Here is a 112,636-nt window from a genome sequence, read left to right as displayed (position 1 = left end):
TTCTGATCCGGTTGCGCGCAGCATCGGTCAACCCGTCGGATATTCACTTTATCAAGGGCGAATACGGCCAGCCCCGGGTCAAGGGCGCGGCGGCGGGGTTTGAAGGCTGCGGCGACGTGGTCGCAACGGGCGCTGGTGCCGAAGCCTTGCGGGATCAGCGCGTTGCCTTTGTCGCGGCGGGTTCAGGCGCATGGGCCGAATATGTGGTGACGCAGGCGCAAATGTGTATCCCGCTGCGCTCCGACATCTCGGACGAAGATGGCGCGGCGCAGATCGTGAACCCCCTGACCGCAATGGCAATGGTCGATATCGCGCGCAATGCCGGAGAGGCTTTTGTCGTCTCGGCCGCGACCAGCCAGTTAGGCAAGCTGATGTGCAGTCTGGGGCGGGATCTGGGGCTGAAGCCGATTGCACTGGTGCGTCGGGCGGAAACGGTCGACGCGCTGAAACAGCTTGGGGCTGCTGAGGTGCTGGTCACCGGCGATCCGGACATCTCGGACAGGTTCAGCACGCTCAGCGCGACCCTGAAACCGCGCGTCTTTCTGGATGCCGTGGCGGACCAGCTCTCCGAGCAACTGTTCTGCGCCATGCCGAATGGCGCACGCTGGGTGTGTTATGGCAAGCTCAGCACCGAGTTGCCCCGGCTCACGCAGATGGGTCAGCTGATTTTCATGAGCAAGCGGATCGAAGGCTTTTGGCTGACCCGCTGGATGATGGACACTCCGCCTGCCGACCAGATGCGCGTTGTGGCCGAAGTTCAAGCCCGGTTTGCCGATGGCCGCTGGAAAACCGACGTCTCGGCCCGGCTTTCCCTACGGGACGTGCTGCCAAATCTCGCGGATGCGCTGAAAAAGAGTGACGGCAAGGTGATCATCACGCCATAGTAGAACCACGTGCCGGACTTAACCGGCTGAGGGAGGGTGAGATTGGATAACGCACAGCTGCTAATCAGCGGGCTGGCAAATGGCTGTGTCTATGGCCTGATCGCACTTGGCTTTGTGTTGATTTACAAGGCGACCGAGGCTGTGAATTTCGCGCAGGGCGATTTCATGATGCTGGGCGCGTTCGTCACCATCGGCCTGACCAATGCTGAATATATGGGGCTGCCCTTCTGGCTGGCGCTGCCGATCTCGCTGGGGATCATGGGGGCGCTTGGCTATCTGGTCGACCGGCTGATCATCCGTCGCCTGTTCGGCGAAAGCCAGACCGCTGTGGTGATCCTGACCATCGCCTTGGGCTTTGTCATCCGCTTTGTTGCCGGTCTGATCTGGGGGCATGAGCCACATACGCTGCAGAACCCTCTGGCCGGGAAAGAGGTGCGGTTTGGAGGGCTGGTGCTGGGGATGGAGGATGTCGCCGTCATCGTCGTGACCATCCTGCTGACCTGGGGGCTATACGTGTTCTTCAGTCGGACCAAGCTGGGGCTTGCGATGCAGGGCGCGTCGCAGAACCAGTTGGCGGCCTACTACATGGGCATTCCGGTCAAACGCGTGCAGGGCTTCATTTGGGCCTTGGCTGGCGTTGTCGCGGGGATTGCCGGGATATTGTTTGCCGCCAAAGGATCCGTTGATCCGACGACTGGCTTGCTGGGCATCAAGGCCTTCGCGGCCGCGGTGATCGGGGGGTTCGGCAGCTTGCCCGGCGCGCTGGCCGGAGGGCTGATCGTTGGCGTCATCGAACCCTTCGCCAGCCGCTATATCGCCGCCGGATACAGCCAGATCGCGCCGTATGCTCTGTTGCTGGCGGTTCTGATCTTTCGACCGCACGGGCTGTTCAGCCAAGTGCGGGTCAAGAAGGTCTGACGCCCATGCGGATCGTGTTCAAAACCAACTACATGCAGGACATCCGCCCATGGAAGGACGGGTATCAACTTAGCCTCTATCTGATCCTTCTCGCACTGGTCGCCGCTGCGCCCTGGTGGCTGGATGATTTCTATCTGGGCGAGCTGACCAACGTCATGATCTGGGCCATCGCGGGGCTGGGCTTGATGATCCTGACCGGCCATACCGGACAGGCCAGTCTGGGCCACGCGGCTTTTCTGGCCGTCGGGTGCTACGCCAATGTCATCCTGATTGAGGCGGGGGTGCCCTTTCTGCTGGCCTTCCCGCTGGCAGGGCTGTTGACCGGCATCGTGGGCGCAACGGTCGCCATCCCTGCCCTGCGCCTACACGGCATTTATCTGGCGATCTTCACTCTGGCGTTGTCGGTACTGATGGACGACATCATTGTGCTGGCTGAACCCATAACGGGCGGCGTCGGGGGCAAATTTCTGGGCGGCGTCGAAATCTTTGGTATCTTGGTCGACCGTTGGACCACGCCTGATTTGTTCTTCTGGCTGGTGCTGGCCGTCGCCGTGATCGTGACGCTGGGCTATATCAACCTGCTGCGCGCGCCATTGGGCCGCAGCTTTATCGCCGTGCGCGATTCCGAGGTTTCGGCGCAAGCGATGGGCGTGGATATCGCACGCACCAAGACAATCTCTTTCGCTTTGTCTTGTGCCGTTACCGGGTTGGCGGGCGCGCTGATGGGGATGTTTTCAGGTGCCTTCAACAACGAGACATTCAGCGTTGTGATCTCGATCCAGTTGCTGATGATGATCGTGATCGGCGGACTGGGCTCGATCCACGGCGCGTTTCTGGGAGCCATCGTGATCGGGTTCCTGCCGCAGTTCCTGTCGATCTCAAAGGAATACGCAGGTGCGCTTTTCGGCGGCAATACTGTCGCGATTCCGGGCTTGGAGTTCGGCATCTTCGGCATGATCCTCATCGCCTTCATCCTGTTCGAGCCAATGGGTCTCTATGGCCGATGGCTGAAAATCCGAACCTGGTTTGAGCTGTTTCCGTTCTACCGCAAGGATATGTTCAAACGGCAGAAATCCTATCTCAAGACGGAGCGTCTGAGATGAGCTTGCTGGAGTTCGACAACGTCACCCTGAAATTCGGTGGCCTGACCGCGGTGGATGATCTGTCGTTCGATGTGCAAGAAGGCGAAGTGTTCGCCATCGTCGGCCCGAATGGCGCGGGCAAGTCGACCGTCTTTAACCTGATCTCGCGGTTTTACGACCCTTTCGCCGGGGCGATCCGGTTCGATGGGCACGACCTGCTGCGGGTCAAACCCTCGGGCGTGGCGGCCTATGGTGTCGCGCGAACCTTCCAGAATATCGAATTGTTCGAACACGCGACCGTTCTGCAAAACCTGCTGGTCGGGCGACACCGACATCGCAAAACCAACCTGATCTCTGAAATCTTGTTCACGCCCGCTGCCCGCAGGCAAGAGATCGAAAACCGGGAAAAGGTTGAAGAGATCATCGATTTCCTTGACCTGCAGGCGTTCCGCGACAAGATGATCTCGGGCCTGCCTTACGGCGTGCGCAAGGTCGTCGAAGTTGCGCGCGCGCTGGCCACCGATCCGAAACTGCTGTTGCTGGACGAACCCGCCTCGGGTCTGTCGGTGGAAGAGACCACCGATATGCGCTGGTGGATCGACGATATCCGGCGGCAGATGGGGATCACCGTGCTGATGGTGGAACATGACATGGGCCTGGTCTCGGGCGTGTCCGACCGGGTGCTGGCGATGGCCGACGGCGCAAAGCTGGCGCTGGGAACTCCGACTGAGGTGCAGTCGCACCCTGCGGTGGTCGAGGCTTATCTGGGCAAAGCCTCATGACCCAGCCGATCCTCAGCATCCGCAATATCGAAAGCTTCTATGGCCCGATCATGGCCATTCGCGGCGTGTCTCTGGACGTGCATCAGGGCCAGATTGTCTCGATCCTGGGCGCAAATGGCGCGGGCAAGACGACGCTGATGAAGACCGTCTCGGGCGTGATGGACCCCGAGAAAGGCACCATTACATTCGACGGCCAACAGATACAGGGGGCCGAGCCCCACAAGGTCGTGCAGCAAGGCATCGTGCATGTCCCGGAAGGGCGCGAGGTTTTCCCGCTGTTGACCGTTGATGAGAACCTAAGCCTTGGGGCCTATACCCTGACGGACAAAGGCCAGATCGACCACGACCGCGATCTGGTGTTTTCCTACTTCCCGGTGCTGAAAGAACGCCGCGGCCAAGAGGCCGGAACCCTATCCGGCGGACAACAGCAGATGCTGGCCATCGGGCGGGGTCTGATGGCAAACCCGCGCATCATGCTGTTGGACGAACCCTCACTGGGTCTGTCCCCGCTGCTGGTGCAGGAGATTTTCGGCATCCTCAAACGTCTGAACGATGAACAGAACATGACGATGATGCTGGTGGAACAGAACGCCAATGCCGCATTGGAACTGGCCCATCATGGCTATGTGATGGAGATCGGGCGGATCGTTATGGATGGCGCGGCGGAAACCCTGCTGCAATCCGAGGACATCCAGAATTTCTATCTGGGTGTTCAGGAAGAAGGCGCGCGGGAAAACCGCCGCTGGAAGCGCAAGAAGACGTGGAGGTGAGCCGGATGGACGCGACGCCCCTGCCCCCGCAAACCACGATCAACGGCGTGCAGTTCAACGCAACGCCCGGACAGCGCCCGTTGCGCGTTGATGGCTGCACCACGATCTGCGAGCTGTTCCAGAAACGTTGCGCCGACCTTGGGCCGCGCACTGCGCATCGCGAGAAGGATTTCGGCATCTGGAAATCCTATTCATGGTCCGACTACTGGCAACACGCCAAATGGATCGGGCTGGCCTTGCGCAAACTGGGTTTGCAGCGCGGCGAGGTCGTCTCAATCCTGTCCGAAGACCGCAAGGAATGGGCGTGGTTCGACATGGGCATCCAATGTGTCGGGGGGATCGCCTCGGGCGTTTACACCACGGATTCCGCCAGCCAGCTGAAATACCTGATCAATGACAGCGATAGCCGCTTCCTGATCGTTGAGGACGAAGAACAGCTGGACAAGTTTCTTGAGGTCGAGGCGGAGCTGCCCGATTTGCTCAAGGTCATCATCCTTGAGGACGAAGGGCTTCACGACCTCGACCATCCCCGCTGCATGATGATCGGGGACCTCTATGCCTTGGGCCAGAAAGCCGACGAACCGGGCGCGTTCGAGGCCGAAATTGCCCTTGCCATGCCGCAGGATACCGCCCTACTGGTCTATACTTCCGGAACCACCGGAAACCCCAAGGGTGCGATGCTGAGCCATGAAAACATCATGGCCGCCATCGAAAGCGGATCGCATGCTCTGCCCTCGCTCGCGACAGACGAACAGCTGTGTTTCCTGCCGCTCTGCCATATCCTGGAACGCGATGTGTCGATCTATTACCCGCTGGCCACGAAAAGCACCGTGAATTTCGCCGAAAGCCCAGAGACCGTGTTTGCAAACCTGCAAGAGGTGTCACCTGACACCTTCACCGCCGTTCCGCGCGTGTGGGAGAAGATTTATTCGCAGGTCATGTTCATGGCGAAAGAGGCCACACCGACCGGGCGTTTCGCCTTTGCGCAGGCGCTGAAGGCAGGCATGGCGCGGGCCGACTGCATCCTTGCAGGCAAGCCTGTGCCCGCGACTGTCAGCCTGCGGTTCTGGCTGTGGGACCGGCTGGTCCTGCGCAACCTGCGCCGCATGCTCGGCCTCGACCAGATACGGCGCGGTGGTTCGGGGGCGGCCCCGATCTCACCGGATTTGCTCAGGTGGTATTGGGCAATCGGTGTGCCCATCGTCGAGGGGTTCGGCATGACCGAAACCGCCGGTATTGCCGCACTGAATACGCTAGCGGCCAACAAGGTCGGGACGATCGGGAAGCCGGTACCGGGCAATGACATCCGCATCTCGGAAGACGGCGAGATTCAGGTCAAAGGCCTGAACGTCTTTCAGGGCTACTGGCGCAACAACGCCAAAACCGCCGAGACCTTCACCTGCGACGGCTGGCTGCGCACCGGGGATATGGGGCATATTGACGAGGATGGCTTCGTCACCATCACTGGTCGCCTGAAAGACATCATCATCACCGCAGGCGGCAAGAACATCACGCCGGCCGAGATCGAAAGCGGGCTGAAATTCAGCCAGTATATCTCGGACGCGGTGATCATAGGAGATCGGCGTAAGTACCTGACCGCGCTGGTGATGATCGATCAGGAAAACGTCGAGAAATTCGCGCAGGAGCGCAAGATTCCCTTCTCGAACTTCGCCTCGCTCTGCGCCGCGCCCGAAGTGACCGACCTGATCAGCGCGGAAATTAACAGCGTAAACAAAGAGTTCGCGCGGGTTGAGCAGATCAAGGATTTCCGCCTGATCGATGTGCTGCTGACCGCCGAAGATGAAGAACTGACGGCAACGATGAAGCTCAAGCGTGGTCTGGTGGAAAAGAAACACGCACATCTCATCGAGGATATGTACACTTAGTTAAGGGACGACCCAAAGAGGGAGGAGAATTATGAAACAATTGATTAGAGGTCTTGCCGCAGTGACGACTGTGACGGCATCTGCCACAATCGGCTGGGCACAAACACAAGGTGTAACCGATGATGAGATCGTCATCGGCTCGGTCAACGACCTGAGCGGTATTTTCGCCGCCGTGGGTGTCCCGGCCACGAAGGGCGCGAATGTGGTTTTTGACCGTGTGAATGCCGAAGGCGGCGTGCACGGTCGGAAAATCCGTTTTGTGGTCGAGGACAACGGCTATCAGATGCCGCGCGCGATGCAGGGCTATAACAAGCTGCTGAACCGCGACAAGGTGTTTGCCATGATGCAATCCTTAGGCACGCCGATGAACCTTGCCGGGTTCAAGCTGCTGGATCCAAAGGGGATTCCGAACGTCGCCCCGCTGACCGCCGCGCGGCAAATGTTGCAAGAGCCGATGCGGAACAAGTTCACTTCGTTTTCAACCTACTACGATCAGGCGCGGATCGGGGTAAAATATCTGAATGAAGAGTTCGGATCGCAAACCGTCTGCAGCATGTATCTGCCCACCGATTTCGGCGAGGAAATTCTGGAAGGCAGTAAAGCCGGAGCCGAAGAAGCTGGCATCAACTTTGGCGCCGAGACCACGCATAAACCGGACGAGACTGATTTTGTCGGCTCTCTGAGCAAGCTGAAAGAGGAAGGTTGCGATATCGTCACCATGGCCTTGGGCGTGCGGCAGGCGATCACGGTGGTTGGCACTGCCAAGAAAATGGGGCTGGAGGATATGAAGTTCCTCGGCACTTCGGCCAGCTTCCTGACGGTTGTCGCGCAGGTGCCGGGTGGCGTCACCGATGGCTTTTATGCGGCTGCCTCGTGGCTGGACCTGTGGGCTCGGGCCGAAGAACCTGCCCCGGCCGCGTTCATTGCGGAATACAAAGCAGCCACGGGCGAAGACCCGGTCGGTTTCTCGATGCTGGGCTATTCCGCTGCCGAGATGATGGTCAAAGCGCTTGAGGCCGCAGGCCCCGACCTGACCCATGACAGTTTCATCGCCGCGATGGAGTCGCTGGATTACATGGATGAACTGGTCGGCAACCAGATCACCTATGGTCCGGACGATCATCAGGGCGCGGATACCGTGTTCGTCAGCGTGGTCGAAAACGGAGCGTGGAAACTGGTTTACGAAGAGTAAGCCAAAGAAAAAGGGCTCGCGCTTGCGAGCCCTTTCCAATTCGGTTGTCCGTAGCGATTAACGCTTCGAGAACTGGAACGAACGACGCGCTTTGCGCTTACCGTATTTCTTACGTTCCACAACGCGGCTGTCGCGGGTCAGGAAGCCAGCGGCTTTCAGAGCGCCACGCAGCGACGGATCGTACAGCTGCAGTGCTTTCGAGATGCCGTGCTTGACCGCACCAGCTTGACCGGTCAGGCCACCGCCTTTGACGGTTGCGACAACGTCGAACTCACCTTCCACACCAGCAACCTGGAACGGCTGGCGCAGGATCAGCTGCAGAACGGGACGCGCAAAATAGGTGTCCTGGTCCTTGCCGTTCACGGTGACCTTGCCGGAACCCGGCTTGATCCAAACGCGGGCAACAGCGTCTTTACGCTTGCCGGTGGCATAGGAGCGGCCCAGCTCATCACGTACGGGCTCGCGTACGATGACTTCTTCGGCCACGGTTTCAACGCCTGCGACGGCGCTCAGCTCTTCGAGAGTATTGATCTGATCAGCCATCGGTCATTAGCTCCGGGTGTTTTTCTTGTTCATGGACTTCAGGTCCAGAACTTCGGGCGCTTGCGCCTCATGAGGATGCTCGCCACCGGCGTAAACGCGCAGGTTGGTCATCTGCTTGCGGGCCAGACGGTTGCCCGGCAGCATGCGCTTGACGGCCTGAACGACAACGCGCTCGGGGTGTGCACCTTCCAGGATCTGCTGTTTGGTGCGCGACTTGATGCCGCCCGGGTGGCCAGTGTGCCAGTAGAAGTTCTCTTCGCGCTTCTTGCCGGTCATCTGGATTTTGTCAGCGTTGATTACGATGACATTGTCGCCCATGTCCATGTTCGGGGTGAACGACGCTTTGTGCTTGCCACGCAGGCGCATGGCGACGATCGAGGCAAGACGGCCCAGAACAACGCCCTCGGCGTCGATCAGGATCCATTTCTTGTCGATGTCTGCAGGTGTTGCAGAAAAGGTTTTCATGGCAGGATAGTCCTGTTTGATGTGAAAGACCGCCCCCTTACGGAGCGGCCCGAATTCGATGGACGGGTTTTATGAGGTGCGCATGCGCGCGTCAAGCACGTAAGGGTACATTTAAATGAGCAATAACATATGGTTATAAAATAGGTATTATTTTACCCCACATTTCTCCCACTCTGATTTCGGCAAAACCCACCGCATCCACATCGCCTCGCCAGTCCCCAGATCACGCGGTCGGGTGTCGATATGGCGCGCGCCCAGCTTCGCGGTGGCCTTTTGCGAGCGGATATTCGAGGGATCGATATGAAACCAGACCTCATCCCGGTCCTGAAGCGCATGGTTCAGCATCAAGGTCTTCACGGCCTTGTTGCTTGCCCCACCCCAGTGGTCCCGAACAAGGAAACTGTAGCCGATCGCGATCGCGCCGGGCGTTTCGGGCGGTTCATAAAACCTTGAGCATCCAACCACCCGACCGCCTGTTTCTCGGATGGTGACAGCACCCCCTGCCCCAATCAGAAAGTCGAAATACGGTTTGAAAACGGTTCGTTCATGCCGTGTCTTCGCGGGGTGACCTGCCCAGATCAGCGGGTCGCTGGCGGCCGTATACAGGGGTTCGAAATCGGTCTCGATCATGGGCGCGATCACAAAACCGCTGCCGCGCAGTTCGGGAATATGCATCGTACTTGCCCCTCAGACCGAGATCTGTTCCGGTGGATTGTCCAGCAACCGACGCAGGCGTTGCATGGCGTCCTCGAACCGTTCAAGTGAAACATGCCCGTTCATCGCGATCCGTACCGCGTTGGGTGCACGCCCATCACGTAGCGCAAACTCATCCGCTGATCGCAGCTGAATGCCCTCACGCTCGGCGGCGCGGCTGAATGCAGCGGCACGCCAGCCGGATGGCAGGTTCAGCCAGACGAAGGGCACATCCGGTGCCCAATTCAGATCGAAACCACCCAAGGCGTTGACCGCCACGCGCACGTACTCTCCCATTTTCACCCGCACGTCGCGGGCGATGACACGGGTACGCGGATCGGACAGCATCAGGCGGGTCAGTTCTGCCAATGGCTGGGCCAGCCCGAAATATCCGTACTCAGCCGACCGGCGCAAATCCATGCTGCGTTCGCGTGGGGCAATCGCAAAGCCGACCCTCAGCGCGGGCGTCAGGGTCTTTGAGATAGACGAGACATGCCACCCCCTTTCGGGGGCCAAAGCGCGAAAGCTGGGCTCGCGCGCATCCCCCATGCGGTAACAATCATCCTCGACAATCTGCAGATCAAAGCGGCGGGCGACTTCGACAATCTCTTTGCGACGTTCCAGCGGCGTATGCGCGCCGGTCGGATTCTGCACTTCGGGCGAAACGCAGACGGCTTGTGCCGGGGTCTGGCGCAAGACATGCTCCATGGCTTTGGGGTCGATCCCCCATTTGTCCATCTTAACGCCCATGACATCGGCCCGCATTAATTCCCCGGCGCGGCGGAACCCCGCATAAGACAGGTCCTCGACCAACACCACCGGTTTGGGGCCGCGCAGAATTGTCTGGAACACAAGGCACAACCCGTTTTGGCCGCCATGTGTCAATACAATGTCGCCATGCGAAAGCGGCCCCAATGGCAGCTCTGACAGCCAATCGACCACCGACTGCCGCATCGGTTGATACGCGTCACGGGTTGGATAGTTCAGAAACAGCCCCGGATTCGCCTGTGCGACTTTTTGCAGACATTCGCGGATCAGAGAGACCTGCCCCACATCCGCGAGCCTTGGGCTGAACAGACTGACATTTGCGTTGTATTTGTCGTCCCGCAGATGCAGTTGCCGCGCCCAGACATCGTCCAGAATCGGCGATTTCGGAGGGGCCACGAATGTACCACGCCCAACCTCAGCCTGAAGCAAACCTTCGTCGGTCAGAATCGTGTAGGCCCGCGCAACGGTTCCGGGCGTAATCTTCAATCGATACGCCAGTTCCCGCACCGGAGGGAGCTTCACGCCCACTTCCAGTGTTTTGTTTTCAATCGCTTTTCGAATTGTATCGGCGACCAGAGTGTATTTCGGGCCCTTTGCTTTTGGCAGCACTTCCGGCCAAATTGTATCCATTACAATTCTTCCTTTGCTTTCGACACAATGCTGAATGTATCAATTCATTATACCGAGCATTTTTACTTTGTGTCAATACAATATGGAAGGATACCCACTATGGCACGCGCAATGCACAACCCAGCCCTCATACTGCTGAACGACAGCCCCCGGCTGCCGCTGATCGCGATGCTGGCCGTGCGGTTTGCGGCGTCGGTGACACAGTGGGAACAGCGCCGTCGCAGCCGTATCAATCTGGGCAAGCTGGATGACAGGCTGTTGCAGGATGTCGGCCTGACCCGACATCAGGCCGACGTGGAGAGCCGTCGTTATTTCTGGTTGAGTTAGAATATCCCCAGTCCCTTTTCATGGGACCTCTTCCTGGCCGGGGCTTGTCCCCGGCCTTTTTTCATCCGAAGGTTGCTGCGGCAGACCCTTCCGGAGGGATCGAATACGTCATACTGGCCCGCGCCACAGGTTTTTCCGAACCTTCCGAATACATCAGCACATCGCCAACCGCCAAGCTTCGTCCGAGTTTCAGCAAGCGGCATTGGGCGATCATGTCCTTGCCGCCTTCGGGCTTGTTCAAGAAATCCATCGAACTGCTGGTGGTGACCGCCAGCGACTGCCGCCCTTTGCGGGCGAGAACCATCGCGTAGACACAGACATCGGCCAGACCGAACATTGAAGGGCCCGACACCGTGCCACCCGGTCGCAAATGCCGGTCCTCGACCCGCAGGCGCATCGTGATGGTCGTGTCGGTCAGATCCTCGACAACGAAATCCTTGTGAACCTGCGGGAATACCTGCGCCAGATACTCGGTCAGCTCTTGCTTGTTCAACGCTAAAGACATGCTTCCCCTCTTCTCCCTGTCGCCCTAGAGTTGGCCCAACAGCCAGCGGGAGGGCAAGATGGCAATTCTGGAACGTAACGACACTGGCGCGATCGCACGGCTTGTAATGAACGCCCCCGAGCGTCTGAATGCATTAAGCGATGAGATGCTGGCCGCCCTACAGGCCGAATTGGATGCACTGAAGAAGGATAGCTCGATTCGGGTTGTGGTCCTGTCTGGCGCGGGCAAAGCGTTCTGTGCCGGGCATGACCTGAAGCAGATGACGCAAGGCCGACAGGCCCCGGACGGCGGTTTGGGCTATTTTCAGGACCTGTTCGATCGCTGCGCGAAGATGATGATGTCCATTCAAAAGCTGCCCCAGCCGGTCATTGCGCAGACCCATGGCATCGCAACGGCAGCGGGATGCCAATTGGTGGCCACCTGCGATCTGGCTATCGCGGCAGAAGGGACGCGGTTTGGTGTGAATGGCGTGAATATCGGGCTTTTCTGCTCAACCCCCATGGTTGCGCTTAGTCGGAACATCCCGCGCAAACAAGCGTTCGAGATGTTGACCACGGGTGATTTCATCAGCGCTGATCGCGCCGCCGCATTGGGCCTGATCAACCGCGTCGCGCCGGCCGATCAGCTGGAACAGGAAACAAATGCGCTGGCCGAACAGTTGGCGGGCAAACTTGGTGCCGCCGTCAAAATCGGAAAAGAGGCGTTTTATCAGCAGCTCTCACTGTCCACCGAACAGGCCTATGACTACACCGCCGAGGTGATGGCACAGAATATGATGTACCGGGACACCGAGGAAGGCATCACGGCATTTATCGAAAAACGCCCGCCCAATTGGCAGCAGTAACGCAATTATTTTATGCATTTTTGCCTACTGTTCGTATTTTTGCACTTTTCAAAAGGGCGACACTGTGGCAATGGTGGGTCAAGGCTGAGGCCTGTACAGACTTTTGGGTCGCCGTGGGCGGAAGGTCCCTCCAAGCTGGTTTCTCTCACCGGCGTAGACATTCCCGCAGCGGCGACCCCAAGACTTCTCCTCAAAGATCGACAAAAACAGCGCATTGCGCCGGACCTGTCCGTGCCCTATGTGGCAGCCCATGACAGAGACTTTGCATATCGTGGGCGGCGGCATGGCCGGGTCCGAAGCCGCATGGCAGGCCGCCGAGATGGGTGTGGAAGTGGTGATTCACGAAATGCGCCCTCAGGTGGGAACGTTTGCGCACCAAACCGGTCATCTGGCCGAGATGGTGTGTTCGAACTCGTTTCGCTCGGATGATGATGAACAGAACGCGGTGGGTCTGCTGCATTGGGAAATGCGCGCCGCCAACGGGTTGATCATGACGACGGCAGATGCCCATCGTTTGCCCGCCGGTGGGGCCCTGGCCGTGGATCGTGATCCGTTTGCCGAAACCGTCACGGCAAAGCTGCGGGCGCACCCGCGTGTTTCGGTCACGGGGGAAGAGGTCACGACGCTGCCATCCGATGGCCACTGGATCTTTGCCACCGGCCCGCTCACCTCTCCCGCACTGGGTGACGCGATCCGCGCCCGGACCGGAGCCGAGGCGTTGGCCTTTTTCGATGCCATTGCCCCGATCGTTTATGCCGACAGCATCGATATGAGCCAGGCCTGGATGCAGTCCCGTTATGACAAGGGAGAAACCGAAGAAGAGCGCACGGCCTATCTGAACTGCCCCATGGATCGCGATCAGTACGAGGCATTCATCGACGCGCTGCTGGCTGCTGACAAGACCGAGTTCCACGAAGGTGAGACCGCCGGTTATTTCGACGGTTGCCTGCCGATCGAGGTGATGGCCGAACGCGGGCGCGAGACCCTGCGACACGGCCCGATGAAACCGGTTGGTCTGACCAATCCGCATCGGCCGGATGTGAAGCCGCATGCGGTGGTTCAACTGAGGCGGGATAACGCTCTGGGCACGTTGTTCAACATCGTGGGCTTTCAGACCAAGATGAAATACGGCGCGCAAACGGATGTTTTCCGCATGATTCCGGGCCTCGAAGGCGCCAGCTTTGCACGGTTGGGTGGCATTCACCGCAATACTTTCATCAACTCTCCGACGCTGTTGGATGCGCAGATGCGGCTGAAATCGCAGCCTAATATCCGCTTTGCCGGTCAGATCACCGGGGTCGAAGGCTATGTCGAAAGCGCTGCCATGGGCCTGTTGGCTGGCCGTCTGGCTGCGGCGCAGATTCAGGGTCGCGCCCTGCCCGAGGTGCCGCAGGACAGCGCAATGGGCGCGTTGATCCATCACATCACCGGCGGTGCCGAGGCCAAGACCTTTCAGCCGATGAATGTGAACTTCGGTCTTTTCCGCCCTGTTGAGGGTCTGAAAGGTGGCCGCCGGGGCCGCAAGGATCGCTACAAAGCTTACACCGATCGCGCGAAATCCGCATGGTCGGAATGGCTGTCACACAGTTGACTGGACGACCCCACCGCGCTGCGCCTAAAATATAAGGTATGAGCGACAAGTTTCTGAAAGATACATATGATCTGGGTTCGGCGCAGGAGACGCAGGATCACTATCAGAAATGGGCCGCCTCTTACGATGATGAGGTCGGCGAGCAGGGCTATGTCACCCCCAGCCGTGTTGCCGCAGCGCTAAAGACCTTTGTCCAAGATGCAGAGGTTCCTGTACTGGATTACGGCTGCGGTACCGGGCTGTCCGGTGTCGCCCTGCACGCGGCAGGCTTTCGCGTTCTTGACGGGATGGACCCAACGCCCAAGATGCTGGAGCAGGCCGCCGCCAAAGGGGTCTATCGCACCCTTCGCGGTTTCGAGCTGACCGACCCCGAACCCGTCAAGCACGGTTCGTACAGTACGATCACTGCGATTGGAGTCATAGGTTCGGGCGCGGCACCGCCGCAGGTTTTTGACCTGTTGATGAACGCTTTACCCCGTGGTGGGTATCTGGCGTTTTCGTTCAACGACTATACTCTGGCCGACCCTGCCTATACCACGCGACTGAATGACTGGCTTGATATGGGGCACGCGCGGCTTTTGTTCCGCGAATACGGACCGCATCTGCAAGGCATGGACATGAAGTCTGACGTCTATGTTGTTGAGAAAGCTTGACCTATACAACGCGCTTTGCCCCGTCTCCGACTGGTCCCCTGCATCTTGGCCATGCCTATTCTGCACTTCTGGCACAGGATCTGGCCACCGCTAACGCAGGGCAGTTTTTGCTGCGGATTGAGGATATTGATCAATCCCGTTGCCGGTCCCATTGGGAAGAGCAGATTTATGATGATCTCAGCTGGCTCGGGCTGCACTGGCCGCGCCCGGTCTTGCGGCAGTCTGACAGGCTTGGACGATACCAACACGCTCTTGAGGCGCTGATAAAGCTAGGTGTCGTATATCCCTGTTCCTGCAAACGTGCAGATATCGAAGCCGCAGCTGGCGCGCCACAGGAAGGTGTCCCGCAGTTCGGGCCTGACGGGCGCATCTATCCCGGCACCTGCCGTCGACGTCATCTGTCCGAGGCAGGTCCAGGTGATGTGCTGCGCCTCGACATTCGAAAAGCTCTGCAAGTCTCTGAATTGAGGGCGTTTCAGGAAAACGGAGAGGCCCATTTCGGAGCGCACGATCTGCGTCCGGATCACCTGCTTCATGCGGTTGGTGACATTATCCTCGTGCGGCGGAACATGGGCAGTTCCTACCATCTTTCAGTGGTCGTCGACGACGCCGATCAGAAGATTACGCATGTGGTGCGTGGCGAAGATCTGTTTGAGGCCACCCAAATTCATGTCTTGCTGCAAGGTCTGCTTGACCTGCCAACGCCGGTCTACCATCACCACCGTCTGATCCGGGACGACGATGGCAAGCGACTTGCAAAACGGGACGATGCGCGCGCGATTTCGCTTTACCGTGCACATGGTGCTTCAGCCTGCGATATTCGAAAGATGGTTGGGCTGTGACGGTCTTACAATCGACAGTTTATTCCTGCGGCTTCATCAACTCGACCTCAGCTCCGTCGCGTACAGCGGTGTAAAAACAACTCCGCCGATTGGTGTGACAGGCCGGGCCCGTTTGACGCACCAACACCAGCAGGCAATCCCGGTCACAATCGACACGGAGATCTACCAATTCCTGCACATGACCCGAGCTTTCACCCTTGACCCAGAAGGCTTGCCGCGACCGCGACCAATAGGTCACGCGACCGGTCTGCAACGTCCTTGCTACCGCTTCGGCGCTCATCCAGGCCATCATTAGCACGTCACCCGTGCTTTCGTCTTGCGCGATCGCAGGCACAAGGCCCGCGTCATTGTATTTAAGCGTCGTTGGATCGAACGAGACAGTTTGTGTCATGGCAAAAACCTTTTGCATCCGGGACCATGGCCACTATGTATGGGGAACAGCCAACGAGGGAAAGCCATGAGCGGCGAAACCGATCTGATCAAGCTCTATTCCGGGCGCATTCTGGCGCTTGCCGCTGATATCCCTCATCTGGAGCGACTGGAGCACCCGGATGCAACCGTTAAAAAACGTGCCCCGCTGTGCGGGTCGACTGTCACGGTGGATGTAAAGGTGCAGGACGGGCGGATCGCCGCGTTCGGACAGGACGTCAAAGCCTGCGCTCTGGGGCAAGCTTCTGCTTCGGTTGTCGGGCGTGCGGTGATAGGTGCCACACGAGCGCAGATCGAAACGGCCCGGGATCAACTGTCAGCGATGCTGAAAAAAGGTGACCCTGCCCCGGATGCGCCGTTTGACGGGCTTGAGGTACTTATGCCGGCGCGCGACTACAAGAACCGTCACGCATCGATCCTTTTGTCGCTTGAAGCCACAGCCGAAGCGATGGAACAAGCAGAACAGGCCAATTGCGCCTGAGCGTGGTCTTTTCCGACAAAGCCGTGTAATCTCTGCCAAAATCCGGGGGAGACAGTGGCGTGGAGAAATTGATCGAACATTTCGTGACCCTTTGGGTGGTCATCGATCCGATCGGTACGATTCCCGTCTTCATTGCCGTCACTGCCAGCGCCGGTGTTGCCGCTAGACGCAAAACCGCCCTGCTGGCTGCGCTGGTGAGCGCTGGTATTTTGTTGTTCTTCCTGGTTTGCGGCCAGCTTGTGATCGAGGCGCTGGATATTGGCCTGAACTCGTTTCAGGTCGCAGGCGGGATTATCCTGTTCCTGTTCGCGCTGACCATGATCTTTGGCGAAAGCAAACAGGATATCGAACAGCGCGAGGCGCAGGAAGATCTGCAGGACAGGATGCATAAGACCAATCCGGCGATTTTTCCGCTGGCGGTACCCTCTCTGGCCTCGCCCGGCGCGATGCTGGCGATCGTCGTGCTGACCGACAACAATCGCTACAGTGTTGCGGATCAGGGCATAACCGCTTTGGTCATGCTTGTGGTGATCGCCATTGCATTTGTGCTGATGCTGCTGGCCGAGCCCATCATCCGGTGGATCGGGCATTCCGGGGCTGCGATCATCAGTCGGATCATGGGGATGATCCTGGCTTCGGTCGCCGTGAATTCGGTATTGTCGGCGATGCTGGAGATCATCAAAACCGGAAAGCTTTAAAAAAACCGCCGCACCTTCCGGGCGGAAAGGGCGGCGGCAGGTTGTGCGTGTCTCACGTAGGGTCCGGATTTCCGCGCGGGGCCGAGGCTGGCCCCTTCAAGGGGTTTGGGACAGGCAGGTCACCCTTGACTGAGATGGGGAAACAAGCGCGGGGCTATCGGCATGAGATCGCAGGCAGAAAAGCTTAAAATCCTGTCGGCAGGTGAAGGGCAACCACCAGCATGACCACCAACGAGACGGCACCCACAGCATCCTGCAAAATCGTTGCTTGCGAACGGCTGAAAGCGGTCTTGATCTGGGTCAGCATGGTCTCACCTCCGGTCAGGGTTTAATCTTTTGTTGACCTTTTGTTCTCATATTTTGACGAGTCAGTAAAGAACTTTTTGAGAACATTTGCGAACTTTTGAGGTTTATCGGTCTAACCCACTGAAATCAAACGGATCGCCTGATCCTGTTTCATCAGCCACAGCAGAACGCGCGCCGCCTTGCCGCGATCCGAGGTCAGCGCGGGATCTGCGTTGAGCAATGTCCGCGCGTCCGATTGGGCCACGGCCATCAACCCGGCCTGCCTTTCCAGATCGGCGATGCGGAATTGGGGCAGCCCCGATTGCGCGGTTCCGATCAGATCCCCGGCCCCACGCATCTGCAGGTCTGTCTCGGCAATGCGAAACCCGTCTTCGGTCTCGCGTAGAACCTCAAGACGCTTGCGTCCGCCTTCGCTGAGCGGTGGCTGATACATCAGCAAACAGGTTGATGCATCTTCGCCCCGCCCTACGCGGCCTCGCAACTGGTGCAACTGCGCAAGGCCAAAGAACTCGGCCCGCTCAATCACCATGATTGTCGCGTTGGGCACGTTCACCCCGACTTCGATCACGGTCGTGGCCACCAGTACTTTGGTCTGACCGGACTGAAACGCGGCCATGGCGGCGTCTTTCTCGGCGGGTGGCATTTGCCCATGCACCAGCCCAACGGTGTCATCCCCCAACACTGCACGCAGCCGTTTGAAACGCTCTTCTGCCGCAGTCAGATCCGAAACTTCGGATTCATCGACCAGCGGGCAGACCCAATAGCACTGCTTGCCAGCGTCGATCGCGCCCCGCAAGTGGGCCACGACCTCATCCATACGCTGCGTGCTGACGATGGCCGTTTTGATCGGTTTCCGGCCCGGAGGTTTCTCGTCCAGAACCGAAACATCCATGTCCCCGTACTGTGCCAACGCAAGGCTACGAGGGATCGGCGTAGCGGTCATCACCAGAACATCCGCGCGTTGGCCTTTCTCGGAAAGCTCCATCCGTTGACGCACGCCAAAACGATGCTGTTCATCGACGATCGCCAACCGTAGGGCATCGAATTCCACATCGCTTTGGAAGACCGCATGTGTGCCGACAAGGATTTGGATACGACCCTGTTTCAATGCCTCCAGCTTGGCGCGCCGTTCTGCGCCCTTGTCGCGCCCAGTCAGGATTTCGAGCACAACGCCCGCTTCCTCTGCTAAGGGGCGCAATCCTTCGAGATGCTGGCGGGCCAGAATCTCTGTCGGAGCCATCATCACGCCCTGCCCGCCCGCTTCAACGGCCACCAGCAAGGCCATGAACGCCAGCAGCGTTTTGCCCGCGCCCACATCGCCCTGCAGCAACCGGTTCATACGATTGTCCGAGGCCATGTCTGCCGCGATCTCTTCAATCGCGCGGGTTTGTGCCCCGGTCGGACGGTAGGGCAAACTCGCCAGTACCTTTGACTGCAGAGCGCCCGTGCCGACACTCACCAGTCCACGACTCTTGCGTTCTCGTTGGCGCGCGATCGCCAGCGTCAACTGATGTGCCAACAGCTCATCATAAGCCAATCGCTCACGCGACGGCGCGAACGGGGCCACATCGTCCGCACCCTTCGGATTATGTGCCGCATGTACCGCCCCCTGCCAGTCCGGCCAGCTTTGCTGCGCAACCTGCGCCGGATCCGCCCATTCAGCCAAAGCAGGTGCCCGCGCCAATGCACTTTGAGCAGCCCTGTAGGCCGTCTTCTGCGTGACGCCTTGTGTCAGATGGTAAACCGGCTCGAACTCGGGCAGCGTTCCGGCGCTTTCGGGGGCTACGATATGGTCCGGGTGCACCATCTGCGCCATGCCATCAAAGAGCTCAAGTTTACCCGACACGACCCGGCGGGCACCTTGCGGTAGGATTTTCTTCAGGTAGTCCCCGCGCGCATGAAAAAAAACCAGCTGGAAGTCGGCCTGCGCATCCTCGACATGAATGCGATAGGCACCGCCCTTGTTGCGCGGAGGGCGATGCGGGCCAACGGTCACCTCTACCGTCAAGGTCGTCGGTAAATCCGCCCCCTGAATGGTGTCCCGCCGCCTGCGATCGATCACCGCATAAGGCAGCGCGAACAATACATCCCGCGGTGTCTCGATCCCAAGTTGGCCCATCAGTTGCGCGGTCTTGGGTCCAACGCCATCCAGCGTCTCAAGCCCTGCGAACAGCGGAAACAGCTTTTCTGGCCTACCGCTCATGCATCCCCGATCAGCTGTAGCCAGCCGTCTTCGTCAAGGGTTTCGATGCCCAGATCCGCCGCTTTCTTCGCCTTCGACCCGGCCCCCGGACCTGCCACAAGAAGGTCTGTCTTTTGGCTGACCGAACCGGACACTTTGGCACCCAACGCCTCAGCCCGTGCCTTGGCCTCGGCGCGTGTCATCTTTTCCAAGGTGCCGGTGAAGACCACGGTTTTGCCCGCAACCGGGCTGTCCGATGATGGGGCTTCGGGCGGCACAATTGTCAGATAGCCACGCAGGTCGTCGAAGGCCTTACGCTCTTCGGTGTTGGCGAATGCGTCCGACAGTGAAAGGCCCAGCGTGGCCCCGATGCCATCGATCCCGATCAGGTCGGACCATGCGCTCGCCGCTGAACCGGGTACATTCAGCCGTGCCACTGCTGCATCGCGCGCTTCCTTCAAACGCGCGCGTCGACCTTCCGCAGCGGCGGCGATCCGTTCGGCCTCTTCCGCTTCGTCCGCTGCGCGTTGTGCCAAGGCCGCTGGCCGCGCAGCATCAATCGCGGCCGCCATCACGTCCCAATCGCGATAGAACAGCGCGAGATCACGCGCGCCAACCTCACCGACATGGCGAATACCAAGGGCAAACAGCAGCCGCGCAAAGGGAATTGTCCGTTTGTCTTCGATGGCTGCAAACAGGTTGCTGGCCGAGGTATCACCCCAGCCCTCGCGGTTCTTCAGCCGCGCAAGGTTGCCCGCGTCCCGATCTTTGAGCGAGAAGATATCTGCGGGCGTATTGATCGGCAGAACAGGATCGCCGTGAAACATTTCGATCTGCTTGGCCCCCAACCCCTCGATGTCAAAAGCCTTGCGAGACACAAAGTGCTTAAGCTTCTCAACAGCTTGCGCCGGGCAGATCAAACCGCCGGTGCAGCGGCGTACCGCGTCGCCCTCCTCGCGGATCGCATCGCTGCCGCATTCAGGGCATGTCGACGGGAAATCATAGGGTTCGGCGCCGTCGGGACGTTTGGACAGGTCCACGTCCGAGATCTTCGGGATCACATCGCCTGCGCGATAGACCTGTACCCAATCGCCGACACGGATGTCCTTACCTTCCCGTATCACGCCGCCTTTGGCGTCGCGACCGGCGATGTAATCTTCGTTGTGCAAAGTTGCGTTCGACACCACAACGCCGCCGACGGTGACGGGATGCAGCCGGGCGACAGGGCTGAGGGCCCCGGTGCGGCCAACCTGAATGTCGATCGCGTCCAGCCGTGTCCAGGCAAGCTCGGCCGGAAACTTATGCGCGATCGCCCAACGGGGCGTTGTGGAACGGAACCCCAAGCGCGCCTGCAGGCCGAGGTCATCAACCTTGTAAACAACACCATCGATGTCGTAGCCGAGGGTCGCGCGCTGCGCCTCAATCGTACGGTAGTGATCGAGCATCTGATCTGTCGTGGTGCACAGGCGGGTCAGGTCATTGACCTGAAATCCGAACGCGCGCAGCCGCTTTATCGCCTCCATTTGGGTTTCTGCCAGGGGCTCGGACAATGCCCCCCACGCATACGCAAAGAACCGCAGCGGCCGTGATCGCGTGATTTCGGAATCAAGCTGGCGCAGAGACCCCGCTGCGGCATTGCGCGGGTTGGCGAAGGTCTTCCCGCCTGTCTCAGATTGCCGCGCGTTCAATGCGTCGAAATCCTCATGAGACATATAGACCTCACCCCGAACCTCCAAAAGTTCCGGAGCGCCTTCGATCCGGTGCGGGATGTCAGCCACTGTCCGGGCGTTTGCCGTGACGTTTTCACCGATTTCGCCATCCCCACGGGTGGCGGCCTGCACCAACCTGCCCTTTTCATAGCGTAGGGACAGAGACAGCCCATCAATCTTTGGCTCGGCGGTATAGGCCAGCGGTGCATCGGCGCTGTGGCCCAGATACTTGCGAATCGAGCGATCGAAATCCGCGACGTCCTCGTCATCAAAAGCATTGCCCAGGGACATCATGCGCACAGCATGCGCCACTTTGGCGAACCCATCGGCGGGCCGCGCACCGACCTGATCACTGGGGCTGTCGCTGCGTTTCAGATTCGGAAACCGCTCTTCGATCTCGGCATTGCGACGCTTTAGAGTGTCGTACTCAGCATCCGAGATCTCGGGCGCATCTTTTGCGTGGTAAAGATCGTTTGCACGCAGCAGAGCCGCGGCGAGCCGGGCAAGCTCTTCCCGGGCTTCGTCCTCGCTCAAATCAGCTACAGCGATGGTTTTGCTCATGTCCCCGCCCTGTCACGTTGTCTTGGACCCCAGTGATAGGGCGAGGCCATGGTCAGGTCCAGTGTTGTGCTGAGCCGCGAGTGGGAATGCCGCCCCGGACCGCCGGCGACATCAATCTCAGAAGGTCAGGCGCCCACCGCCATCCGTTGTTCACCGACGCTGCCGGACTGCGGGTCACGCAGAACATACCCGCGTCCCCAAACGGTCTCGATATAGTTCTCGCCACCGGTCGCATTGCTAAGCTTTTTACGCAACTTGCAAATGAACACGTCGATAATCTTCAGCTCAGGCTCGTCCATTCCGCCATAAAGATGGTTCAGAAACATCTCTTTGGTGAGGGTCGTGCCCTTGCGCAGGCTCAACAGCTCCAGCATCTGGTATTCTTTCCCCGTCAAATGAACGGTCTTACCCTCGACCTCGACGGTTTTGGCATCCAGATTAACAGCCACCTGACCGGTGTGGATCACCGATTGTGAATGCCCCTTTGAGCGGCGGATGATTGCATGAATGCGCGCCACCAGTTCTTCGCGATGGAATGGTTTGGTCAGATAGTCATCCGCGCCGAACCCGAAGCCCTTGATCTTGCTTTCGGTATCATCCGCACCTGAAAGGATCAGGATCGGGGTTTCGACCCGCGCGATGCGCAGCTGCCGCAGAACCTCATGTCCGTTCATGTCCGGCAGGTTCAGGTCCAAAAGGATCAGATCATAGTCATAAAGCTTGGCCAGATCGATCCCTTCTTCGCCCAAATCCGTCGCATAAACGTTCAGATTGGCATGTGTCAGCATCAGCTCGATGCTTTTGGACGTGGTGGGATCGTCTTCGACAAGAAGTATGCGCATTCAACTGCTCCAATTTGGTTAAATATCTTCGGTTCGAAATGAAACTGGCGAAAAATGGTTAACCTGTCGTTACCGTTGATTCATTTATTCACTTTCACCTTTAGGTTGTCGATATTTTTTTAGCGTGGTGACCTTCAATGCATCCGTTCCGTGCTCGGCCACGGCAGAGACCCACGCATTGAACTCTTCATCGCTCAGCCCGTATCGCTTTTTGGCATCCGACAGCGAAATGAGCCCGTAAAGCACCCCGCGCACGACAATGACCTTGCGCGAGGCGACCCAGCGCCGCGTGTCCGCCGGGGGCAGGTCTGCGCGGGTCAGAACGCTTCCATCCGGCAAGGTGACCGACCTTGGCCCTTCGACTTTGTGCAAATACATCCGTCCTACCTTTTTCTGCTGCGACAAAGCTGCACCCAGCCTACTTAAGAGGGCGTGAAACCGCCCCTTGAGAGTGTGTAGAATTTTCCTATATTCTGCCGGTCTTTCTTAACCCGGACTGGAATCGCCATGGCCCTCGCCGCCGAGACCCAAATCAATTCGCTTGGCTTTGCCAAACCGCCCTCGGAAACGCGGGTGGTGGTGGCCATGTCGGGCGGCGTCGACAGCTCGGTCGTGGCCGCCCATCTGGCCGATCAGGGCTATGATGTGGTAGGCGTGACGCTGCAGCTTTATGACCATGGTGCTGCGCTGGCCAAGAAGGGCGCATGCTGTGCCGGGATCGACATCCATGATGCGCGGCGCGTGGCTGAGGAGCGCGGGTTCCCGCACTACGTCTTGGACTATGAGAACATTTTTAAGGACGCGGTGATTGACGAGTTCGCTGACAGCTATCTGGCGGGCGCGACTCCGGTGCCCTGCATTCGCTGCAATGAGCGGGTGAAGTTCAAGGATCTGTTGGAAACCGCCAAAGACCTTGAGGCCGATTGCATGGCAACCGGTCACTACATCCAGCGCAAGATGGGCGCGAACGGCCCCGAGTTACACAGCGCCGAGGATGCCAACCGCGATCAGTCCTACTTCCTGTTCTCGACCACGCCTGAGCAGTTGGATTACCTGCGCTTCCCGCTGGGCCACCTGCCCTCGAAGGATGCCACGCGTGAGATGGCGGCCCAATATGGGCTGGCGGTTGCAGACAAGCCCGACAGTCAGGACATATGCTTTGTGCCAAACGGCAATTATGCAAGCGTCATTGAGAAACTGCGCCCGGGTGCCGCCGAACCCGGCGAGATCGTGCATGCAGATGGACGCGTGCTGGCGCAGCATGACGGCGTGATTCACTACACCATCGGCCAACGCCGCGGGCTTGGCATCGGTGGCCTGAGCGAGCCGCTTTATGTGGTCAAGCTGGACGTTGACAAGAAGCAGGTCGTCGTCGGCCCCAAAGAGATGCTGGCCACCCGCACCATCCCCGTGCGTGAGATCAACTGGCTGGGAGATGAAGCCTTCACGTCTCGCGAAGAATGGCATCTCAAGGTCAAGGTTCGCTCGACCCGGCCCCCGCGCGAGGCGATCATTCGCCCGCTCTCGGACACCACTGCCGAGGTTGAGCTGCTGACGCCAGAAGAGGGTGTTTCGCCGGGACAGGCTTGCGTGTTCTATGCGACCGAGGGCAGCCGGATCTTTGGCGGCGGCTGGATCTGGCGCGGTTACTAGGCTGAAATCGGATCGACCTCGGTTTCGATCTGTATCTGCAGCGCGTCGTTGAACCTGTTGAATGCTCCGGTCAGGGCGATGCGCCATGTCAGCTCGACGATCTGCGCATCGCTGAACCACTGGCGCAGGTCCGATACCTCTGCATCCCGCATCCGGCCCGACCGCGTGGTCACGGCTTCGGCATAACGCACCACCGCTTTGTCACAATCGTCCAGTTCGGGGTGATCCTCGACATCCGGCAGGCGCGCCGCGCCTTCGGGGCTGAGCCCAGTCACAGTCAGCAGTGGTGTGTGGTGCGAGACGCAATAGTCGCAGGCATTCAGTTTCGAAACTGTCACCATCGCCAGTTCCAGTGCGCGGCGCGGCAGGTTTTCCTGCGCCCGAAATGCGGTCAACATCGCGGCCACGTGCTCGAGCACCGCAGGGCTATGGGCGGCAATACGCGCCCAGTTGTCGAATGGACCATAATCCCCAAGCAGAGCCCGATACGCGCGGGCGGTGTCGGTCATTTCCTCGTCGCCCAGCGGCGGAATTCGGGACATCACAATTCTCCTTCACCGGACAGGGTTGGTCCTGATGGCGCAGTCATACAGACCTGATGAAAACGGTGTCGTCAACGCCGCCGGGCGGATCACAGCAGGTCGGTGGGCGAGTTGAAGAGGATATATAGCCCGACACAAACCATGATGTAGGGTGCGATCCGATCCATCCGCGCGACCCGCGGCCCAAGACTTTTGGCCCGCGGCGCACCCCAAGTGGCCACGGCGACCAGCAGAAGCCCCGCCGCTGCGGCACCCAGCAAAGCTGCCAGACGGAACGATGGCGTTGAATCCGCCAAAAGCGGGGTCATGACTGCGAAGCTGTCTACAGACAAGCTGAGAAACAACGTCACAACAGAACTGATCGCCCCCTTCGACCTAGTATCTTCCGCCTCGGTGCCGCGAAATTGCCGCCAGATGCCGCGCAAGCCAAATAACAAAGGGATAACGCCAAGATACCCGATCCACTCGGGGATGCCGCTTTGATCCAGACCGATCGCAACGGTCATGGCGAGCGACAGAACGATACCTTGCGCGACGGCGAACCCCGCAATGGCGCGGCGTTGCTCGATGATCAGGGTCAGACCCAGTAGCACCGCAAGATTGTCCAGGTTGGTCGAGACCATTGCCACTCCGGCGGAGAGCGTGAAGAGAACATGATCTAGCATCCGGCTATGGCATCCGCTGCAGCACCGCGCGCGCCGCACGCAGGCCGGGGGCTTCGCCGCCTCGGCCCAGTCGCTGCATGGTCTCGGTCATCGCCGCCTGCTGGCTGCCCGGCGTTGCAGCGACCTGATGCAACGCAGCGGCAATTTCGCCCGGCTGACAATCGTCCAGCAAGCATTCGGGAACCGATCGCGTTTCCGACACCAGATTGACCAGCGTCACCGTATCCAGTTTCACCATCCGTTTGGCGATCAATGTGGTCAACCAGTTCAGGTTATAGGCAATCACCATGGGCGTAGCCTGCGCAGCCAGTTCCAATGAAACGGTACCCGACGCGGCCAGCGCAAGGTCGGCCACCGCAAAGGCTGCGCGCTTTTGCGCTTGGGCCTGATCCGACGGCAGGTTTCGTGGGTCGACGACAACCGGGTGACCGGGCCAGTCCGTCACATGCTCTGCAACCGCGTCCACCATATGGGCAACCGCCGGGACAACGACACGCGTGTCTGGCCGATCTTGCAGAAACTGATGCAGCGCCGCGCCGAAAACAGGAGCCAACCGCTCCACCTCGCCCCGCCGAGAGCCGGGCAACGCAAGGACGATCGGTGCGTCACCCAGTGCGTGTTCCGTGCGAAACGCGGTGATCTGCTCTTGGGTCGCGACCGGTTCGTTTGCCACAGGATGGCCCACGAAATCGCATTCCATACCTGCGCGTTCCATGTAGGGCGGCTCAAACGGCAGCAGAGCGAGGACGTGGTCAATCACCTTCGCCATCTTGTCCGCCCGTCCGGGCCGCCAAGCCCAGACACTGGGGGCGACATAGTGCACCGTACGAATGTCACTGGCGGCCTTGACCAGCTTGGCGACGCGCAGCGAGAAATCGGGGCTATCGATGGTGATCAGCACTTCGGGCTGCGTCTCAAGCACCGCCTGTGCGGTTTCGGCAATACGGCGTTTGAGATGAAAGAACTTGGGCAGAACCTCGACCAGCCCCATGACGCTGAGTTCGGACATGGGAAAGCGGCTGATCAGCCCCTGCGCATGCATCGAAGGGCCGCCGACGCCATCGAATGCGATATCCGGGATCAGCGTGCGCAACCCCTCCATCAACGCCGCCCCCAGACGGTCGCCCGAAGGTTCCCCGGCGACCAGAAAGACGCGCATCAGACCGCGCGCTCGCGGACCTGCAGGAACAGGCCCAGACGGTTGCAGTCCTCGATCACGCGGTCGCGCTGCAGCACGATGACGCCGCCCTTTTCGATCACAATTCCCGACAAGCCCGCAGCCACGGCCCCCGCAACCGTGTCGGGGCCGATCGCAGGCATGTCCGCGCGTCGGTCCTGATTGGGTTTGGGGCCTTTGAACAGAACGCCGCCGCCCGCGTCCGGGCGCTGTGTCATGGACTGCAACATCCAGGCCGTGCCAAAGATGCTTTCGATCGCCAGTGCCTGACCTTTAAGAACCGCGCAGGCCTGACCGATATCCGCAGCACCCATGGCGCGTAAGACACCCGCCGCGCGGTCCGCATCCGCAAGATCGGCCTCGGACGGTTGCGCCTCGGTCAAACAGCCGAGCGGAGGCAACAGGTCCGGCGCAATCTCGTGGACCGCCTGCACGGTTAGCTCGGCCTCTTCAAAAATGCCAATCACAGCCCGCAACGCGCCATCGTCGCCCGACATAATGGCCTGTTGCAAGACCGGCACCAGAGGTATCGTCGCGGCATCAATTCGCGCGGGATTCACCACCGGGCGACGCACGGCACCGGCCATGCAAATCTCGGTCACGCCGCGTGCCTTGAGGTCAGCGATGAAACTTCCCAGATGCTCCAGCGGAAAGACCACATCCGCGTTCAGCGTGTCCGGCTCGAACCCTTCCAGCGCGCAGATCAGCGGCCGTTCGGGCAGGTTTTCGACCACCGCGTCCGGCAACACTCCTGTCCCCGCAATCAGTGCCAGCATGGGTTACTTCCTCGGCGTAAGGAAAGAGCGGTCTGTCTCACCCGTCACGAAATCGACGATCTGGCGCACATATTCGCTTTCGGCATCATCGCCCAGACGCTTGGCGCGATCCATGAAGGTACCCTCGCCTTCGGACAATTCGCGAAAGGCCGCACGCAAGGCCGAGATATCCGCCCGCGTCACACCTCGGCGCTTGAGGCCAACAAGGTTGAGCCCATCCAGTTCCCCCCGAGGGGCCTGCACAAGGCCATAGGGAATGACGTCATTGGCCACCATGGTCAGCGCACCGATGATCGCGCCGCGACCGACGCGGACCCACTGATGCAGGCCCGAGATGCCGCCGACGATGACGTCATCCTCGATAATGCAATGACCCGCCGCGCCGGCATGGTTGACCATGATCACGCGATCGCCGATCTGCACATCATGGGCCACATGGACACCGGCCATCAGCAGGCAATCATCGCCAATGCGAGTCACACCGCCGCCCCCTTCTGTGCCGGTATTGACCGTCACATGCTCGCGGATGCGGTTGCGTTTGCCGATCTCCAGCCGCGTATCCTCGCCGCCGAATTTCAGGTCTTGCGGGATCTCTCCGATCACCGAGAAATTGAAGATGACCGTATCTTCGTCAACGCTGGTATCGCCCGTAACCACCACATGAGATTTCAACTCGACCCGATCACCCAGCCGCACCTGCGACCCGACATAACAGAACGGGCCGATGATACAGCCCTGCCCGATCTGGGCCCCTTCTTCGATTATGGCGCTGGGATGGATGCCGCTCATGTTGTCTTTTCCATGTCCCAATCGACATAGGCCGAGAACTCGGCCTCGGCAGCCACCTCGCCCTCGACCGTCGCGCGGCCGCTGAACTTGAAGATCTTGCCGCCCTTCTTGCCGCGCACGGTTTCGACGTGCATTTCCAGCACGTCGCCGGGCACGACCTTGCGGCGGAATTTGCACTTGTCGATATTCATGAAATAGATCAGCAACTCGCTGTCGATCACATCCATACCGACGCCGAGCATCACACCGGCCGTCTGTGCCATCGCCTCGACAATCGTAACACCGGGCATGATCGGAGTACCCGGGAAATGGCCCTGAAAATGCGGCTCGTTCATGGTGACGTTCTTGATACCGATCGCCGATTGATAGCCCTGAATATCCACGACCTTGTCGACCAGCAAAAACGGATAGCGATGTGGCAAGATCCGCTGGATCAGCTGAATGTCAGCGCTTTTGGTGTCCGTGGTCATGGTTGGGATGTCCTGTTCTGGAGGTCTCTTTCACGCGTGGTTAGCAATACCCGTACGCAAGGGCAAGCCAACCTATTCGCTGTCGGGCGCAGCAAGTGCGGTGCCATCGCCGATCACAGCGTCGATGCGCGCGATTGCGGCGTCCGTGATGTCCGACGCGTCCGAGCTGAGCACGACCGTAGCCCGTTCCAGCACGACCGAGGCCTGAGATTCGCGCAACAATTCGATCAGCACGGGTTGGGCCAGTTCAAAAAAACGCCCGCGCGCGTCTTCGCCACGCCGCGCCAGCACATCAAGCTTGGCCCGTTGCCCGTCACGATGGGACTGAACCTTCCGGTCAAACGCCTCGGCCAGAGGGCGAAAGTCTTCAGCCGACAAGTTCGCGCGTTGCTCGGTCAGGTCCTTTTCCTCTTTGCTCAATTCGGCGACGATCCGTTCATTTTCTTCTGCCAGCAGCGTGCTCTCGGCTTCGATCTCGCGAAACACGCGTTGGCCGAACGCGGACTCTGCGAAAAGCCGCTCGCTTGAAATCGTCAGGACGCCCGTTTGGGGCACCCCCAGTTGTTGTCCCTGCGCAGTTGGGACGGCTAGCAGCGTTAGAAAAGCACACAGGGCCCATAGAGGGCCCTGCAGATGTTTCAGAAACACGAGGCTCATCCGGGATCAGAACCGCGCCTGAATAGTCAGGTCAAAGTTCTGCTCGTTGTCGAACTCTTCTTTCTTGAGCGCTTTCGAGAAGTTGAAACGCAGCGGGCCGAACGGTGTTGTCCACAGAACCGACAGACCGATGACGTGGCGGATCGAACCATCGGCACCCACGATATTGGCACCCGTGGTGTCGACGTCGTCGATGTTGTAGAGGTTGCCGACATCATAGAATACACCGCCGCGCAGCCCAAGTTCTTCGGGCAGACCCAGCGGGAAATCCGACTCGAACCGGGCCACCCAGTAATAGTTGCCGCCAATCGCGTCGTCCTGACCGTTCGACAAGTCGCGCGGTCCGATGCCCGAAGGTTCAAAACCGCGGAATGTGCTGGGGCCCAACGTGAAGCGGTCCAGCGTCCGGCTGAAATCGTCTCCGGTCCACTTCAGGGCACCGAGTTCCAGGCTGGCACGCAGAACAACTTCTTCGTTCCATACACGTTTCTGTGCGATCGCACGGGCGGTCGACCGGAAGAATTCGTTATCTCCGCCAAGGCCAGCCGCATCCAGGCCAACTTCGAACAGCACGCCGGCGGTCGGGTTGAGACCTCCAAGGCGGCTGTCATATGCATAGGTCACACCCAGTGAGCTTGTCGTGCGTTTGCCCTGATCGATTTCCGACGCAACAACCGCACCGTTTGTCAAATCGCCCTGCTGGGTCATCTCGCTGCGGTCCCAGCTATAGCGCAAGCGCAGGACCGAAAGCTCGCTAAGCGAATAGCTGATCTGCGGATTGAAGAAGATCCGCTTGGTATCAAAGCTGGCAAAACTGGAGTTGGTGCTGTTCAACCCAACACCCAGATCAAAGCGCAGCCTGCGCCCCAGCAGAAATGGTTCGGTAAAGTTGATCACATACCGCTCGGAGTCCTGCGCCGTTGAAAGGCTGACACCCAGGTTCTGACCGCGGCCAAGGAAGTTGGATTCATTCAGCGCAACTGCGATCCCAAAGCCATCTGTTGCCGAGAAGCTACCGCCAAGGCTCAGCGAGCCGGTGGGTTGCTCTTCGACATCCACGTCCACGATGACCTGACTTGGCGACGAGCCCTCACGCGTGTCGATATCGGCTACTGCGAAGAAGCCAAGCGCCCGAATACGCTCGGCGCTCTGACGAATTTCACGGGGATTGAAGGGGTCGCCTTCGACAGTGTCGAATTGGCGGCGGATGACGCGGTCCAGCGTGGTTGTGTTGCCCTCGATATCAATCCGCTCGACAAAAATGCGCGGTCCGCGGGTCAGAACGAATTCAACATCCAGCGTCAGATCACGCGCGTTTCTCGTCACACGCGGCTCGACACGCAGGAAATCGACCCCGTTTTTCAGGCCCAGCCGCTCCATCCGTGCAATCGAGTTTTCCACCAGCGACGGCGAATAGATAACACCAGGCTTGATCCTGAGCGCATCCTGATATTCGGCCGGGTCCACGCCCGGTATCTCGCTGACAGTTGTGATCTGCCCAAACGAAAAGCGCTGGCCCTCGGTAATGTTCATCACCAGAAAGAACGCATCCCGTTCACGCGTGAATTCCACATTGGCGCTGTTCACGCGGAAATCGACATAGCCCCGCGACAGGTAGAAATCGCGGATCACCTGTTTGTCGAACTCGATCCGGTCGGCGATGAAGGTATCGCCGCGCAGGAAGGTCCGCAGGATATTGGCTTGTTTGGTCTCCAGTACCCGGCGCAGGCGCCGATCCGAATAGGCCCGGTTTCCGACAAAGCTGACGCGTTCGACTTCGATCGTGGTGCCTTCGGCGACTTCAAAAACCAAATCGACGCGGTTGTCGTTACGGCGAATAATCCGGGGGATCACGGTGGCGGATACCCTGCCCTGTTCTGAGTAGATGCGCGCAATCAGATCGGCGTCAGCTTCGGCCACTTGCGGGGTGAACACGCGACGCGATTCGGATGATATGGCCTCGAGCAGCACATCGTCGTTTACGCGCCGGTTGCCCTCGATGCTGATCTGGTTGATCGTCGGATATTCTTCGACCTCGATGACCAGAGTGTTCCCTCGCGGCGTCAACTCGACTGTCTCAAAAACACCACTGTCAAGCAAACGCTGGAAGGCGTCATTCAGCTCACCACCACTTACAGTCTGACCGGGTTCGATTCCCGTCCTGGCGATGATCGTGGAGGTTTCGATGCGTCGGTTACCCTCAACTTCGAAGCTGTTGATGGTGAAAGATTGCGCCTGCGCAGGGTGCACAAACCCCAGCAAACCCGGCATTGCAAAGAAGAAAAAGAAAACTAGTGCCTGCCACAAAATATGGTTTTGCCGCCCGCGAGAGCCGCAGAATGTGCCCGTGCCTCTGCTGTCAGTCATTTTTTTCACTACCCAGAATTTTCAGACTTTAGCTGCTGAGTAGCCCGATTGAGGCATCATGTCAAAAGCGCAAACGCAAAAACGGCCCGCAGGCCGTTCCATGATGTCGCATCTGTAAGGATCAGAATCAGAGTCCGACGAGATACCCGCCAACCGCCAGCGCCAAAGCAGTGACACCAAAGCTGAGCAGTACGTCCCAGTTCAAAAGAAACAGGAAGCTGAAGCTCTGATAAGATTTACGCAATGCATTGCTCATCGCATCCGGGTCCGTTCGCTAGAAAACACCCGAATATATTAGGTTTGAATTAAGGCAATTTTGCGTCCGAACCGTGCCCGATATGCCTCATTCAGCAGAACAGGTCGTTACTGACCGAAAACAGCATCAGCGACAGGATCAGCGTTACGCCTATTCCCATCAGGACCCGGAAAGCCTTGTCGCTGGGCGGTTTGCCTGACACTGCCTCGTAGGCGTAAAACACCAGATGCCCACCATCCAGCGCCGGGATCGGGAACAGGTTCAAAAGACCCACTGCGGTTGACAAAACGGCGATGAAGAAGATGAAGCTTTGCGTGCCCTGACTGGCCATCGCGCCCGAAACTTCGGCAATTCCGATGGGGCCAGAGATGTTGCAGGTGCTGATCGCGCCGGTGATCATGTGCCACATGCCGGACAACGAACCTTCGATGATGCGACCGGTTTGCGTGATGCCCCCCTGGAGCGATTCCAGAACACCGGCGGGCACTGTCTGAGGCTCGATCATCATGCCGCCGACGATTCCGATCCGCCAATGGGTAACAAAACCGCCGTCAGGTCCGGGCTCATCCGTGCGGCGTGGGGCAAGCGCAAATTCCAGATCCGCTCCATCGCGCCAGACCGTTAGCAACAACGCCCGCCCATCCGAGCCCTCAACATGCTCTTTCAGCTGATCGAAGGCAAAGATCGGATCCCCATCGATCGAGGTGATCACGTCCCCGGCCTGCAGCTGAATATCCATCGCCGCACTGCGTGGCGTAACTTGCTGGATCAATGGCGGAAACAACCATGGACTTTCGACATCCATCGTCTGCCCGTCGCGGATGACCGTATAGTCCAGCTCGGGCTGTACCGGCAGTGCGTCAATGAAGTCGGACCAGTTGTTCTGATCATCGAAATCCGGGGTTTCGATGCCTGCGATGGCGATGATCTCATCCCCTTCCTGCAGGCCCTGAACCGTACCTGGCAGCGGCTGCAGCGCGCCCACAGTCAGCGGTTGGCGTGAGACACCCTGAGACCAGAAGACCAGACCAAACACGAGTATGGACATCACAAAGTTGAAAACCGGCCCAGCCGCAACCGTGGCTGCCCGCGCCCAGAGCGGGGCGCCATGCATGGTGCGGCGCAACTCTTCCGGGCTTTGCTGCGCTATGTCCTGCATCGCCTCTTCGTCTTTGCCCGACGCGGCATTGGCGTCACCCAGAAACTTCACATAGCCCCCAAACGGCAGCAGAGCGATCTGCCACCGGGTGCCTCGTTTGTCCATACGGCTCCAGAGGACGGGACCGAACCCGATCGAAAAAACCTCGGCATGGATGCCTGACCAGCGACCGACAATGTAGTGGCCGTATTCATGTACTGCCACGATCACCGAAAGCGCGATAACAAACGCTACTATCGTATAGAGAAGATTGCCGAATTGCGGGATCAGTGAGAGTATATCCAAGGGTATTTATCCTGCTCGTTGCAATACGGTTTCATCGACCCATTGCCGTGTCAGATGGTCCGTTTGCTGCACATTATCAAGTGTCAAAGGGGCATCAATAAGGCCGTCCGTGGACTCGAAGCGATCAAGCACCGTGGCGACCGTATCGGCCATGTCCAGAAAGCCGATGCGGCTTTCGATGAAATGATCCAGGGCGCGCTCTTTCGCGGCATTGAAGATTGCCCCCGACAGACCGCCACGTTCCATGACCTCGCGCGCCAAACGCAGCGCCGGATAACGAAGCTCGTCCGGGGTATGAAAGCGCAACTGCCCAAGCTTCGCGAGGTCCAGCCGCTCGACCGGCAGATCACGTCGCGTGGGCCAATGCAGCGCGTACCCGATCGCATGGCGCATATCCGGCGCGCCCAGATGCGCCATCAACGCGCCATCGCGGAACCCCACAAGCGCGTGGACGATCGATTCAGGGTGAACCAGCACTTCGATCTGCGCAGGATCTACGCCGAAATATTCTTTGGTTTCTATAACTTCCAAAGCCTTGTTGAACATCGAAGCGCTGTCGATGGTAATCCGTTGCCCCATGTTCCAATTCGGGTGGTTCGAGGCCTGCTCGACCGTTGCGCGCGCCAGATCATCCAGCGGCCAGTCGCGAAACGCCCCTCCGCTTGCGGTGATGATGATGCGCTCAACCGATGTCATGTCTTCGCCCGCGAGGGCCTGAAAGACAGCAGAATGCTCGCTGTCGACCGGTAAGACCCGCGCACCGTGCGCCCGAGCGATCTCAAGCACCAGCGATCCTGCGCAGACCAGCGTCTCTTTGTTCGCCAGTGCCAGCGTCGCGCCCTGTTTCAGCGCCTCGATCCCCGGTGCAAGGCCCGCTGCGCCCACGATGGCCGACATGACCCAGTCCGCAGGCCGAGCGCCTGCTTCGACCAGGGCCGCCTGCCCTGCGGCAGCCTGAACCCCGCTGCCGGCCAAGGCGGCGCGTAGATCGTCCAGATGCTCCTCGAACGCGGAGACGGCCACATCCGCCTTCAGGCGGCGCGCATCCGCTGCCAATTGTTCAATGTTGTGGCCGCCTGACAGGGCAACCACATCGTAGGCATCCGAATTCCGCGCGATCAGATCAATCGTATTGCGCCCGATCGATCCGGTCGCCCCGAATATCGATACTTTGCGCATCACATGCCTCCGGGTGCGTAGATCAGCCCGGCAATCAGTACAAAAACTGCCGCACCCATCATTCCGTCAAAGCGATCCAGAAACCCGCCATGCCCGGGGATCAGGTTCGAGCTGTCCTTGACCCCGAATTTCCGCTTCAGGGCGCTTTCGATGATATCGCCGGCCTGACTTGCCATCGAGGCAAGGACCGAAACCACAACGAATGCGATGCCAAACCCGGCGTGCACAGCAAAAGCGGTGCCGACCAAAGCCGCCGCCGCCCAACCGCCAACCGTGCCAGACCACGTTTTCTTGGGGCTGACACGCGGCCAGAACTTCGGACCGCCGAGCGTTTTGCCGACAAAGTAACCGGCAATATCGGTCGCGACGACCACCAGGATCAACCAGACCATCCAGCCAAATCCCATATGCTCGCGGATGGTTATGAAGCCCAAACCTGACGCTGCGATCCAAAACGCGAACACCATATACAACCCGCGCGCCCGGCTGATTTGCCCTGCGCCTACCAAAGCCGGGGCCAGAAGGAACGGCAACTTGTAAAGCGGTGGCAAGTGAAAGCTGAGAACCACCGCGACACCCGTGAGAATGGCCAGTTGAACAGCAACTCCGCGCTGGCCGGGATCAACAATGCGCACCAGTTCCCAGGTCATCAATGCACACGCCGTCGCTATGAAGGCTTCAAACCACAACCCGCCCAGCCAGACCTCGACCGCGCCGATGATGACCAGAACCGCAGCCGACAGAACCCGGGTTGTCAGATCAGACCATCGGTCGTCTGTCATGCCAGAACCGCTCCGAACCGCCGCTCGCGCGCGCCATAGCTCTGACAGAGGCGTTCCAGCTCGGCGGCGGTAAAGTCGGGCCACAATGTATCGATGAATTCATACTCGGAATAGGCTGACTGCCACAGCAGAAAGTTGGAAATCCGCGCCTCTCCACTGGTGCGGATCACCAGATCAGGATCGGGAAGAACCCTTGTATCCAGATACTTAGGCAGGGTTTCTTCATCCACATCTTCTGGTTTCAGACGCCCGTCAGCGACATCGCGCGCCAGACGTTTGGTCGCGCGGGCAACCTCGTCGCGACCACCATAGTTCAATGCAACGGTCAGATGCACCAGATCGTTGTCTTGCGTCTCACGTTCAAGCGTATCCATCAGTTCGGTCAGCTTCGAGTCCAGACGCACGCGATCGCCGATGAACCGCACCCGGATGCCGTTCTCTTTCAACGTCTTCGTTTCTTTGACGATATACCGGCGAAACAAGCTCATCAGCCCGGCGACCTCAACCTGAGTTCGCTTCCAGTTCTCGGTCGAAAACGCAAAAATCGTCAGGTACTTGATCCCCAGTCCCGGACAGGCCTCGACCACCTCGCGCACACGCCGTGCGCCCGCATGGTGGCCAAACAACCGAGGCCGCCCGCGCGCCTGCGCCCAGCGGCCATTCCCGTCCATGATGATAGCCACATGACGTGGCCCGGTGACCGCAGGTGTATGGGGATCTTTCGGCATGCGCAGCGCTCAGACCTGCATGATCTCGGCTTGCTTGGTCTCAAGCGCCTCGTCCACGGCCTTGATCATCATGTCTGTCAGGTCCTGAACTTCGGCTTCCCACAGCTTCTGATCATCCTCGGACAGCCCGTCCGCTTTGCCCTTCTTGATCTGATCCATGCCATCGCGGCGCACGTTGCGGATCGAGACCCGTGCACTTTCCGCATATTGGCCCGCGACTTTGCCCAGTTCGCGGCGGCGCTCCTCGTTTAGCTCGGGGATCGGCAACATGATGATCGTGCCGTTCAGCTGCGGGTTGATGCCAAGCCCGCTCTCGCGGATCGCCTTTTCAACCTTACCCACCAGTGACTTGTCCCAGACATTGACGGTCACCATGCGCGGCTCGGGTACGTTCACCGTGCCCACCTGATTGATCGGCGTCATCGAACCATAGGCGTCCACCATCACCGGCTCAAGCATTGAGGCCGAGGCCCGCCCTGTCCGAAGCGATGCGAATTCGGTTTTGAGGTTGGCCATAGCGCCGTCCATGCGGCGCTTCAGATCATCGGTGTCCAGGTCAAAATCATCAGACATGCTGCTCACTCCCCGTCTTCAGGTGCTGTTGGAATGGGTCTTAAGCCATCACAAATGGGATGTATAGCAATCATGGGCAGGAATTGTGGCAATGACCAGAACTGTTTCTGGCATGTTGCGCGGGCCCCTGAACAAAAAACCGGCCAAGCCACAGGCCTGACCGGCTGATCGTTTTTGCGCTGATCAGGCGTTCACATCGACCACAACGCGGCCTTTCACCTGGCCTTGCAGGATATCTGCGCCCAAGGCGGGCAAATCAGACAGCGTCGCCGGATGCACCATCGCTTCCAGCTTTTCCATGGGCAGATCAGTCGCAACACGCTGCCAGGCCCGAACGCGGTTGTCGTAAGGCTGCATGACACTGTCGATGCCCAGCAGGTTCACCCCACGCAACAGAAAGGGAATCACCGTTGCAGGCAGCGCCGCACCGCCAGCAAGACCAACAGCCGCGACCGAAGCCCCATATTTCATCTGCCCAAGAACCCGCGCCAGCATCGCGCCCCCTACGGCGTCTACACAACCCGCCCAGGTTTCGCTCTCCAGCGGGCGCTTGGTTGTCTCGTTCAAGTCATCCCGTGGCACAATCGTGGTCGCCCCGAGGGACTTGAGATACTCCCCCGTCTCCGGGCGCCCGGTAACCGCCGCAACCTCATATCCCAGATGTGCCAAAATCGCCGTCGCGACCGAGCCGACCCCACCCGCAGCGCCCGTCACCAGAACCGGTCCATGGCCCGGCCGTAGCCCATGATCTTCCAGCGCCATCACCGCCAACATTGCCGTAAACCCGGCGGTCCCCACCGCCATCGCCTGTCGGGCAGTCAGACCATCCGGCAGCGGCACGAGCCAATCTGCCCGCGCGTTCGCTTTCTGGGAATACCCGCCCCAATGTGCCTCACCAACACGCCAGCCGGTCAGGACAACCTTATCGCCAGGCGCATAGCGCGCATCCGAAGAGGCTTCGACAGTCCCTGCATAGTCGATACCAGGAATATGAGGGTAGCTGCGCACCAACCCGCCCCCTTTCGGTGACAGGCACAAACCGTCCTTGTAGTTCACGGTTGAATACTCCACCGCGACCGTCACCTCGCCCTGTGGCAGATCACCCTCGCCAATCTGCTTTAAGGACGCACTTGCCAGCCCGCTCTCTTCGTCCTTATCCATCACCAATGCGTTAAACATTCGACATCCTTCCTGTTTCCAAACACCAGATCCACATCTTCATCTGGCCAAAAATATCCCGGGGGAGTCGCGCAGCGACGGGGGCAGAGCCCCCTTCGACGCTCAATTCCAGAACCCATCCTTCACAACTGCACCCCGCATACCGCCGGGCGTTTCGACCTCTAGCGTTGTACCGGCATCCCAATGGCTCAACCGTAACATCCCGATCGAAACATTTGCCTCAAAATCCGGCGACCATGCAGCCGAGGTCACCTGCCCCACCCGCTTGCCGTCCCCATAGACCGGCCACGGCCGGTCGCAGGGCGGCACCGCTTCGCCTGCGATCTCAATCGGCCTGATCTGCTGGACGGGCCCTTCTTTCGCGACACGCAGCAGGGCATCGCGTCCGATGCAGCCAATCGCCGTATGCGTGTTGCAAAACTTGCCCAAACCACATTCGTGGGGCGTGTTGTCGTCGGTCATGTCGTTGCCATAAGACAGCAAACCGCCTTCGATCCGCTCGATCAGGTTCGGACATCCCGCGCGCACGTTCAGGTCTTCACCCGCCGCGAACAAAGCGTTCCACAAAGGCATCCCGATATCTCCACCTTCGACGTAGATCTCGAATCCGCCCTGTTTCGAATACCCCGAGCGTGCAACCGCCAGATCACGCCCTTCGAACTGGAACATATCAAACTTGAAGAAGCGGATATCGCGCACACGGTCGCCGAACACGCGCGCCATCAGATCGTCCGCTTTCGGCCCCTGCACAGCCAAGGGTGACACATCGGGTTCATCCACCAGTACATCCAGACGATAACCGTTGGCCAACCCCTTGACCCATAGCAACAAATCACTGTCTGCTATTGAAATCCACCACCGGTCATCTGCAAGCTTCACTGCGACCGGGTCGTTCAGCATCCCGCCGGTTTCATCCACGATGGGCACATAAAAACACTGACCGGGCAGCATCCCGCGCAAATCGCGGGGCGTCAGCATTTGCATCAACCGTGCTGCATCGGGGCCGCGCAGCTCGACCTGACGTTCGCAAGAGACATCCCAAACCTGCACATGAGACTTCAGGTGCCGATAATCCGCCTCAACGCTCTCGAAGACTGTTGGCAGCAGCATGCGATTATAGACCGTATAACCCTTGACCCCGGCGGCCTCGACCCCATCGGAAAACGGCGTGCGGCGCAGACGGCGCGAGAGTGAGATTTGTGCCATTCAGACCTCCTGAGGCAAGAATACCAGATCGCTGACGGGCGCAGCCGAGCCCGCTTCGGTCAACATCTGGTGCAACTGACCGCGATGATGGGTCTGGTGGTTGAACATATGGATGACGCACTGCGCGTAAGGCCTTGTCACATCGGCCTTCTTCGCGGCTGAGAACCACGTGAACGGCCCGGTCAACGAGCCATCGTCCAACCTATCGGCCCAGACAGCGATCCGCGCGTCAATCTCATCGCGCAGAGGCAACCAGTCGTTCAGACCTGCGCAGATCGTGGTGCTGTCGGGTATCCCTCCGCCCGGACCGGGCCCCTTGTCAAAGCGTGATATCCAGATCCAGTCGCCCCACAACAGATGGTTCGCCGTTCCCATGATCGACCCGAAGAAAGCCCCACGATCGCGCGCCAGCTCTTCGCGGGAAAGCTGTTGAAGAAAATCCTTCAACTGGCTGTTCTGCCACTGATTATAGCGCGCCATTTCACGCGCATAGGCCCCGGTGATCATCACTTGGGCCCATGCCAGTCGATCGGGCAGATCTCGGCCGATTTGCCGCCGAAATCCCAGACACGGCCATAATCACGCACCTTGGATTTGGTACCCTTCGCCACAATGATATCCGGCCCCATCCAGTACTTTGAATTCGAGACCATCACCGGATGCTCAGGGTCTTTGCCTGTCAGCATCTCGATCTCACCCTGAATCTTCCGCCCGATCACGATGCGGCGCTTGGTACCATCGCGTTCGATCACGACCGGAGCACGCTCGGCCCCGATGATCTCACTGACCAACATGGTAAACAGGCCGGTGGTGCCACCCGCCTGACCGCTGAAGATTTGCAGCAGACCGTTATAGGCCTTCCCACTGGCGCGCTCATCGACATAGGCTGCGACCTTCCACTGTCCTTCGCCCATGCGCCCGGGGATATCGACCAGAAGGCCGACATTCAGCCCGGACAGGTCTTCGCCCTCATAGTGACCTTCATCAATGATGATGCCCATCCAGGCATGACAATGCCCTTCGGTCGGAGGGTGCGCGCCCAGCGACACCACACACGGACAAAAGACATCACAGGAACAGTTCAGGATCAGTTCCCCCTTGATGGCCCAATCTGTCGGGCTCATCTCGCGGCGTTTGGGGTTGGGCATCCGGCTGTCGATCCGTTGACTGATCGGCAGCTTGTCTGCCTCCGGTTTTCTGTTTTTTGCCATCGAGTTATCCTCCGTATGCAATGTGATACGCCAGCAGCCCAAAACCGCCCGCAATCAACGCGAACCCCATCGGGCGCGTCACCGCGTGCCCGATCTGAGGAAGCTTTTCCAGAACCATGAAAAGGGTCGCGAGACCCATCCACAACAGGCTCATGACCCCGCCAACAAAGCCTAGCGCCATGAACCCCCAGCAACAGCCGACGCAAAATGCGCCAAGTCCCAGCCCCATGCGCAGACCACCAATGAAACCGGTTTGCCAGTGCCCCAGGAAATAGGTCATCGGGGCGTGACAGACGCCGTGGCAGACTTCTTTCGCGCGGGTGAACTGGAAGGCCCCGACCGCGATCAGCAGGCCGCCTGCAAGATAGGGTGATTTGGCGATTCCCAGCATGTCGATCGCGCCGCCGAACAACAGCACCAGTTGCAGTCCCGCAATCAGCGCCGCAAAGCCAACCCAGACGACGAAGTAGCCCGACAAGACGCCCAGCCATCCCGCCCGCGTCCCATTCGCGCTGCGGATCAGGTCATCGTAGCTGCGCAATGTAGGCACCAGAGTCGGCAGCATCATCGCGGCCATCATGATCGCCCACATCCAGAACAGCGGACCGAATTCGGCCATGGGCATATACATATCCATACGCGGATCCATCGCCGCCATGGCCTGCCCCATCGGACCGGGCCGACCGATCCAGTCCAGATCCATGTCGCGGCTCATGCTGAACATCATCCACCATGCCCACAGGATCATGATGTAGAAGCCCAACCAAAGCGCGCTGCGGAAAAGTGAACGACTCACTTGCCCCTCCCGACTCGACTCACTTGCTTTTCAAATGTCAGACTTTTAAATGTCAGACAAATGAAATTTAGCGAATCCCGCCAAAGACCATGAAAATCGACCCGCAAAGCCGCGCCGATCTATCGGCCCAAATTGCCCAGGCGATCCGGGATGCAATTGTCTCTGGCCGGTTGATCGTAGACGAACGACTCCCGTCCGAGGCCGAGCTTGCTGATCAGTTTCAGGTCTCGCGCCCGACGGTGCGCGAGGCCCTGAAGCGCCTCGCTGCGCAGTCCCTGATCCGAACGCAGCGCGGTGCCTCGGGTGGTGCCTTTGTAAACCGGTTGAGTTTTGAGGACGCCTATTCCCAGCAGATCACAACCTCGACCCTGCTGTTGTCGATGAACGCAGTCAGCTTTGATACCGCATGCGAGGCCCGCTATGCGCTGGAACGCGCCTGCGCCGCGCTGTCTGCGCAACGCCGCACCGCCGACCACCTGGCCACGATGCGGGCCGAAATTTTTCGACAGGCGCAACCGGGACTGACGGATGAGGCCTTCTGCGCCTCTGACGTGGCGTTTCACCGTGCGCTGGTCGATGGGGCCGGCAATCCGGTTTTGTCCTATCAGCTTGCAGGCGCGGTCGAGGCCATGCAGCCCCTGATGAACATGATCACCTTCACCGCGCGGTCGCGCGAAGAGATTATCGCGTTGCATACGGACATTGCGGATGCGCTGGAAGCCGGTGATGCAGAAGCGGTCGAGGCGACACTGGTCAAACTGGAAAACTATACACGACAACTAGCGCTGGATGTCGCTGAACAGCGGCGCAAGCCCGCGTAGAACAAAGAGGACCCCGAGCAGGCAGCATGACATCCGGCGACAAGACCGGAACTCTCACTATGAATTGAAGATCAATGACTTACGGGAGGACGTTATGAACCACAGACCGGACCCAACCTTTTACCCATCCGCCAAGCTGGCGATGGAAGGCCCAAGCGAGACGCTGGCCTTCACGCTGATGCTCAGCCCTGATTTTTCGCAGCCTGACGGGCTGGCGGTTGTGAATGTAGATCCGACATCCGAGGATTTCGGAAAGATCGTACACAAGGTCATGATGCCGGAAAAAGGCGATGAATTTCATCACTTTGGTTGGAATGCCTGTTCCTCGGCTTTGTCACCGCTGAGCGGTCACGCGTTTCTGGAACGCCGCTATCTGATCATTCCGGGAATCCGGTCAAGCCGGATATATATCATCGATGTTAAGAGCCCACTCGAAGCCAAGATTCACAAGATTATCGAGCCCGAGGAAGTCTTTGCAAAGACCGGGTATTCTCGCCCGCATACGATCCATTGCGGCCCCGAGGGGATCTATGTCAGCACGCTGGGCGGCGGTGGCGAAGATGGGACTGACGGGCCTCCGGGCATTTTCATCATGGATTGCGAAAGCTTCGAGATCATAGGCAGATATGAGATCGAACGCGGTGTGCAGGACAAGCACTATGATTTCTGGTGGAACCTGCCCCGCGATTACATGGTCAGCTCAGAATGGGGTCTGCCGCCGCAGTTCGAGAACGGGCTGGTGGCCGAGGATCTTCTGTCCAACAAGTATGGCCACCGGATTCACTTCTGGAATCTGAGGAATCGCACCAATATCCAGACCATTGATCTGGGCGAGAACCATCAGATGGCTCTGGAAATAAGGCCCGCCCATGACCCGGTCAAGCAACACGGCTTCTGCGGGGTTGTCGTGGATACGACCAACCTGCAGGGCGCGATATTCACATGGTGGCGCAATGATGACGGAACGTTTGAGGCCAAGAAAACCATCACCATTGATCCACAACCCGCCGATCCTGACGATTTGCCAGAGCTCCTGAAAGGCTTTGCCGCCGTGCCACCCTTGGTCACGGATATCGACCTCAGCCTTGATGACAGGTACCTCTATGTCGCCTGCTGGGGCACCGGCGAGATGCATCAATACGATGTGTCCGACCCGATGAACCCAACGCTGGCCGGTAAGGTCGAGATTGGCGGGATCGTCAAGAAGACCAAGCACCCCAATGGCCAGAACTTTGGGTACGGACCGCAGATGGTTGAGATCAGCCGGGATGGTAAGCGCGTCTACTGGACCAATTCGCTTTATTCCACATGGGATGATCAGTTCTATCCCGAAGAAGGCGGGGCCGCGATGGTCAAGGCCGATGTGGGCGAAAACGGCGGCCTGACGCTTGATCCCAAGTTTTGGGTCGAGTTCCCCCCAGGTTACCGCAGCCACCAGATCCGGCTTGAGGGCGGAGATTGCTCGACCGACAGCTTCTGCTACCCCTCGGTCTGAATTGGAGGGGCTGATGACATCGACGGCCGGCCTGTGGCTGGCCGTTATCCTTAGCGGTGCCTATCATGGGTTAAACCCCGGGATGGGCTGGCCGCTGGCGGTGTCGTCCGCCCTGATGGAACAAAGGCCATCCGCCCTCTGGCGTGCACTTGCCGCGCTTGCGGGGGGGCATTTCGTGGCCATGCTTGGTGTCTTGCTGCCTTTCGCCCTGATGGCGGTTCTGGTGGATTACCAGCGCGAAATTCGGATCGGGGCCGCCCTGATCGTGATCGCGATGGGCACGTACATCGCCATCACCCGGCGTCACCCCCGAATGTTGTCCCGCATCCCGCCGGGCAGACTGGCGCTGTGGTCTTTTCTGGTGGCGCTGGCGCATGGCGCGGCGCTGATGCTTGTACCGATCTATCTGGGTCTTTGCGGTTTGGATGAGCTGGACGCCGGGCATCGCGCTGTGTCCGAGATCATGACAACAAACGGAATCCTTGTGCTGGCGGTCGCCGCGCTGCACACCGCCGCGATGATCCTCGGCGGCGGCCTTCTGGCCTTTGCCGTCTATCGCTGGCTAGGCCTGCAGTTTCTGTCACGCAGCTGGTTCAATCTGGAACTTGTCTGGGCGCTGAGCCTGATTCTGGTCGGCTGTCTGGGATTGTGGTCCGCTATCTGAGCACATGCTGCCCTGTAACGCCTTGTCTTACCGTTCAAAACCGGCTTTGTCTTAACACGCGACGAACCGGAGATCCCAAGATGCAAGACAGCGCCAGCCCAACCGAGACTCTGCGCCAGGGCCGTGCCGACCAATGGCAGGCCGCGACAACCCACGCCTTCACGCGAGAGCTTGCAGACGGCACCCTGCCCGCCGACAAGATGCGCTGGTACCTGCAGCAGGATTACCAGTTCGTGGACGGTTTTGTGCGCCTTCTGGCCAGCGCCATTGCGCATGCCCCCAGTCTTGCCGACAGTGTCCCGGCTGCGCAGTTTCTGGCAGTGATCACAGGCCCTGAAAACACCTATTTCCTGCGCGCGATGGAGGCGTTGGGCACCGAACCTATGGACCAGCCCGCACCAAGCACGTTGGCCTTTCAGCAGCTGATGGCCGAGGCCGCAGCCTCGGGCCGGTACGAGAATATGCTTGCAGTTCTGGTCGTGGCAGAATGGGTTTACCTGAGCTGGGCCACGCCGGTGAATCCCCCGGCCCCGGATCTGCCGTTCTGGTTTGCCGAATGGATCACGCTACATGCGGGCGAGGGGTTCGAAGATGTCGTGGCTTACCTGCGCGGCCAGTTGGACAAGGTGTGGCCGACGCTGGACGCGCAGGCGCAGGACGAGGTGACACGCCTGTTCCACCGCGCAGTCGAACTTGAGCTGGAATTCTTTGACGCCGCCTATGCGGCCTGACGTAAGGAAAAATGATGGTCTCAGCCCTAAACATTCTTGCCGCCATTCTGACGATCGGTTTCGGTTCATTCGGATTTCTGGCCCCGGCCTACACCGCAAACGCACTGGACCTGGCACCCACCAGCAGTACGATGGGCTATAGCGAGATGCGGGCCTCGGTCGGCGGGTTGTTTGTGGTCACGGGCCTCGCGGTTCTGTGGCTGAACAACCCGATGGCCTATGTGATGCTGGGCGTGATCTATGCCGGGGCGGCGCTGGGTCGTTTCGTTTCAGTCGCGCTGGATAACCCGCCGTTGGTCAAGGCGCTGACTTTCGGCGGAATCGAGTTGGTTCTGGCGTTGTGGCTGATTCTGGCGAACATGAACAAAGCGGCCTAACCCTTTGGTTTGACTTCGGACCCCGATCTGCAATCTGAGTTTGCATCGCGCCGGAACCTCACCTATATAGGATTTGTCCTTCGGGACTATGGACATAAACGCGCTCGTAATAAGCGGATCGGACCCGGGGGCGGTACCCGGCGGCTCCACCAACCATCCTTCGTTTGGGGATTTTGGGGCCGAAACAGGATCGACGAACGTCTAAAGGGGTTAGCTTTGTCTCGGCTGTCTGCCACCGTTACCGGCGAAAATAGTACAATTGCAAACGACAATCGTGCTCCGGTTGCAGTTGCTGCGTAAGCAGTAACAAGACCGAAATCTAAGCCCTTGCGCCTAGCCGCGTAAGGCGGGGTTCGCAGGTACCTGGCAACAGAAACCTGCATTTCCCCCTTTATGTCTGCTTATTGCGCATAACTCATTCGGGATTCAGGGTTTATTCACTTCTGTGATCCATCTTCCCCTTCACAAGATCAGGAGGGTTGAGATGACGAAATCTGACAGGTTGCGCGCGTGGTATTCCGAGGTCTGGGAAAAGGGCAATATCGACGCGATCGACCAGTTCTTTGCCCCCGACACGCTGGCCGAGGGGTTGATCCCCGAGATGCAGGTGGGTGCTGATGATTTTCGCGATCTGGTGATGGCTTTCCGCCACGTTCTGGGCGAGATTTCCGTCGAGTTGCCGAAGATTATTGAAAATGGTGATTGGGTCTCGGGCATTCTGCACGTACGTACCTGCCGCGCCGATAACGGAGCCCCCCTTGAGGTTACCGGGCAGGTCATGGCGCGGTTCAAAGGCGACAAGATGGTAGAGGCATATAACCAGTTCGACTTTGTCTCGTTTTTCGAGCAGCTGGGCCAGTTTCCGCAGGATACTCTGCCGGTCTGCATGACGGGGCAACGGCTCGACTGGGTCTAACGCAAACCGCCCCGCTTGACCGGCCTTGGGCAAGCACTGTAGCACGCTGGGTAGGGTCGGCTTGCGGACACCGATTCAGGCAGGTGCTGCCGTTCGCATGTCTCCGCGACGCAAAGGAAACATGCAATGGTCGGCAGACCAAAGCCAATGACACCGGTGCTGCCCGAACTGTTTCGGGTGTTCGGCCGTATTGGGCTGCTGTCCTTTGGCGGCCCTGCTGCGCAAATCTCTTTGATGCATCAAGAGCTTGTCGAACGTCGTCGCTGGCTTGATGAAGAAACCTACCTGCGCGCATTGTCTCTTTGCATGCTGCTGCCGGGCCCCGAGGCGATGCAGCTCGCCACCTATGCAGGTTGGCGTCTGCGCGGAGTTGTCGGAGGGCTGATCGCAGGCACGCTCTTTGTGCTGCCGGGCGCGCTGGTGATTGCGGTTCTGGTCGCGCTTTATGCAGCGTTTGGTGCACTGCCTCTGGTTCAGGCCGGGTTTCTTGGGATCAAAGCGACGGTCATCATTATCGTGCTGCAAGCCTTGCGCAACCTGTCGCGCAAAGCACTGACAGACGGCGCGCATCGTCTGATCGCGGTGCTTGCCTTTCTGGGGATCTTTGTTTTCAACCTGCCGTTCCCGCTGATTATTCTTGGCGCGGCCGTCTGGGGCTACGCCACATCGCAATCAAAGGCCCCTGATCTGGTCTCGTCTCACGCCAACACCGCAAGACCGATCCGAACCTGTCTGATTTGGCTACCGCTTTGGCTTGGCCCGTTAATGCTGTTGGAGCTGGGCGGCCAGACGCTGCTAAGCGATCTGGGCTGGTTCTTTGCCCGTCTGGCCGTTGTGACGTTCGGAGGGGCCTATGCGGTGCTGGCCTATATGACCCAGACCGTGGTTGAAACGCATCAATGGATCAGCACAGATCAGATGATCGACGCGCTGGGCCTTGCCGAAACAACACCCGGCCCGCTTATCCTGGTGACTCAGTTTGTCGCTATGCTGAGCGGACAGCTGACCGGAGGCCCCGCATTGGCCCTTGCAGCCGGAGTCGTCGCGCTCTGGGCGACGTTCGTTCCGTGTTTCCTGTGGATATTTCTGGCTGCACCGCATCTGGAGAAGATCGCTGCGCGTCCCCGCCTCGCCAAAGCGATGCACGCCATCACCGCCGCGGTTGTCGGAGTGATTCTAAACCTATCCGTGTGGTTTGGCCTTAACGTCCTGTTTGGCGGCACTAAGGCCAAGGTCTGGGGCCCGATGTCCATCCCTCTGCCAGAGCCAGGCACATTGGATGTCCATGCGCTCATCCTGACTTTGGCCGCTGGCGTATTGATTTTTCGACTGAAATCCGGTTTAGCAACAACACTAGGCTTGATGGTGCTAGCGGGCCTTGGTCTCTATTTTTTGTAGTCAATACGGATCAGCCCGGCCTTTCGTTTCCGTCCAAATTCCTTATGCTGAGATCAACCACTTTCGAAGGATCAACCATGTCGCAAGACATCGACTACGGGAACCTGATGCACACCGCCATGCGCGGGCTGATCAAAACCGTGCTGACCAGTGTCTCGGAAACCGGCCTGCCGGGCGCGCATCACTTCTTTATCACGTTCGACACGCGACAGGAGGGTGTCGAAATCGCGGACTGGCTGCGCGAGCGCTATCCCGAAGAGATGACGATCGTCATGCAGCACTGGTTTGAGAACCTCGATGTCGGTGAAGACGGTTTTTCAATCACGCTGAACTTCGGCGATTCGCCAGAGCCTCTTTACATCCCCTATCTGGCGATCAAGACATTCGTCGACCCGTCGGTAGAGTTCGGGCTGCGGTTCGAAGGCCCCGAAGACGAGGACGAGGTCGAGCACCTGTCCGAGGAGGCACCGATCGAGATCGACGCTGAAGAGCCCGAGCCGCATCATGACGCGGATGTCGTCTCGTTGGACAGCTTCCGGAAATAGCGCACTCAGACACCTGGCGCTGCGGCGATTATTCTTTCTTCAGAAACGTCTCGACGGATCTGGATTTTACGCCGTTGCGGAAGCGTGAAAAGGACAGGTTCAGCCCACCCTCGGCCAGTGTCCGGTCGAATTGCTGTAATTCGTAATCCCCCGTCTCTCCGATAAACAGCGAGAATACGGTCAGCGTCTTATCCTCGATTCGCCCCCAGACAAAGGGTTCGCCCATCATAGGATCCAGTGGCACTTCGTGGCCGAACACGTTGCGTCGCATGGCGGCGGAATAAACATCAGGGCGTGGGGTCGTTCTGAAATCGACCGAGTACTTGCCCTCTTTGATCCGCCCATCCTCTTTGTAGGTCGTGGTGGTCCAGCTTACGTTGAACCCGCCACGGATTTCCTGAATCGAGACGCTCATGTCACGGGGGGTGGACGTGCCATCAACCTCGACCAGATCAGCCGATCCGACATAGCTGCCAACAAAAGGTTTAATCGCGTCCGCCAAAGCCGGTTGCGGTTGCAACATCAGCCACATCAAGCCAGCGATGGCGATGAACACCCTAAATGGGGACATTCCAGTAGCGGTGATACGCATGACGGCCTCCTACGCGCGTTGCTGATCCAGTTTAACTCTAGCCCGCGCGCGCACAATGGCACTGTTTTCGCTAACAGAAATTATTTGTGCCAATGCCTCGTCTATACCTTTAAACAGCCGGGGTTTAAGGTGCGCGCAACTGGCCGATTGCGTTGCGGCGGCGCTGCGGCTAAACGGCATACAACCGCATACCAGACGGAGTGACAGATGTCTTCTACCCGCACCGAATCCGACAGCTTTGGCCCGCTTGAGGTCCCTGCCGACAAATACTGGGGCGCGCAGACACAGCGTTCGATCATGAATTTCCCTATCGGCTGGGAAAAGCAGCCGGTCGCCATCGTGCGCGCGCTGGGCGTGATCAAGAAAGCCTGCGCGATGGAAAACAAAGCGACCGGAAAGCTGGACGCCAAAATCGCGGACGCAGTGATCCAGGCCGCCGGCGAGGTGGTCGAGGGCAAGTTCGACGACAATTTCCCTCTGGTCGTGTGGCAGACCGGATCGGGCACGCAATCGAACATGAACTCGAACGAGGTCATCGCAAACCGCGCAATTGAGATTCTGGGCGGCGTGATCGGATCGAAAGATCCTGTTCACCCGAACGACCACTGTAACATGGGCCAGTCGTCGAACGACACTTTCCCGACAGCGATGCACATCGCCACCGCGATGAGCGTACGTGATGTGCTGCTGCCCGGTCTTGAGAAACTGGCCTCGGGGCTGGAGCAGAAGGCTGAAGAGTTCAAAGACATCATCAAGATCGGCCGGACGCATACGCAGGACGCGACGCCGCTGACTCTGGGTCAGGAATTCAGCGGTTATGCGCATCAGATTCGCCAAGGCATCGCGCGTGTTCATGCGGCCATGCCCGGGATTTATGAACTGGCGCAAGGCGGTACCGCCGTTGGCACCGGCCTGAACACGCAGAATGGCTGGGGCGAGGCCGTCGCAGGTCATATGGCGGACATCACCGGCCTGCCGTTCGTGACCGCACCCAACAAATTCGAGGCTCTGGCTGCGCATGACGCCATGGTCTTCCTCTCCGGTGCTTTGGCCACCATCGCGGGCAGCTGTTACAAGATCGCCAACGACATCCGGTTCCTTGGGTCTGGTCCCCGCTCGGGTCTGGGTGAGTTGATCCTGCCAGAGAATGAGCCTGGTTCGTCCATTATGCCCGGCAAAGTGAACCCCACACAGGCCGAGGCACTGACGCAGGTCGCCGCCCATGTGATGGGTAACAACGCAGCGATGAATTTTGCGGGTTCGCAGGGTCATTTCGAGCTGAACGTCTATAATCCGATGATGTCCTACAACCTGCTGCAGTCGATCCAACTGCTGGGTGACGCCGCCGACAGCTTTACCGAGCGCATGCTCTTGGGCATCAAAGCGAACGAGCCGCGCATCGACAAGCTTATGAAAGAATCGCTGATGCTGGTCACCGCGCTGGCCCCGACCATCGGCTATGACAACGCCACAACGGTCGCCAAAACCGCGCATAAGAATGGCACGACCCTCAAGGAAGAGGCTATCGCGCTGGGCTTTGTGGACGAGGCCACCTTTGACGCGGTCGTGCGCCCCGAACAGATGATCGGTCCGAAAGACTGATGGGTAAGCCGGTCAATCTGAACCGGTATCGAAAGGAAAAGGCGCGGGCCGACAAAAAGGCCCGCGCAGACCGGAACGCCGTGGCTTTCGGACGGACAAAGGCCGAAAAAGAGGTCGTCAAACTGCAGCAAGACAGGCAGAAGCGCGATCTCGACGGCCACAAGGTCGACGAATGAGCGGTCGCCCGGTTAAACGCTCGCTGACACTCAAGGGGCACCGCACGTCAGTCTCGCTCGAGGATGAGTTCTGGCGCGCTTTTCGGGATATAGCAGAAGATAAAGATATGCCAATCAACGCGTTGGCTTCTGAAATTGATGTCGAGCGCGATCCCGAAACCGGCCTTGCCTCGGCCATTCGGGTTTTTGTTTTGAACTGGTATCGCAGCCGCGATTGACGCTTGTCACATATGTTTCGTTGTGTGTAGCCTGAATGAGAACAAAAAGGGCACACCGTCATGAGCAAAACCATCACCGGACCCGATGGCCAACCGCGCTGCGCATGGTGTCAAGCCGCGCCTGAGTTCTTTGATTATCACGACCAGGAATGGGGTTATCCGGTTGCTGACGACCAGCGGTTGTTTGAGAAGCTGTGCCTCGAAAGCTTTCAATCCGGCCTGAGCTGGCGGACGATCCTGAACAAGCGCGAGAATTTCCGAAAAGCCTTTTGTAATTTTGATTTCAACAAGATGGCTGCGTTTACTGATGCGGACGTCGAACGCCTGTTACAAGATACAGGAATCATCCGGCACCGCGGCAAGATCGAAGCGGTGATCAACAACGCCCGCCGCGCGCAGGAGTTGATCGCGGCCGAGGGCTCTCTGGCCGCTTATGTCTGGCGCTACGAGGCCGAGACGCCTCCGCCGCCGCAAACGGCGTCGACCTCACCGGAATCCATCGCCATGTCAAAGGACCTGAAGAAACGGGGATGGAAATTCGTCGGCCCCACCACGGTCTTTGCCTTCATGCAGGCCATGGGGCTGGTCAACGATCATGCCGAGGGCTGTATCGGACGTGAAAAAGCGGCGCAGCTGCGCCGCTCGTTCACCAAACCTGTCTGAGGGATCAGATCGAGGCGCGATAAATCTTGTCGATATTGCTGCCCAACGCGGCGTTGAACTCAGCATCCGATTGCTGCTTGGACAATCCTTCGGTCAGCGCACGCGAGAACGAGGCGATCATCTTGCCGTTCTGGTTCAGCAGATCACAGGCTTGTTCAGTCGAATAGCCGCCCGACAGGGCCACAACGCGCAGAACGCGCGGGTGATCGGCCAGTTCGTCATAGAGGTTCGCCTGACTTGGGATGGTCAGCTTCAGCATGACCTCCTGTCCCTCGGCCAGTTGATCGAGGTTTTTCAGGATCTCAGCCTTTAGAATAGCTTCGGCCTCGGCCTTGCTGTCCGAGTGGATGTTGACCTCGGGCTCGACGATCGGAACCATGCCCGCATCGGTCACCACGCGCGCGACTTCGAATTGCTGCGCCACAACGGCGGCGATGCCTTCGGCGTTGGCTTCATGAATGACCGAACGTTCCTTGGTGCCAAAGACGCCATCCGCCTTTGCCAGCGTCTCAGCCAGACCGGGGATCGGCTTCATCATCTGAACGCCGTTGGCTTGATCCTCAAGACCCTTGTCGATCTTCAGGAAGGGCACGATACGCTTGGCCGACCAGAGGTAGTCGGCGACCTTCTTACCGTCGATTTCCTCGCTCAGCGTCCGTTCGAACAGGATCGCGCCGATCACTTTCTCGCTGGTGAAATCATCCGCCAGAATGATGCGCGCGCGCATTTTCTGAATCTCGCCGAACATCTCGGCGTCCGAGCCATAATCCGATGCTTCAACACCATAGAGCGCCAGCGCCTTCGGGGTTGACCCGCCGCTTTGGTCCAGTGCTGCGATAAATCCTGCGCCTTCGGACATCTGCGTGCGCTGTTCTGCCTTGGACATAACTCTTTCCCGTTCAATATGATTCCGCGTTTGCCCATCGCATACAGCAAGCCGACAGGCTATGGTAGGTTGTTAGCGCTCAACCAACCTTAACCATATACCATCCTTTGAGCGGACGGTCAGATGCGCCACCGGTACAGGCGTTTTGCCTTGAATTGTTTCGAAACGATAGTGTCGTAGCAGTGTTGATAGGATCAACGGCCCTTCGATCATGGCAAACCCCGCGCCCGGGCAGACGCGCGGGCCAGCGGAGAACGGGATATACGCCTCACGCTGGCAGGTGCGGCCGTTTTCGGTGTGCCAACGGGCCGGGTCGAAATCATCGGGCTTGTCCCACAGCCGTTCGTGCCTGTGCAGGTGCCAAGGGCTAATGACGATCTGGGATTGCTTCGCAATGTTGCGGTCGCGGAAACACTCGGGACCGGTCGTCTGGCGGACCATCATCGGCACTGGCGGGTACAGGCGCAAGGCCTCACGGAACACGTCACGGCTGAGCTTCAACTGCGACATCGCGGTGAAGTCTCTGGAATCCAGCGCTTTCGCCTCTTTCGCCACGCTCTCTTGCCAGTCGGGATAGAGCGCGAGCAGATACAACGTCCAAGCCAAAGCCGAGGCGCTGGTCTCGTGCCCGGCGAGGAAGAAGATGGCGACCTGATCGATCATCTCGTCGGTGTCAAACCGCTGCTGTGTTTCGGGATCTTGCGCGGTCATGATCTTGGTCGCCAGATCATTTGGCGCGGTGCCTGCTGCAATTGCAGCGGCGCGTTCGGTTGTCAGCCGTCCAATCAGATTTCGGATCTGCTGTGCGGTCTGGCGCGTTTGGCGCGTATGGAACCGGGGCATCCAGCGCGGCAGCGGGATGAACGCGGCGAGGTTCAGCAATGGTTGAGCCCGCTGATAAGCGCGGAACTTGTCAAAAACCTGCGCTGCAACCTGATTGTCTATCGGAACCGAAAAGAGGGTGCGAAAGATCACATCTGCGGCGGCGTGGCTCGTGATCTCTTCGCACTCGATCACCTGCCCCGTTTGTGCGCGCAGCCGGTCCACACACGCGTGTGCGGCGGCCTGCATGGCTGGGAAGCTGTCTTTCAGTCGCCCACCCTCGAATGCAGGATCGATGATCCGACGCTGACGCTTCCAGGTCTCGCCATTGGTCAGAAACACCGATTGACCCAGCAAAGGGCGCAGCCCTTCGCTGACGCGGCTGGATTTCGGAAAATCCTCGGGCCGGTCTTTCAACACGCTGCGGATCAACGTGGGCTGATTGACCAGGTAGGATCGAAAGAAAGGCGTGCGGAATTCGGCCATCCAGCCACGGTAGAGCCGCTGAGGCTGCGCCGATAACAGGTCTTGCCGGAACAGCCGCAAATAACGCCACAGCGAGACCTTGTCCGACCTGGACTGGGGCTTTGGCGGCTTCATGCGCTCACCGATTTGTATTTTGAGACCGGCGTTTCAATCCGCGATCGTGAGGGCGCGCGCCCTTCAAATCTATGCCCCAGTGTTTGCGGGCCTGCCGTGATGCGGAAGTAGTCATAGGTGCCGGGTCGGTCGAAAGCGCAGAGATATTGGAAATGCAGCTTGAAAAAACGCCAACGCATCTCCTTCAGGCGGGCTGCGGACAAGGTCTGAGTGAAGGCTGCCGAAAGCACCAGGGGGCTGCGTGTGTCAGATGTGGCAACTCCGCTGACCGCCACGGGATCACACAGGGCAAAGGCGCAGCCATCGCCGGGCGCGGATACGTCCACCCATGTCAGGTCCTGATGCTCTGACAGATAGCGCAGGTCCTTGCGCAGCGCGTCGGCGCCCGGCAGGAACGACACCATGGGAACCACCTGCCCCAAAGTCAGGAAGGACAGCTTTGGGCCGTACGCTACGCCCCTCTGCCGCAACAGTCTGGCCAAGACCGAAACTCCCAAATGCGCACCCGAGCTGTGGCCGACAACCAGAACCTCATCCACGTCGCTCTCAAGCGCCTGTCCGATCAGCTTGGAAAACTGCGCCAGCCGCGCACTCAGCTCTGGTGTATAGGCCCCGCGCAGGCGCGCGGAATAGGCATAGTCATGCATCAGGTAATATGCGAACAACCGATTATCGATCCTGCGAAACCAAAGCAGCATTCCATAGCAAGCCGCCAGCGCGGGCAGCACAGCCCAGCCATTCACCAAAGGGCGCAACAGGATCACCAGAACGTACGCAAGACCGATTGCAACGATGAGCTGCAGCAGCAACATACCAACCGGATACAACGCGGCAATAACAGGCCCCTTGCGCAGCTGCATCAAACGCCAGAGGGTTCCGGTTGAAATATAAACCCAGGCGGTTTGGGCCAGTTGCAAATAGGTTCCGGGAATCGAACGCGCCATGCTGTCACGCACGATATCTGACCAGACCAGTACATCGATCTCGGTCTCTACGCTTTCGCCGTCTTGTTTGGACTGCACCTGCCAGCCGTACAGATCCGACCCAGTCCGCCCAATGACGGAGATATCGTAGCCGGATATCGCAGCCTGTGCGCGGCTTTCGGTCCGGTAAAGTTCGCGATATCTGCGCGGATGAATCGGGTCATAGCCCGGAATGTAGAACACCCGGCGTCGGCGCACCTGTGGATGGGGTTGTTCGCTGCTCATCGACCCGGCCCTTTACTCTGAAGGTTAACGCAGAGCAGCGACCAGCGTAAGACCCCGGATCGCCACATCCATGATTACCGGCAAAGGGTTAACCAAACGTCGCCAGGACTGGGAATGTTTCAAGCAGCCACCAGCTGAACTCGGTGAACAGACCGGTGATCAGCATGATGCCAACAAACAGCAGCAACCCGCCCATCACCTTCTCGATCGTCGCCATATGCGGCTTGATGCGGTTCATGACGGCCATCGACCGGTTCAGGAACATCGCCGCCAGCAGGAAGGGAATGCCCAGGCCCGCCGCATAAACGCCCAGCAATAACGTGCCCCGCGCAACCGAGGCCTCTGACGCAGCCAGCGAGAGGATCGCCCCCAATTGAGGACCAATGCAGGGGGTCCAGCCAAAGGCAAAGGCGAGACCCAGAATATAGGCCCCGAAGACCGAACCTCCGGAATCACCAGTTTCCACCCGTGCTTCTCGATCCAGCAGCGGTATCCGGAACACGTTCAGGAAATGCAGGCCAAACACGATGACCACGGCACCTGAAAGCTTGGCGAAAAGGACCTGATTTTGCAGGACAAACGCCCCGAATGCCGAGGCGGTAAAGCCCAGCAACAGGAACACCGTCGACAAACCCAGCACGAAGAACAGTGCCGACAGGGTCGCCTTGCGCCGCGCGCGGGCCTCGTCCTTCATCTCGTTGATAGATACGCCGCTCATATACGCCAGATATGGCGGCACGATGGGCAGCACGCAGGGCGACAGAAAACTGATCAGCCCGCCAAGCATAGCGATGAACATGGCGGGCAGTAGCCCTGCGTCGATGATATCTATTCCGAACATACGTCAGCACATATGGCATGGATCGAGTTTCGTCACGAGGCCATACGGTCACATCCTCGTGCTTGCATGTTGCATACTGGACAGCATCGCGCGTTGGAAATATCTCACACTTATGACTGACAAGACCGAAACACTCGACGCGCTGGGGCTGTTATGCCCGCTGCCCGTCCTGAAGGCTCGAAAGCGGCTAAAGTCCCTACCTGCCGGAGGGGTGCTGCGCGTGCTGGCCGATGACCCCGCGGCGATCATCGACGTGCCCCATTTCTGCAGCGAGGCGGGGCATACCCTGATCTCACAAGATACGACGGACGGCTATCAGGTCTATCTGATCCAAAAGGCCGGTTAGTCTGAACGAAAAAGCCGGGCCAGTTGGCCCGCCTTTTTTGATTACTGACCCAAGGACCACCAACCCCGCCGTTTTGGCTTGGCCGGAGCAGGCTCGGCCTCTTCCGCAACAGTCTCAAGTACGGGCTCGGGCGTTGCTTCGGTTTCGGGCTCGGCCTCAGGAGCAGCTTCCTCCGTGGTCTCAGGTTCGTCTGCGTCCTCTGCAGAGTTCTCTGCAACATCCGTTTCCGCCGCTGTAGCATCCGGCGATGCGTCTGCCTCCGCCGCAGGCGCAACCTCGGTCTCAGAGACCTCGGCAGCTGGTTCTTCAGCGCTCACTTCAGGAGCCTCGGTGGAGGTCGGTTCAACCTCGGCGACCTGAGCGGTTTCGGCAGCAGCCTGAGTTTCTTCCGCAGCTTCCGCCTCAACATCTTTCTTGCGACGACGGGGTGCACGACGCTTCTTGGGCTTGTCCGCTTTCTCGGCCTCTTCCGCTGCGTCCGCAGGCTCGGCCGCTGTCGAATCGTCGCTGGCCTCGACCTCGGCCGCAGCCTCAGGCGCGTCCTCTGCGGCGGCTTCCGCCTCAACTGCGGCCGCGTTCTTCTTCCGACGACGCCGACGCCGCTTGCGCTTGGGCTTCGCCTCCTCATCTGCCTGCACGGGGGTCTCTTCGGCAGGCGCCTCGTCTTCCGACGCATCGACCATATCCATCAGCGATGCATCAACCGAAACCACCGGAGCAGTTGCCTCGGGCACCACACGGCTGGCGGTCTTGAACTTCTCCATCGAGAAATCGGGGCTGACTAGATGCACATCCCCTTCGATCCGCACCGACAGGCCATAGCGCGCCTCGATCTGTGCGATATGTTCCCGCTTCTGGTTCATCAGGAAGTTGGCAATGCTAACCGGGCAGCGCACCAGTACCTCTCGTGAGCGGCGGCGGGTGCCTTCCTCTTCGATCTGGCGCAGGATCGACAGCGCCATGTTGTCGTCCGAACGGATCAGCCCCGTACCATGACAGGCCGGGCACGGCTGCGTCGTCGCTTCGATCATACCGGGGCGCAGACGCTGGCGGCTCATCTCAAGCAGGCCAAATCCAGAGATTCGACCAACCTGAATGCGGGCACGATCTGTTTTCAGCTTGTCTTTGAGACGCTTTTCGACGGCTGCGTTGTTCTTACGCTCATCCATATCGATGAAGTCAATGACGATCAGTCCGGCAAGGTCACGCAGACGCAACTGGCGCGCCACCTCCTCGGCGGCCTCCAGGTTGGTCTTCAACGCGGTCTCTTCAATCGAGCCTTCCTTGGTTGCCCGGCCCGAGTTCACGTCGATCGCCACAAGCGCCTCGGTCACACCGATCACGATATAACCGCCGGATTTCAGCTGCACGGTCGGGTTGAACATCCCCGCCAGATAGCTTTCCACCTGATAGCGCGCGAACAGAGGCAGCGCGTCTTCATACCGTTTCACGTTCTTGGCGTGCGACGGCATGATCATTTTCATGAAGTCTTTGGCGATGCGATACCCGCCTTCGCCTTCAACCAGAACCTCATCGATATCGCGGTTATAAAGATCACGGATCGATCGTTTGATCAGGTCGCCTTCTTCATAGATCTTCGCGGGCGCAATGGATTGCAGAGTCAGTTCGCGAATCTGCTCCCACATGCGCTGCAGGTATTCATAGTCGCGCTTGATCTCAGATTTCGTCCGTTTCGCCCCTGCGGTGCGGACGATTAGGCCCGCACCAGTCGGTACATCGATTTCCGAGGCGATATCCTTAAGCTTCTTCCGATCCGCTGCGTTGGTGATCTTGCGGCTGATCCCGCCACCCCGCGCCGTGTTCGGCATCAATACGCAGTACCGACCCGCCAGCGACAGGTAAGTGGTCAGCGCCGCACCCTTGTTGCCACGCTCTTCCTTGACGACCTGCACCAGCAAAACCTGGCGCACTTTGATGACTTCCTGAATCTTATACCGACGCGGGCGCGGTTTGCGCGGAGGGCGAATGTCCTCGCTGTCATCATCATCGGCCACGGATTCGATTGTGTCATCCTTCGCGGCCGCATCTGCACCCTTGCTCTCGACGTCATCCTCTGCGTCGGGCTCATCATCAGAGGCTTCGGCCTCTTCCTGTTCAGGTTTGGCGTCAGCCGCATCCACATCCGCAGCCTCGTCCTCAGAGCCTTCTGCTGTTTCGGACGCCTCATGCGCTTCCGCTGGCGGCGCCACTTCTTCCGAGGCGTCCTCTTCGGCGGCCGTTACATCCCCCTCCTCGGGCTCTTCCACGGGCGTCTCTGCAACAATCTCCATCGGAGAGGTCCCCTCGGGTACCTCTGCCTCATCACCATCATCCAGATCGATGGTTTCCATGCCAGTGGGTTCGGACGAAACCTCCAGCGTCTCCACCGGATCGTCCGATTTTACATCGGCAGCCTTCGACCGCGACCGCGAGCGACGCTTTTTGGGCTTTGCTTCCTCGGCCTCGTCACGCGCCTTCATCGCCTCGGCATACGCGCGCTCTTCCTCCATCAGCGCCTCACGGTCGGCGACGGGGATCTGATAATAGTCGGGGTGAATCTCGGAAAACGCCAGAAACCCGTGCCGGTTCCCGCCATAATCCACAAAGGCCGCCTGCAGCGACGGCTCGACCCGCGTTACTTTTGCAAGATAGATGTTGCCAGCAAGCTGGCGTTTGTTTTCGGATTCAAAGTCAAACTCCTCAACCTTGTTTCCGTCGACCACCACGACGCGGGTTTCCTCCGCGTGGGTGGCATCGATAAGCATTTTCTTAGCCATGTGTCCTTGGTGCACCGCGCCAAACGCGTTGTCCTGACCCGTCCAGGCGGACAGGCGCTTTTGCCGGGGTGTCTTGTACGGGCGATATCGGACGGCGCGCGGCAGGGTCTGGCGCTTTGGCCCCCTGCCCGTATACTCAATCGTTGCGCGCGCGTCATCGCGGTTCTTCTCCGACAGGCCCGTCTGAACGCGGCCCGCCCATTTATTCCTTTCGCCCTTGCAAAGGGCTCAGGCGTTCATCTGCCCCAAGCGGGGCACAATCGGTCTGCCGCGCCGCGCGGGATCAATCCTCACCATCAGCTCAGCAGCGAAACTCAAAATACGGGGCTTGCAGGCTCAAAATGCCATGCCCGTCCGCTCACATTAAAAGCAGTCCTGTGGAAAAGACAATGGGCAAACTGCACGACGCCGAAATCAGGTGCCACGCGATCTCTTCATCTGGCCATAAATATCCCGGGGGTGAATTGGCCCAACGGGCCGAGAGGGGGCTGGCCCCCTTTCTGCCCTCAAAGGTAATCCGAACGTTGAAGCCCGTATTTGGCCATCTTCTCGTTCAGTGTCCGGCGCGGCAGGCACAGCTCGTCCATCACAGATGCGATCGAACCCTTGTGACGCCGCATCGTATTGTCGATCAGCATCCGCTCGAATGCCTCGACATACTCTTTCAACGGCTTACCCTCAGTGGTCATCACCGGCTGCATCTCTTCATGATCCGACATCAGCAACGAGGCAATCGTCCCCGACCCACGCCGGGACTGCAGTACGGCGCGTTCCGCGATATTAATCAACTGCCGCACATTGCCCGGCCATGGAGCCTGCAACAGCTGCGCCGCTTCCTGCGCACTGACCTGCGGCGCATCACAGCCGTATTCTTCGGCAAACTGCTCGCTCAGACGGGTGAACAGGGTCAGAATATCCTCACCTCGCTGGCGCAGCGGAGGCATGGTGATCCGCAAAGCCGCCAAACGATAAAACAGATCCGGGCGCAGAACATCCTCGGACGTCTTGCCCGCTTCCTGCAGGTTCGAAATCGCCACGATGCGGGTCTCCGCCGGGGTGCCCTGCTCGTTCATCACGCTCAGCAGACGGGCCTGCAGCGTGTCGCTCAGCGCCTCAACATCTTCCAGCACAAGCGTGCCGCCGCGCGCCTCTTCGATGGCGGGCAGCTGCGTGTCCTCGGGCAGCATCGGGCCAAACAAGCGCTTCGACAGCGCCTCTTCTTCCAGCGCCGCGCAGGAGACCAGAACAAACTTCTTTCCGGCCCGGCTGCCCACAGCGTGCAAAGCATGCGCCACCAGAGTCTTGCCTGTACCCGTCTCGCCGTCGATCAGAACATGACCATCCGCCTGCCCCAGATCCAGGATATCTTCGCGCAGACGCTCCATGACCGGGCTCGCGCCGATAAGCTTATTCATGATCTGGGTGCCGCCCGACAGCTCACGCCGAAGCGCGCGGTTATCCAGTGTCAAACGCCGTGCATTGCTGGCACGTTTGGCCAGTTCCGACATCCGGTCGGGGTTGAAGGGTTTTTCAAGGAAATCAAACGCCCCGACCCGCATCGCTTCAACCGCCATTGGCACGTCGCCGTGCCCAGTGATCATGATGACGGGCAGCGTACTGTCGGCTCCCATCAGCTTTTTCAGCAGCTGAATGCCATCCATGCCCGGCATCTTGATGTCGGAAATCACGATCCCAGGATAATCCGGCCCGAGCACCTTCAGCGCGTCCTCGGCGCTGGCAAAGGTCTCGGTGTCGTAGCCAGACAGGGCCAGCCACTGACTGATCGACTGGCGCATGTCCTGTTCATCATCAACGATGGCGATTTTCATGGCCTGTGCCATAGTCACTTCCTTTACTCCGCGGCCTCAAGGCCGTCGCTGCCCAATATGGGCAATTGCATCTCAAACACCGCGCCGCCCTGTTGGCCGTTGCGCGCGGTCAGCCGTCCGCCATGGTCGTTCACGATCCCGGACGAGATGGCAAGCCCCAGACCAACCCCATCGCCCGGACGCTTGGTCGTATAGAACGGCTCGAACAGGTTCTCGATATCCTCAATACCGTGCCCATTGTCGCGCACGGTCAGAATCGCGGTCTCGCCTGCGGCGAGAATGATCTCGACATCCGGCTCTGCCACAGATTTGGTGGCGTCCAGCGCATTGCGCAAGAGATTGACCATCACCTGTTCGATGCGCATCCGATCTCCCATCACTATAACAGGTTCTTCGGGCAGAATCTGGGTAATCTTCACATGGCGCTGGCGCAATTGCGGCTCCATCATCGACAGGCTGGACCCCAGCGCTTCGCCAAGATTTACAGGCGAAAACGCATCCGCACCCTTACGGGCATAGGATTTCAGCTGGCGGGTGATCGCGCCCATACGCTCGATCAGCCCGTCGATGCGGCCAAAGCTGGCCAGCGCCTCTTCGGGCCGATTGCGGCGCAGCAGAAGACGTGCCCCGGCGAGATAGGTTTTCATCGCGGCCAGCGGTTGGTTCAACTCGTGACTGACCGCGGCCGACATCTCACCCAGCGCCGCCAATTTCGAGCTTTGCGCAAGGGTCTGCTCAGCGACTTCCAGCGTCTTTTCAACGCGTTCCCGCTCAGCAATTTCCCGCTGCAGCCTGACATTCAATGCGCGAAGCTCCGCCGACTCGCGCTGGAATAAGGTCATACGCGACGTAGCCCGGCGGCTGAGCGCATAGAAAGCCAGCGCAAGAAGAATCGCAAAGGCCATGATCTCGAGCGCCAGAACACTGTTCACCCTCTCGCGGATCGACGAATAGGTGGTGAACGAGGTCATCTGCCATCCCCGGAACGGTATCCGGGTCTCCATCCGCATCACGGCCTCGCCCTGCACATAGGCATCAGGTGGCAGGGCGTTCCAGTCCGTCGTCGCCCTGATCGCGCGCTGAATGGCATTCTGTGGCGGTTGGCGCAGAATGGCGCTGCTTTCATCCAGACCACGCCACTGCGGCTCGGTTGACAGAATGATGGTACCGGTACTGTCCGTGACCATCACAGCATCCGATATCCCGGCCCAGGCTCTTTCGAATTTCTGCAGATCCACCTCGACCACGATCACCCCCAGGATTTCGGCATTGGCCTCGATCCTGCGTGAATATGTAAAGCTGTAGCCGCCTGCCTCGCGGGGGATCACCGAAAAGATCGTTGCGTTCGAGCGCATGGCGTCGATGAAATACGGAGAGCTTCGGTGCCCCTCGCCCAAACGGTTCCGGTCGGTAGCAGCGACCGTCAGGCCATCTCCGTCCAGCAGAACAAGCGATGCTGCGCCGATTTCTTCAACAAACGAGATCAGGCGCTGGGTCGACAACGTATAATCGCTGGACTGCAGCGCCGAGATCAGCGTGGGATCGCGCGCCAGCAACTGCGGCACAATCGAATTTCGCCGCAATTCGCTCAGCAAGTTCCCGGAATAAAGCGCCAGGCGCAATTCCGCCCGGTTGCGCGTCGATTCCGTGAACCGGCTGGTCAGAAGGCTGTTGGTGATCCAGACCGTTGCGACGGTTGCAATCAACAGCAGGAACACGGCAAGCCGCAAGCGCCAGCCCATAGGCGAGCCACGCAACCAGCTTAGTACTCCGGCGTTGTCAGCTTGATCTTCCGCACTCATGTACTGACGCTACGCGCCCTGACCGATCACCTCAAGTCACGCTGGCGCCAACACTCCGGCCAATGCGCGGAAGAGCGCCGTCCCGTCCGTGCCGCCATGGCCTGAATCCGCCGCCCGTTCCGGGTGCGGCATCATCCCCAACACGCGCCGGTTGTGCGACAAAATCCCAGCAATATCTTCGCGCGAACCGTTGGGGTTTTCGGCGTAGGTGAAGGCGATCCGATCCTCATCCTTCAGCGCCGCAAGCGTCTCGTCATCGGCGAAGTAATTGCCGTCGTGATGCGCGATCGGGATGTCGATCACATCGCCCGCATTGTAGCCTTCGGTAAAGGCGCTGTCGCTGGTTTCCACCTTAAGGCCCACGGTGCGGCAGATGTATTTCAGTCCTGCATTACGCAGCAGCGCGCCCGGCAGGATGCCCGTCTCGGTCAGGACCTGAAAACCGTTGCAGATCCCGACGGCATAGCCGCCACGCTCGGTATGGGCGGACAGCGCCTTGCAGATCGGCGACTGCGCGGCAATCGCACCACAGCGCAGGTAGTCGCCATAAGAAAACCCGCCCGGTACACCGACGATGTCAACACCATCCGGCAGCGCGGCATCTTTGTGCCAGACCATATCTACCGAGAACCCGGCCTGTTCAAATGCAACGGCAAGATCACGGTCACAGTTGGACCCGGGGAATACGATGACGGCTGCGCGCATGGCGGACCCTCCTACGAGCTAAAGTCGGTGATAACAGCAACACCCGGAGGCGTTGGATTGTCAAAGGCGGCAAGCTCGACGCTTGCCTGGTTCAGTGTGATTTTTCGCGTCACAAGCGGGCTCAGATCGACGCTGCCACCCGCAATCAGCGACAGCAGCGACGGATAGCGCCAGCTTGGCATCCCGCGCGTGCCGAACACGGAAAGCTGCCCGGAATACAGCGCATCCATCGGCAGCGACATGGTGGTGTGATCGCCCGCAGGCATCCCGATCTGGACCATACGACCCAGCTTGCGCAGCGATTTCATGGCCGAGACCGTCGTGACCTCGATCCCCAGCGCCTCGATCGCCACATGCGCACCGCCGCCGGTCAGGTCGCGGACGGCCTGCGGCGCATCGCAGGTGGCCGCGTTGACCACCGCATCAGCGCCGAGGCTTTTGGCATAGGCCAGCTTGTCATCGGCGATATCCACGACAACAACCCGCGCACCAAGCGCCTTGCCCAGCAGCAAGGTCGAGATACCGACACCGCCGCCGCCGAACACAGCCAACCATTCACCGCCCTGCACCTGAGCCCGCCCGACCAGAGCCTGCCACGCCGTGGTCACACGGCATCCCAAGGCCGCGGCAATTTCCGGGGCCAGAGTATCGGGCAGAGCGGTCAGGTTCGCATCCGCATGGGCAACCGCGATGAATTCGGCAAAGGCGCCGTCGCAGGTAAAGCCCGGCACCACCTGATCGGCGCAGATGGTCTGATGCCCCTGCGCACAATCCGGGCAATGACCGCAGGCCAGAATGAACGGAGCAATCACCCGGTCACCGATACGCCAGCGTCTGACGCGGCTGCCAACGGCAACCACTTCGCCGCAATATTCATGGCCCGGTGTCATGGGCAGAACCACGTCGGGGTCCGAGCCGGACCATGCGTGCCAGTCTGATCGGCATACTCCGCAAGCCAGAACCCGGACGACGACGCCGTCTTCTGCCGGTTCCGGGTCGGGAATGGTCGCCACCTCAAGCGGCTGACGATAGGTGATCAGACGTGCAGCCCGCATCAAACTCAGACCAGTTCGATCTCGTAGCGTTCGATGACAGTGTTTGCCAGCAGCTTTTCACACATCGCGGTCACGTCGGCCTCGGTCGCGCCGTCGGACAGTTCCAGATCAATCACCTTGCCCTGGCGCACACCTTCAACCTGATCGAAGCCCATCGCGCCCAACGCGTGACGCACCGCCTCGCCCTGCGGATCCAGAACCCCGTTCTTGAGCATCACATGCACACGTGCCTTCATGGTCGAAAACTCCAGTCATGGACCGCCTGCGGCCCGTTTCGTTGCGCGCGGGATACCCCGCTTGCGCGTGTCGGACAACCCCGCCGGGCAGCGGCAAGGTCAGTTGATCAGCGTCGGCTTGGTGACGTTGCTTTTGGGCAGAACGCCAAGCCGGCGGGCGACCTCGGAATAGGCGTCGGTCAGACTGCCCAGATCGCGGCGGAACACGTCCTTGTCCAGCTTCTGACCGGTTTCGATATCCCACAGGCGGCAGCTGTCGGGGCTGATTTCGTCGGCCACGATCAGGCGCTGATAGTCGCCGTCGAAAACACGGCCGATCTCGATCTTGAAATCGACCAGACGGATGCCGACGGCCAGCATCACACCGCTCATGAAATCATTGACGCGCAGCGCGAGACTGAGGATATCGTCCATGTCCTGCTGGCTGGCCCAGCCAAAGGCCGCGATGTGTTCCTCGGTCACCAGTGGGTCACCCAGAGCGTCGTCCTTATAGCAATATTCCACGATCGGGCGCGGCAATTGCGTCCCTTCGGCAATACCCAGACGTTTCGACATCGATCCGGCGGCATAGTTGCGCACGATCACTTCCAGCGGCACGATCTCGCAGTTGCGGACCAGTTGCTCGCGCATGTTCAGGCGGCGGATGAAGTGGTTCGGGATGCCGATCTGGGTTAGACCGGTCATGAAGAACTCGCTCAGGCGGTTGTTCAGCACACCCTTGCCGTCGATCACGTCTTTCTTCTCGGCGTTGAACGCGGTGGCGTCATCCTTGAAATACTGCACGATGGTGCCCGGTTCGGGGCCTTCATACAGAATCTTGGCCTTACCTTCGTAGATCTTCTTGCGACGCGCCATGAGCGACCTTTCCAGACTGGCGAAAGGGAATGAGTCCCTTCACGTTGGCGCCCTCATAGTGCAAGCCCCGCCTTCCCGCAAGTTCAGCGACCCGAGAGCGTTTGACGCAGCGCAAATACCTTGCGCCCGGGACATCCTATAGTCATATCATCGTGAGAGAAATCCAAGCCAAGGGGTCCCCAACCAATGACCACATTCGACGAACGTGAAGCCGCGTTTGAAAGCAAGTTCGCCCATGACGAGAAAATGCAGTTCATCGCGCGCATGCGCCGCAACCGTTTCATGGCCGTCTGGGCGTCGGCGCTGAAAGGCGAAACCGTAGAACAGGCGCGGCAGTACGGGCAGGAACTGGTGCACACTGACCTGCAGAATGTCAGCGAAGACGATGTTGTCGAGGCGGTCAAAGGCTACCTTGGCGACCTGGCGGATGAGGCCAAAATCCGCGAGAAAATGGCAGAATTGCTTGTCGAAGCAAAGCTTCAGGTCATGTCAGAAGCCGAAGACTGATTGGACGAAATCCAAAACTCATGATCTTCATGAGTTTTATGAGTTTGATTTGACGCCCCGGTCATGAGACACGGGGCGTCTCATATTTGATAGGTCTCGGCCTCATATTTTGGAATACCCCAATGACCAATGCGCTCAGCAAACTTCTGGAAACAACCGATGCAATCCTTGCGGACGGTGCGACCGGCACAAACCTGTTCAACATGGGCCTTCAATCCGGCGACGCACCCGAATTGTGGAACGTCGATGCGTCGGACAAGATCAGGGCGCTTTACCAGGGTTCGGTGGACGCAGGTAGCGATCTGTTTCTGACCAATACCTTTGGCGGCACGGCGGCAAGGTTGAAATTGCACGATGCACAGAACCGCGTGGCCGAGCTGAACCGTATCGGGGCCGCGTTGGGTCGTGAGGTCGCGGATAAGGCAGACCGGCCTGTCGTGGTCGCCGGATCGGTCGGACCTACCGGCGAAATCATGGAGCCCGTCGGCAGCCTGACCCACGCCGAGGCTGTCGAGATGTTTCACGAACAGGCCGATGCCCTGAAAGCAGGTGGCGCTGATGTGTTGTGGCTGGAAACCATAAGTGCGCCGGAAGAGTTCCGCGCCGCTGCCGAGGCCTTTGCCCTGGCCGAAATGCCCTGGTGCGGTACCATGAGCTTTGACACCGCGGGCCGTACCATGATGGGCGTGACGTCTTCGGATCTGGCGATGATCGTCGAGACGCTGCCCAACCCACCCATCGCATTTGGGGCCAATTGCGGCACCGGTGCGTCGGATATTCTGCGCACCATCCTTGGATTTGCCGCGCAAGGCACCGAACGCCCGCTGATCTCCAAGGGCAATGCAGGCATTCCGAAATATGTGGACGGCCATATCCACTATGACGGCACCCCTGCTCTGATGGGGCAATACGCAGCGATGGCGCGGGATTGCGGCGCGACGATCATTGGTGGCTGCTGCGGTACAATGCCTGAACATCTGCGGGAGATGCGTAAGGCTCTGGACACGCGGCCCCGGGGCAATCGTCCGACCCTGGACGAAATCACGCTGGCGCTCGGCCCGTTCACCTCGGCGTCGGACGGCACCGGGGATGATGCCCTGCCCGAACGGCGCACACGTCGCCGTCGCCGGGCCTGAGGCTAGTATCAGCGCCCCTCGAATTTCGCGGGGCGTTTTTCAAGAAAGGCCACGACGCCTTCGGCGAAATCGCGGGTCCGCCCGCATTCGCCTTGCAGATGGGCCTCTGCCGCCAATTGCTGCGGCAATGTCTTATCATATGTCCCACGGATCGCCTGCTTGATCGCCCGGAAGCCCGCCGTCGGGCCATGGGCCAGATAAGCAGCGCGTTTGCGCCAATGGGCGTCAAACTGCTCATCAGGTACCGCTTCCCAGATCAAGCCCCAGTCATCCGCCTGCCGGGCGCTGATCTTGTCGGCAAATAACGCCGCCCCCATCGCCTTGGCAAAGCCCATCTGCCGTGGCATGAACCATGTCCCTCCGGCATCGGGCAAAAGGCCGATCCGTGCGAAAGCCTGCAGGAAATAGGCGCTCTCGGTCGCGATCACGACGTCCGCGCAAAGGGCCAGATTGGCGCCTGCCCCCGCCGCCGGTCCGTTGACCGCAGCTATGGTCGGCACCGGGCAGTCATAGACCGCTTCGAGCATCGGCTCGTATTCATCACGCAACGCACGTTCCAGATCAATCGATCCGGTGCTTGACGCATCGCCCAAATCCTGACCCGAGCAAAATGCAGGCCCTGCACCCGTCAGAACAATCGCGCGGGCCTGACGCGCGGCGTCTTTCATCGCATAGGTGATCTCGGCCCGCATCTGCGTGGTCAGAGCGTTCATCTTTTCGGGCCGGTTCAGCGTCAGAACCGCCAGACCATCAGAAATATCCAGTTGGACCGCTTCGTATTCCATCGAAAACCTCACCTGCGCAGCGTTTTGCGAAACCTTACGCAAATGTGAGCGAAGGAAAAGCGGAACCGCGCGTCAGTCTTCCAGAATTCGACGCAGACGCTCTTGTTCCTCAGCGCTGAGCTGGTCGGCGGGTCCCGTTGCCTGAGCGTGCGACCGCTTGCGCAGAAAGCTCCATCCCATACCTGCCGCGATCAGCAACATGACCGGGCCGGCGAGCCATAGCATCAGATTGGCACCTGTTATTGTGGGTCTGAGCAGCACATATTCGCCATATCGCGCAACGATGAAGTCCACTGCTTCCTGATCGGTGTCCCCGGCCACGAGTCGCTCGCGCAGCAGCAAGCGCAGGTCGCGCGCAAGCTCGGCGTTGCTTTCATCGATGCTTTCGTTGCGGCACACCAGACAGCGCAAACCGGTGCTCAGCTCGCGCGCGCGCTCTTCCAGGACGGGGTCGTCGAGCACTTCGTCAGGTTGGACCGCTAAAAGCGGACTCGCCATCAGCATCAGGATCAGGATCAGGCGTTTCATTCCGCAGGCACCCCGCGCGCAGGTGTCTTACGAGCGCCGGCCGCGACCCGGAAGCGCCGATCCGACAGGCTGAGCAAACCGCCCAGCGACATCAGAATGCAGCCAGCCCAGATCCAGTTGGCCAGCGGCTTGATATAGGTACGCATCACCCAGCCGCCATCCGCTTGCTGATCCCCGATCACCACGTAGAGGTCACGCAGGAACCGATAGTCGATCGCCGCCTCGGTCGTGGGCATCCGGGCCACCGGATAGTCGCGCTTTTCAGGATGCAGCGTCGTGATCGGGCGTCCGTTCAACGAGACGGCCACATCTGCAGTCGTCGAGAAATAATTGGGTCCCTCAACCCGCCGCACGTCCTGCAGGGTTAGTGTGAACTGTCCGACTTCAAACGGTTCACCGGGTTGCGCCACGCGGATATCCTCCACTTCCCACGCGGTGAGACCTGCAATGGCAAACATAGTCACGCCAAGACCAGTATGGGCAACGGCTTTGCCCCAGTCAGCCCCCGGCAGGCGGAACAGGCGCGCAACACTGCCGTTGCGACCCGTGCGGCTCCACAAATCAACGATGGCCCCGAAAGTGATCCAAGCCCCCAAAAACAGGCCTACCGGCCCCAAGGCACTGCGCCCGGTCTGCATCACCCACACGAGTATGGCCAGAGCAACGGCCAGCACAAATGCGTATCGCAACGACCACGCAGCCTTGCCCACCCGACCGCGCTTCCAGGGGATCATGGCGCCGACGGGCAGGACGATCCCAAGCACTACCATGAACGGCGTGAACGCCGCGTTGAAGAAGGGTGGTCCAACCGACAGCTTTCGGTCAAACGCCATCTCGGCCACCATCGGCCAGAGCGTGCCGAAGAACACCACGAAACAGCTAACCGCCAGCAGGATATTGTTCAGTACCAGCGCGCTTTCGCGGCTGACCATCCCAAAGACTCCCTTGGCCTCCATCGCCTGCGCGCGGGCGGCGAAAAGGGTCAAAGCGCCACCAGTGAAAAAGACCAGAATCAACAGGATGAACACCCCACGCTCGGGGTCATTGGCAAAGGCATGAACGGAGGTCAGCAACCCTGAGCGCACGATGAAAGTGCCGATCAGCGAAAAGCCAAACGCGATGATCGCCAGAAGGATGGTCCAGCTTTTCAGCGCCTCGCGCTTTTCAACCACGATGGCCGAATGCAGTAACGCCGCCGCAAGCAACCATGGCATGAAGCTGGCATTTTCGACCGGGTCCCAGAACCAGAAACCGCCCCAGCCAAGCTCATAATACGCCCACCAAGATCCCAGAGCGATGCCGATGGTCAGAAACACCCAGGCCGCCAGTGTCCATGGCCGCACCCAGCGCCCCCATGCAGCATCCACGCGGCCTTCGATCAGGGCAGCCACTGCAAAGCTGAACGCCATGCTCAGCCCCACATAGCCAAGATACAAGAAGGGCGGATGAAAGGCCAAACCGGGATCCTGCAACAAGGGGTTCAGATCGCGCCCGTCGAATGGTGGAACCGGCAACCGGTCAAACGGGTTCGAGGTAAACAGGATAAACGCATAAAACGCCACACCGATCGCCGCCTGAACCGCGAGAACCCGCGCTTTCAGGGTTGGTGGCAACCCGCCTCCGAACACCGCAGCCATCGCCCCGAACAGCGCCACGATCAGTACCCACAGAAGCATCGAACCTTCGTGGTTCCCCCATGTGCCACTGACCTTGTAAAGCATCGGCTTGGCCGAATGGCTGTTCTCGACCACAATCCGCAACGAAAAGTCGGAGGTCGTGAACGCCCAGACCAATGCCGCGAAGGAAAACGCCGTCAGAATGAACTGCGTGATCGCCGCAGGTTCAGCGAAAATCATCCACCCGGTCCAGCGTTTTGAGGCCCCCACAAGGGGAACCACAGTTTGCACAATGGCAACCAGAAAGGCGAGGATCAGTGCGAAGTGGCCAAGCTCTGTAATCATGGCCCATTTATACGCGCAGCTCAGGCCAAGCACCATTCACATTCGCATCGCGCAAACGCACATAGTGTCGCGCCTCAGCGGTCGCGCAGTTCCTTCCACCGATCCAGCGCCGGGTTGTGATCAGGCGCTCTCGTGGTCTGGCTGTCAGCACCTATCGCTTCAAGGGCTTCAAGGTTGGCTAAGACCTCGGGCATTTGCTGCAGGGATCGGCTGATTTCGCGTTGAAAATCCTGCGCCTTCAGCTGATGACGTGCCCCAAAATAAAAAGAGACGATCACGCCAAGCAGCCACCACAATGGCTCGGGCACCAGTACGATTCCCTGCATGCGCGCGGCAAACCAGATCGGATCAACCATCGCCGCGATGAACAGTCCCAGCGTACCCAAAGCCAGTGCCGGGCGCGGCAGCCGATTCACCCCATCCATGAACCGATCAAAACCTCCCTTGTCCGAGGTCTGAAACTCTGCGCCAAACTGACCCATCGTCGCCGCACGCAGCGCAACTGCCCGCTTGGCGCGCGCTTCCGAGTTTTCGCGAAACACCTCAGCCGTTTCGCCAACGACATTTCGACCGCCGCCGAACAACAATCCCAGAATTCCTGAAATCAACCCCACTCCGATACCCTCCGCTGAAACGCGGCATCGCTCAGATGATAGGTGGGCGACACGAACTCTTCGGCGCGCTTGATCCACCCACCCTTCCCGCCTGAGCGCGTCCGTGCGTATTTGCGAAGGGCGGGCTTGCGATCCGCCAGCCGGAAATAATAGTTCCGCCGCGCGATCCCATATGCATCCCGCAGCACATCCGCCTGCGGACGCGCCGCATCCGCGCATGCCCGCGCTGTCTGCGGACCAATGCCACCATCGACGGCCACTTCATACCCCATCTGGCGCAGCAGTTTTTGCAAAATCCGAACCGCATGTGCGCCCGCATTCACATACATATCAAAAACCGATGGCCACAGCGCCTCGGGCAACAACCCTACGCGTGGCTTTTCGAAGTAATACTGCACGAAAACATCGACTGCCTGCGCCTTTGTCAGCGCGTGCACATCGGCATGGCCAACGACCCCATCCCCGGTCAAATCCAGGCCCAAGCGCCGCATGGTGTGGAGGGTCACCCCGTGTTTCGTCGCGCCACCGGGATCGTCGGGGTCATCCACAAACCCGCCTTCCCGCACCACGATTTCTTCTGCGATCTGCCGAACCGTCTGCATCAAACCACCCCTTGTTCAGATGGACCAAACGGTCAGGCAAAGGCGTTAAAACCCCGCCAAAACAAAGGGCGTTGCCCGCCTTAAACGCGCAACGCCCCGCTTGTTCTGTTTAAGTTACCTCCGCCGGAGGCAGGCCGTCCAGCTGTATTCAGCTGTCACCAGCCTCCTGATAAACGCCCTGTTCTTTCAGCGCGTCGACCACTTCTTTCGGCATGTAGGTTTCATCATGTTTGGCAAGAATCTCAGTGGCTTCAAAGACGCCATCCACGTAGCTTCCGGTTCCAACCATCCCCTGATTTTCCGAGAACAGATCAGGCAGCACTCCGGTAAATGCCACGGGCACACTTTCACCCCCGTCAGTCACAATAAAATGCACCGTCTCGCCCTGCCCACGAATGATCGAGCCCTCCTCGACCAGTCCCCCGATCCTAAAGACCTCGGTCGGTTTGGGTGGCTCGGCGATCACCTGGCTGGGCGAGCGGAAAAAGTTTATGCCATCGCGCATCGCGTACCCAATCAATCCCGTCGCCAGCACCAAGGCCACGACAGCCAGCAATATCACCTGAACTCGACGACGTTTCTTGAGCGTTTTCATACCGTCCTCACGGGAACAGAGGGGCCATCATCAGCCCCAGGGTTTCATCCTCACCTAACATCAGGTTGGCGTTCTGCAAGGCTTGCCCACTGCTACCTTTTGTCAGGTTATCCAGCGCCGCGACGATGATGGCGCGACGTTCAATCCTGTCACCAACCACCCCGACATGACAGAAGTTTGACCCCCGCACATGATGGGTCGAAGGCGTCTCGCCAAAGGGTAGCAGTTCGATAAAGGGCTCATTGTCATAGGCCGATTGCAGCGTCTCATAAACGCTTTGCGGGTCACCCTTCACATAGCAGGTCGCCAGAATGCCCCGGTTGGCCGGGATCAGATGCGGCGTGAACTGAATATGTACCGTCCGCCCCGCCAGTTCCGAGAATTCCTGATCGAACTCGCCCAGATGCCGGTGCGTACCCCCCACTGCATAGGCATTCGCCCCTTCACTAAGCTCGGCATGCAGCAGGTTCTCTTTCAACGCCCGACCTGCGCCCGAGACGGCGCATTTCAGATCCAGAATGATGTCGTCCAGATCAATGACCCCCGCCGAAATCAATGGACGCAGCACATACTGACCCGTCGCCGCGTTGCACCCGGTTCCCGCAACCAGCCGCGCGGCGCGGATGTCATCCCGGTAGAACTCGGTCAGGCCGTAGACCGCCTCGGCCTGATGTCCCAAGGCGGCGTGCGGGTTACCGTACCATTTTTCGTATTCATCGCCATCACGCAGCCGGAAATCCGCTGACAGGTCAACGATTTTCAGCGTCTTGGGCAGCTCCCGAATGACCTCTTGGCTGGTTTTGTGCGGCAAGGCGCAGAAACACAGATCAATCTGAGAAAAGTCGATCTCTGAGATTTTGCAGAGCACAGGCAAATCCATATGCCGCAGATGCGGAAACACCTGCGCCATGGTCTGCCCGGCCTTACGCTCGGCGGCCAGAGCGGTGATTTCCATATTCGGATGCCCGGCGATCAGCCGCACGAGTTCCGCGCCAGTATAGCCCGAAGCACCCAGAATTGCGATTTTATGGGTCATGTCAGACCTCTTTCATTCATGTGTCACATGGGAAGACCGCCGCTGCGACGGTCAACGGAGTACGAAATCGGAAAAGCGCCGTCCTTGACCTAGGTCAGGCGGCAGCAAAGGTGATTTGTCGTCGGAGGAACTGCGTCGCGCGATCCGTCACCACACCCGGTTTGCCGGTCGTCAGGAATCCGCCCGGCCCATCGCCGAGCATATTCGGGTGACGTTTCAGGTAGTCCGCCAAACTCTGGGCGACCAGATCGCCCTGGCTATAGACCTTTACGTCTCTCCCCAGCGCCTGCTGGAAGGTCTCAGCCATCAGCGGATAATGTGTGCAGCCCAAAATGGCCGCCTGAGGCTGCGGCATTTTGCGTTTCAAAGCGTCCACATGGCTGCGCACTAGCGCTTCGGCCAGAATCATGTCGCCGTCTTCAATGGCATCCACGACACCGCCACATGCCTGTGCCTCGACATCCACGCCGATGGCACGAAACGCAAGTTCCCGCTGAAAAGCCCGGCTGGACACGGTTGCAGGGGTCGCAAACAGCGCCACATGCTGCACCTCGACCTCGCGCGGTGGCGAGTTATCGCCCCATTGCCGTTCGGTCAGGGCCTCGATCAGCGGCACGAACACACCCAGCACCCTTTTTCCTTCGGGCACGCCCGCCTCTTGCATCCGGCGCAAGGCAGCCGCGCTGGCGGTATTGCAGGCCAGAATCACCAGATTGCAGCCGCGATCCCACAGGTCCTGTACGGCGGCCCGGGTCAGGTTATAGATATCCTCGGCATCGCGCACACCGTAAGGCGCATGCGCGCTATCCGCATAGTACAGGAAATCCACGTCGGGCAGATGTTTCTGCGCGGCGTTCAGGACGGTCAGACCGCCCAATCCGGAATCAAAGATACCTACTGCCATTTGCCCCTTCAGGCGCGATGCCGTTCCTCAAATTCATAGCCATAGTCATACGACTTCAGCGGCTCTGGAGACAGCTCATACGTGGCTTTGCGCAGGAAATCCATCATCTTGCGCGTATCCTTGCCAAGCGGGTCAAGAATGTCGCGTCCAATGGGCTCGCCGACCACGACCCGGACCGGAGTATCGACGCGTTTCTTGAATTCCTTGATCAGCAGACCCATCCGCAACGTGTTGTGCAGATGGCTGGCGATCTGGAACATGCGCGAGGTATGACCGTCGAAGAATACAGGCACCACAGTGGCCTGCGATTTGGCCACCATACGGGCGGTAAACCCGCGCCAGCCTGGGTCCATCGGGTGGGCAAATGGCTTTACGGCCGTGCTGACCGTACCACCGGGGAAAATGCCGATCGCCCCACCCTCGCCCAAATAGTTCAGCGCGGTTTTGCGGGTCTCAAGGTTCAGCCGGACAGCCTCTTTCGTCTGATCAAACGAAATCGGCAGGACGATCCGGTTCAGGTCTTCGGCCTTGCGGAACACATGATTGGCCAGAATGCGGAAATCTCCGCGTGTCTGAGACAGGATATGCCCCATCATCAGACCATCCAGAATGCCATAGGGATGGTTGGCAATCAGGATCAGCGGCCCATCTTTGGGGATGTTCGACAACGCGCCGCCCACCACGTCCAAACTCAGCCCGTATCGATCCACCATCACGGACCAGAAGTCGCGCCCCTGCGCCACTTCCTGCTCGTACCCGTCGGCGCGTCGGATCAGACGCATCCGGCCCGTTGTGTTCTCCATCAGTTTGATGACCATACGCCCGCCCCGCGTTTCCGCAGAGTGGGCGTAAGAGATGTCACGGGCGACGTGATGACGCGGGGGCATGGGTTCCTCGGGTTTGTTGACGTCTAAATAAGACCGGGGACCCATTTTGCATAGCTTACGTTACAGCCTTGTGAAACTTCACTCTGCTGCAGCCTTCATCTGAGGGCCCCCGTCGCGGATTACTGCCAGCAATTCCTCGCGCCGTTTCGCAGCCTTGGCCTCGTTCGCGACCAGAACCGGGCCAAACCCGCGAATGTCCAGCGGCAGAGCCGCCAATGCCGCAATGGCATCGCTGGTGTCGGGCGTCAGCTTGGGCAGGACTTCCTTCATGTCCGTCTCATACTGCCGGATCAGGGCGCGCTCCATTCTGCGTTCTGCCGTGTAACCGAACACATCCAGGGGCGTGCCGCGCAGGCCTTTGAGTTTGGCGAGCAGTTTCAGCGGCCCAAGGAACCATTCACCAAAGGCTTTTTTAGCCGGACGTCCATTGTCACCCTTGGTGCCCAGTGTCGGCGGCGCAAGGTGAAAGGTCATCTTGAAGTCGCCATCAAACTCGGCCTCGGCCTTCTTGCGGCTGTCCAGCAGCAACCGAGCGACCTCGTATTCATCCTTATAGGACAACAGCTTATGGTAGCCTTTGGCAATCGCCTCGCGGACCTTCGGGTCCTCGACACTTTCAACCAGCTTACGATAGCGTTTGGCCAACCGCTTGCCTTGATAATCGGTCAGATGGGCGGCGCGGAAGTCGATCACCTGATCCAGCGTCTTAGGCAGTTCGGCTACATTCGGGCGCAGGATTTTGGCCACGTCTTCGGGATGTGTCACCGCCCACCGTCCGACCTCAAAGGCGCGCTTGTTGCGCTCGACCGCGGCGCCGTTCAACTCGATCGCTTCCATGATGGCCTGCAACCGGATCGGCAGCAGGCCCTTTTGCCAGGCGGCACCAAAGATCATCATGTTGGAATAAATCGAATCCCCCATGACTACGCGCGCCAGATCGGTGGCATCGAACAATGCCACCCCATCCTTCAAACGGGCCTGCAAGGCAAGCTGTAGCTGATCGCTTGGGATTTGGAATTCCGTGTCACGCGTAAAGTCGCCAGTGATAATCTCGTGGCTGTTCACCACGGCCCCGGTTTGGCCGGTCTGGGTCAGGCCCAGCGTCTTGGCCCCTGCCGAGACCACCAGATCACCGCCAATGAGCGCATGCGCCTCACCAGTGGCGACGCGAATGGCGCTGATATCTTCGGGCCGGTTCGCCAGACGACAGTGGATATGTACAGCACCGCCCTTTTGTGCGAGGCCCGCCATCTCCATCATGCCCGCGCCCTTGCCATCGATCTGCGCCGCCTGCGCCAGAACTGCGCCGATGGTGACGACGCCCGTACCACCCACGCCCGTGATCACCACGTTATGAGTCCCATCGATCTGCGGCAGAACGGGATCAGGCAGGTCCGGCAAGTCCAGATCGGTGGTCGCCTCTTTGCGGATTTTTGCCCCCTCAACGGTCACGAAGGACGGGCAAAACCCGTTCAGGCAAGAGAAATCCTTGTTGCAGCTGGACTGGTCAATCGCCCGCTTGCGGCCAAGCTCGGTCTCTTTCGGGACAATCGAGACACAGTTCGACTGAACGCCGCAATCCCCGCAGCCCTCACAGATATCGGTGTTGATGAATACCCGCTTGTCCGGGTCTGGGAACGTGCCTCTTTTACGCCGCCTGCGCTTTTCGGCGGCGCAGGTTTGGACATAAACAATGACCGATACACCCTCAATTTCCCGGAACTTTTCCTGAACCTGCATCAGCTTGGCGCGCTCAAAGGTTTCGACGCCCGAGGGCAAGGCCCCAAAGTTCACATCTTCCTTTTCGTCGTAGACAACGGCGACGTTGCTGACGCCCATGGCGCGCACTTCAGCCACGATACGCTCGGCGCTCAGCCCACCTTCGTTCTCCTGCCCGCCGGTCATCGCAACGGCGTCGTTATAGAGGATTTTGAAGGTAATGTTGGTGCCTGCCGCCAGCGCCGCGCGGATCGCCTGCACGCCCGAATGGTTATACGTGCCGTCGCCAAGGTTCTGGAACACATGCTTGGTGGCCGAGAACGGAGCCTCGCCAATCCAGTTCGCCCCCTCGCCGCCCATCTGGGTAAAACCGGTGGTCTCACGGTCCATCCACTGCACCATGTAATGGCAGCCGATCCCGGCATAAGCCCGGCTGCCATCGGGCAGTTTGGTCGAGCTGTTATGCGGGCAGCCCGAGCAGAAATACGGCAGACGCGCCGCGATTTCCTGCGCGTTGTCGGCGCGGCGCGCCTCGGACAGCGCGGCCAGACCGGCGCGCACGCCATCGGTTTCGCGCCCCTCTTCGATCAGAATTTCCCCCAGTTTCTCGGCAATCAAGATCGGATCCAGCGCGCCGCGGGTCGGGAACAATTCCTCACGGTGCAGCGTCCCGGCACCGCCTTTGTACCAGCCATAAACACGCCGCCCGCGCCGGTCGTCAAAGATCGCCTCTTTGACCTGCACCTCGATCAGCTTGCGCTTTTCCTCGACGATAACGATCAGGTCGAGCCCCTCGGCCCAGTCGTGAAACCCCTTCATATCCAGAGGGAATGTCTGGCCGATCTTGTAGGTGGTGATCCCCAGCCGCTCGGCCTCATTCGCGTCGATGTTCAGCAGCGACATGGCGTGGACCAGATCCAGCCAGTTCTTGCCTGCTGCCGCAAAGCCGATCTTGGCACCGGGTTTCCCCCATACCCGCTTGTCCAGCTTGTTGGCGTGCGAGAATACCTCGGCCGCAAAGCGTTTGTGATCGATCACCCGCGTTTCCTGCAGATGCGGCGTGTCGCCAAGCCGGATGTTCAATCCGCCTTCGGGCATATCGAACTGAGGCATCACCAGTTGCATCCGGTCCGGACGGCCATCCACGACCGAGGTCACCTCGATCGTGTCTTTCATCGTCTTCAGCCCGACCCAGACCCCCGCAAACCGGCTGAGTGCGAATCCGTAGATGCCGTAATCCAGTATCTCCTGAACACCTGCAGGGCTGACCACCGGCATGTACATATCGACCAGAGACCATTCGGATTGGTGCAACACGGTCGAGCTTTCACCCGTATGGTCATCGCCCATAGCCATCAGCACGCCGCCATGCTGGGCAGTACCTGCCATGTTGGCGTGGCGCATCACGTCGCCGGACCGGTCAACGCCCGGACCCTTGCCGTACCACAGGCCAAACACGCCATCATATCGCCCATCGCCGCGTAGGCCCGCTTGCTGGCTGCCCCACAAAGCGGTTGCTGCCAGATCCTCGTTCAACCCGTACTGAAACGTGACATCGTTTTCGGCCAGTTGTTTTTCGGCCCGCGACATTTGCAGATCCACAGCACCAAGGGGCGATCCACGATATCCCGTAACCAAACCGGCTGTGTTCAACCCCGCTGCCGTATCGCGCGCCTTCTGCATCATCATGAGGCGCACCAGCGCCTGCGTGCCGTTCAGAAGAACCGGGCTTTTGGACAGATCGAACCGGTCATTCAATGAGATCTTCGGCTGACTCATCTGACGTCTCCCCTCGTCGGATTAGTGTGCTTCATTCGCATGCATTTTAGGTCATAAAGACTGACCTGTATACCAATTTTGCTCTATTCCGTAACGATTTCCGGGTTTGATTGTGGAATTTGTTACGTGTTTCATATAGGGCTTCCCAAGGATAACGAAAGTTGCGGCGATGGATTGGGACAAGCTCAGAATATTTCATGCAGTTGCTGATGCGGGCAGCCTCACACATGCCGGCGACAGGCTCAATTTGTCTCAATCTGCCGTGAGTCGTCAGATCCGGGCGCTTGAAGAATCACTGGATGCCACCCTGTTCCATCGACATGCACGCGGACTGATTCTGACCGAACAGGGAGAGTTCCTGTTCGATGCCACCTCGGCCATGTCCAAACGTCTGGATGCCGCCGCTGCACGCATCCGCGACAGCGAGGATGAAGTGTTCGGTGTTCTGCGGGTGACCACCACCTTCGGCTTTGGCACGCTGTGGCTGGCCCCGCGTCTGCCAAAGCTTTACGAGCAATATCCCGACCTCAACATCGATCTGATGCTTGAGGAGCGGGTTCTGGATCTTCCCATGCGCGAAGCTGATGTCGCTATTCGTATGAAAGAGCCCAGCCAGGCCGATCTGGTCCGCAAGCGACTCATGACAGTACAGATGATGCTGTATGCGACGCCCAACTACCTTGAGACCCATGGCGGCGCACCTCAGACGCTGGAAGAGATGTCAAAGCACAGGCTGATTTGTCAGACGCCTTCGGCCCCTCAGGTTGGGGTCGGCGCTGCGATGGTTCGGCATTTGATGACCTACAATCCCGCTTCGCTGATGACGGTGAACAACTACTTTGGCGTTTTGCAGGGCGTTATTCACGATCTCGGGATCGGCGTGCTTCCCAATTATGTGACCGACGACTTTCCCAATCTGATACCGGTCCTTTCCGATATCGAAAGCGCGGATGTACCCGTTTACCTCGCCTACCCGGAAGAACTGCGTCATTCCAAGCGGATAGCGGCATTTCGAGACTTCGTTCAGGATGAGATCATCGCGCATCGCAAGCAGTTGCGGCAGCTTGGCAAACTCTAGCTATGCGCCCCGGGCATAGCGGGCATGATCAAACTGGGCCGCTATTCGGCTTGATCGTTCACAAACTGATCCCTAAATGAGCACTCGAAGGCGATGATGCTGTAACGCTCATCATCTTCATACCTCCCTGTTGGACTACGGCCGAGCTTAGTGCTCGGCCTTTTTTTTGGCTGCAGAGCAAGTTAACCCGCCGAAAGCTCTGGGAAAAATGCACGCATAAGCATATGATCCCGGAAAACGATACAACTTTCGTATTCGAGGGCCTATTCATGTTCCAACCACTCCGCCTCTTTCTGGCGATGGTCGCCGCTGTGTTTCTTGCGGTGCCACTTCAAGCACAAGACACCAGCACCACATCGCCGACAGCCATCCCGGATGATCTCACCCCGGAACAAGTCGATGATCTCGTCGCACGCATGTCCGACGATCAGGTTCGCGCGATCTTGCTAGAGCGGCTGGATGCTGTGGCCGAACAGCAGGCCGCAGAAAAAGCTGAAGTTGACGACCCGCTGACCGAAATCAGCGAAATCTGGGCCGAGATGGTCTCATCCTGGACGCATGTTCTGACCACGCTGCCCAACATCGTCACAGCGCAACAAACGGCGTTTGCCAATTTCTCTGATACGCTTGGTACGACCGGTGTCTACACGCTGCTTGGGCTTGTTCTGTCTGTCCTGGTGGTTGGCTTTATCGCAGAAAAGCTGTTTATCTTCCTGACCCGCCGCTGGCACGAGGCAACCGAAGTGGCAGATGAGGCGGATTTGTGGGGCGCGGTCCGATATTTGTTCCGTCGGTTCTGCCGCGAAATCGCGGGTTTGATCGTCTTTTATGTCGTTATCCGGGCGATCGGGCGTGGCTTGTTGACCACCGAACAACTGACCTATGCCGCTCCGTTCGTTTTCTATCTAATCTGGGTGCCACGCCTGGGTGCAGCCGCATCGCGCTTTGTGCTGGCGCCGCAGAAATCTCAGTTTCGGTTGGTTAATGTGGACGATCACTGGGCGAAATACCTGCATCGCAACCTGATCGGCCTGCTGATCCTGATCGGCTTTACCCTGTTCGTACTGCGGTTCAATTCCCTCAACGGCATCAGTGGCGATGACACCCGCATCGGCTTTTGGCTGAACGCGGCGATTCACGTCTACATCGGTGTTATCGCCTGGACTGCGCGCGATGGGCTGTCACAGATGATGCTGGGAACGGATCCCGATCATACCCGGTTCGATAAAGAGGTCGCGCGCTATTACCCCTATTTCGCCATCGGTGTTTCGGTCGTGATCTGGGTTCTGGTCGAATATCTTGTCGCCCGCCGTGATCCTGCCGTCCTGCGCGTGCTGGTCAATGGTGCGCATTTCACCACCATGTTCTGGCTGCTGATCGCGCCGGCGCTTGATACCTTGATACGCGGGCTGGTTCGTCACCTGCAGCCCCCCATGTCTGGCGAAGGCCCCCTGGCGGAACGCGCCTATCGGTCGGCCAAACGCAGCTATATCCGGATTGGACGAGTCATCGCCGGGCTGTTTATCGTCTTTATGATCGCCAACGCCTGGCAGCTTGATCTGCGCAACGTGGCCTCAGCCGGTGTCAGCGCCGAAGTCGGAGGCGCAGTGATCGAGTTCCTGCTGATCATCGCGATTGGTTATATCATGAACGAGGTCGTCTCGCTTTGGATCAACCGTCGTCTGGCGCAAGAACAGACCGCGGCCGAGGCGCTGGACGAAGAGGCCGGTGGCGAAGGGGGAGGTGCCGGAGGATCGCGCCTTGCGACCGTTCTGCCGTTGCTGCGGGTCACCGCTCAGATCACCATCGCGGTCATCTTCGGCCTGCTCGCGCTGGGTGCGTTGGGGATCAATATCACGCCGCTGCTGGCCGGTGCTGGTGTTCTGGGTCTGGCCATCGGCTTTGGTGCGCAGAAACTGGTGGCGGATATCGTCGGCGGCATCTTCTTCCTGATCGATGACGCATTTCGGGTCGGCGAATATGTCGACGTGGGTGGTACCATGGGCACGGTCGAGAAAATCTCGATCCGCTCCATGCAACTGCGTCACCATCGCGGTCCCGTGCACACCATTCCCTACGGCGAAATCCAGAAGCTGACCAATTTCAGCCGCGACTGGGTGATCATGAAGCTGAAGTTCACCGTGCCTTTCGACACCGATCCCAACAAGGTCAAGAAGATCTTCAAGAAGATCGGCGCCGAGATGATGCAGGACGAGGTGCACAAGGATGGCTTCCTGCAGCCCTTCAAGTCTCAGGGCGTGTTCGACTTTGACGATGTCGGCATGATCATCCGGGGCAAATTCATGGCCAAGCCCGGCAAACAGTTCACCTTGCGGAAGGAAATCTTCAATCGCGTGAAGGCCGAATTCAACGCCAATGGCATCGACTTTGCCCGCCGAGAGGTGCGCGTTGCGATCCCCGGATTGGAAGAGGCAGAGCACCTGAGCGAGGAACAAAAGGCTGCTGTTGGCGCAGCCGCCGCGGATGCGGTCAACAAGGGGCAAACCCCGGCGTGACTATACGGCCCAGGCCATGTCTGAAGACGTGACTGGGCCAAGAATATTAAGCGCCAATACCGGAACCGGCACTTGCGCCGGTTCCGTTTTTTTGTCGCCCCAAACGCCCTGCGCTCAGATGACCCTTCCCACGGGCGCGCCCTTGCCCTAAAAGGCGCGCAATCTCGGCCACCCTTGGACAAGGACAGACGATGCAAGAGCCCGCCATCACACCCGATCTGATCGCCGCACACGGGCTAAAGCCCGATGAATACGATATGATCCTCGAGATCATCGGGCGCGAGCCGACCTTTACCGAGCTCGGCATCTTCTCGGCCATGTGGAACGAGCATTGCTCCTACAAATCCTCGAAGAAATGGCTACGCACTCTGCCCACCTCTGGTCCTCAGGTGATTTGTGGACCCGGCGAGAATGCGGGCGTGGTCGATATCGGCGACGGTCAGGCGGTGGTCTTCAAGATGGAAAGCCACAACCACCCCTCATACATTGAACCCTATCAGGGCGCGGCGACCGGCGTGGGCGGCATCCTGCGCGACGTCTTCACTATGGGGGCACGCCCCATTGCGTCGATGAATGCGCTGTCCTTTGGCGAGCCCGGCCACCACAAAACGCGGCAACTGGTCAACGGCGTGGTCGAGGGCATCGGCGGCTATGGCAACTGCTTTGGCGTGCCTTGTGTCGGTGGAGAAGTGCGCTTTCACCCCGCCTATAACGGCAACTGTCTGGTGAATGCGTTTGCTGCAGGTCTTGCAGATAGCGACAAGATTTTCTACTCCGCCGCCTCTGGTGTCGGTATGCCCGTCGTCTACCTGGGCGCGAAAACTGGTCGCGACGGCGTGGGCGGTGCAACCATGGCCTCGGCCGAGTTCGATGACACCATCGAAGAAAAGCGCCCCACCGTTCAGGTCGGCGACCCCTTCACCGAAAAACGCCTGATGGAGGCGACACTGGAGCTGATGCAGACCGGGGCCGTGATCTCAATTCAAGACATGGGCGCAGCAGGTCTGACCTGCTCGGCTGTTGAGATGGGAGACAAAGGCGGTCTGGGTGTGCGTCTGGACCTCGAAAACGTACCCCAGCGCGAAGAGAACATGACGGCCTATGAGATGATGCTGTCTGAATCCCAGGAGCGCATGCTAATGGTTCTTAAACCCGAGCTTGAAGCCGAAGCCCGCGCAGTGTTCGGGAAATGGGACCTCGATTTCGCCATCGTCGGAGAGACAATCGCCGAAGACCGTTTCCTGATCATGCACAATGGCGAGGTCAAAGCCGATCTGGTCCTGTCCAAACTCTCTTCAACCGCGCCGGAATATGACCGCCCATGGGTGGCAACGCCCGAGGCCGAGGATCTGTCAGACGTTCCACAGATCGATCCAATTGACGGCCTGCGCGCCCTGCTCGCGTCGCCCAACTATGCAGGCAAGCAGTGGGTCTATGAGCAATACGACACCATGGTCATGGCCGACAGCACCCGCACACCGGGTCTGGGCGCAGGCATGGTGCGCGTCCACGGCACTGACAAGGTGCTGGCCTTCACCAGTGACGTGACCCCGCGCTATGTCCGCGCCAACCCGGTTGAGGGCGGCAAGCAGGCGGTGGCCGAGGCTTATCGCAACCTGACCGCCGTTGGGGCCAAACCGCTGGCCACCACCGACAATCTGAACTTCGGCAACCCCGAAAAGCCCGAAATCATGGGCCAGTTCGTTGGTGCCATCCAGGGTATCGGTGCCGCCGTCGGCGCGCTGGACATGCCCATCGTTTCGGGCAACGTCTCGCTTTACAATGAAACCGACGGTCAGGCGATCTTGCCGACACCGACCATCGGCGCGGTTGGTCTGCTGGCGCACTCGGATGAGATCATCGGCAACGAGGTCCGCGAAGGCCATGTTGCGCTGGTCATCGGCGAAACCACAGGCCATCTGGGTCAATCCGCCCTTCTGGCCGAGGTGTTCAACCGCGAAGATGGCGACGCGCCCCATGTCGATCTGGACGCGGAAAAGCGCAACGGAGAATTCATCCGCGCCAACCGCCAGATGATCAAGGCCTGCACCGATCTGGGCGATGGTGGCCTTGCTCTGGCCGCGTTCGAACTGGCCGAGGCTGCAGGCGTCGGCGTCTGCCTTGACGAAGCACCGACCGAATTCCTGTTCGGTGAGGATCAGGCCCGCTATCTGGTCGCCTGTAACTTCGATCAGGCCGAGGCACTGATGATCGCTGCCGGTCAGGCCGGTGTCCCGCTGGTCTCGGTCGGTCGTTTCACCGGCGACAGCGTGAAAATCGGCACCTCCGAAGCGCCACTGGCTGAACTGACGGACACGTTCCGTAGCAGCTTCGCCGAGGCCGTTGCCTAAGACCTCCCTATTGTCGTTAAAACTCCGAAAAATCCTGCGTCCCCTCTGGGGCGCAGGGTTTCAGGCCTTTGCCCGACCAGCACATCTTGCGCGCCCTTGCGCATCGCTCTAAATCTTTTTCAAAGATCTTCAGGAGAACTCCACATGCCGATGAGCGCCCACGAAATCGAAACCCTGCTGCGCGAAGCCTTTCCCGATGCGGAAATTCAGGTTGGCGGCAGCGACGGCGTGCATATGTCCGCAATGGTCGTGGACGAGAGCTTTCGCGGTAAAAACCGGGTTCAGCAACAGCGCGCGGTCTATGCGGCCTTGAAAGGTAAGATGGACGGCCCAGATGGAGAACTGCACGCGCTTGCGTTGACGACAAAGGTGCCTGAGTGAAAAGTGCCGAAGTGAGATGGAGCATGCGATCGTTATCTTGGTGGTGTTGACTGCCTTCGTTTGTTTGATCGCGCTCATCGCCATCAACAACCAAAAGGCACGGCGCAAGGATGAAAAAGGCTTTGCTTCTGGCACAACCAGTCACCTTGTACATTCATCCAGCAATTCTCATATCGGCGCTATTGCTTCAGCGCAGCCCCATAGTCCAGAAGGCCCCGCAAGAAGACGCGAAAGCGATGATGCCTAAGAGCAAAGGAAACGCGAAATGAGCGACGTTAAGACCCAGATCGACGAAACCGTTAAAGCCAATGATGTGGTGCTGTATATGAAAGGCACCAAAGAGATGCCGCAATGCGGGTTTTCGTCCCGCGTGGCCGGGGTACTGAACTATATGGGCGTTGACTATACCGACGTGAACGTTCTGGCTGACGAGAACGTGCGGCAGGGCATCAAGGATTATTCCGACTGGCCGACCGTACCGCAGCTTTATGTCAAAGGCGAATTCGTGGGCGGTTGCGACATCATCACCGAGATGACCCTATCAGGCGAGCTGGACACGCTGTTTGACGACAACGGCGTCGGCTATAACAAAGACGCGGCAGACAAAATTCGCGAAGCGAACGCCTGATCTAGCGACTGACACAGTCCCTGAACAACACCAGTTCAGGGGCAGTATCGCCTGCAGCTTGAAAGCTGATTGTTGCGTCCCAGCCTTTCGACCGCAACGTGTACGTGCCATTCGCACCGACGGATTCGTATCGAATGCCCGATCCGCTTGCGGCCTGCTGCATCGCAATAAGCTGTCCATCGATAACCATCGCCGCAGCCCCTGTCCCGTCTGCCGCGTTGAAGTAAGAGACCGGGATTTGCGTTGCATTCTCGCAGGTGAATGTCACAGATAGAATGTCGATCTGCGCCAGCGCCGCAGACCCCCAGATCGAAAGCACTCCGGCGCTTACTGCCACACCTCTCCGCAGAATCATGCCGACTTCTCTTCGATGACTGCCGCAAGGGCTTCAGCGCGTGCGGCCATCTCGGCCAGCGTATCCGTCACCGAAGGCGGAACCACCGCGACCTCGACCCGCTCGGGCTGCGGTTGCGGCATGTTGCGCAGGCGGGTCAGTTCGGCTTCGACCTCGGCCAGCTTTGCCTCGGCCAGTTTCACACGATCATCCTGCGCCGCTGCCTTGTCCGCCAGCATCAGTCCGGCCATCAGCAACATGCGCGATTCAGGCATGCGCCCGATCTGGTCTGACAGCACTTGAGCTTCATCATCCAAAAGCTTGGCGGCGGCTTGCAGAAAAGTTTCCTCGCCGTCCTGGCAAGAAACGTCGAAGCCACGACCGCCGATATGAATGGTTACTTCGGGCATTATTCCACCTCTCCTTCCGCCAGCTTGGCATGGGATAACAACGGCTCGAGCCGGGCCAAGACCGCATGTGCTTCGGCGGCGTCCGATGCCCGTGCGGCTCGGGTGGCTTCCAGTTCTGCCGCGGTTGCCCGGTTGAGCATATCTGCATCCGTCACGCCGTCCTGCGCGGCGGCGCGCAGTTCGTCAACGGCCTCGCGCAGTTTTTCATTCGCCCCGCGTAGCCGCTGCAGATCGCCGTCCAGCCGCGACATCGCCGCGCCGTGGCTTGCGCGTTCAGCGCGCAGCATCTCAAGCTCGGCACTCAACTCGGCCACGCGCTCACTGTCGGCAAGTTCAGCTCGCAACTTCGTCAGTTCGGCCTCCATTTCCTCAGCGCGATCTGCAACCTGGGTCAGCTGCTCGACCTCAGAACGCAGCGACTCAGCCTCTTCCGCCGCGCCTGCGTAAGGACGCAGCATCTCAATCTCGGCCTTGAGTGCTGAAATCTCGTCGTCATCTTCAAGAGCAGCTTTAGCCTCGGCCAACTCGGACCGCGCGGCCTCGACTGCGGCCAACTGGGATTTGACATCCGCCAACTGCGCACGCAGGGCATCCACTTCGCCGTCCGACGCAGGCTGGGCACGTAGCGCGTCAATCTCCTGCGCATGGCGTTCCTTGAGCGACTTTATCCGCTCTTCCAACTGAGCATTTGCCAACCGCTCTTCCGCAAGTGCAGCGGCATCACCGCCCTCTGCCACAGCGGTCGTCTGTAGTGCTTCAACACCGCTGCCGATCCGCTCCATCGCTGTTATGATACGGCGTTGTAATTCTTCGATCTGGCTCATGCCCCTGTCACCTCTTTACCAAGGTTCGTTCTCTTTGCGCGCCTGACCGAATCAAAAGCGGCGCCTCTGATGCCTAGTCTAACGGAATGTGACGGAAAATACCCACTGTTTGGTTTCAACCACTTGCGCACCACAGTTCAAGCGCGAAACAGACGCAACGCCCGGTTCTGCTTGCACTTTGACGGACGGATGGTATTCAGCGCCCCATCTGCCCGTAACCCAAAGGAATAACGCCCGTGGACCTGACTGCGCTGCGCACCGCCAACCCTGAACACTGGGACAAGGCTGCGGCCATCCGCACCCTGACCCTCGACGCTGTCGCCGCCGCCAATTCCGGCCATTCCGGTATGCCAATGGGCATGGCCGATGTTGCGACCGTGCTGTTCGAAAAGCACTTGAAATTCGACGCCTCGGCCCCCAACTGGCCTGACCGCGATCGCTTCATTCTGTCGGCTGGCCACGGTTCGATGCTGATCTATTCGCTGCTGTATCTCACTGGCCACGCGGACGTAACGCTGGACGAGATCAAGAATTTCCGCCAGCTGGGCGCGAAGACTGCGGGTCACCCCGAGAACTTCCTCGTCGAGGGGATCGAAACCACCACCGGGCCGCTGGGTCAGGGCATCTCGAACGCCGTAGGCTTTGCCATGGCCGAAGAGATTCAGCGCGCACATTACGGCAAAAAGATCGTTGATCACTACACTTACGTCATCGCGGGCGATGGCTGCCTGATGGAAGGCGTCAGCCAAGAAGCGATCACACTGGCAGGCCGTCACGAGCTGAGCAAACTGATCGTCTTCTGGGATGACAACAACATAACCATCGACGGCACGGTCGATATTGCAGATCGCACCGATCAGGTCCGCCGTTTCGCGGCTTCGGGCTGGCATGTGATTGAGATCGACGGCCATGACCCGAAAGCCATCGACGCGGCCATCGTTCAGGCGAAGAAATCGAACAAACCCTCGATGATTGCCTGCAAAAGCCACATCGCTCTGGGTCACGCGGCGCAGGACACCTCGAAAGGTCACGGTGCGTTGACCGATCAGGATCAGTTGAAAGCTGCCAAGGAAGGCTACGGCTGGCCGCATGATGCGTTCGAAATCCCGGCAGATGTGAAATCCGCGTGGGAGGCCATTGGCGCCCGCGGCGCAGCCGAGCGTGCTGCATGGGAGGAGCGCTTCTCGCATATATCTGAACGCAAGCAGGCCGAGTTCAACCGCGCTTATGCGTTTGAAGCGCCCAAAAAGCTGGCGGGTGCCATCCGTTCGTTCAAGAAACAAATGTCCGAGGACCAGCCCAAGCTGGCCACCCGCGCCTCGTCCGAGAAGGTTCTGAACGTTGTGAACCCGATCATGACCGAGACCGTTGGCGGCTCGGCCGACCTGACCGGCTCGAACAACACCAAATCGGCTGACATGGGTGTCTTCCTGCCGGAGAACCGCAAGGGTCGCTACATCCACTACGGTATTCGTGAGCACGGCATGGCCGCTGCGATGAACGGCATGGCGCTGCATGGTGGCATCCGCCCCTATGGCGGTACCTTCATGGCCTTCACCGACTATGCCCGCCCCTCCATGCGTCTGGCTGCGCTGATGAAAATCCCCTCGGTTTTCGTGATGACCCATGACTCGATCGGTCTGGGCGAAGACGGTCCGACCCACCAGCCGGTTGAGCATCTGGCGATCAGCCGCGCGACGCCGAACACCTATGTGTTCCGCCCCGCCGACACCGTTGAGACCGCTGAAGCCTGGGAACTGGCGCTGACCTTCAAGGACAGCCCCTCGGTCCTGTCGCTGACCCGTCAGGGCGTTCCGACCGTGCGCAAGGACCACAAAGCCAAGAACCTGACCGCTCAGGGTGCATATGTTCTGGCCGAGGCCGAGAGCAAACGTCAGGCGATCCTGATCGCCACCGGCTCTGAGGTTTCGCTGGCAATGGAAGCCAAAGCGATGCTTGAAGCCGAAGGCATCGGCACCCGCGTCGTCTCGATGCCCTGTATGGAGCTGTTCGCCGAGCAGGACGAAGCCTATCGCAAGCGCGTGCTGCCCGCGGGTGCCGTGCGTGTCGGCATCGAGGCCGCGGTGCGTGCCGGTGGCTGGGACCGCTGGCTGCTGGGCGAACGCGGTCGCGAAGCCAAAGCTGGCTTTATCGGCATGTCGAGCTTTGGTGCTTCGGCTCCGGCGGGTGAATTGTACAAACACTTTGGCATCACCGCCGAAGCAACTGTTGCAAAAGTCAAAGAGCTACTGGGTTAAGCCCAGGCGCAACGTATCGGAAAGGCGGCTCACCGGCCGCCTTTTTTCGTTTCCGCAGTACCGGTCACGAATAGATGAGCCGTCGTGAAGCCCTCGTCCCTGTGTCTGCACCACGTTCGCATTACCTGCGCGGCACTGAATTGAATACAGGGAACCAGACCATGCAACTCCGAACCGCAGTCCCGATTGTTTTGATGGGCATCGCCACAACAGCCGCCGCAGGCGACTTCGCTACGAAGGAACAAATCCAGCAAACCATGAGCGATCACACCTATCAGGGGGGCATGCTATCAGGTGCGTTCACCGAGTATTACGCCGCTGACGGCGCAATCAAAGGGGACGGCTATACCGGAACTTGGACGGCAACGGACAACGGTATGTGCTTTCAGTATGGAACGGACCCAAAGAATTGTTGGAACCTGAAAATCGACGGAGCCGCCGTAACGCTGTTCAAAGACGGCAAGGTGGACGGTGCGGGTGTTGTCGTCAAAGGTAACCCAAACGGATATTGAACACCTCCCCACGCGCCCGAACCTTTGCGCGTGGGGCTGATTGCTGTCAGTGCGATTTAAGCAGCCGGGTCGCCACCGGGATCAGCGCCATACCCCAGGCCAGTCCCAAAATCCCGTCCATCGTCGCTTTGGACACCCACTCGACAACCCCTGTCCAAGCTGCCGGAACCAAATGGCCCAGAGCGTAGGCCCAATCGTGAATGTGATGGCCAAGCCAGCCAAAGCCCAATTCCTCCAGCCCGTGGATGATGATCGACCCACCGACCCAAAGCATTGCAGCGGTGCCGACAATGGACAGAACTTTCATCACAACAGGCATTGCCTTGACCAGCCCCCGGCCCGTTCCGCGTCCTATGGGCGTCGGCGCATTTTTTGCAAGGAACAGCCCCACATCGTCCATCTTCACGATCAACGCGACAGAGCCATAGACCGCCACAGTGACCCCGATGCCAACCACAGCAAGCGTTGCTGCTTGCATCCAAACATTCGGCGCCTCGATGGCGGCTAACGCGATGGTCATGATTTCGGCCGACAGGATGAAGTCGGTCTTGATCGCCCCCTTGACCTTCTGTTCCTCAAGATGACCGGGATCGGGATTTTTCATATCCGCTTCGATCGCCTTGCTTCCATGCGGAAAGAGCACATGGAAGATCTTCTCGGCCCCTTCGAAACACAAATAAGACCCGCCGAGCATCAGCAAAGGCGTGATCAGCCAAGGCGCAAAATTGGCCAGCAGCAGCGCCACCGGTAATAAAAGGATGAGCTTGTTGAAAAACGAGCCGCGCGCGATACGCCAGATGATCGGCAATTCGCGTGCGGGCGCAAAACCCTGAACGTATTTGGGTGTCACTGCCGCGTCATCGATGATCACGCCTGCCGTCTTTGCCCCGGCCTTACCCGCTGCAGCCACCACGTCATCGACCGAGGCCGCGGCAACCTTGGCGATGCCCGCAACATCGTCCAGTAGGGCCAAAAGACCACTCATCGCGCTTCCTTTCCAATCAACCGCTCCGGTCGGACCCTACCTTATCCGACAGCTAGCGCAAGCGTTAGCGCAACCGCCGCAGGTTTGCGCTAACACCTTAAAAATATGCTAATTTTGCCCTTTTGAGATTCCACTTTCGCGGCTATATGCGCTGCAACATAAGCGCAGTTTGGAGACGTCGGATGACCATCAAGGTCGGTATCAATGGTTTTGGCCGCATTGGCCGCTGTACCCTGTCGCACATTGCCGCCTCGGGCCGCAACGACATCGAAGTGATCAAAGTCAACGCCACCGGCCCGCTGGAAACCTCGGCGCATCTGCTGAAATATGACAGCATCCACGGGCGGTTCCCGCGCGATATCTCGATCGAGGGCAACACCATGGATCTGGGCCGCGGCCCGATGGAGATGTTTTCGACCTACGACATGAACGAGCTGGACTGGGAAGGCTGCGACGTCGTTCTGGAATGCACCGGCAAATTCAATGACGGGCTGAAGGCCAAGACACACCTGGATCGCGGCGCCCAGAAGGTTTTGCTGTCGGCCCCCGGCAAGAACGTCGACAAGACGATTGTGTTTGGCGTGAACCACAACAGCCTGACCGGCGAAGACAAGATGGTTTCGAACGGGTCCTGCACCACCAACTGCCTTGCCCCGCTTGCCAAGGTTCTGGACGAAGGTGTCGGCATCGAGCACGGCATCATGACCACGATCCACGCCTATACCGGCGACCAGCCGACGCTGGACCGTCGTCATTCCGACCTCTACCGCGCGCGCGCAGCCGCCATGTCGATGATCCCGACCTCGACCGGTGCCGCGGCGGCGCTGGGTCAGGTTCTGCCCAACCTCAAGGGCCGCCTGGACGGTTCGGCCATCCGCGTGCCGACCCCGAACGTCTCGGCCGTGGACCTGTCGTTCCGCGCCTCGCGCGATGTAACCGTCGAAGAGGTCAACGCCATCGTCGAAGAAGCCGCCAAAGGCCCGATGCAGCGCGTTCTGGGCTTCGAGCCCGCGCCGCTGGTCTCGACCGATTTCAACCACACTGAGGAAAGCTCGATCTTCGCGCCGGAACAGACCCGCGTGGTCGACAACCGCATGGTGCGCGTGCTGGCGTGGTATGACAATGAATGGGGCTTCTCGGTGCGCATGGCCGATGTGGCCGTTGCGATGGGCCGCCTTAACTGACCCTTCGCACATCGCTTGTACCCTTATGCCCGCTCAGGTTATCTGGGCGGGCATTTTTGTTTAGGGCGCACCCCAATGACCAATCAAATCGCCATCTGGCTTGGAATTCTCATTCTAGGTGGTCTGATGCTGGATGTTGCGCTGGTTGGTACAGAACATCTGCTGTTCCTCGGTAAGAAGCTTTACGATTTTCTCGACTGGCTCGCCTTCTGGCGCTGACAGAGGTTTTGCTTGACTTTCTGCGCAATCTGGCTTTGTTAGCGCTAACCATATACAGGCGATATTCGGACGGAGCGTATCATGACACTCAAGCTGGCAATCAATGGATTTGGACGGATCGGGCGCGGTGTTCTGCGCGCTGTCATGGAATCGGGCCGCACCGATGTTGAAATCGTCGCGATCAACGATCTGGCCAAGCCCGAGATGAACGCGCATCTGTTCGAGTTCGACAGCGTGCATGGCCGTTATCCCAACCCCGTAACACTCAGCGACGCAGGTCTGGACGTAGGCGCCGGGCCCATCCGGTTAACCAGCGAGCGCGACCCCGAGGCACTGGATTGGGCCGATGTGGACGTCGTTCTGGAATGTACCGGCGTGTTCCGTACCCGCGAAGCGGCCGAACGACATCTGAAAAACGGGTCGAAGAAGGTTTTGGTCTCGGCCCCCGCCCGTGGTGATGGCGGCGTGAAAACCGTAGTCTTTGGTGTGAACGATCACGAACTGACTGCCGACGACATCGTTGTCTCGAACGCATCCTGCACCACCAACTGCCTGTCCCCGGTCGCAGCGGCGCTGGACGCTGGTCTGGGTATCAAGCACGGCAACATGACCACCGTTCACGCCTATACGGCCAGCCAACCGGTGCATGACACTGCGGGCAAAGATCCCTACCTGTCGCGCGCAGCGGCACTTTCGATGATTCCGACCACGACTGGTGCGGCTTCAGCGGTCGGGTTGGTTCTGCCGCAACTGGCGGGGAAACTGACCGGGCAAGCGATCCGAGTACCGACGCCGAACGTCTCGGTCGTCGATCTGGTGGCCGAGGTCTCGCGCCCGACCACCGAAGAAGAAGTCAACGCCCTGTTCGTCGAAGCCGCTGCCAAAACGCCCACCGTTCTGGCCGCCGAGACTCGTCCGTTGATCTCAATCGACTTCAATCACGACCCGCATAGTTCAACTGTTTCGCTTGCCGAAACAAAAGTGACCGACGGCACCCTGGTACGCGTGCTGGCGTGGTATGACAACGAGTGGGGTTTCTCGAACCGGATGCTGGACACGGCCGCCGCGATGGGCGCGCTATCCTAAGCGCTCGCGCAAGGCCGTATTGACGCGGGGGGTGACGAATTTCGACACGTCCCCGTTCAGACGGGCGATTTCCTTTACCAGTTTCGAAGCAATCGCCTGATGCCGCGCTTCGGCCATTAGGAACACGGTCTCAATCGAATCGTCCAGCACACGGTTCATCCCGACCATCTGGAATTCATACTCGAAATCCGCAACCGCCCGCAGCCCGCGCACGATGATCTGCGCTCCGACATCGCGGGCGCAATCGATCAGCAGGTTTTCAAATGGGTGCGCTACGATCTCGGTGCCGGTTTGCTCGGTCAGATGGGCGCACTCGGCCTCAATCATCGCCACACGTTCTTCGAGAGAAAACAACGGGCCCTTGTCCCGATTGATCGCAACCCCGATCACCAGCTTGTCGACAAGCGCCGAGGCCCGACGGATGATGTCGATATGACCCAAGGTGATGGGATCGAAGGTTCCCGGATATAATCCAACCCGCATCAGGGCCTCCTGCGCATTATTTCTGCGCACGCAAACATAACTCTGCCGCAGGTGCAAGGGTCAGGCATGTGCCCTGCCCTCAATGCCCCATTATCATGCCTTCCAGCGCGTTTTTTTCCATCGCCAGTTCTGCAAGCTGCGCCTTCACCGCATCGCCCAGCGTCACGATCCCGATCAGCTTGCCCTCTTCGACAACCGGCATGTGGCGGAAGCGGCCTTCGGTCATGCGGGACAGGATCGCCTCGACCGTGTCCTGTTGGGTCGCGGTCACAAGGTCCTTGGTCATATAGGCGCTGACAGGTTTTCCAAGACAGCCGCTGCCGCTTGAGGCAAGCTCGCGCACGATGTCGCGCTCGGACAATATACCGGCTGCCGTCTGGCCGCCATCCTCCGAGATGATCACAGTACCGATCCGTTTATTGGCCAGAATCTCTGCTGCCTGAGAGACGGTTGCCGATGGTTCGACCGTCACCACCCCGTCAGTGGCCTTGGATTTAAGAATGGCCTGAACAAGCATAAGCAAAAACCTCCGGAATATCGTACTGTTTTCCAAAGCGTTGCCGGAATGTCTGAATGTGTCAAGGTGAAGCTTCGCGCTCAAGCCGCGCCACTTCGTCCCGCATGCCGCGCGTCAATGCCTCGGCAAAGCGGTTCAACCGCTCGTTGCGCTGATCCCCCTGATGCCGCACCAGATAGAACCCCCGCGTCAGACTGACCTGATCCGTCACGATTTTCCGCAAGCCGGGGTGAAACGGCAGCGTAAAATCATGCGCCACGCAAACGCCCGATCCCAACGAGACCTGACGCAGCTGCACCGACACGGAGTTTGATGCAAGCGCGACACGGTCAACCCCGATATCGTTGAGGTAATCCAGCTCTCGGTCAAAGATCATGTCGGGGATATAGCCGATCATGCGATGAGCGTTCAGATCACCGATGGTCCGGATCGGGTCGTGATCGTTAAGGTATTTCTGACTGGCCACAAGATGCAGGCGATAATCGGTGATTTTCTGAACCAGCAACTGCCCCGCTGTCGGCGCGCTGACGGTAATCGCCATATCCGCCTCGCGCCGAGACAGGTTGATGATGCGCGGCAAGGCCAGAATCTGGATATCAAGATCGGGGTTGGCATCGCTGATCCGCGCGCAAACCTGCGGCAGCAGATAGTTGGCACAGCCATCCGGCGCACCGATCCTGATCTGACCACTCAGCGATTTGGCCGAGCCCGACATGACCCCTGCTGCAGCGCGCATGGCCTCTTCGGCCTGCAGCCCGTGCTCCATCAAACGTTGGCCTGCTGTGGTCAGCACATATCCCTGCTGCGATTTCGTGAACAGAACAGCATCCAGCGCAGCCTCAAGCCGCGCGATCCGACGCCCGACCGTGGCCGGGTCAATCATCAACACCCGACCCGCCGCCGACAGGCTTTCCTCGCGCGCGACAGCAAGGAAGACGCGCAGATCATCCCAGTTTGGTGTCATCCCTCAACCTTTGCATTTTTGCAAAACTGATTTGAAACATTGCCTCTGTTCAGGGGATTTTCGCAAGCCTATTCTGCGTCCAACGTAATTCGGAGGAGTTTGCCATGAACGACCTGACCCATTTCATCAACGGTGAGAACGTCGCCGGCACATCGGGCCGTTTCGACGATGTGTTCAACCCCGCCACCGGCGAGGCACAGTATAGATGCCCTATGGCCAGCGCGGCCGAGACAACCGCTGCCATCGAAGACGCCGCTTCAGCTCAGGTCGCGTGGGGTGCCACAAACCCGCAGAAGCGTGCGCGGGTGATGATGGCGATGGTCGGCCTGATGAACCGCGACATGGACAAGCTGGCCGAAGCGCTCAGCCGTGAACACGGCAAGACCTTGCCGGACGCCAAGGGCGATCTGCAGCGCGGGCTTGAGGTGATCGAATATTGCATCGGTGCACCCCAGATGCTGAAGGGTGAGTTCACCGACAGCGCAGGCCCCGGCATCGATATGTATTCGATGCGTCAGCCGCTGGGCGTTGTTGCCTCGATCATGCCGTTTAACTTCCCGGCCATGATGCCGCTTTGGCATGTTGGCCCGGCGCTGGCCTGCGGCAACGCGGTGGTGCTGAAACCGTCCGAGCGTGACCCCTCGGTGCCGCTGATGCTGGCCGAGTTGTTCATTGAGGCTGGTCTGCCCAAGGGTGTCTTTCAGGTCGTCAACGGCGACAAAGAGGCCGTGGATACTCTGCTGGACAGCGAGATCATTCAGGGCGTCAGCTTCGTCGGCTCGACCCCGATTGCGCAGTACATCTATGCCCGCGCAACCGCGAACGGCAAACGCGCCCAGTGCTTTGGCGGTGCCAAGAACCACATGATCGTCATGCCCGACGCCGACATGGATCAGGCCGCAGACGCGCTGGTCGGGGCCGGTTTCGGCGCGGCGGGCGAACGCTGCATGGCGATCTCGGTCGCCGTCCCTGTGGGCGAAGAAACTGCCGATGCACTGATCGAAAAGCTGATCCCGCGTGTCGAAAAGCTGAAGGTTGGCCCTTACACCGCTGGCGATGACGTCGATATGGGCCCGGTCGTGACCGGAGCTGCCAAGGAACGCATTCTCGGCCTGATCAACTCGGGCGTGGAACAGGGCGCGAAGCTGGTTGTCGACAACCGTGACTTCAGCCTGCAGGGCTATGAAGACGGCTTTTTCGTCGGCCCGCATCTGTTCGACCATGTCACCCCGGATATGGATATCTACAAGCAGGAAATCTTTGGCCCGGTTCTGTCCACCGTTCGCGCTGGATCGTATGAAGAGGCGCTGAAGCTGGCGATGGACCATGAGTACGGCAACGGCACCGCGATTTTCACTCGTGACGGCGACACCGCGCGTGACTTTGCCAGCCGGGTGAACATCGGCATGGTCGGCATCAATGTGCCAATCCCGGTGCCGCTGGCCTATCACACCTTTGGCGGCTGGAAGAAATCCATGTTCGGCGACCTGAACCAGCACGGCCCGGATAGCTTCAAGTTCTATACGCGGACCAAAACCGTGACGTCGCGCTGGCCTTCGGGCATCAAAGAAGGTGGCGAGTTCAACTTCAAAGCGATGGACTGACCGGCCTTCTCCGACCGACTCTAAACCCGGCCCAACACGGCCGGGTTTTTACTGTCTGGGGCAGAATGACCACCAAGGCGCACCTCACAAGAAATTCAGAACAGCCCCTCTGGAAAAATCGGACAATCACCAATATTTTACCGCCAACTTGAATGACCGAGCAGTTGATAGTTCCGGAGGCAGACTTGTCCCAAAGCCGTATGACCCGCCGCTACGCCCTGATGGGGGCCGCATCCCTGATCGCGACGCCTGCTTTGGTGCGCGCGCAGAGCCTTGATGCGTTCCCGCAAGACGAAGACGCGATCAGCACACAGCTGCCGGTGCGCCGCAATGTGTCATCCTTCTCTCAGCAGAACTGGCAGGACCACTTTGATGAACTGGGCGTCGGCGCCCTGCTCGCCGATATCACCAGCCGCGCGGTGCACTACTGGGGTCCGGATGGAACCTATCGGCTTTATCCCAGCTCGGTCCCGATGAGCGAAGAACTAACCAAACGCGGCTATACCAAGGTGGTGCGCAAGGCGGAAAACCCAAGCTGGACACCGACGGCATCGATGCGCGAACGTGACCCCTCGCTTCCGGTCCGCATGGAAGGCGGCGAGCCCGGCAATCCGCTGGGAACCCGAGCGATGTATCTGGGCTGGCCCGCATATCTGGTACACGGCACACATGATACGCGTAAGATCGGACGGCAGAGCTCGTCGGGCTGCATCGGGCTCTACAACCAGCATGTCGAAGAGCTTTACCCGCTGGTACAGGTCGGCACGCAGGTGCGTTTGGTTTAAGCCCAACGGACAATCCCCACGAAAAAGCCCCGGCCAAATCGGACCGGGGCTTTGGCGTTCAGGGGGGTACTTGAGGGGGGATTATTCGGGCAGGATAACGGTATCGACCACGTGGATCACGCCGTTGCTTGCCTCAATATCGGCCTGCACCACTTTGGCATCATTGACCTTTACGCCGTTCCTGGCATTCACGCTCAGGCGATCTCCTTGAACGGTCAGAACTTTTGCACGCTTGCCCGCGATATCACCGGACATGACCTTGGCAGGGACCACGTGGTACGTCAGGATCGAGACAAGCTGGTCTTTGTTCTCAGGCAACAGCAGCGTTTCTACGGTGCCTTCCGGCAGCGCCGCAAATGCCTCATCGGTCGGGGCAAACACAGTGAACGGGCCGTCGCCCTTCAGCGTATCGACAAGACCTGCAGCTTGCACAGCAGCAACCAACGTATTGAACGAACCCGCAGATACGGCCGTGTCTACGATATCGGCGGCTTGTGCCTTGACGGGCAGTGCAAGGGCAAGTGCGGCGGCAGCGCCCATGAATGTGCGGCGGAACATGGCTGTTAACTCCTCTCCAGCTTGTTATGGAGAGGGTTACGGGACAATCTGTCGCCCGGATCACAATTGTTTCAATTTTCTTTGATCTGGACCCAAATGCTCTGCGCGCGACCATCTTTTAGAAAGGGCAGCGCCTCGACTGCGTCCGGGCGATCCTGCTGCAGGTAGTATCCGGGCCAAAGCATTGAATACGCACCGGATTGCAGCACTGCGTGAAGCATGTACTGCTCGCCCCAGCCCGGGCAGTCATAGAAGAAACGCTTGGGATATTCGTAGGGCAGAAAAACATCGTGGACATGGATCACAACGCCCGGTTTCAGCGTTGGGATGATGCGGCAGAACAGATGCGCCACATCGTTGCTCATCCGCACGACATGGCTCGAGTCGATGAACAAAACGTCGCCGGACTCGAGCTGATCGAACAGGGCCGGATCGACCTCTTCCAGACGTTTCTGTTCGAAATGATCGACCACATGGGCAATATCGGCGCGCGGATAGGGATCGATTGCTGTGATTTCGGTTTGCAGTCCGCCGTCAATGATGGCCTGTCGCGTCACACGGGTCGAGTTTCCGCAACCGACCTCGATCACGCGCCTGGGCTGGTACCTGCGGATCATCAGATACAGCGCTTCGGCGTCCGGGCTGTCATAATATCCATTGCCTGAACGATATCCGGTCTGGTTGCGGTCAGGGTCCTTTAGCGCCTTCAGCGCAGACTGGTGCTGAACGTAATCGGCGACCAAGGGTGCGATATCGAACCCCTCCATCCCGGGCGACAACGCATAAGCCGGACGGGTCAGGCCCCCTGCCCGCTCGAACGCCTCAAGCCGTGCGCGTTCATCGTTTTCAATAACCTTGTCGACCAGCTTGACCCCCAACTCATCAAGGGCCGCATTGATCTGGGGGAATTTCCTGGGTTTCACGAAGCGCTCCACATTCGGTTCTGGGTGTTCCATACCTCTGCCTGCGGGGCATCCGCAAGAACCCGCCACGTCAAACCCTTGGCAAAATGGAAAATTCCGTATTCACTGAAGTGAATTGAAGCACGAGGATTATCATGCAGCAGGAATTCACCATCGGGATCGAAGAGGAATATCTGCTGGTTGACCGCGACAGCCTGCAACTGGCGCATGCCCCCGAAGCACTGATCGAGGCCTGTCAGGCCGATTTCGAAGGTCAGGTCAGCCCCGAATTTCTGCAATGTCAGATCGAGGTCGGTACCCGCCCGCACGCGACCGTCAAATCCGCCCGAGAGGATCTCAAGCGCCTGCGTTCTTGCGTGTCAAAACGCGCCGCCGAATACAATCTGACCCCCATCGCGGTCTCGTGCCATCCCTTCGCGAACTGGAAGGATCAGCACCACACCCGCAAAGAACGTTACGACGCCCTGCAACACGCGCTTGGGGGCGTTGCGCGGCGGATGCTGATCTGCGGGATGCATGTGCATGTGGGCATCGAGGATCAGGCCCTACGCGCCGACCTGATGCCGCAACTGTCCTATTTCCTGCCCCACCTGCTGGCTCTGTCGACATCGTCGCCTTACTGGAACGGTGAAGATACGGGCCTGTCTTCGTACCGCCTGACCGTGTTCGACAACCTGCCACGCACGGGCCTGCCACCGGTCTTTGGCAGCTGGGGCGAATATGAGCGCACCACCGGAGTTCTGGTCGAGTTGGGCGTGATCGAAGACACCTCGAAAATCTGGTGGGACCTGCGCCCGTCGCATCGCTTTCCGACGCTCGAGACGCGTATAATGGACGTGCAACCGCGATTGGAACACACGCTTGCGCTGGCCGCGCTGGTTCAGGCACTGACCCGCATGTTGTGCCGCCTGAAGGCGCGCAATCTGCGCTGGCGCCACTATGACAAGTTCCTGATCGGAGAGAACCGATGGCGCGCGCAGCGCTATGGCGTTGGCGAAGGTCTGATCGATTTCGGCGACCGCTCGATCACACCGATGGCGGAACTGATCGGCGAGCTTATGGGGATGCTGGCCGAAGACGCCGAAGCCCTTGGCACCATGACAGAACTCGCAAGCCTGCGGCAGATCGCTGAAACCGGAACCTCAGCCACGCGTCAGCGCCGCATCCATGCCGAAGCGACCGCACGCGGCGACGATGCCGGTCAAGCGGTTGTGCGCCACCTGATAGAAGAGTTCCATGCCGATTTGTAACCTCAGGCCACACGCAATATGTTGCGCGCCATGCGCGAAACGGGTTCGTAAAAATCGGGATCCTTCCAATAACCGTTGTGTGACAACGGGTTCCAAGATGTGAAGACATTGCCGGAATTGATTGAAACATCACGAATATCTTGCGACGCGACCAACTGGTCATAGCGCGGCCCGCAGTCACGCAGCGGATAGCCCAGCACGTCATGCTTGTCATAGAAATTGTACCACCATGTCTTAAAGCGCATGGCTGGCGGCACAGCCGCTCTTGGTGCGTCGATCGGGTAAATCTCGTCCTCCGGGTAGGCAAAAAGGAAGATGGGGATATTGCAGCCAAAGGTCATGATACCGGCGACCGTCTGCATGTTGCGAACGGGCGAGTTAAATTGGGTCTGCCCGGTTTTTCGCAAATGGCTCTGGTGATCATAGATGTAGTTGGACATGATGTGCCCCCCTAAGGAATGGGCAAGCAGCAGGACGGGCGCCTCGTTGCCGACATCCCGCCGGACATCCTCCATCACGCGATCCACTTCGGCATGGATATCCTCGTAGATCTCATCATTTCCGTCCGCCGTCTTTCGGTAAGATGCGGCATCCGACAGATTGTGCACCACAAAGCTGCGCACATCATCATAGCCGGTCCGGCGCTTGATCTTGCGCAGGTAGTCGTTCTGCCGGTCCTGCAAAACATGCGCCCAGACGATCTCACGCCAAGCCACGTCTTTGAATTGCGCTCCAAGTTCGCGCGAGACACGCCGGTGCAAATCGCGCGAAAATGTCACCTCGGACGATGGTTTCTTTTGGCCAGTAAACTGACTGCCCATCCCGTGAATGACGACCACGGCCATCTTGTAGCTCGGCATAATACCCTCCGAAAAATTGGTTAATTGAATGATGCCAGTATAGCCTAGTTGTCCACCCGGCCCAAATATGGCTGGATCGTTGCCCCGATTGAAAAATTTCTGTAAGGATTGAAGAATAAAACGCTCGTTCAATTCTGCAGAATACAGGGACCACAGCTATGGATTTCGCGCTGACCGAAGAACAGACAGCCATTTTCGACATGGCTTATGCCTTTGGCCAAGACCATATCGCCCCCTTCGCCCGCCAGTGGGAGGCGGAAGGCACCATCCCCAAAGAGCTGTGGCCCAAGATCGGAGAGTTGGGCTTTGGCGCATTATATGTCTCGGAAGACGGCGGCGGCTCGGGTCTGAGCCGGCTGGACGCCACGTTGGTGTTCGAGGCCCTGTCGATGGCCTGCCCGTCGGTCGCGGCGTTTCTGTCGATCCACAATATGTGCGCCAAGATGCTGGACAGCTTTGCCAGCGAAGCGCTGAAATCCCGCATCATGCCGGATATTCTCAGCCTCGAAACAGTGCTGAGTTACTGCCTGACCGAGCCCGGTTCTGGCTCGGACGCCGCTGCCCTGAAAACCCGCGCCGAGCGGACGAACGAAGGATACACCCTGAACGGCTCCAAGGCCTTTATCTCGGGCGGGGGGTATTCAGATGCCTATGTCTGCATGGTCCGCACAGGCGCAGACGGCCCCAAGGGCATTTCAACGGTCTATGTCGAGGACGGCACACCCGGCCTCAGCTTTGGGGCATTGGAGCAAAAGATGGGCTGGAAAAGCCAGCCCACCGCGCAGGTTCAGTTTGACGACTGCAAAATCCCAGCTGGAAATCTGGTCGGCACCGAAGGCGACGGTTTTAAATATGCAATGATGGGGCTGGATGGCGGGCGCTTGAATATCGCGTCCTGCTCGCTGGGCGCTGCGCAGAACGGGCTGGACATGACGCTGCAGTATATGTCCGAACGCAAGGCGTTTGGCCAATCCATAGATCAGTTTCAGGCGCTGCAATTCCGGCTTGCGGATATGGAGATCGAATTGCAGGCTGCACGCACGTTCTTGCGACAGGCGGCGTGGAAACTGGATCAAGGCGCACCGGATGCCAGCAAATTCTGCGCGATGGCCAAGAAGTTCGTGACCGAAACCGGCTCGAAGGTGGTCGACCAGTGCCTGCAACTGCATGGCGGCTATGGCTATCTGGCCGATTATGGCATCGAAAAGCTTGTGCGCGATCTGCGCGTGCATCAGATTCTCGAGGGTACCAACGAGATCATGCGCGTCATCGTCGCGCGCCAGATGCTTGCAAACCGCTGAGGACGACATGGCCGACATCGAAATCCGCACAGCCGGGCGCGCCGGGCGCATCACGCTGACACGTGCCAAAGCGTTGAACGCGCTCAGCTATGAGATGTGCATGGCGATCGACACCGCGCTGCGCAACTGGCGTGAAGATGATGCGGTTGACCTGATCATACTGGATGCCGAGGGTGACAAAGCCTTCTGCGCCGGGGGTGACATCGCTAAACTTTATGCGACCGGCACCAAGGGTGATTACAATTATGGTCGCACATTCTGGCGCGACGAATACCGCCTGAACGCGCTTATTTTCGAATACCCCAAGCCCGTGATCAGCTTTCTGCAGGGTTTCACCATGGGGGGTGGTGTTGGGATCGGCTGTCACGGCAGTCATCGGGTCGTTGGCGAAAGCTCGAAGATATCGATGCCGGAATGCTCCATCGGCCTCGTACCGGATGTAGGCGGATCGCTGATGCTGGCGCTGGCACCCGGTCGGCTGGGGGAATATCTGGGCACAACAGGCCACCGCATGGGCCCTGCGGACGCCATCTATGCAGGTTTTGCCGATCATTTCGTACCGCAAGCGCGCTGGCCGGAACTGATTGAACTGCTCGAGGCGTCGGGCCGCGCAGAGGTCGTCGACGATCATGCCGAGGCTCTGTCCGAAAGCGATCTGGCTGATATCCAGGCCGAGATAGATGCGCTCTTTGACGGAGAGAGCCTGACCGACATCCTGAACAACCTGCGCAGCCAGGACCAAGAATTTTCGACGAAAATTCTGGGCGGGTTGCAACGCAATTCCCCGATTTCAATGGCCTGCACAGTTGAGATGCTGCACCGGTTACGCGGCGCAACCCTGACGCTGCGCAAGGCGTTGGATATGGAGTATCGATTCACCTATCGCGCGATGGAACACGGGGATTTTCTGGAAGGTATCCGTGCCCAGATCATCGACAAGGATCGCACCCCCAACTGGCAATTTGCCGATATGAACGTACCCACTGTGGCAGTCTCGAAGATGCTGCAGCCGCTGGGGGCAAACGCGCTGAGTTTCGCAGAGGAGTAAGGGATGAAAATCGCATTCATTGGGCTGGGTAACATGGGCGCGCCCATGGCGGCCAATCTGGCCGCCGCCGGGCATGACGTGGTCGGTTTCGATCAGGCGGATGTCTCGGTCGACGGCGTCACGATGGCCGCATCGGGCCCCGAGGCTGCCTCGGCCGTCGAGGTAGTCATTACGATGCTGCCCAATGGGCAAATCCTGCGTAGCGTCGCGGACCAGATCATCCCGGCGATGAAAACTGGGGCGGTGTTGATCGATTGTTCTACCGTGGATGTGGACAGCGCACGCACTGTCGCGAAGCAGGCCGCGGACGCAGGTCTGCTGGCGGTTGATGCCCCGGTCTCTGGCGGCATCGGCGGGGCTGCTGCCGGAACGCTGACCTTCATGGCCGGAGGGTCGGACGACGCGTTCGCGCTTGCTGCGCCTTTGTTTGACATCATGGGCCAGAAGGCGGTGCATTGCGGCGAAGCAGGTGCCGGTCAGGCGGCGAAGATCTGTAACAACATGATCCTCGGCGTCACCATGATCGCCACCTGCGAGGCCTTCGCGCTGGCCGACAAGCTCGGTCTGGACCGTCAAAAGATGTTCGATGTCGTGAGCACGTCATCGGGTTACAGCTGGACGATGAACGCCTATTGCCCCGCCCCCGGCGTAGGCCCGCAGAGCCCGGCAGATAACGGATACCAACCCGGTTTTGCCGCAGAACTGATGCTGAAGGATCTGCGCCTCAGCCAGCAGGCCGCCGACAGTGCCGATGCGGATACGCCGATGGGACAGGTCGCCGCAATGTTATACGAGCAGTTTGTGGAACATGAGGACGGTCTGGGTCGCGATTTCAGCGCGATGCTGCCCCGGTTCGAGAAACGCAGCCGGTCATAGCCTGCTTGTGGCAGAAAACCGCACAAGCTTGGAAAGCGTAAGGCGCGTCCCTAGATGATTGGGTAAAGTGCAGTCAATGCCGAAACACCCACGCCGGAGCGCGCCTCTATGAAGACCCTGACCAGCCTCTCAATAATCACCCTGCTTGCGCTGAGCCCAGCCATCGCCCTGGCGGGAAATGGCAATGGGAAAGGTAAGAACAAATCCAAGCTGCAGGTCGAACGTGTAACGCCGCATTCGGGTGGTGTCTACGCGAACAGGGCCGGACATTGCCCACCGGGTCTGGCCAAAAAAGCGGTGCCCTGCGTGCCACCCGGACAGGCCAACAAGCTCTATCGGACCGGTGACCGGCTTGATGACTATATCTGGATCAACGACCCCTACCGCTATGGGCTGCGCCGTGGTGGCAATTATGTGCGCGCCGGGGACTATGTTTATACAATCGATCCCGAAACGCACAAAGTGCTGAACCTCATTGGGGCGGTGGCCGATATCCTTTATTGATGGCCGCTATTCGGCGGCCACGCGCTCGGGGTTCAGCATCGGCTTAAGGTAGCGCCCGGTATGGCTGCGTTCGCAGTCCGCAACGTCTTCCGGCGTTCCCTCGGCGACGATCTGTCCACCTCCGTCACCGCCCTCGGGGCCGATATCGATGATCCAGTCGGCGGTTTTCACGACGTCCAGATTGTGTTCGATCACCACGACAGTGTTGCCCTGATTCACCAGTTCATGCAGCACTTCCAACAGCTTACGCACATCTTCGAAATGCAGCCCCGTTGTCGGCTCATCCAGAATATAGAGCGTTCTTCCGGTCGAACGTTTGGACAGCTCTTTCGACAGTTTCACCCGCTGCGCCTCACCGCCTGACAGCGTGGTCGCCTGCTGGCCGACCTTGATATAGCCCAGCCCGACGCGGGCCAGCGCATCCATCTTGTCTCGGATCGAGGGGACGGCCTTAAAGAACTCCTGCGCATCTTCCACAGTCATATCAAGCACATCCGCGATGGACTTGCCCTTGAACTTGATCTCCAACGTCTCGCGATTGTACCGCGCGCCCTTGCAGGTCTCGCAGGTGACATAGACATCGGGCAGGAAGTGCATCTCGATCTTGATGACACCGTCGCCCTGACAGGCCTCACACCGCCCACCCTTGACGTTAAAGCTGAACCGCCCGGGCTTGTATCCGCGCGCCTTGGCCTCGGGCAACCCGGCAAACCAGTCGCGGATCGGGGTGAACGCCCCGGTGTAAGTCGCTGGATTCGAACGCGGAGTCCGTCCGATCGGGCGCTGATCAATGTCGATCACCTTGTCCAGATGCTCCAGCCCCTTGATCGTCTCACACGGAGCCGGCGTTTGCCGCGCACCGTTCAACCGCATCGAGGCGGTCTTGAACAGCGTCTCGATCGTCAGAGTGGATTTTCCGCCGCCCGAAACACCTGTGACGCAGACGAATTTGCCCAGCGGAAAGGCTGCCGTGACCGTCTTGAGGTTGTTTCCCGTCGCCTTGACCACGGTCACCTTGTGCTTTTTGCCCTTGCGCCGTTCGGACGGGACCGCAATTTCGCGCGTGCCCGACAGATACTGACCGGTGATTGAGGCCGCGTCCCCCGCGACCTGATCCGGCGTTCCGTGGCTAACCACCTGCCCCCCATGCACCCCAGCGCCCGGGCCGATATCGAAGACATAATCCGCCTCGCGAATGGCTTCTTCGTCATGTTCGACAACGATGACCGTATTGCCCTGATCGCGCAGGTTCTTGAGCGTGCCCAGCAGCCGGTCATTATCACGCTGGTGCAGCCCGATTGACGGCTCGTCCAACACGTACAAAACCCCGGTCAGGCCCGATCCGATCTGGCTGGCCAGCCGAATACGCTGGCTTTCTCCACCCGACAAGGTCCCACTTGAGCGTGATAGCGTAAGGTATTCCAAACCCACGTTATTCAGAAAACCAAGCCGCTCACGGATCTCTTTGAGGATGGCCCGTGCGATCTCATTCTTCTGTACGCTCAGATGGTTTGGCGCGCCCTCGATCCAGGCCAGAGCCTCGCGGATCGACATCTCAACAACCTGCCCAACATGCAGCCCGGCGATCTTCACAGCCAGAGCTTCGGCCCGCAGGCGATACCCGTCGCAAGTGCCACAGGGGCGGTTGTTCTGATACCGCTCGAACTCTTCCCGAATCCAGGCACTGTCGGTTTCGCGATAGCGACGCTCCATATTCGGGATCACGCCCTCGAAACTGCGGGTGACCTGATAGACGCGGCCCCCCTCGTCATAGCGGAACTGGATTTCCTCATCGTCCGAGCCGCGCAGGAAAACCTGTTGCACCTTCTTGGGCAGGTCCTTCCATGGCGTGTTCTTGTCGAATTCGTAGTGCCGCGCGATCGCCTCGATAGTCTGCAGGAAATACGGAGATTTTCCTTTGCGCCACGGCGCCAACGCGCCGTCGTACAGTTTTAGAGTCTGGTCGGGCACGACCAGCCGCTCGTCAAAGAACAGCTCAACCCCCAGACCGTCGCAATCCGGGCATGCCCCAAAGGGCGCGTTGAACGAGAACAGGCGCGGCTCGATTTCAGGGATGGTGAAACCACTGACCGGACAGGCAAAATTCTCGCTGAACGTGATCCGCTCGGGGTCGCCTTCCTTCGGCGCGGTTTCAAGAATCGCGATCCCGTCGGCCAAATCCAGTGCGGTACGCAGACTGTCGGCCAGCCGCGTCTCCATCCCTTCGCGGACGACCAGACGGTCGACGACCACGTCAATGTCGTGCCGGAATTTTTTGTCCAGCGTCGGCGGCTCGTCCAGTTCGTAGAATGCGCCATCTACCTTGACGCGCTGAAAGCCCTGCTTGCGCAACTCCAGAAACTCTTTCTTATATTCACCCTTCCGGTCGCGCACGATGGGGGCCAGCAGGTAACCCCGCGTCCCCTCCTCCATGGTCATGATCCGGTCGACCATGTCTTGCACCTGCTGCGCCTCGATCGGAAGGCCGGTGGCGGGGCTGTAGGGCGTTCCGGCGCGCGCGAAGAGCAAGCGCAAATAGTCGTAAATTTCTGTCACGGTCCCCACGGTCGAGCGCGGGTTTTTCGAGGTTGTCTTCTGCTCAATCGAGATCGCGGGGCTTAGCCCGCTGATGTGATCGACGTCGGGTTTTTCCATCATATCAAGGAATTGCCGCGCGTAGGCTGACAGGCTTTCGACATAGCGGCGCTGGCCCTCGGCATAGATCGTGTCAAATGCCAGCGAGGACTTGCCCGAACCCGACAGCCCGGTGATCACCACCAGCTGATCCCGCGGGATATCCACATCAATGCCCTTGAGGTTATGCTCGCGCGCGCCGCGCACCTCGATATTCTTCAGCTCAGCCATTTCGGCCCCCAACAACCAACGACCTAGAAATAGGCGAGCAAGCCCGAGTCTCCAACCAAAAAGTTAGAACAAAGTGTGAACAAGCGGATTTTCGGTTCATCCCGGCTTAACTGTCGGATTTGCGCGCCAACGCCCAGGCACAAATCGGAAAGGCGGGATCGTTTTCCAGGTCATCCGTCGCCGGATCATAGACCGGAGGCCAGTCGGGCTCGAGGTTCCGCAGCGCCGCCTGCCGATTTCCCCACTGCTCGGCCCGGATATGTGCCGGGTCGAAACCACACTCGGTCAACAGATTGCGCAACCCGCGTTCGGACCAGCGCGTGCAATCATACGGCGCGGCGTGAAACGGTATGAAGAACGGTACCGCCAGCCAGAAATAACCGCCGGGGCGCAGCATCTCCTGGACGTTCAATGTGGCCTCGAAGGGGCGGTCCAGATGCTCCCAGACCTGATTGGCCAGAACCAGATCGAACTGGCGAACCTGCCCCTGATTATCCAGCAAGGGCCCAGCGCAGATGTCGTGCTGATTGTGCCAGGCCTGCGTGTAGCTGCGGAACCCAAACTGGCTGCCCCACGACCCCGAAATCTCGATCGCATCCAGCTTTGGCGGGTTCAGATCGCGTATCCACTGACGGCTGCGCCGCGCCATGATCACTCGGTTCAAACTGGTCACTGCGGCCCTCGGCTGGATTCGCGGCACTACAACATGACACGGCCTGAATGTCAGGGCTGATTTTTGTAAGAGAGGGGAAATGGCGCGGTTGACGGGGCTCGAACCCGCGACCCCCGGCGTGACAGGCCGGTACTCTAACCAACTGAGCTACAACCGCGCATCTATTTTCGTGGCCTTTGACCTGGACCAAGGAGTGCAGCGATGGCGCGGTTGACGGGGCTCGAACCCGCGACCCCCGGCGTGACAGGCCGGTACTCTAACCAACTGAGCTACAACCGCCCACTGCCCGTTCATTGCTGAACGTTGGGGTGTATTATGGCCCCGGTCGGGCAGCGTCAAGCGGGGTTTTCAAGTTTTTTGCGCAAGACCGATATTTTCCTGAACGCCCCTTAGCGAACCAGCAAATGGCCTTGCGTAACACCCAATCTCACTGTAAGAGCCGACCCCACGGGTGATTAGCTCAGTGGTAGAGCGCTTCGTTCACATCGAAGATGTCAGGAGTTCAAATCTCTTATCACCCACCACGCATTTTCTGACAAAACAAATCGCTACCAGGCACTTTAAAGCCTCTTCGTGGTCTTGAAAGCGACGAACCTGATCGAAAGCGTTTTGAGGCGATTTGTAGAAAGACCTTATCTTCTACCCAGAGACTGCTCACTTTGACTTAGCCTAAAGCGCTGGATGTGGGTGTTAGGAAGATTTTCGTGTCCGCAAATCTCCGCTCAACATATAAGTGCTCACACGCCGAGATAAATCCAGAAGTGGTTTTTCGCACAGATGGTGGAAAGCTATCGCCGCTATCATCGACGCCGTGAGCATTGCGACCACGGCGTAGACCGGGCTCGGCAGGACATCAATTCCAATAAAGTGAACAAACAACTCGGCAACCACCAGATGCACCAGATACAGCGAATAAGACACTCCGCCCAAGTAAAACAACGACTGGGTTTTTGGCATGCGCCCTGCCATTTCAATCACCAGCAAAGAAGCAACTAGAATAGCTGCTGGGATCCCTGTCGTTATGAACCGACTACTACTGTAAGGATGGATCTCAGGGCCGGAGACAAGAAGCACGGCACCGACCAATGCTCCAACGATTGCAAGCGGGACGGAAAACCGAAACCCAAGTATTGCTTCGCGCTTGTTTAGGTAGAAATAGGCAATTAGCATGCCATAGATGAATTCTATGGCAGTTCGGTTTTGCATCATGTAGAGCATTCCGCCGTCCGCCTGAATGATCCAGAGCAACACAGCCGAGCCTACTATTGCCGAGGACGCCAGTAGCAGACGATAACGTCGAGAAATCAGTATCGACAAAGCAATCAGGACATAAAAGAACATCTCGTAGTTGAGCGTCCAGCCAATCGGATAAATAGGTTGCCTGAACACTCCGTTGGGTTCTGTGTCAAAAACAAACAGAAACGAGTGTATAACATCATTTAGATTAAGTGGCCGATCATCTACGTTCGTCCAGCCCAAATACACCTCGTCGAATATGATGAATGCGAGTAGGACATAGTAGGGTAAAGCTACCCGGATAAATCTTTTAGTGATAAAAGCTTGCGGTGTATCGCGTGACTTTTCCGTGACCAAGTAAATCACAAAACCGCTAATCACAAAGAACAGATCAACACCCGCTTCGCCGCGGTTGAACAACAGTGAAGCTTCCCCAGCGCAATGTGTGACGGCGACGATGAAAGCAGCGAAGAAGCGGAGATATTGAATAGAGAATACCATAAACAAAGAAACCACACAAAATAACCATAACAAGTTAAGAACAAAACTGCCGCTCAGGCAAAAAAAATCTGGCCGGTTCCAAGGTGGGTAAGAAGCTAAACGCTGAGTTCAAACTGGATAACAAGCGCAATTGCACAGTGCCAGAACCAAAAAAATGACCCAAAATTCATCACGATGTTCGCAGAAGAAACCCATAGGAATTCCTGCGCTTTGTGCGATGGTGCTTGGTTTTTCCACGGCGGTAAGGTCACCAAAAACGCCAGCAGAGTTTACTTTGGTCGCCGCAGTCAACCTGTAACATCGGCTTATTTAAGGCTTCTGACCTACGAAACCGTCGCGAGCCTCAAGAGCGGCAGATTGTTTACAATACCGCTGAATTTGCAAATGCGGATATAGATTGTATCGGAGGTGCATTTTTGATGCCACCGGTTTTGATATGAGCCCCAAATCGGCCAAAGCCTTTCCCAAAACACTGGGCATAGCCATCGTATCATCCAGCCAAATCAAAAAAGGCGGGCAAAGCCCGCCTCTCTGAACTTAGTGCGCCGTCGCGGACAGGCCGCTACTGTCTGTAGATTGCGCCGCTGCAGCTGCGGCTTCTTCTGCAGCTTCGTCCCACTCAATCGGTTCAGGTTTGCGAAGCAATGAATGCTCCAGCACCTCTGAAACATGCTTGACCGGGATGATCTCAAGCCCTTCCTTCACATTGTCCGGGATATCAGCCAGATCCTTTTCATTCTCCTCGGGAATGAGAACGGTCTTGATACCACCGCGCAACGCGGCCAGCAGTTTTTCCTTCAATCCGCCGATCGGCATCGCGTTCCCGCGCAATGAGACCTCGCCGGTCATCGCAATATCCTTGCGCACCGGAATACCGGTCAGCACCGAGACAATTGACGTCACCATCGCCAGACCCGCCGACGGGCCATCCTTGGGCGTTGCGCCATCCGGCACGTGCACGTGGATATCGATCTTGTCGAACTGAGGCGGCTTCACCCCGATCTGAGGCGAAATCGACCGTACATAAGACGAGGCCGCGTCGATGGATTCCTTCATCACATCGCCCAGCTTACCCGTGGTCTTCATCCGGCCTTTGCCGGGCAGCTTCAGCGCTTCGATATGCAGAAGGTCTCCCCCAACCGACGTCCATGCCAGACCGGTCACGACACCAACTTGATCGTCCTGTTCAGCCAGACCATAGCGGAACTTGGGCACGCCGAGGAAATCATCCAGATTCTCGGGCGTCACGGTAACCGAGTCAGCCTCTTTCTTGATGATCTTGGTCAGCGACTTCCGCGCCACTTTGGCGATCTCACGTTCGAGGTTCCGCACCCCCGCCTCGCGGGTGTAAGTGCGGATGATCGACTGCAGCGCCTCATCGGTCAGTTCAAACTCCTTGGCTTTTAGGCCATGGTTTTTGACCTGTTTGCTGATCAGGTGCTGCTTGGCGATCTCGGATTTTTCCTCTTCGGTGTAACCGGCCAGCGGGATGATCTCCATCCGGTCCAGCAGAGGCCCAGGCATATTGTAGCTGTTCGAAGTGGTCAGGAACATCACGTTGGACAGGTCATATTCGACCTCAAGGTAGTGATCCATGAACGTGCTGTTCTGCTCTGGGTCGAGCACCTCAAGCATCGCCGAGGCCGGGTCACCACGGAAATCCTGCCCCATCTTGTCGATTTCATCCAACAAGATCAGCGGATTCGTGGTTTTCGCCTTCTTCAGCGCCTGAATGATCTTACCGGGCATCGAGCCGATATACGTCCGACGGTGTCCGCGAATTTCGGACTCGTCGCGCACGCCGCCCAGCGAGATGCGAATGAACTCGCGCCCCGTGGCCTTGGCAACGGATTTACCCAAGCTGGTCTTACCCACGCCCGGAGGGCCGACAAGGCACAGGATCGGGCCTTTCAGCTTTTTCGAACGTTGCTGGACCGCAAGGTATTCCACGATCCGTTCCTTGACCTTCTCAAGCCCATAGTGATCGGCATCCAGAATATCCTGCGCGCGGCCCAGATCCTTTTTGACGCGGGATTTGGTGCCCCACGGCAGCGACAGGATCCAGTCCAGATAGTTGCGCACCACTGTGGCCTCAGCCGACATGGGCGACATATTCTTGAGCTTCTTCAGCTCACCTTCGGCCTTCTCGCGCGCTTCTTTCGACAGTTTGGTCTCAACGATCTTGGCTTCCAGTTCGGCAACTTCGTTGCTGCCGTCCTCGCCATCGCCCAGCTCCTTCTGAATGGCCTTCATCTGCTCATTCAGATAATACTCACGCTGCGTCTTCTCCATCTGGGTTTTGACGCGGGTCTTGATCTTCTTCTCGACCTGCAGAACCGACATTTCACCCTGCATCAGGCCATAGACCTTCTCAAGCCGCTCACTGACCGAGAGCGTCTCAAGCAGTTCCTGCTTTTGCTCAACCTCGATGCCCAGATGACCCGACACAAGGTCGGCCAGCTTCGCCGGCTCGGTGGTCTCACCGACTGCAGCCAGCGCTTCTTCGGGGATGTTCTTGCGCACTTTGGCATAGCGCTCGAACTCATCGGCGACGCTGCGCAGCAAGGCTTCGGTGGTGGTCACATCACCGGGGATTTCGGTCAGATATTCGGCCCGGGCCTCGAAAAACTGTTCGTTCTCAAGGAACTCGGTGATCTGAACCCGCGCCTGCCCTTC

At 59.0% G+C, this 112,636-nt stretch carries 114 protein-coding genes, 3 tRNA genes and 1 other RNA gene (2 of these 118 only partly in view); 50 read left to right on the top strand and 68 right to left on the bottom strand.

Going from position 1 to position 112,636, the window contains the following annotated elements:
• The 7 genes in view from ACR0KM_RS14795 to ACR0KM_RS14765 are tightly spaced (at most 42 nt apart) and all read left to right on the top strand, a layout consistent with a single transcriptional unit that may run on beyond the window.
• Positions 1–884, top strand: partial view of a zinc-binding dehydrogenase gene (locus ACR0KM_RS14795; RefSeq protein WP_480859357.1) — the 3' portion only. Its footprint begins 145 nt before the window's first position; 884 of the gene's 1,029 nt are visible here — the last part of the coding sequence; the start codon falls outside the window, past its left edge; its stop codon occupies positions 882–884.
• 42 nt (positions 885–926) lie between these two features.
• Positions 927–1,802 carry a branched-chain amino acid ABC transporter permease gene (locus ACR0KM_RS14790; protein WP_480822216.1) on the top strand — a complete coding sequence of 292 codons (876 nt, stop codon included), beginning with the start codon at positions 927–929 and terminating at the stop codon, positions 1,800–1,802.
• 5 nt (positions 1,803–1,807) lie between these two features.
• Positions 1,808–2,905: a branched-chain amino acid ABC transporter permease gene (locus tag ACR0KM_RS14785; RefSeq protein WP_480859360.1), complete on the top strand. Its 1,098-nt coding sequence runs from the start codon at positions 1,808–1,810 to the stop codon at positions 2,903–2,905.
• Positions 2,902–3,666, top strand: a complete 765-nt coding sequence (locus ACR0KM_RS14780) for an ABC transporter ATP-binding protein (protein WP_480859363.1) — start codon at positions 2,902–2,904, stop codon at positions 3,664–3,666. The genes ACR0KM_RS14785 and ACR0KM_RS14780 overlap by 4 nt, the downstream gene beginning before the upstream one ends.
• Positions 3,663–4,436, top strand: a complete 774-nt coding sequence (locus ACR0KM_RS14775) for an ABC transporter ATP-binding protein (protein WP_480859365.1) — start codon at positions 3,663–3,665, stop codon at positions 4,434–4,436. The genes ACR0KM_RS14780 and ACR0KM_RS14775 overlap by 4 nt, the downstream gene beginning before the upstream one ends.
• A gap of 5 nt (positions 4,437–4,441) precedes the next feature.
• The gene (locus ACR0KM_RS14770; RefSeq protein ID WP_480859367.1) at positions 4,442–6,322 is read left to right on the top strand and encodes an AMP-dependent synthetase/ligase; all 1,881 of its coding nucleotides are present in this window, start codon (positions 4,442–4,444) and stop codon (positions 6,320–6,322) included.
• 31 nt (positions 6,323–6,353) lie between these two features.
• Positions 6,354–7,514, top strand: a complete 1,161-nt coding sequence (locus ACR0KM_RS14765; RefSeq protein ID WP_480859369.1) for an ABC transporter substrate-binding protein — start codon at positions 6,354–6,356, stop codon at positions 7,512–7,514.
• A gap of 57 nt (positions 7,515–7,571) precedes the next feature.
• Here the strand turns inward: ACR0KM_RS14765 and rpsI are convergent, their stop codons facing one another.
• The 4 genes from rpsI to ACR0KM_RS14745 all read right to left on the bottom strand — a co-directional run bounded on the left by rpsI (position 7,572) and on the right by ACR0KM_RS14745 (position 10,613).
• Complete coding sequence (gene rpsI, locus ACR0KM_RS14760) at positions 7,572–8,057, bottom strand: 30S ribosomal protein S9 (protein ID WP_424833688.1); 486 nt, start codon at positions 8,055–8,057, stop codon at positions 7,572–7,574.
• A 6-nt stretch (positions 8,058–8,063) separates the two neighbouring features.
• Positions 8,064–8,522, bottom strand: coding sequence for a 50S ribosomal protein L13 (gene rplM, locus ACR0KM_RS14755; RefSeq protein WP_480822203.1), 459 nt, complete (start codon positions 8,520–8,522; stop codon positions 8,064–8,066).
• Positions 8,523–8,669: 147 nt separating this feature from the next.
• Complete coding sequence (locus ACR0KM_RS14750) at positions 8,670–9,197, bottom strand: GNAT family N-acetyltransferase (RefSeq protein WP_480859371.1); 528 nt, start codon at positions 9,195–9,197, stop codon at positions 8,670–8,672.
• Positions 9,198–9,209: 12 nt separating this feature from the next.
• Positions 9,210–10,613: an aminotransferase-like domain-containing protein gene (locus ACR0KM_RS14745; protein ID WP_480859373.1), complete on the bottom strand. Its 1,404-nt coding sequence runs from the start codon at positions 10,611–10,613 to the stop codon at positions 9,210–9,212.
• Positions 10,614–10,712: 99 nt separating this feature from the next.
• On the opposite strand from ACR0KM_RS14745, the gene ACR0KM_RS14740 reads away from it, so the two are divergent.
• The gene (locus tag ACR0KM_RS14740) at positions 10,713–10,940 is read left to right on the top strand and encodes a DUF1127 domain-containing protein (RefSeq protein ID WP_480859375.1); all 228 of its coding nucleotides are present in this window, start codon (positions 10,713–10,715) and stop codon (positions 10,938–10,940) included.
• Positions 10,941–11,001: 61 nt separating this feature from the next.
• On the opposite strand, the gene ACR0KM_RS14735 is transcribed toward ACR0KM_RS14740, so the two are convergent.
• Complete coding sequence (locus ACR0KM_RS14735; RefSeq protein ID WP_480822195.1) at positions 11,002–11,445, bottom strand: PaaI family thioesterase; 444 nt, start codon at positions 11,443–11,445, stop codon at positions 11,002–11,004.
• A gap of 58 nt (positions 11,446–11,503) precedes the next feature.
• Here ACR0KM_RS14735 and ACR0KM_RS14730 point away from each other — a divergent pair, with 58 nt between their 5' ends.
• The 4 genes from ACR0KM_RS14730 (at position 11,504) to gluQRS (ending at position 15,375) form a co-directional block, all read left to right on the top strand.
• Positions 11,504–12,289: an enoyl-CoA hydratase gene (locus tag ACR0KM_RS14730; RefSeq protein ID WP_480822193.1), complete on the top strand. Its 786-nt coding sequence runs from the start codon at positions 11,504–11,506 to the stop codon at positions 12,287–12,289.
• A gap of 250 nt (positions 12,290–12,539) precedes the next feature.
• The gene (trmFO, locus tag ACR0KM_RS14725; RefSeq protein WP_480859377.1) at positions 12,540–13,880 is read left to right on the top strand and encodes a methylenetetrahydrofolate--tRNA-(uracil(54)-C(5))-methyltransferase (FADH(2)-oxidizing) TrmFO; all 1,341 of its coding nucleotides are present in this window, start codon (positions 12,540–12,542) and stop codon (positions 13,878–13,880) included.
• Positions 13,881–13,918: 38 nt separating this feature from the next.
• Positions 13,919–14,533, top strand: a complete 615-nt coding sequence (locus ACR0KM_RS14720; RefSeq protein ID WP_480859379.1) for a class I SAM-dependent DNA methyltransferase — start codon at positions 13,919–13,921, stop codon at positions 14,531–14,533.
• Positions 14,530–15,375: a tRNA glutamyl-Q(34) synthetase GluQRS gene (gene gluQRS / locus ACR0KM_RS14715; RefSeq protein WP_480859381.1), complete on the top strand. Its 846-nt coding sequence runs from the start codon at positions 14,530–14,532 to the stop codon at positions 15,373–15,375. The genes ACR0KM_RS14720 and gluQRS overlap by 4 nt, the downstream gene beginning before the upstream one ends.
• A gap of 19 nt (positions 15,376–15,394) precedes the next feature.
• Here gluQRS and hisI read toward each other — a convergent pair whose 3' ends face one another.
• Positions 15,395–15,784 (bottom strand): phosphoribosyl-AMP cyclohydrolase, encoded by a 390-nt coding sequence (gene hisI, locus ACR0KM_RS14710; RefSeq protein ID WP_480822185.1) that lies wholly within the window; start codon positions 15,782–15,784, stop codon positions 15,395–15,397.
• Positions 15,785–15,832: 48 nt separating this feature from the next.
• Here hisI and ACR0KM_RS14705 point away from each other — a divergent pair, with 48 nt between their 5' ends.
• Together ACR0KM_RS14705 and ACR0KM_RS14700 are read left to right on the top strand one after the other, a co-directional pair.
• Complete coding sequence (locus ACR0KM_RS14705) at positions 15,833–16,285, top strand: iron-sulfur cluster assembly scaffold protein (RefSeq protein ID WP_480859383.1); 453 nt, start codon at positions 15,833–15,835, stop codon at positions 16,283–16,285.
• A gap of 59 nt (positions 16,286–16,344) precedes the next feature.
• Positions 16,345–16,983, top strand: coding sequence for a MarC family protein (locus ACR0KM_RS14700; protein ID WP_480859385.1), 639 nt, complete (start codon positions 16,345–16,347; stop codon positions 16,981–16,983).
• Positions 16,984–17,167: 184 nt separating this feature from the next.
• On the opposite strand, the gene ACR0KM_RS14695 is transcribed toward ACR0KM_RS14700, so the two are convergent.
• From ACR0KM_RS14695 to sciP, 5 genes are all read right to left on the bottom strand, one after another.
• On the bottom strand, positions 17,168–17,290 hold the full coding sequence (locus ACR0KM_RS14695) for a hypothetical protein (RefSeq protein ID WP_480529074.1): 123 nt from the start codon (positions 17,288–17,290) through the stop codon (positions 17,168–17,170).
• A 111-nt stretch (positions 17,291–17,401) separates the two neighbouring features.
• Positions 17,402–19,492 (bottom strand): ATP-dependent DNA helicase RecG, encoded by a 2,091-nt coding sequence (gene recG / locus ACR0KM_RS14690; protein ID WP_480859387.1) that lies wholly within the window; start codon positions 19,490–19,492, stop codon positions 17,402–17,404.
• Positions 19,489–21,741 (bottom strand): NAD-dependent DNA ligase LigA, encoded by a 2,253-nt coding sequence (gene ligA / locus ACR0KM_RS14685; RefSeq protein WP_480859389.1) that lies wholly within the window; start codon positions 21,739–21,741, stop codon positions 19,489–19,491. Before ligA ends, recG begins: the two co-directional genes overlap by 4 nt.
• Before the next feature lie 125 nt (positions 21,742–21,866).
• On the bottom strand, positions 21,867–22,583 hold the full coding sequence (gene ctrA / locus ACR0KM_RS14680) for a response regulator transcription factor CtrA (protein ID WP_480822173.1): 717 nt from the start codon (positions 22,581–22,583) through the stop codon (positions 21,867–21,869).
• Positions 22,584–22,667: 84 nt separating this feature from the next.
• Positions 22,668–22,961, bottom strand: a complete 294-nt coding sequence (gene sciP, locus ACR0KM_RS14675; RefSeq protein WP_480822171.1) for a CtrA inhibitor SciP — start codon at positions 22,959–22,961, stop codon at positions 22,668–22,670.
• 129 nt (positions 22,962–23,090) lie between these two features.
• Here sciP and mnmA point away from each other — a divergent pair, with 129 nt between their 5' ends.
• Positions 23,091–24,236 carry a tRNA 2-thiouridine(34) synthase MnmA gene (gene mnmA / locus ACR0KM_RS14670; protein WP_480822169.1) on the top strand — a complete coding sequence of 382 codons (1,146 nt, stop codon included), beginning with the start codon at positions 23,091–23,093 and terminating at the stop codon, positions 24,234–24,236.
• On the opposite strand, the gene ACR0KM_RS14665 is transcribed toward mnmA, so the two are convergent.
• The 19 genes from ACR0KM_RS14665 to ACR0KM_RS14575 all read right to left on the bottom strand — a co-directional run bounded on the left by ACR0KM_RS14665 (position 24,233) and on the right by ACR0KM_RS14575 (position 40,985).
• Positions 24,233–24,778, bottom strand: a complete 546-nt coding sequence (locus ACR0KM_RS14665) for a carboxymuconolactone decarboxylase family protein (protein WP_480822167.1) — start codon at positions 24,776–24,778, stop codon at positions 24,233–24,235. The two genes, mnmA and ACR0KM_RS14665, sit on opposite strands and share 4 nt — an antisense overlap.
• 89 nt (positions 24,779–24,867) lie before the next feature.
• Entirely contained in the window at positions 24,868–25,443 is a 576-nt protein-coding gene (locus tag ACR0KM_RS14660) for a hypothetical protein (protein ID WP_480859391.1), read from the bottom strand.
• Between the two features lie 4 nt (positions 25,444–25,447).
• Positions 25,448–26,602 carry a lipid-A-disaccharide synthase gene (gene lpxB / locus ACR0KM_RS14655; RefSeq protein WP_480859392.1) on the bottom strand — a complete coding sequence of 385 codons (1,155 nt, stop codon included), beginning with the start codon at positions 26,600–26,602 and terminating at the stop codon, positions 25,448–25,450.
• Positions 26,602–27,396 (bottom strand): LpxI family protein, encoded by a 795-nt coding sequence (locus ACR0KM_RS14650; protein WP_480859394.1) that lies wholly within the window; start codon positions 27,394–27,396, stop codon positions 26,602–26,604. Before ACR0KM_RS14650 ends, lpxB begins: the two co-directional genes overlap by 1 nt.
• 3 nt (positions 27,397–27,399) lie before the next feature.
• Positions 27,400–28,185, bottom strand: coding sequence for an acyl-ACP--UDP-N-acetylglucosamine O-acyltransferase (gene lpxA, locus ACR0KM_RS14645; protein ID WP_480859396.1), 786 nt, complete (start codon positions 28,183–28,185; stop codon positions 27,400–27,402).
• Entirely contained in the window at positions 28,182–28,655 is a 474-nt protein-coding gene (gene fabZ, locus ACR0KM_RS14640) for a 3-hydroxyacyl-ACP dehydratase FabZ (RefSeq protein ID WP_480822157.1), read from the bottom strand. Before fabZ ends, lpxA begins: the two co-directional genes overlap by 4 nt.
• Positions 28,656–28,727: 72 nt before the next feature.
• A complete protein-coding gene (locus ACR0KM_RS14635; RefSeq protein WP_480859398.1) occupies positions 28,728–29,303 on the bottom strand; it encodes an OmpH/Skp family outer membrane protein in 576 nt (191 codons plus the stop codon).
• Between the two features lie 15 nt (positions 29,304–29,318).
• Complete coding sequence (bamA, locus tag ACR0KM_RS14630) at positions 29,319–31,679, bottom strand: outer membrane protein assembly factor BamA (protein WP_480822153.1); 2,361 nt, start codon at positions 31,677–31,679, stop codon at positions 29,319–29,321.
• A 127-nt stretch (positions 31,680–31,806) separates the two neighbouring features.
• The gene (locus tag ACR0KM_RS14625; protein ID WP_480822151.1) at positions 31,807–31,935 is read right to left on the bottom strand and encodes a hypothetical protein; all 129 of its coding nucleotides are present in this window, start codon (positions 31,933–31,935) and stop codon (positions 31,807–31,809) included.
• A gap of 91 nt (positions 31,936–32,026) precedes the next feature.
• Positions 32,027–33,379, bottom strand: coding sequence for an RIP metalloprotease RseP (gene rseP, locus ACR0KM_RS14620; RefSeq protein WP_480859400.1), 1,353 nt, complete (start codon positions 33,377–33,379; stop codon positions 32,027–32,029).
• Between the two features lie 6 nt (positions 33,380–33,385).
• On the bottom strand, positions 33,386–34,558 hold the full coding sequence (gene dxr / locus ACR0KM_RS14615) for a 1-deoxy-D-xylulose-5-phosphate reductoisomerase (RefSeq protein ID WP_480859401.1): 1,173 nt from the start codon (positions 34,556–34,558) through the stop codon (positions 33,386–33,388).
• The gene (locus ACR0KM_RS14610) at positions 34,558–35,340 is read right to left on the bottom strand and encodes a phosphatidate cytidylyltransferase (protein WP_480859403.1); all 783 of its coding nucleotides are present in this window, start codon (positions 35,338–35,340) and stop codon (positions 34,558–34,560) included. Before ACR0KM_RS14610 ends, dxr begins: the two co-directional genes overlap by 1 nt.
• Positions 35,337–36,068: an isoprenyl transferase gene (locus tag ACR0KM_RS14605; protein ID WP_480859405.1), complete on the bottom strand. Its 732-nt coding sequence runs from the start codon at positions 36,066–36,068 to the stop codon at positions 35,337–35,339. The genes ACR0KM_RS14610 and ACR0KM_RS14605 overlap by 4 nt, the downstream gene beginning before the upstream one ends.
• Before the next feature lie 9 nt (positions 36,069–36,077).
• Entirely contained in the window at positions 36,078–36,641 is a 564-nt protein-coding gene (frr, locus tag ACR0KM_RS14600) for a ribosome recycling factor (protein WP_480822141.1), read from the bottom strand.
• A 183-nt stretch (positions 36,642–36,824) separates the two neighbouring features.
• Positions 36,825–37,820, bottom strand: coding sequence for an acryloyl-CoA reductase (gene acuI / locus ACR0KM_RS14595; RefSeq protein WP_480859408.1), 996 nt, complete (start codon positions 37,818–37,820; stop codon positions 36,825–36,827).
• A 102-nt stretch (positions 37,821–37,922) separates the two neighbouring features.
• Positions 37,923–39,026 carry a dimethylsulfoniopropionate demethylase gene (locus tag ACR0KM_RS14590; protein WP_480859410.1) on the bottom strand — a complete coding sequence of 368 codons (1,104 nt, stop codon included), beginning with the start codon at positions 39,024–39,026 and terminating at the stop codon, positions 37,923–37,925.
• Positions 39,027–39,533, bottom strand: coding sequence for a DinB family protein (locus ACR0KM_RS14585; RefSeq protein WP_480859412.1), 507 nt, complete (start codon positions 39,531–39,533; stop codon positions 39,027–39,029).
• On the bottom strand, positions 39,533–40,237 hold the full coding sequence (locus ACR0KM_RS14580) for a DUF1326 domain-containing protein (RefSeq protein WP_480822133.1): 705 nt from the start codon (positions 40,235–40,237) through the stop codon (positions 39,533–39,535). Before ACR0KM_RS14580 ends, ACR0KM_RS14585 begins: the two co-directional genes overlap by 1 nt.
• 4 nt (positions 40,238–40,241) lie before the next feature.
• Positions 40,242–40,985 (bottom strand): DUF2182 domain-containing protein, encoded by a 744-nt coding sequence (locus ACR0KM_RS14575; protein ID WP_480822423.1) that lies wholly within the window; start codon positions 40,983–40,985, stop codon positions 40,242–40,244.
• Positions 40,986–41,122: 137 nt separating this feature from the next.
• Here ACR0KM_RS14575 and ACR0KM_RS14570 point away from each other — a divergent pair, with 137 nt between their 5' ends.
• The 9 genes from ACR0KM_RS14570 (at position 41,123) to ACR0KM_RS14530 (ending at position 47,980) form a co-directional block, all read left to right on the top strand.
• Positions 41,123–41,854: a FadR/GntR family transcriptional regulator gene (locus ACR0KM_RS14570; RefSeq protein WP_480859413.1), complete on the top strand. Its 732-nt coding sequence runs from the start codon at positions 41,123–41,125 to the stop codon at positions 41,852–41,854.
• A gap of 94 nt (positions 41,855–41,948) precedes the next feature.
• Complete coding sequence (locus tag ACR0KM_RS14565; protein WP_480859415.1) at positions 41,949–43,349, top strand: selenium-binding protein SBP56-related protein; 1,401 nt, start codon at positions 41,949–41,951, stop codon at positions 43,347–43,349.
• A 13-nt stretch (positions 43,350–43,362) separates the two neighbouring features.
• Positions 43,363–44,013, top strand: a complete 651-nt coding sequence (locus ACR0KM_RS14560; protein WP_480822127.1) for a hypothetical protein — start codon at positions 43,363–43,365, stop codon at positions 44,011–44,013.
• A gap of 80 nt (positions 44,014–44,093) precedes the next feature.
• Positions 44,094–44,744: a TenA family protein gene (locus ACR0KM_RS14555; protein WP_480859417.1), complete on the top strand. Its 651-nt coding sequence runs from the start codon at positions 44,094–44,096 to the stop codon at positions 44,742–44,744.
• A 14-nt stretch (positions 44,745–44,758) separates the two neighbouring features.
• Positions 44,759–45,121, top strand: a complete 363-nt coding sequence (locus ACR0KM_RS14550; RefSeq protein ID WP_480529039.1) for a DUF4345 family protein — start codon at positions 44,759–44,761, stop codon at positions 45,119–45,121.
• A gap of 36 nt (positions 45,122–45,157) precedes the next feature.
• Positions 45,158–45,505, top strand: a transfer-messenger RNA (tmRNA) gene (ssrA, locus tag ACR0KM_RS14545).
• Between the two features lie 100 nt (positions 45,506–45,605).
• Positions 45,606–46,037, top strand: coding sequence for an ester cyclase (locus ACR0KM_RS14540; protein ID WP_480859418.1), 432 nt, complete (start codon positions 45,606–45,608; stop codon positions 46,035–46,037).
• Positions 46,038–46,184: 147 nt separating this feature from the next.
• The gene (gene chrA / locus ACR0KM_RS14535; RefSeq protein WP_480859530.1) at positions 46,185–47,435 is read left to right on the top strand and encodes a chromate efflux transporter; all 1,251 of its coding nucleotides are present in this window, start codon (positions 46,185–46,187) and stop codon (positions 47,433–47,435) included.
• A 77-nt stretch (positions 47,436–47,512) separates the two neighbouring features.
• Positions 47,513–47,980, top strand: coding sequence for an SspB family protein (locus ACR0KM_RS14530; protein ID WP_480859420.1), 468 nt, complete (start codon positions 47,513–47,515; stop codon positions 47,978–47,980).
• Between the two features lie 28 nt (positions 47,981–48,008).
• Here the strand turns inward: ACR0KM_RS14530 and ACR0KM_RS14525 are convergent, their stop codons facing one another.
• A complete protein-coding gene (locus ACR0KM_RS14525; protein ID WP_480822115.1) occupies positions 48,009–48,572 on the bottom strand; it encodes a hypothetical protein in 564 nt (187 codons plus the stop codon).
• A gap of 207 nt (positions 48,573–48,779) precedes the next feature.
• Between ACR0KM_RS14525 and fumC the strand changes: the two genes are divergently transcribed.
• The 4 genes from fumC to ACR0KM_RS14505 are packed head-to-tail and all read left to right on the top strand — an operon-like array spanning position 48,780 to position 51,231.
• On the top strand, positions 48,780–50,174 hold the full coding sequence (fumC, locus tag ACR0KM_RS14520) for a class II fumarate hydratase (protein ID WP_480822113.1): 1,395 nt from the start codon (positions 48,780–48,782) through the stop codon (positions 50,172–50,174).
• Positions 50,174–50,350 (top strand): DUF4169 family protein, encoded by a 177-nt coding sequence (locus tag ACR0KM_RS14515; RefSeq protein ID WP_480859421.1) that lies wholly within the window; start codon positions 50,174–50,176, stop codon positions 50,348–50,350. The genes fumC and ACR0KM_RS14515 overlap by 1 nt, the downstream gene beginning before the upstream one ends.
• Positions 50,347–50,568 carry a ribbon-helix-helix domain-containing protein gene (locus tag ACR0KM_RS14510; RefSeq protein ID WP_480859423.1) on the top strand — a complete coding sequence of 74 codons (222 nt, stop codon included), beginning with the start codon at positions 50,347–50,349 and terminating at the stop codon, positions 50,566–50,568. Before ACR0KM_RS14515 ends, ACR0KM_RS14510 begins: the two co-directional genes overlap by 4 nt.
• 60 nt (positions 50,569–50,628) lie before the next feature.
• Positions 50,629–51,231 (top strand): DNA-3-methyladenine glycosylase I, encoded by a 603-nt coding sequence (locus tag ACR0KM_RS14505; protein WP_480859425.1) that lies wholly within the window; start codon positions 50,629–50,631, stop codon positions 51,229–51,231.
• A 4-nt stretch (positions 51,232–51,235) separates the two neighbouring features.
• Here the strand turns inward: ACR0KM_RS14505 and ACR0KM_RS14500 are convergent, their stop codons facing one another.
• The 4 genes from ACR0KM_RS14500 to ACR0KM_RS14485 form a co-directional block, all read right to left on the bottom strand.
• Positions 51,236–52,117, bottom strand: coding sequence for a fructose bisphosphate aldolase (locus ACR0KM_RS14500; RefSeq protein WP_480859427.1), 882 nt, complete (start codon positions 52,115–52,117; stop codon positions 51,236–51,238).
• Positions 52,118–52,189: 72 nt separating this feature from the next.
• Positions 52,190–53,539: a cytochrome P450 gene (locus tag ACR0KM_RS14495; RefSeq protein ID WP_480859429.1), complete on the bottom strand. Its 1,350-nt coding sequence runs from the start codon at positions 53,537–53,539 to the stop codon at positions 52,190–52,192.
• Positions 53,536–54,747 (bottom strand): hypothetical protein, encoded by a 1,212-nt coding sequence (locus ACR0KM_RS14490; protein WP_480859430.1) that lies wholly within the window; start codon positions 54,745–54,747, stop codon positions 53,536–53,538. Before ACR0KM_RS14490 ends, ACR0KM_RS14495 begins: the two co-directional genes overlap by 4 nt.
• Before the next feature lie 88 nt (positions 54,748–54,835).
• Positions 54,836–55,588: a cytochrome c biogenesis CcdA family protein gene (locus ACR0KM_RS14485; RefSeq protein ID WP_480469888.1), complete on the bottom strand. Its 753-nt coding sequence runs from the start codon at positions 55,586–55,588 to the stop codon at positions 54,836–54,838.
• Positions 55,589–55,700: 112 nt separating this feature from the next.
• Here ACR0KM_RS14485 and ACR0KM_RS14480 point away from each other — a divergent pair, with 112 nt between their 5' ends.
• Positions 55,701–55,934, top strand: coding sequence for a sulfurtransferase TusA family protein (locus ACR0KM_RS14480; RefSeq protein WP_480822099.1), 234 nt, complete (start codon positions 55,701–55,703; stop codon positions 55,932–55,934).
• 41 nt (positions 55,935–55,975) lie between these two features.
• Here ACR0KM_RS14480 and ACR0KM_RS14475 read toward each other — a convergent pair whose 3' ends face one another.
• From ACR0KM_RS14475 to purC, 7 genes are all read right to left on the bottom strand, one after another.
• Entirely contained in the window at positions 55,976–58,711 is a 2,736-nt protein-coding gene (locus tag ACR0KM_RS14475; protein WP_480859432.1) for an Rne/Rng family ribonuclease, read from the bottom strand.
• Positions 58,712–59,217: 506 nt separating this feature from the next.
• Positions 59,218–60,552 carry a sigma-54-dependent transcriptional regulator gene (locus ACR0KM_RS14470; protein WP_480822095.1) on the bottom strand — a complete coding sequence of 445 codons (1,335 nt, stop codon included), beginning with the start codon at positions 60,550–60,552 and terminating at the stop codon, positions 59,218–59,220.
• A gap of 11 nt (positions 60,553–60,563) precedes the next feature.
• Positions 60,564–62,282 carry a sensor histidine kinase gene (locus tag ACR0KM_RS14465; RefSeq protein ID WP_480859533.1) on the bottom strand — a complete coding sequence of 573 codons (1,719 nt, stop codon included), beginning with the start codon at positions 62,280–62,282 and terminating at the stop codon, positions 60,564–60,566.
• Between the two features lie 96 nt (positions 62,283–62,378).
• Positions 62,379–63,047: a phosphoribosylformylglycinamidine synthase subunit PurQ gene (purQ, locus tag ACR0KM_RS14460; RefSeq protein WP_480859434.1), complete on the bottom strand. Its 669-nt coding sequence runs from the start codon at positions 63,045–63,047 to the stop codon at positions 62,379–62,381.
• 11 nt (positions 63,048–63,058) lie between these two features.
• Complete coding sequence (locus ACR0KM_RS14455; protein ID WP_480859436.1) at positions 63,059–64,102, bottom strand: zinc-dependent alcohol dehydrogenase family protein; 1,044 nt, start codon at positions 64,100–64,102, stop codon at positions 63,059–63,061.
• Positions 64,103–64,107: 5 nt separating this feature from the next.
• The gene (gene purS / locus ACR0KM_RS14450; RefSeq protein ID WP_480822091.1) at positions 64,108–64,338 is read right to left on the bottom strand and encodes a phosphoribosylformylglycinamidine synthase subunit PurS; all 231 of its coding nucleotides are present in this window, start codon (positions 64,336–64,338) and stop codon (positions 64,108–64,110) included.
• Between the two features lie 99 nt (positions 64,339–64,437).
• Positions 64,438–65,193 (bottom strand): phosphoribosylaminoimidazolesuccinocarboxamide synthase, encoded by a 756-nt coding sequence (purC, locus tag ACR0KM_RS14445; protein WP_480859438.1) that lies wholly within the window; start codon positions 65,191–65,193, stop codon positions 64,438–64,440.
• Positions 65,194–65,379: 186 nt separating this feature from the next.
• On the opposite strand from purC, the gene ACR0KM_RS14440 reads away from it, so the two are divergent.
• Together ACR0KM_RS14440 and bmt are read left to right on the top strand one after the other, a co-directional pair.
• Positions 65,380–65,700, top strand: coding sequence for a DUF1476 domain-containing protein (locus tag ACR0KM_RS14440; RefSeq protein WP_480822090.1), 321 nt, complete (start codon positions 65,380–65,382; stop codon positions 65,698–65,700).
• A 122-nt stretch (positions 65,701–65,822) separates the two neighbouring features.
• Positions 65,823–66,836, top strand: a complete 1,014-nt coding sequence (bmt, locus tag ACR0KM_RS14435) for a betaine--homocysteine S-methyltransferase (RefSeq protein WP_480859439.1) — start codon at positions 65,823–65,825, stop codon at positions 66,834–66,836.
• Positions 66,837–66,844: 8 nt separating this feature from the next.
• Here the strand turns inward: bmt and ACR0KM_RS14430 are convergent, their stop codons facing one another.
• From ACR0KM_RS14430 to ACR0KM_RS14385, 10 genes are all read right to left on the bottom strand, one after another.
• Positions 66,845–67,621, bottom strand: coding sequence for an enoyl-CoA hydratase-related protein (locus ACR0KM_RS14430; RefSeq protein ID WP_480859441.1), 777 nt, complete (start codon positions 67,619–67,621; stop codon positions 66,845–66,847).
• Between the two features lie 72 nt (positions 67,622–67,693).
• Positions 67,694–68,149 carry a cytochrome c-type biogenesis protein gene (locus ACR0KM_RS14425; RefSeq protein ID WP_480822086.1) on the bottom strand — a complete coding sequence of 152 codons (456 nt, stop codon included), beginning with the start codon at positions 68,147–68,149 and terminating at the stop codon, positions 67,694–67,696.
• The gene (locus ACR0KM_RS14420; protein ID WP_480822417.1) at positions 68,146–70,110 is read right to left on the bottom strand and encodes a heme lyase CcmF/NrfE family subunit; all 1,965 of its coding nucleotides are present in this window, start codon (positions 70,108–70,110) and stop codon (positions 68,146–68,148) included. Before ACR0KM_RS14420 ends, ACR0KM_RS14425 begins: the two co-directional genes overlap by 4 nt.
• Before the next feature lie 74 nt (positions 70,111–70,184).
• Complete coding sequence (locus ACR0KM_RS14415) at positions 70,185–70,724, bottom strand: holin family protein (protein WP_480859443.1); 540 nt, start codon at positions 70,722–70,724, stop codon at positions 70,185–70,187.
• On the bottom strand, positions 70,715–71,326 hold the full coding sequence (locus tag ACR0KM_RS14410; protein ID WP_480859445.1) for a holin-associated N-acetylmuramidase: 612 nt from the start codon (positions 71,324–71,326) through the stop codon (positions 70,715–70,717). The genes ACR0KM_RS14415 and ACR0KM_RS14410 overlap by 10 nt, the downstream gene beginning before the upstream one ends.
• A gap of 148 nt (positions 71,327–71,474) precedes the next feature.
• The gene (gene ccmE, locus ACR0KM_RS14405; RefSeq protein ID WP_480822080.1) at positions 71,475–71,921 is read right to left on the bottom strand and encodes a cytochrome c maturation protein CcmE; all 447 of its coding nucleotides are present in this window, start codon (positions 71,919–71,921) and stop codon (positions 71,475–71,477) included.
• A gap of 7 nt (positions 71,922–71,928) precedes the next feature.
• Complete coding sequence (gene argC, locus ACR0KM_RS14400; protein ID WP_480859447.1) at positions 71,929–72,957, bottom strand: N-acetyl-gamma-glutamyl-phosphate reductase; 1,029 nt, start codon at positions 72,955–72,957, stop codon at positions 71,929–71,931.
• A gap of 94 nt (positions 72,958–73,051) precedes the next feature.
• Entirely contained in the window at positions 73,052–73,861 is an 810-nt protein-coding gene (locus ACR0KM_RS14395; protein ID WP_480859449.1) for a glutamate racemase, read from the bottom strand.
• An 8-nt stretch (positions 73,862–73,869) separates the two neighbouring features.
• The gene (locus ACR0KM_RS14390) at positions 73,870–74,748 is read right to left on the bottom strand and encodes a lysophospholipid acyltransferase family protein (RefSeq protein ID WP_480859451.1); all 879 of its coding nucleotides are present in this window, start codon (positions 74,746–74,748) and stop codon (positions 73,870–73,872) included.
• A gap of 78 nt (positions 74,749–74,826) precedes the next feature.
• On the bottom strand, positions 74,827–78,246 hold the full coding sequence (locus tag ACR0KM_RS14385; RefSeq protein ID WP_480859453.1) for an indolepyruvate ferredoxin oxidoreductase family protein: 3,420 nt from the start codon (positions 78,244–78,246) through the stop codon (positions 74,827–74,829).
• Positions 78,247–78,415: 169 nt separating this feature from the next.
• Between ACR0KM_RS14385 and ACR0KM_RS14380 the strand changes: the two genes are divergently transcribed.
• From ACR0KM_RS14380 to grxD, 6 genes are all read left to right on the top strand, one after another.
• Complete coding sequence (locus ACR0KM_RS14380; RefSeq protein WP_480822070.1) at positions 78,416–79,324, top strand: LysR family transcriptional regulator; 909 nt, start codon at positions 78,416–78,418, stop codon at positions 79,322–79,324.
• A gap of 269 nt (positions 79,325–79,593) precedes the next feature.
• The gene (locus ACR0KM_RS14375; RefSeq protein WP_480859455.1) at positions 79,594–81,840 is read left to right on the top strand and encodes a mechanosensitive ion channel family protein; all 2,247 of its coding nucleotides are present in this window, start codon (positions 79,594–79,596) and stop codon (positions 81,838–81,840) included.
• 191 nt (positions 81,841–82,031) lie between these two features.
• Complete coding sequence (gene purL, locus ACR0KM_RS14370) at positions 82,032–84,191, top strand: phosphoribosylformylglycinamidine synthase subunit PurL (RefSeq protein ID WP_480859457.1); 2,160 nt, start codon at positions 82,032–82,034, stop codon at positions 84,189–84,191.
• A 144-nt stretch (positions 84,192–84,335) separates the two neighbouring features.
• The gene (locus ACR0KM_RS14365; protein ID WP_480822064.1) at positions 84,336–84,572 is read left to right on the top strand and encodes a BolA family protein; all 237 of its coding nucleotides are present in this window, start codon (positions 84,336–84,338) and stop codon (positions 84,570–84,572) included.
• 16 nt (positions 84,573–84,588) lie between these two features.
• Positions 84,589–84,819: a hypothetical protein gene (locus tag ACR0KM_RS14360; RefSeq protein WP_480822062.1), complete on the top strand. Its 231-nt coding sequence runs from the start codon at positions 84,589–84,591 to the stop codon at positions 84,817–84,819.
• An 18-nt stretch (positions 84,820–84,837) separates the two neighbouring features.
• The gene (gene grxD / locus ACR0KM_RS14355) at positions 84,838–85,200 is read left to right on the top strand and encodes a Grx4 family monothiol glutaredoxin (protein WP_480651070.1); all 363 of its coding nucleotides are present in this window, start codon (positions 84,838–84,840) and stop codon (positions 85,198–85,200) included.
• 1 nt (position 85,201) lies between these two features.
• Here grxD and ACR0KM_RS14350 read toward each other — a convergent pair whose 3' ends face one another.
• The 3 genes from ACR0KM_RS14350 to ACR0KM_RS14340 are packed head-to-tail and all read right to left on the bottom strand — an operon-like array spanning position 85,202 to position 86,768.
• Complete coding sequence (locus ACR0KM_RS14350) at positions 85,202–85,555, bottom strand: MliC family protein (protein WP_480859460.1); 354 nt, start codon at positions 85,553–85,555, stop codon at positions 85,202–85,204.
• Complete coding sequence (locus ACR0KM_RS14345; RefSeq protein ID WP_480822058.1) at positions 85,552–85,944, bottom strand: cell division protein ZapA; 393 nt, start codon at positions 85,942–85,944, stop codon at positions 85,552–85,554. Before ACR0KM_RS14345 ends, ACR0KM_RS14350 begins: the two co-directional genes overlap by 4 nt.
• Positions 85,944–86,768, bottom strand: a complete 825-nt coding sequence (locus tag ACR0KM_RS14340; protein WP_480859461.1) for a hypothetical protein — start codon at positions 86,766–86,768, stop codon at positions 85,944–85,946. Before ACR0KM_RS14340 ends, ACR0KM_RS14345 begins: the two co-directional genes overlap by 1 nt.
• Before the next feature lie 236 nt (positions 86,769–87,004).
• Here ACR0KM_RS14340 and tkt point away from each other — a divergent pair, with 236 nt between their 5' ends.
• A complete protein-coding gene (tkt, locus tag ACR0KM_RS14335; RefSeq protein WP_480859463.1) occupies positions 87,005–89,026 on the top strand; it encodes a transketolase in 2,022 nt (673 codons plus the stop codon).
• A gap of 161 nt (positions 89,027–89,187) precedes the next feature.
• The gene (locus tag ACR0KM_RS14330; protein WP_480822052.1) at positions 89,188–89,538 is read left to right on the top strand and encodes a hypothetical protein; all 351 of its coding nucleotides are present in this window, start codon (positions 89,188–89,190) and stop codon (positions 89,536–89,538) included.
• Between the two features lie 46 nt (positions 89,539–89,584).
• On the opposite strand, the gene ACR0KM_RS14325 is transcribed toward ACR0KM_RS14330, so the two are convergent.
• The gene (locus ACR0KM_RS14325; protein WP_480859465.1) at positions 89,585–90,523 is read right to left on the bottom strand and encodes a DUF808 domain-containing protein; all 939 of its coding nucleotides are present in this window, start codon (positions 90,521–90,523) and stop codon (positions 89,585–89,587) included.
• 182 nt (positions 90,524–90,705) lie between these two features.
• Here ACR0KM_RS14325 and gap (ACR0KM_RS14320) point away from each other — a divergent pair, with 182 nt between their 5' ends.
• The 3 genes from gap (ACR0KM_RS14320) to gap (ACR0KM_RS14310) all read left to right on the top strand — a co-directional run bounded on the left by gap (ACR0KM_RS14320) (position 90,706) and on the right by gap (ACR0KM_RS14310) (position 93,012).
• Positions 90,706–91,707: a type I glyceraldehyde-3-phosphate dehydrogenase gene (gap, locus tag ACR0KM_RS14320; protein WP_480859467.1), complete on the top strand. Its 1,002-nt coding sequence runs from the start codon at positions 90,706–90,708 to the stop codon at positions 91,705–91,707.
• Between the two features lie 75 nt (positions 91,708–91,782).
• Positions 91,783–91,926, top strand: a complete 144-nt coding sequence (locus tag ACR0KM_RS14315) for a hypothetical protein (protein ID WP_480822046.1) — start codon at positions 91,783–91,785, stop codon at positions 91,924–91,926.
• Positions 91,927–92,007: 81 nt separating this feature from the next.
• Complete coding sequence (gap, locus tag ACR0KM_RS14310; RefSeq protein WP_480859469.1) at positions 92,008–93,012, top strand: type I glyceraldehyde-3-phosphate dehydrogenase; 1,005 nt, start codon at positions 92,008–92,010, stop codon at positions 93,010–93,012.
• On the opposite strand, the gene coaD is transcribed toward gap (ACR0KM_RS14310), so the two are convergent.
• From coaD to ACR0KM_RS14295, 3 genes are all read right to left on the bottom strand, one after another.
• Entirely contained in the window at positions 93,004–93,495 is a 492-nt protein-coding gene (gene coaD / locus ACR0KM_RS14305; RefSeq protein ID WP_480822042.1) for a pantetheine-phosphate adenylyltransferase, read from the bottom strand. The two genes, gap (ACR0KM_RS14310) and coaD, sit on opposite strands and share 9 nt — an antisense overlap.
• 79 nt (positions 93,496–93,574) lie before the next feature.
• Positions 93,575–94,012, bottom strand: coding sequence for a CBS domain-containing protein (locus ACR0KM_RS14300; protein WP_480822040.1), 438 nt, complete (start codon positions 94,010–94,012; stop codon positions 93,575–93,577).
• A 61-nt stretch (positions 94,013–94,073) separates the two neighbouring features.
• Entirely contained in the window at positions 94,074–94,976 is a 903-nt protein-coding gene (locus tag ACR0KM_RS14295; protein ID WP_480859471.1) for a LysR family transcriptional regulator, read from the bottom strand.
• A gap of 104 nt (positions 94,977–95,080) precedes the next feature.
• Here ACR0KM_RS14295 and ACR0KM_RS14290 point away from each other — a divergent pair, with 104 nt between their 5' ends.
• Together ACR0KM_RS14290 and ACR0KM_RS14285 are read left to right on the top strand one after the other, a co-directional pair.
• Positions 95,081–96,580 (top strand): CoA-acylating methylmalonate-semialdehyde dehydrogenase, encoded by a 1,500-nt coding sequence (locus ACR0KM_RS14290; protein WP_480859474.1) that lies wholly within the window; start codon positions 95,081–95,083, stop codon positions 96,578–96,580.
• A 200-nt stretch (positions 96,581–96,780) separates the two neighbouring features.
• The gene (locus ACR0KM_RS14285; protein WP_480822415.1) at positions 96,781–97,365 is read left to right on the top strand and encodes a L,D-transpeptidase; all 585 of its coding nucleotides are present in this window, start codon (positions 96,781–96,783) and stop codon (positions 97,363–97,365) included.
• Between the two features lie 81 nt (positions 97,366–97,446).
• Here ACR0KM_RS14285 and ACR0KM_RS14280 read toward each other — a convergent pair whose 3' ends face one another.
• The gene (locus tag ACR0KM_RS14280) at positions 97,447–97,923 is read right to left on the bottom strand and encodes a fasciclin domain-containing protein (RefSeq protein ID WP_480822034.1); all 477 of its coding nucleotides are present in this window, start codon (positions 97,921–97,923) and stop codon (positions 97,447–97,449) included.
• Positions 97,924–97,994: 71 nt separating this feature from the next.
• On the bottom strand, positions 97,995–98,846 hold the full coding sequence (locus ACR0KM_RS14275) for a class I SAM-dependent methyltransferase (protein ID WP_480859476.1): 852 nt from the start codon (positions 98,844–98,846) through the stop codon (positions 97,995–97,997).
• Between the two features lie 134 nt (positions 98,847–98,980).
• Here ACR0KM_RS14275 and ACR0KM_RS14270 point away from each other — a divergent pair, with 134 nt between their 5' ends.
• On the top strand, positions 98,981–100,096 hold the full coding sequence (locus tag ACR0KM_RS14270; RefSeq protein ID WP_480859478.1) for a carboxylate-amine ligase: 1,116 nt from the start codon (positions 98,981–98,983) through the stop codon (positions 100,094–100,096).
• 2 nt (positions 100,097–100,098) lie between these two features.
• Here the strand turns inward: ACR0KM_RS14270 and ACR0KM_RS14265 are convergent, their stop codons facing one another.
• Positions 100,099–100,956 carry a hypothetical protein gene (locus tag ACR0KM_RS14265; RefSeq protein WP_480859480.1) on the bottom strand — a complete coding sequence of 286 codons (858 nt, stop codon included), beginning with the start codon at positions 100,954–100,956 and terminating at the stop codon, positions 100,099–100,101.
• A 158-nt stretch (positions 100,957–101,114) separates the two neighbouring features.
• Here ACR0KM_RS14265 and ACR0KM_RS14260 point away from each other — a divergent pair, with 158 nt between their 5' ends.
• From ACR0KM_RS14260 to ACR0KM_RS14245, 4 genes are all read left to right on the top strand, one after another.
• Complete coding sequence (locus ACR0KM_RS14260) at positions 101,115–102,257, top strand: acyl-CoA dehydrogenase family protein (protein WP_480859482.1); 1,143 nt, start codon at positions 101,115–101,117, stop codon at positions 102,255–102,257.
• Between the two features lie 7 nt (positions 102,258–102,264).
• Positions 102,265–103,305 carry an enoyl-CoA hydratase/isomerase family protein gene (locus tag ACR0KM_RS14255; RefSeq protein ID WP_480859484.1) on the top strand — a complete coding sequence of 347 codons (1,041 nt, stop codon included), beginning with the start codon at positions 102,265–102,267 and terminating at the stop codon, positions 103,303–103,305.
• A 3-nt stretch (positions 103,306–103,308) separates the two neighbouring features.
• Positions 103,309–104,181 carry a 3-hydroxyisobutyrate dehydrogenase gene (mmsB, locus tag ACR0KM_RS14250; RefSeq protein ID WP_480859486.1) on the top strand — a complete coding sequence of 291 codons (873 nt, stop codon included), beginning with the start codon at positions 103,309–103,311 and terminating at the stop codon, positions 104,179–104,181.
• Positions 104,182–104,289: 108 nt separating this feature from the next.
• Positions 104,290–104,685: a hypothetical protein gene (locus ACR0KM_RS14245; RefSeq protein WP_480859487.1), complete on the top strand. Its 396-nt coding sequence runs from the start codon at positions 104,290–104,292 to the stop codon at positions 104,683–104,685.
• A 6-nt stretch (positions 104,686–104,691) separates the two neighbouring features.
• On the opposite strand, the gene uvrA is transcribed toward ACR0KM_RS14245, so the two are convergent.
• The 4 genes from uvrA to ACR0KM_RS14225 all read right to left on the bottom strand — a co-directional run bounded on the left by uvrA (position 104,692) and on the right by ACR0KM_RS14225 (position 108,502).
• Positions 104,692–107,550 (bottom strand): excinuclease ABC subunit UvrA, encoded by a 2,859-nt coding sequence (uvrA, locus tag ACR0KM_RS14240; RefSeq protein ID WP_480859490.1) that lies wholly within the window; start codon positions 107,548–107,550, stop codon positions 104,692–104,694.
• Between the two features lie 106 nt (positions 107,551–107,656).
• On the bottom strand, positions 107,657–108,223 hold the full coding sequence (locus tag ACR0KM_RS14235) for a methyltransferase domain-containing protein (RefSeq protein WP_480859492.1): 567 nt from the start codon (positions 108,221–108,223) through the stop codon (positions 107,657–107,659).
• A gap of 80 nt (positions 108,224–108,303) precedes the next feature.
• Positions 108,304–108,380 (bottom strand) — tRNA-Asp (locus tag ACR0KM_RS14230).
• A gap of 45 nt (positions 108,381–108,425) precedes the next feature.
• Positions 108,426–108,502 (bottom strand) — tRNA-Asp (locus ACR0KM_RS14225).
• Positions 108,503–108,672: 170 nt separating this feature from the next.
• Here ACR0KM_RS14225 and ACR0KM_RS14220 point away from each other — a divergent pair.
• Positions 108,673–108,747, top strand: a tRNA-Val gene (locus tag ACR0KM_RS14220).
• A gap of 166 nt (positions 108,748–108,913) precedes the next feature.
• Here the strand turns inward: ACR0KM_RS14220 and ACR0KM_RS14215 are convergent.
• Positions 108,914–109,960, bottom strand: a complete 1,047-nt coding sequence (locus tag ACR0KM_RS14215) for an acyltransferase family protein (protein ID WP_480859535.1) — start codon at positions 109,958–109,960, stop codon at positions 108,914–108,916.
• A 537-nt stretch (positions 109,961–110,497) separates the two neighbouring features.
• On the bottom strand, positions 110,498–112,636 hold the 3' portion of the coding sequence (gene lon, locus ACR0KM_RS14210; RefSeq protein ID WP_480859493.1) for an endopeptidase La. It continues 270 nt past the right edge of the window; only the last 2,139 of its 2,409 coding nucleotides appear in the window; its start codon lies beyond the right edge, outside the window — the gene reads right to left on this strand; it ends in the stop codon at positions 110,498–110,500.

Source organism: Ruegeria sp. G10 (assembly GCF_056533645.1).
The sequence above is the reverse complement of the archived record's forward strand: the minus strand, read 5'-3'. Positions and strand labels throughout refer to the sequence as shown.

Bases quoted from the DNA above. Each gene is read 5' to 3' on its own strand.
- ACR0KM_RS14785 (WP_480859360.1), top strand. From the start codon at position 1,808: ATGCGGATCGTGTTCAAAACCAACTACATGCAGGACATCCGCCCATGG.
- ACR0KM_RS14780 (WP_480859363.1), top strand. From the start codon at position 2,902: ATGAGCTTGCTGGAGTTCGACAACGTCACCCTGAAATTCGGTGGCCTG.
- ACR0KM_RS14775 (WP_480859365.1), top strand. From the start codon at position 3,663: ATGACCCAGCCGATCCTCAGCATCCGCAATATCGAAAGCTTCTATGGC.
- ACR0KM_RS14770 (WP_480859367.1), top strand. From the start codon at position 4,442: ATGGACGCGACGCCCCTGCCCCCGCAAACCACGATCAACGGCGTGCAG.
- ACR0KM_RS14765 (WP_480859369.1), top strand. From the start codon at position 6,354: ATGAAACAATTGATTAGAGGTCTTGCCGCAGTGACGACTGTGACGGCA.
- rpsI (WP_424833688.1), bottom strand. From the start codon at position 8,057: ATGGCTGATCAGATCAATACTCTCGAAGAGCTGAGCGCCGTCGCAGGC.
- rplM (WP_480822203.1), bottom strand. From the start codon at position 8,522: ATGAAAACCTTTTCTGCAACACCTGCAGACATCGACAAGAAATGGATC.
- ACR0KM_RS14750 (WP_480859371.1), bottom strand. From the start codon at position 9,197: ATGCATATTCCCGAACTGCGCGGCAGCGGTTTTGTGATCGCGCCCATG.
- ACR0KM_RS14745 (WP_480859373.1), bottom strand. From the start codon at position 10,613: ATGGATACAATTTGGCCGGAAGTGCTGCCAAAAGCAAAGGGCCCGAAA.
- ACR0KM_RS14740 (WP_480859375.1), top strand. From the start codon at position 10,713: ATGGCACGCGCAATGCACAACCCAGCCCTCATACTGCTGAACGACAGC.
- ACR0KM_RS14735 (WP_480822195.1), bottom strand. From the start codon at position 11,445: ATGTCTTTAGCGTTGAACAAGCAAGAGCTGACCGAGTATCTGGCGCAG.
- ACR0KM_RS14730 (WP_480822193.1), top strand. From the start codon at position 11,504: ATGGCAATTCTGGAACGTAACGACACTGGCGCGATCGCACGGCTTGTA.
- trmFO (WP_480859377.1), top strand. From the start codon at position 12,540: ATGACAGAGACTTTGCATATCGTGGGCGGCGGCATGGCCGGGTCCGAA.
- ACR0KM_RS14720 (WP_480859379.1), top strand. From the start codon at position 13,919: ATGAGCGACAAGTTTCTGAAAGATACATATGATCTGGGTTCGGCGCAG.
- hisI (WP_480822185.1), bottom strand. From the start codon at position 15,784: ATGCAAAAGGTTTTTGCCATGACACAAACTGTCTCGTTCGATCCAACG.
- ACR0KM_RS14705 (WP_480859383.1), top strand. From the start codon at position 15,833: ATGAGCGGCGAAACCGATCTGATCAAGCTCTATTCCGGGCGCATTCTG.
- ACR0KM_RS14695 (WP_480529074.1), bottom strand. From the start codon at position 17,290: ATGCTGACCCAGATCAAGACCGCTTTCAGCCGTTCGCAAGCAACGATT.
- recG (WP_480859387.1), bottom strand. From the start codon at position 19,492: ATGAGCGGTAGGCCAGAAAAGCTGTTTCCGCTGTTCGCAGGGCTTGAG.
- ligA (WP_480859389.1), bottom strand. From the start codon at position 21,741: ATGAGCAAAACCATCGCTGTAGCTGATTTGAGCGAGGACGAAGCCCGG.
- ctrA (WP_480822173.1), bottom strand. From the start codon at position 22,583: ATGCGCATACTTCTTGTCGAAGACGATCCCACCACGTCCAAAAGCATC.
- sciP (WP_480822171.1), bottom strand. From the start codon at position 22,961: ATGTATTTGCACAAAGTCGAAGGGCCAAGGTCGGTCACCTTGCCGGAT.
- mnmA (WP_480822169.1), top strand. From the start codon at position 23,091: ATGGCCCTCGCCGCCGAGACCCAAATCAATTCGCTTGGCTTTGCCAAA.
- ACR0KM_RS14665 (WP_480822167.1), bottom strand. From the start codon at position 24,778: ATGTCCCGAATTCCGCCGCTGGGCGACGAGGAAATGACCGACACCGCC.
- ACR0KM_RS14660 (WP_480859391.1), bottom strand. From the start codon at position 25,443: ATGCTAGATCATGTTCTCTTCACGCTCTCCGCCGGAGTGGCAATGGTC.
- lpxB (WP_480859392.1), bottom strand. From the start codon at position 26,602: ATGCGCGTCTTTCTGGTCGCCGGGGAACCTTCGGGCGACCGTCTGGGG.
- ACR0KM_RS14650 (WP_480859394.1), bottom strand. From the start codon at position 27,396: ATGCTGGCACTGATTGCGGGGACAGGAGTGTTGCCGGACGCGGTGGTC.
- lpxA (WP_480859396.1), bottom strand. From the start codon at position 28,185: ATGAGCGGCATCCATCCCAGCGCCATAATCGAAGAAGGGGCCCAGATC.
- fabZ (WP_480822157.1), bottom strand. From the start codon at position 28,655: ATGACCACGGACACCAAAAGCGCTGACATTCAGCTGATCCAGCGGATC.
- bamA (WP_480822153.1), bottom strand. From the start codon at position 31,679: ATGACTGACAGCAGAGGCACGGGCACATTCTGCGGCTCTCGCGGGCGG.
- ACR0KM_RS14625 (WP_480822151.1), bottom strand. From the start codon at position 31,935: ATGAGCAATGCATTGCGTAAATCTTATCAGAGCTTCAGCTTCCTGTTT.
- dxr (WP_480859401.1), bottom strand. From the start codon at position 34,558: ATGCGCAAAGTATCGATATTCGGGGCGACCGGATCGATCGGGCGCAAT.
- ACR0KM_RS14610 (WP_480859403.1), bottom strand. From the start codon at position 35,340: ATGACAGACGACCGATGGTCTGATCTGACAACCCGGGTTCTGTCGGCT.
- ACR0KM_RS14605 (WP_480859405.1), bottom strand. From the start codon at position 36,068: ATGCCGAAAGATCCCCATACACCTGCGGTCACCGGGCCACGTCATGTG.
- frr (WP_480822141.1), bottom strand. From the start codon at position 36,641: ATGTCTGATGATTTTGACCTGGACACCGATGATCTGAAGCGCCGCATG.
- acuI (WP_480859408.1), bottom strand. From the start codon at position 37,820: ATGTTTAACGCATTGGTGATGGATAAGGACGAAGAGAGCGGGCTGGCA.
- ACR0KM_RS14590 (WP_480859410.1), bottom strand. From the start codon at position 39,026: ATGGCACAAATCTCACTCTCGCGCCGTCTGCGCCGCACGCCGTTTTCC.
- ACR0KM_RS14585 (WP_480859412.1), bottom strand. From the start codon at position 39,533: ATGATCACCGGGGCCTATGCGCGTGAAATGGCGCGCTATAATCAGTGG.
- ACR0KM_RS14580 (WP_480822133.1), bottom strand. From the start codon at position 40,237: ATGGCAAAAAACAGAAAACCGGAGGCAGACAAGCTGCCGATCAGTCAA.
- ACR0KM_RS14575 (WP_480822423.1), bottom strand. From the start codon at position 40,985: ATGATCCTGTGGGCATGGTGGATGATGTTCAGCATGAGCCGCGACATG.
- ACR0KM_RS14570 (WP_480859413.1), top strand. From the start codon at position 41,123: ATGAAAATCGACCCGCAAAGCCGCGCCGATCTATCGGCCCAAATTGCC.
- ACR0KM_RS14565 (WP_480859415.1), top strand. From the start codon at position 41,949: ATGAACCACAGACCGGACCCAACCTTTTACCCATCCGCCAAGCTGGCG.
- ACR0KM_RS14560 (WP_480822127.1), top strand. From the start codon at position 43,363: ATGACATCGACGGCCGGCCTGTGGCTGGCCGTTATCCTTAGCGGTGCC.
- ACR0KM_RS14555 (WP_480859417.1), top strand. From the start codon at position 44,094: ATGCAAGACAGCGCCAGCCCAACCGAGACTCTGCGCCAGGGCCGTGCC.
- ACR0KM_RS14550 (WP_480529039.1), top strand. From the start codon at position 44,759: ATGGTCTCAGCCCTAAACATTCTTGCCGCCATTCTGACGATCGGTTTC.
- ACR0KM_RS14540 (WP_480859418.1), top strand. From the start codon at position 45,606: ATGACGAAATCTGACAGGTTGCGCGCGTGGTATTCCGAGGTCTGGGAA.
- chrA (WP_480859530.1), top strand. From the start codon at position 46,185: ATGACACCGGTGCTGCCCGAACTGTTTCGGGTGTTCGGCCGTATTGGG.
- ACR0KM_RS14530 (WP_480859420.1), top strand. From the start codon at position 47,513: ATGTCGCAAGACATCGACTACGGGAACCTGATGCACACCGCCATGCGC.
- ACR0KM_RS14525 (WP_480822115.1), bottom strand. From the start codon at position 48,572: ATGCGTATCACCGCTACTGGAATGTCCCCATTTAGGGTGTTCATCGCC.
- fumC (WP_480822113.1), top strand. From the start codon at position 48,780: ATGTCTTCTACCCGCACCGAATCCGACAGCTTTGGCCCGCTTGAGGTC.
- ACR0KM_RS14515 (WP_480859421.1), top strand. From the start codon at position 50,174: ATGGGTAAGCCGGTCAATCTGAACCGGTATCGAAAGGAAAAGGCGCGG.
- ACR0KM_RS14510 (WP_480859423.1), top strand. From the start codon at position 50,347: ATGAGCGGTCGCCCGGTTAAACGCTCGCTGACACTCAAGGGGCACCGC.
- ACR0KM_RS14505 (WP_480859425.1), top strand. From the start codon at position 50,629: ATGAGCAAAACCATCACCGGACCCGATGGCCAACCGCGCTGCGCATGG.
- ACR0KM_RS14500 (WP_480859427.1), bottom strand. From the start codon at position 52,117: ATGTCCAAGGCAGAACAGCGCACGCAGATGTCCGAAGGCGCAGGATTT.
- ACR0KM_RS14495 (WP_480859429.1), bottom strand. From the start codon at position 53,539: ATGAAGCCGCCAAAGCCCCAGTCCAGGTCGGACAAGGTCTCGCTGTGG.
- ACR0KM_RS14490 (WP_480859430.1), bottom strand. From the start codon at position 54,747: ATGAGCAGCGAACAACCCCATCCACAGGTGCGCCGACGCCGGGTGTTC.
- ACR0KM_RS14485 (WP_480469888.1), bottom strand. From the start codon at position 55,588: ATGTTCGGAATAGATATCATCGACGCAGGGCTACTGCCCGCCATGTTC.
- ACR0KM_RS14480 (WP_480822099.1), top strand. From the start codon at position 55,701: ATGACTGACAAGACCGAAACACTCGACGCGCTGGGGCTGTTATGCCCG.
- ACR0KM_RS14475 (WP_480859432.1), bottom strand. From the start codon at position 58,711: ATGGCTAAGAAAATGCTTATCGATGCCACCCACGCGGAGGAAACCCGC.
- ACR0KM_RS14470 (WP_480822095.1), bottom strand. From the start codon at position 60,552: ATGGCACAGGCCATGAAAATCGCCATCGTTGATGATGAACAGGACATG.
- ACR0KM_RS14465 (WP_480859533.1), bottom strand. From the start codon at position 62,282: ATGGGCTGGCGCTTGCGGCTTGCCGTGTTCCTGCTGTTGATTGCAACC.
- purQ (WP_480859434.1), bottom strand. From the start codon at position 63,047: ATGCGCGCAGCCGTCATCGTATTCCCCGGGTCCAACTGTGACCGTGAT.
- ACR0KM_RS14455 (WP_480859436.1), bottom strand. From the start codon at position 64,102: ATGCGGGCTGCACGTCTGATCACCTATCGTCAGCCGCTTGAGGTGGCG.
- purS (WP_480822091.1), bottom strand. From the start codon at position 64,338: ATGAAGGCACGTGTGCATGTGATGCTCAAGAACGGGGTTCTGGATCCG.
- purC (WP_480859438.1), bottom strand. From the start codon at position 65,193: ATGGCGCGTCGCAAGAAGATCTACGAAGGTAAGGCCAAGATTCTGTAT.
- ACR0KM_RS14440 (WP_480822090.1), top strand. From the start codon at position 65,380: ATGACCACATTCGACGAACGTGAAGCCGCGTTTGAAAGCAAGTTCGCC.
- bmt (WP_480859439.1), top strand. From the start codon at position 65,823: ATGACCAATGCGCTCAGCAAACTTCTGGAAACAACCGATGCAATCCTT.
- ACR0KM_RS14430 (WP_480859441.1), bottom strand. From the start codon at position 67,621: ATGGAATACGAAGCGGTCCAACTGGATATTTCTGATGGTCTGGCGGTT.
- ACR0KM_RS14425 (WP_480822086.1), bottom strand. From the start codon at position 68,149: ATGAAACGCCTGATCCTGATCCTGATGCTGATGGCGAGTCCGCTTTTA.
- ACR0KM_RS14420 (WP_480822417.1), bottom strand. From the start codon at position 70,110: ATGATTACAGAGCTTGGCCACTTCGCACTGATCCTCGCCTTTCTGGTT.
- ACR0KM_RS14410 (WP_480859445.1), bottom strand. From the start codon at position 71,326: ATGCAGACGGTTCGGCAGATCGCAGAAGAAATCGTGGTGCGGGAAGGC.
- ccmE (WP_480822080.1), bottom strand. From the start codon at position 71,921: ATGAAAACGCTCAAGAAACGTCGTCGAGTTCAGGTGATATTGCTGGCT.
- argC (WP_480859447.1), bottom strand. From the start codon at position 72,957: ATGACCCATAAAATCGCAATTCTGGGTGCTTCGGGCTATACTGGCGCG.
- ACR0KM_RS14395 (WP_480859449.1), bottom strand. From the start codon at position 73,861: ATGGCAGTAGGTATCTTTGATTCCGGATTGGGCGGTCTGACCGTCCTG.
- ACR0KM_RS14390 (WP_480859451.1), bottom strand. From the start codon at position 74,748: ATGCCCCCGCGTCATCACGTCGCCCGTGACATCTCTTACGCCCACTCT.
- ACR0KM_RS14385 (WP_480859453.1), bottom strand. From the start codon at position 78,246: ATGAGTCAGCCGAAGATCTCATTGAATGACCGGTTCGATCTGTCCAAA.
- ACR0KM_RS14380 (WP_480822070.1), top strand. From the start codon at position 78,416: ATGGATTGGGACAAGCTCAGAATATTTCATGCAGTTGCTGATGCGGGC.
- ACR0KM_RS14375 (WP_480859455.1), top strand. From the start codon at position 79,594: ATGTTCCAACCACTCCGCCTCTTTCTGGCGATGGTCGCCGCTGTGTTT.
- purL (WP_480859457.1), top strand. From the start codon at position 82,032: ATGCAAGAGCCCGCCATCACACCCGATCTGATCGCCGCACACGGGCTA.
- ACR0KM_RS14365 (WP_480822064.1), top strand. From the start codon at position 84,336: ATGCCGATGAGCGCCCACGAAATCGAAACCCTGCTGCGCGAAGCCTTT.
- ACR0KM_RS14360 (WP_480822062.1), top strand. From the start codon at position 84,589: ATGGAGCATGCGATCGTTATCTTGGTGGTGTTGACTGCCTTCGTTTGT.
- grxD (WP_480651070.1), top strand. From the start codon at position 84,838: ATGAGCGACGTTAAGACCCAGATCGACGAAACCGTTAAAGCCAATGAT.
- ACR0KM_RS14350 (WP_480859460.1), bottom strand. From the start codon at position 85,555: ATGATTCTGCGGAGAGGTGTGGCAGTAAGCGCCGGAGTGCTTTCGATC.
- ACR0KM_RS14345 (WP_480822058.1), bottom strand. From the start codon at position 85,944: ATGCCCGAAGTAACCATTCATATCGGCGGTCGTGGCTTCGACGTTTCT.
- ACR0KM_RS14340 (WP_480859461.1), bottom strand. From the start codon at position 86,768: ATGAGCCAGATCGAAGAATTACAACGCCGTATCATAACAGCGATGGAG.
- ACR0KM_RS14330 (WP_480822052.1), top strand. From the start codon at position 89,188: ATGCAACTCCGAACCGCAGTCCCGATTGTTTTGATGGGCATCGCCACA.
- ACR0KM_RS14325 (WP_480859465.1), bottom strand. From the start codon at position 90,523: ATGAGTGGTCTTTTGGCCCTACTGGACGATGTTGCGGGCATCGCCAAG.
- gap (WP_480859467.1), top strand. From the start codon at position 90,706: ATGACCATCAAGGTCGGTATCAATGGTTTTGGCCGCATTGGCCGCTGT.
- ACR0KM_RS14315 (WP_480822046.1), top strand. From the start codon at position 91,783: ATGACCAATCAAATCGCCATCTGGCTTGGAATTCTCATTCTAGGTGGT.
- gap (WP_480859469.1), top strand. From the start codon at position 92,008: ATGACACTCAAGCTGGCAATCAATGGATTTGGACGGATCGGGCGCGGT.
- coaD (WP_480822042.1), bottom strand. From the start codon at position 93,495: ATGCGGGTTGGATTATATCCGGGAACCTTCGATCCCATCACCTTGGGT.
- ACR0KM_RS14300 (WP_480822040.1), bottom strand. From the start codon at position 94,012: ATGCTTGTTCAGGCCATTCTTAAATCCAAGGCCACTGACGGGGTGGTG.
- ACR0KM_RS14295 (WP_480859471.1), bottom strand. From the start codon at position 94,976: ATGACACCAAACTGGGATGATCTGCGCGTCTTCCTTGCTGTCGCGCGC.
- ACR0KM_RS14290 (WP_480859474.1), top strand. From the start codon at position 95,081: ATGAACGACCTGACCCATTTCATCAACGGTGAGAACGTCGCCGGCACA.
- ACR0KM_RS14285 (WP_480822415.1), top strand. From the start codon at position 96,781: ATGACCCGCCGCTACGCCCTGATGGGGGCCGCATCCCTGATCGCGACG.
- ACR0KM_RS14280 (WP_480822034.1), bottom strand. From the start codon at position 97,923: ATGTTCCGCCGCACATTCATGGGCGCTGCCGCCGCACTTGCCCTTGCA.
- ACR0KM_RS14270 (WP_480859478.1), top strand. From the start codon at position 98,981: ATGCAGCAGGAATTCACCATCGGGATCGAAGAGGAATATCTGCTGGTT.
- ACR0KM_RS14265 (WP_480859480.1), bottom strand. From the start codon at position 100,956: ATGCCGAGCTACAAGATGGCCGTGGTCGTCATTCACGGGATGGGCAGT.
- ACR0KM_RS14260 (WP_480859482.1), top strand. From the start codon at position 101,115: ATGGATTTCGCGCTGACCGAAGAACAGACAGCCATTTTCGACATGGCT.
- ACR0KM_RS14255 (WP_480859484.1), top strand. From the start codon at position 102,265: ATGGCCGACATCGAAATCCGCACAGCCGGGCGCGCCGGGCGCATCACG.
- mmsB (WP_480859486.1), top strand. From the start codon at position 103,309: ATGAAAATCGCATTCATTGGGCTGGGTAACATGGGCGCGCCCATGGCG.
- ACR0KM_RS14245 (WP_480859487.1), top strand. From the start codon at position 104,290: ATGAAGACCCTGACCAGCCTCTCAATAATCACCCTGCTTGCGCTGAGC.
- uvrA (WP_480859490.1), bottom strand. From the start codon at position 107,550: ATGGCTGAGCTGAAGAATATCGAGGTGCGCGGCGCGCGCGAGCATAAC.
- ACR0KM_RS14215 (WP_480859535.1), bottom strand. From the start codon at position 109,960: ATGGTATTCTCTATTCAATATCTCCGCTTCTTCGCTGCTTTCATCGTC.